General features: G+C 40.8%; 109 protein-coding genes, 1 pseudogene and 1 riboswitch (2 of these 111 only partly in view). Of the genes and pseudogenes, 82 read left to right on the top strand and 28 right to left on the bottom strand.

The genetic code is table 11. The features are described 5' to 3' along the window. The 4 genes from UN64_RS13340 to UN64_RS13325 all read left to right on the top strand — a co-directional run. A protein-coding gene (locus UN64_RS13340; protein ID WP_077363467.1) for a HAMP domain-containing sensor histidine kinase crosses the window boundary here: on the top strand, positions 1–838 show its 3' portion. It extends 521 nt beyond the left edge of the window; only the last 838 of its 1,359 coding nucleotides appear in the window; its start codon lies beyond the left edge, outside the window; it ends in the stop codon at positions 836–838. Positions 839–936: 98 nt separating this feature from the next. Further along, positions 937–1,896, top strand: a complete 960-nt coding sequence (yhaM, locus tag UN64_RS13335) for a 3'-5' exoribonuclease YhaM (protein WP_077363465.1) — start codon at positions 937–939, stop codon at positions 1,894–1,896. Between the two features lie 372 nt (positions 1,897–2,268). Further along, positions 2,269–3,576, top strand: coding sequence for an MDR family MFS transporter (locus tag UN64_RS13330; RefSeq protein ID WP_077363462.1), 1,308 nt, complete (start codon positions 2,269–2,271; stop codon positions 3,574–3,576). A gap of 66 nt (positions 3,577–3,642) precedes the next feature. After that, positions 3,643–3,975, top strand: a complete 333-nt coding sequence (locus UN64_RS13325; protein WP_245802019.1) for a sporulation YhaL family protein — start codon at positions 3,643–3,645, stop codon at positions 3,973–3,975. A gap of 239 nt (positions 3,976–4,214) precedes the next feature. On the opposite strand, the gene UN64_RS13320 is transcribed toward UN64_RS13325, so the two are convergent. After that, positions 4,215–5,111 carry a peptidylprolyl isomerase gene (locus UN64_RS13320; protein WP_077363460.1) on the bottom strand — a complete coding sequence of 299 codons (897 nt, stop codon included), beginning with the start codon at positions 5,109–5,111 and terminating at the stop codon, positions 4,215–4,217. A gap of 201 nt (positions 5,112–5,312) precedes the next feature. Here UN64_RS13320 and UN64_RS13315 point away from each other — a divergent pair, with 201 nt between their 5' ends. Together UN64_RS13315 and UN64_RS13310 are read left to right on the top strand one after the other, a co-directional pair. Beyond that, positions 5,313–5,444, top strand: coding sequence for a YjcZ family sporulation protein (locus UN64_RS13315; RefSeq protein ID WP_425590109.1), 132 nt, complete (start codon positions 5,313–5,315; stop codon positions 5,442–5,444). A 98-nt stretch (positions 5,445–5,542) separates the two neighbouring features. Continuing rightward, positions 5,543–5,635: a YjcZ family sporulation protein gene (locus UN64_RS13310; protein ID WP_077363456.1), complete on the top strand. Its 93-nt coding sequence runs from the start codon at positions 5,543–5,545 to the stop codon at positions 5,633–5,635. Between the two features lie 213 nt (positions 5,636–5,848). Here UN64_RS13310 and UN64_RS13305 read toward each other — a convergent pair whose 3' ends face one another. Then, positions 5,849–6,028 carry a hypothetical protein gene (locus UN64_RS13305; RefSeq protein ID WP_077363454.1) on the bottom strand — a complete coding sequence of 60 codons (180 nt, stop codon included), beginning with the start codon at positions 6,026–6,028 and terminating at the stop codon, positions 5,849–5,851. A gap of 90 nt (positions 6,029–6,118) precedes the next feature. On the opposite strand from UN64_RS13305, the gene UN64_RS13300 reads away from it, so the two are divergent. Both UN64_RS13300 and UN64_RS13295 read left to right on the top strand, forming a co-directional pair. Beyond that, positions 6,119–6,697 carry a YpmS family protein gene (locus UN64_RS13300; RefSeq protein WP_077363452.1) on the top strand — a complete coding sequence of 193 codons (579 nt, stop codon included), beginning with the start codon at positions 6,119–6,121 and terminating at the stop codon, positions 6,695–6,697. 446 nt (positions 6,698–7,143) lie between these two features. Next, positions 7,144–7,485 (top strand): DUF1878 family protein, encoded by a 342-nt coding sequence (locus UN64_RS13295; RefSeq protein WP_077363450.1) that lies wholly within the window; start codon positions 7,144–7,146, stop codon positions 7,483–7,485. Here UN64_RS13295 and UN64_RS13290 read toward each other — a convergent pair. Then, on the bottom strand, positions 7,476–8,057 hold the full coding sequence (locus UN64_RS13290) for an HTH-type transcriptional regulator Hpr (protein WP_077363448.1): 582 nt from the start codon (positions 8,055–8,057) through the stop codon (positions 7,476–7,478). The two genes, UN64_RS13295 and UN64_RS13290, sit on opposite strands and share 10 nt — an antisense overlap. A 210-nt stretch (positions 8,058–8,267) precedes the next feature. Next, positions 8,268–8,549 (bottom strand): YtxH domain-containing protein, encoded by a 282-nt coding sequence (locus UN64_RS13285; protein ID WP_171978901.1) that lies wholly within the window; start codon positions 8,547–8,549, stop codon positions 8,268–8,270. A 366-nt stretch (positions 8,550–8,915) separates the two neighbouring features. Between UN64_RS13285 and UN64_RS13280 the strand changes: the two genes are divergently transcribed. Then, positions 8,916–9,344, top strand: a complete 429-nt coding sequence (locus UN64_RS13280; protein WP_171978900.1) for a YkvA family protein — start codon at positions 8,916–8,918, stop codon at positions 9,342–9,344. A 25-nt stretch (positions 9,345–9,369) separates the two neighbouring features. On the opposite strand, the gene UN64_RS13275 is transcribed toward UN64_RS13280, so the two are convergent. From UN64_RS13275 to UN64_RS13265, 3 genes are all read right to left on the bottom strand, one after another. Further along, positions 9,370–9,882: a tryptophan transporter gene (locus UN64_RS13275; RefSeq protein WP_077363442.1), complete on the bottom strand. Its 513-nt coding sequence runs from the start codon at positions 9,880–9,882 to the stop codon at positions 9,370–9,372. A 119-nt stretch (positions 9,883–10,001) separates the two neighbouring features. Further along, positions 10,002–11,081 carry a 3-phosphoserine/phosphohydroxythreonine transaminase gene (serC, locus tag UN64_RS13270; protein WP_077363440.1) on the bottom strand — a complete coding sequence of 360 codons (1,080 nt, stop codon included), beginning with the start codon at positions 11,079–11,081 and terminating at the stop codon, positions 10,002–10,004. A gap of 82 nt (positions 11,082–11,163) precedes the next feature. Continuing rightward, positions 11,164–11,592 carry an HIT family protein gene (locus tag UN64_RS13265; protein ID WP_245802018.1) on the bottom strand — a complete coding sequence of 143 codons (429 nt, stop codon included), beginning with the start codon at positions 11,590–11,592 and terminating at the stop codon, positions 11,164–11,166. Positions 11,593–12,282: 690 nt separating this feature from the next. On the opposite strand from UN64_RS13265, the gene UN64_RS13260 reads away from it, so the two are divergent. From UN64_RS13260 to UN64_RS13240, 5 genes are all read left to right on the top strand, one after another. Continuing rightward, positions 12,283–12,813, top strand: coding sequence for a PCYCGC motif-containing (lipo)protein (locus UN64_RS13260; RefSeq protein ID WP_245802017.1), 531 nt, complete (start codon positions 12,283–12,285; stop codon positions 12,811–12,813). A 69-nt stretch (positions 12,814–12,882) separates the two neighbouring features. Then, positions 12,883–13,626 carry an ABC transporter ATP-binding protein gene (locus UN64_RS13255; protein WP_077363434.1) on the top strand — a complete coding sequence of 248 codons (744 nt, stop codon included), beginning with the start codon at positions 12,883–12,885 and terminating at the stop codon, positions 13,624–13,626. After that, a complete protein-coding gene (locus UN64_RS13250; RefSeq protein WP_077363432.1) occupies positions 13,623–14,840 on the top strand; it encodes an ABC transporter permease in 1,218 nt (405 codons plus the stop codon). The genes UN64_RS13255 and UN64_RS13250 overlap by 4 nt, the downstream gene beginning before the upstream one ends. 90 nt (positions 14,841–14,930) lie before the next feature. Then, positions 14,931–16,298 (top strand): FAD-binding oxidoreductase, encoded by a 1,368-nt coding sequence (locus tag UN64_RS13245; protein WP_077363430.1) that lies wholly within the window; start codon positions 14,931–14,933, stop codon positions 16,296–16,298. A 57-nt stretch (positions 16,299–16,355) separates the two neighbouring features. After that, positions 16,356–17,102, top strand: a complete 747-nt coding sequence (locus UN64_RS13240) for an EcsC family protein (RefSeq protein ID WP_077363428.1) — start codon at positions 16,356–16,358, stop codon at positions 17,100–17,102. 307 nt (positions 17,103–17,409) lie between these two features. On the opposite strand, the gene UN64_RS13235 is transcribed toward UN64_RS13240, so the two are convergent. Next, positions 17,410–17,841, bottom strand: coding sequence for a ferritin-like domain-containing protein (locus tag UN64_RS13235; protein ID WP_077363426.1), 432 nt, complete (start codon positions 17,839–17,841; stop codon positions 17,410–17,412). 221 nt (positions 17,842–18,062) lie between these two features. On the opposite strand from UN64_RS13235, the gene UN64_RS13230 reads away from it, so the two are divergent. Beyond that, positions 18,063–18,380, top strand: a complete 318-nt coding sequence (locus UN64_RS13230) for a DUF3243 domain-containing protein (RefSeq protein WP_425590118.1) — start codon at positions 18,063–18,065, stop codon at positions 18,378–18,380. A gap of 276 nt (positions 18,381–18,656) precedes the next feature. After that, positions 18,657–19,364, top strand: a complete 708-nt coding sequence (locus UN64_RS13225; RefSeq protein WP_077363421.1) for a phosphatase PAP2 family protein — start codon at positions 18,657–18,659, stop codon at positions 19,362–19,364. Here the strand turns inward: UN64_RS13225 and UN64_RS13220 are convergent. Together UN64_RS13220 and UN64_RS13215 are read right to left on the bottom strand one after the other, a co-directional pair. Next, a complete protein-coding gene (locus UN64_RS13220; RefSeq protein ID WP_171978899.1) occupies positions 19,342–20,250 on the bottom strand; it encodes a diacylglycerol/lipid kinase family protein in 909 nt (302 codons plus the stop codon). The genes UN64_RS13225 and UN64_RS13220 overlap by 23 nt on opposite strands. A gap of 2 nt (positions 20,251–20,252) precedes the next feature. After that, a complete protein-coding gene (locus UN64_RS13215) occupies positions 20,253–20,744 on the bottom strand; it encodes an antibiotic biosynthesis monooxygenase family protein (protein ID WP_077363417.1) in 492 nt (163 codons plus the stop codon). A 157-nt stretch (positions 20,745–20,901) separates the two neighbouring features. Between UN64_RS13215 and UN64_RS13210 the strand changes: the two genes are divergently transcribed. After that, a complete protein-coding gene (locus tag UN64_RS13210; RefSeq protein WP_077363415.1) occupies positions 20,902–23,127 on the top strand; it encodes a transglycosylase domain-containing protein in 2,226 nt (741 codons plus the stop codon). Between the two features lie 206 nt (positions 23,128–23,333). On the opposite strand, the gene UN64_RS13205 is transcribed toward UN64_RS13210, so the two are convergent. Then, entirely contained in the window at positions 23,334–26,555 is a 3,222-nt protein-coding gene (locus UN64_RS13205) for a M36 family metallopeptidase (protein WP_077363413.1), read from the bottom strand. A 429-nt stretch (positions 26,556–26,984) separates the two neighbouring features. Here UN64_RS13205 and hemE point away from each other — a divergent pair, with 429 nt between their 5' ends. The 8 genes from hemE (at position 26,985) to UN64_RS13165 (ending at position 37,948) form a co-directional block, all read left to right on the top strand. Continuing rightward, positions 26,985–28,013, top strand: coding sequence for a uroporphyrinogen decarboxylase (gene hemE / locus UN64_RS13200; protein WP_077363795.1), 1,029 nt, complete (start codon positions 26,985–26,987; stop codon positions 28,011–28,013). 5 nt (positions 28,014–28,018) lie between these two features. Then, positions 28,019–28,960, top strand: a complete 942-nt coding sequence (gene hemH / locus UN64_RS13195; protein WP_077363411.1) for a ferrochelatase — start codon at positions 28,019–28,021, stop codon at positions 28,958–28,960. Between the two features lie 5 nt (positions 28,961–28,965). Beyond that, entirely contained in the window at positions 28,966–30,372 is a 1,407-nt protein-coding gene (gene hemY, locus UN64_RS13190; RefSeq protein WP_077363409.1) for a protoporphyrinogen oxidase, read from the top strand. A gap of 106 nt (positions 30,373–30,478) precedes the next feature. Further along, positions 30,479–31,756 carry an ATP-binding protein gene (locus UN64_RS13185; RefSeq protein WP_077363407.1) on the top strand — a complete coding sequence of 426 codons (1,278 nt, stop codon included), beginning with the start codon at positions 30,479–30,481 and terminating at the stop codon, positions 31,754–31,756. Further along, entirely contained in the window at positions 31,756–32,325 is a 570-nt protein-coding gene (locus tag UN64_RS13180) for a TetR/AcrR family transcriptional regulator (protein WP_077363405.1), read from the top strand. The genes UN64_RS13185 and UN64_RS13180 overlap by 1 nt, the downstream gene beginning before the upstream one ends. A 443-nt stretch (positions 32,326–32,768) precedes the next feature. Continuing rightward, on the top strand, positions 32,769–34,934 hold the full coding sequence (locus tag UN64_RS13175) for a YhgE/Pip domain-containing protein (RefSeq protein WP_171978898.1): 2,166 nt from the start codon (positions 32,769–32,771) through the stop codon (positions 34,932–34,934). A gap of 325 nt (positions 34,935–35,259) precedes the next feature. Beyond that, positions 35,260–36,411 (top strand): ABC transporter ATP-binding protein, encoded by a 1,152-nt coding sequence (locus UN64_RS13170; RefSeq protein WP_077363400.1) that lies wholly within the window; start codon positions 35,260–35,262, stop codon positions 36,409–36,411. Next, complete coding sequence (locus tag UN64_RS13165; RefSeq protein ID WP_077363398.1) at positions 36,404–37,948, top strand: glycine betaine ABC transporter substrate-binding protein; 1,545 nt, start codon at positions 36,404–36,406, stop codon at positions 37,946–37,948. Before UN64_RS13170 ends, UN64_RS13165 begins: the two co-directional genes overlap by 8 nt. A 114-nt stretch (positions 37,949–38,062) precedes the next feature. Here the strand turns inward: UN64_RS13165 and UN64_RS13160 are convergent, their stop codons facing one another. After that, on the bottom strand, positions 38,063–38,785 hold the full coding sequence (locus tag UN64_RS13160) for an amino acid ABC transporter ATP-binding protein (protein ID WP_077363396.1): 723 nt from the start codon (positions 38,783–38,785) through the stop codon (positions 38,063–38,065). 207 nt (positions 38,786–38,992) lie between these two features. Between UN64_RS13160 and UN64_RS13155 the strand changes: the two genes are divergently transcribed. The 20 genes from UN64_RS13155 to paaX all read left to right on the top strand — a co-directional run bounded on the left by UN64_RS13155 (position 38,993) and on the right by paaX (position 58,593). Then, positions 38,993–39,979: a LacI family DNA-binding transcriptional regulator gene (locus UN64_RS13155; protein ID WP_077363394.1), complete on the top strand. Its 987-nt coding sequence runs from the start codon at positions 38,993–38,995 to the stop codon at positions 39,977–39,979. Positions 39,980–40,024: 45 nt separating this feature from the next. Beyond that, on the top strand, positions 40,025–41,326 hold the full coding sequence (locus UN64_RS13150; RefSeq protein ID WP_077363392.1) for an ABC transporter substrate-binding protein: 1,302 nt from the start codon (positions 40,025–40,027) through the stop codon (positions 41,324–41,326). A gap of 155 nt (positions 41,327–41,481) precedes the next feature. Continuing rightward, positions 41,482–42,810, top strand: coding sequence for a carbohydrate ABC transporter permease (locus tag UN64_RS13145; RefSeq protein WP_077363793.1), 1,329 nt, complete (start codon positions 41,482–41,484; stop codon positions 42,808–42,810). Positions 42,811–42,840: 30 nt separating this feature from the next. Further along, a complete protein-coding gene (locus tag UN64_RS13140; RefSeq protein ID WP_077363390.1) occupies positions 42,841–43,668 on the top strand; it encodes a carbohydrate ABC transporter permease in 828 nt (275 codons plus the stop codon). 76 nt (positions 43,669–43,744) lie between these two features. Further along, a complete protein-coding gene (locus tag UN64_RS13135; protein ID WP_306460366.1) occupies positions 43,745–44,107 on the top strand; it encodes a YmaF family protein in 363 nt (120 codons plus the stop codon). A 398-nt stretch (positions 44,108–44,505) separates the two neighbouring features. Beyond that, positions 44,506–45,240 carry an MBL fold metallo-hydrolase gene (locus UN64_RS13130; RefSeq protein ID WP_077363386.1) on the top strand — a complete coding sequence of 245 codons (735 nt, stop codon included), beginning with the start codon at positions 44,506–44,508 and terminating at the stop codon, positions 45,238–45,240. Between the two features lie 27 nt (positions 45,241–45,267). Then, positions 45,268–46,257 carry a lipoate--protein ligase gene (lplA, locus tag UN64_RS13125; protein ID WP_077363384.1) on the top strand — a complete coding sequence of 330 codons (990 nt, stop codon included), beginning with the start codon at positions 45,268–45,270 and terminating at the stop codon, positions 46,255–46,257. A 533-nt stretch (positions 46,258–46,790) separates the two neighbouring features. After that, entirely contained in the window at positions 46,791–48,119 is a 1,329-nt protein-coding gene (locus UN64_RS13120) for a phenylacetate--CoA ligase family protein (protein ID WP_077363382.1), read from the top strand. Positions 48,120–48,189: 70 nt separating this feature from the next. Further along, positions 48,190–49,155, top strand: a complete 966-nt coding sequence (gene paaA, locus UN64_RS13115) for a 1,2-phenylacetyl-CoA epoxidase subunit PaaA (protein WP_077363380.1) — start codon at positions 48,190–48,192, stop codon at positions 49,153–49,155. 24 nt (positions 49,156–49,179) lie between these two features. Next, on the top strand, positions 49,180–49,524 hold the full coding sequence (paaB, locus tag UN64_RS13110) for a 1,2-phenylacetyl-CoA epoxidase subunit PaaB (protein ID WP_077363378.1): 345 nt from the start codon (positions 49,180–49,182) through the stop codon (positions 49,522–49,524). Continuing rightward, positions 49,524–50,330 carry a 1,2-phenylacetyl-CoA epoxidase subunit PaaC gene (gene paaC / locus UN64_RS13105; protein ID WP_077363376.1) on the top strand — a complete coding sequence of 269 codons (807 nt, stop codon included), beginning with the start codon at positions 49,524–49,526 and terminating at the stop codon, positions 50,328–50,330. The genes paaB and paaC overlap by 1 nt, the downstream gene beginning before the upstream one ends. 26 nt (positions 50,331–50,356) lie before the next feature. After that, entirely contained in the window at positions 50,357–50,857 is a 501-nt protein-coding gene (paaD, locus tag UN64_RS13100) for a 1,2-phenylacetyl-CoA epoxidase subunit PaaD (RefSeq protein WP_077363374.1), read from the top strand. 39 nt (positions 50,858–50,896) lie between these two features. After that, positions 50,897–51,202: an EthD family reductase gene (locus tag UN64_RS13095; RefSeq protein ID WP_077363372.1), complete on the top strand. Its 306-nt coding sequence runs from the start codon at positions 50,897–50,899 to the stop codon at positions 51,200–51,202. Further along, positions 51,195–51,971: an enoyl-CoA hydratase/isomerase family protein gene (locus UN64_RS13090; protein WP_077363370.1), complete on the top strand. Its 777-nt coding sequence runs from the start codon at positions 51,195–51,197 to the stop codon at positions 51,969–51,971. The genes UN64_RS13095 and UN64_RS13090 overlap by 8 nt, the downstream gene beginning before the upstream one ends. Before the next feature lie 10 nt (positions 51,972–51,981). Next, positions 51,982–52,752, top strand: a complete 771-nt coding sequence (locus tag UN64_RS13085; protein ID WP_077363368.1) for an enoyl-CoA hydratase-related protein — start codon at positions 51,982–51,984, stop codon at positions 52,750–52,752. Between the two features lie 26 nt (positions 52,753–52,778). After that, on the top strand, positions 52,779–54,287 hold the full coding sequence (locus tag UN64_RS13080) for an aldehyde dehydrogenase family protein (protein ID WP_077363366.1): 1,509 nt from the start codon (positions 52,779–52,781) through the stop codon (positions 54,285–54,287). 477 nt (positions 54,288–54,764) lie between these two features. After that, positions 54,765–55,637, top strand: coding sequence for a 3-hydroxyacyl-CoA dehydrogenase (locus tag UN64_RS13075; RefSeq protein WP_077363364.1), 873 nt, complete (start codon positions 54,765–54,767; stop codon positions 55,635–55,637). After that, entirely contained in the window at positions 55,637–56,842 is a 1,206-nt protein-coding gene (locus tag UN64_RS13070; protein ID WP_077363362.1) for a thiolase family protein, read from the top strand. Before UN64_RS13075 ends, UN64_RS13070 begins: the two co-directional genes overlap by 1 nt. 12 nt (positions 56,843–56,854) lie before the next feature. Further along, entirely contained in the window at positions 56,855–57,631 is a 777-nt protein-coding gene (locus UN64_RS13065) for an enoyl-CoA hydratase-related protein (protein ID WP_077363360.1), read from the top strand. Positions 57,632–57,699: 68 nt separating this feature from the next. Next, positions 57,700–58,593, top strand: coding sequence for a phenylacetic acid degradation operon negative regulatory protein PaaX (gene paaX, locus UN64_RS13060; protein WP_077363357.1), 894 nt, complete (start codon positions 57,700–57,702; stop codon positions 58,591–58,593). A 344-nt stretch (positions 58,594–58,937) separates the two neighbouring features. Here the strand turns inward: paaX and UN64_RS13055 are convergent, their stop codons facing one another. Next, positions 58,938–59,453 (bottom strand): gamma carbonic anhydrase family protein, encoded by a 516-nt coding sequence (locus tag UN64_RS13055; protein WP_077363355.1) that lies wholly within the window; start codon positions 59,451–59,453, stop codon positions 58,938–58,940. Between the two features lie 67 nt (positions 59,454–59,520). Between UN64_RS13055 and UN64_RS13050 the strand changes: the two genes are divergently transcribed. The 4 genes and pseudogenes from UN64_RS13050 to UN64_RS13035 form a co-directional block, all read left to right on the top strand. Then, positions 59,521–60,471: an NAD(P)H-dependent flavin oxidoreductase gene (locus UN64_RS13050; protein ID WP_077363353.1), complete on the top strand. Its 951-nt coding sequence runs from the start codon at positions 59,521–59,523 to the stop codon at positions 60,469–60,471. Positions 60,472–60,508: 37 nt separating this feature from the next. Continuing rightward, complete coding sequence (locus tag UN64_RS13045; protein ID WP_077363351.1) at positions 60,509–61,858, top strand: sodium-dependent transporter; 1,350 nt, start codon at positions 60,509–60,511, stop codon at positions 61,856–61,858. 87 nt (positions 61,859–61,945) lie between these two features. Further along, positions 61,946–62,665: an SDR family oxidoreductase gene (locus UN64_RS13040; RefSeq protein WP_077363349.1), complete on the top strand. Its 720-nt coding sequence runs from the start codon at positions 61,946–61,948 to the stop codon at positions 62,663–62,665. Between the two features lie 139 nt (positions 62,666–62,804). Continuing rightward, positions 62,805–63,245 (top strand): annotated as a pseudogene (locus tag UN64_RS13035) (peroxiredoxin-like family protein); the annotation flags it as partial. A 232-nt stretch (positions 63,246–63,477) separates the two neighbouring features. On the opposite strand, the gene UN64_RS13030 reads toward UN64_RS13035, so the two are convergent. Continuing rightward, positions 63,478–63,900 carry an HIT family protein gene (locus tag UN64_RS13030; RefSeq protein WP_077363345.1) on the bottom strand — a complete coding sequence of 141 codons (423 nt, stop codon included), beginning with the start codon at positions 63,898–63,900 and terminating at the stop codon, positions 63,478–63,480. A gap of 154 nt (positions 63,901–64,054) precedes the next feature. On the opposite strand from UN64_RS13030, the gene UN64_RS13025 reads away from it, so the two are divergent. The 12 genes from UN64_RS13025 to UN64_RS12975 all read left to right on the top strand — a co-directional run bounded on the left by UN64_RS13025 (position 64,055) and on the right by UN64_RS12975 (position 75,421). Then, on the top strand, positions 64,055–64,450 hold the full coding sequence (locus UN64_RS13025; RefSeq protein ID WP_077363343.1) for a thioesterase family protein: 396 nt from the start codon (positions 64,055–64,057) through the stop codon (positions 64,448–64,450). 93 nt (positions 64,451–64,543) lie between these two features. Beyond that, the gene (locus UN64_RS13020; RefSeq protein ID WP_077363341.1) at positions 64,544–65,644 is read left to right on the top strand and encodes a Leu/Phe/Val dehydrogenase; all 1,101 of its coding nucleotides are present in this window, start codon (positions 64,544–64,546) and stop codon (positions 65,642–65,644) included. Positions 65,645–65,658: 14 nt separating this feature from the next. Further along, complete coding sequence (gene pdhA / locus UN64_RS13015; protein ID WP_077363339.1) at positions 65,659–66,723, top strand: pyruvate dehydrogenase (acetyl-transferring) E1 component subunit alpha; 1,065 nt, start codon at positions 65,659–65,661, stop codon at positions 66,721–66,723. Further along, positions 66,723–67,718 carry an alpha-ketoacid dehydrogenase subunit beta gene (locus UN64_RS13010; protein WP_077363337.1) on the top strand — a complete coding sequence of 332 codons (996 nt, stop codon included), beginning with the start codon at positions 66,723–66,725 and terminating at the stop codon, positions 67,716–67,718. Before pdhA ends, UN64_RS13010 begins: the two co-directional genes overlap by 1 nt. A gap of 12 nt (positions 67,719–67,730) precedes the next feature. Continuing rightward, the gene (locus UN64_RS13005) at positions 67,731–69,005 is read left to right on the top strand and encodes a dihydrolipoamide acetyltransferase family protein (RefSeq protein WP_077363335.1); all 1,275 of its coding nucleotides are present in this window, start codon (positions 67,731–67,733) and stop codon (positions 69,003–69,005) included. Then, a complete protein-coding gene (gene lpdA, locus UN64_RS13000; protein WP_077363333.1) occupies positions 69,006–70,439 on the top strand; it encodes a dihydrolipoyl dehydrogenase in 1,434 nt (477 codons plus the stop codon). A gap of 176 nt (positions 70,440–70,615) precedes the next feature. Beyond that, positions 70,616–71,680 (top strand): undecaprenyldiphospho-muramoylpentapeptide beta-N-acetylglucosaminyltransferase, encoded by a 1,065-nt coding sequence (locus UN64_RS12995; protein WP_077363331.1) that lies wholly within the window; start codon positions 70,616–70,618, stop codon positions 71,678–71,680. 100 nt (positions 71,681–71,780) lie between these two features. Further along, positions 71,781–72,506 (top strand): AzlC family ABC transporter permease, encoded by a 726-nt coding sequence (locus tag UN64_RS12990; protein WP_139343099.1) that lies wholly within the window; start codon positions 71,781–71,783, stop codon positions 72,504–72,506. Further along, positions 72,499–72,804 (top strand): AzlD domain-containing protein, encoded by a 306-nt coding sequence (locus tag UN64_RS12985; protein ID WP_077363327.1) that lies wholly within the window; start codon positions 72,499–72,501, stop codon positions 72,802–72,804. The genes UN64_RS12990 and UN64_RS12985 overlap by 8 nt, the downstream gene beginning before the upstream one ends. Before the next feature lie 94 nt (positions 72,805–72,898). Next, positions 72,899–73,033: a hypothetical protein gene (locus UN64_RS21405; RefSeq protein ID WP_281249434.1), complete on the top strand. Its 135-nt coding sequence runs from the start codon at positions 72,899–72,901 to the stop codon at positions 73,031–73,033. Positions 73,034–73,389: 356 nt separating this feature from the next. Beyond that, positions 73,390–74,250, top strand: a complete 861-nt coding sequence (locus UN64_RS12980; protein ID WP_077363325.1) for a Cof-type HAD-IIB family hydrolase — start codon at positions 73,390–73,392, stop codon at positions 74,248–74,250. Positions 74,251–74,575: 325 nt separating this feature from the next. Next, complete coding sequence (locus UN64_RS12975; protein WP_077363323.1) at positions 74,576–75,421, top strand: glycerophosphodiester phosphodiesterase; 846 nt, start codon at positions 74,576–74,578, stop codon at positions 75,419–75,421. A gap of 80 nt (positions 75,422–75,501) precedes the next feature. Here the strand turns inward: UN64_RS12975 and UN64_RS12970 are convergent, their stop codons facing one another. Genes UN64_RS12970 through UN64_RS12960 form a run of 3 tightly spaced genes read right to left on the bottom strand, consistent with a single transcriptional unit; the run spans position 75,502 to position 77,822 of the window. After that, entirely contained in the window at positions 75,502–76,560 is a 1,059-nt protein-coding gene (locus UN64_RS12970) for an ABC transporter permease subunit (RefSeq protein ID WP_077363321.1), read from the bottom strand. Then, on the bottom strand, positions 76,550–77,434 hold the full coding sequence (locus UN64_RS12965) for an ABC transporter ATP-binding protein (protein WP_077363319.1): 885 nt from the start codon (positions 77,432–77,434) through the stop codon (positions 76,550–76,552). Before UN64_RS12965 ends, UN64_RS12970 begins: the two co-directional genes overlap by 11 nt. Further along, complete coding sequence (locus UN64_RS12960) at positions 77,418–77,822, bottom strand: GntR family transcriptional regulator (RefSeq protein WP_077363317.1); 405 nt, start codon at positions 77,820–77,822, stop codon at positions 77,418–77,420. Before UN64_RS12960 ends, UN64_RS12965 begins: the two co-directional genes overlap by 17 nt. Positions 77,823–77,963: 141 nt before the next feature. Here UN64_RS12960 and UN64_RS12955 point away from each other — a divergent pair, with 141 nt between their 5' ends. Together UN64_RS12955 and UN64_RS12950 are read left to right on the top strand one after the other, a co-directional pair. After that, positions 77,964–78,791, top strand: a complete 828-nt coding sequence (locus UN64_RS12955) for an HAD family hydrolase (protein ID WP_077363315.1) — start codon at positions 77,964–77,966, stop codon at positions 78,789–78,791. A gap of 77 nt (positions 78,792–78,868) precedes the next feature. Beyond that, a complete protein-coding gene (locus UN64_RS12950; protein ID WP_077363313.1) occupies positions 78,869–80,152 on the top strand; it encodes a M48 family metallopeptidase in 1,284 nt (427 codons plus the stop codon). 340 nt (positions 80,153–80,492) lie between these two features. On the opposite strand, the gene motB is transcribed toward UN64_RS12950, so the two are convergent. Continuing rightward, entirely contained in the window at positions 80,493–81,266 is a 774-nt protein-coding gene (motB, locus tag UN64_RS12945) for a flagellar motor protein MotB (RefSeq protein WP_077363311.1), read from the bottom strand. Further along, a complete protein-coding gene (gene motA, locus UN64_RS12940; protein WP_077363309.1) occupies positions 81,259–82,044 on the bottom strand; it encodes a flagellar motor stator protein MotA in 786 nt (261 codons plus the stop codon). Before motA ends, motB begins: the two co-directional genes overlap by 8 nt. 229 nt (positions 82,045–82,273) lie before the next feature. Here motA and UN64_RS12935 point away from each other — a divergent pair, with 229 nt between their 5' ends. After that, the gene (locus UN64_RS12935; RefSeq protein WP_077363307.1) at positions 82,274–82,822 is read left to right on the top strand and encodes a peroxiredoxin family protein; all 549 of its coding nucleotides are present in this window, start codon (positions 82,274–82,276) and stop codon (positions 82,820–82,822) included. Between the two features lie 447 nt (positions 82,823–83,269). Beyond that, positions 83,270–84,682, top strand: coding sequence for an ATP-binding protein (locus UN64_RS12930; protein WP_077363305.1), 1,413 nt, complete (start codon positions 83,270–83,272; stop codon positions 84,680–84,682). A 140-nt stretch (positions 84,683–84,822) separates the two neighbouring features. On the opposite strand, the gene UN64_RS12925 is transcribed toward UN64_RS12930, so the two are convergent. Beyond that, positions 84,823–85,449 carry a CAP domain-containing protein gene (locus UN64_RS12925; protein WP_077363303.1) on the bottom strand — a complete coding sequence of 209 codons (627 nt, stop codon included), beginning with the start codon at positions 85,447–85,449 and terminating at the stop codon, positions 84,823–84,825. Between the two features lie 89 nt (positions 85,450–85,538). Beyond that, positions 85,539–86,078: a histidine phosphatase family protein gene (locus UN64_RS12920; protein WP_077363301.1), complete on the bottom strand. Its 540-nt coding sequence runs from the start codon at positions 86,076–86,078 to the stop codon at positions 85,539–85,541. 270 nt (positions 86,079–86,348) lie between these two features. On the opposite strand from UN64_RS12920, the gene UN64_RS12915 reads away from it, so the two are divergent. Beyond that, complete coding sequence (locus UN64_RS12915; RefSeq protein ID WP_077363299.1) at positions 86,349–86,987, top strand: hypothetical protein; 639 nt, start codon at positions 86,349–86,351, stop codon at positions 86,985–86,987. 231 nt (positions 86,988–87,218) lie between these two features. Here the strand turns inward: UN64_RS12915 and UN64_RS12910 are convergent, their stop codons facing one another. From UN64_RS12910 to UN64_RS12900, 3 genes are read right to left on the bottom strand one after another with little or no spacing between them, the layout of a single operon-like run. After that, positions 87,219–88,208 (bottom strand): NAD-dependent epimerase/dehydratase family protein, encoded by a 990-nt coding sequence (locus UN64_RS12910; RefSeq protein WP_077363297.1) that lies wholly within the window; start codon positions 88,206–88,208, stop codon positions 87,219–87,221. A 12-nt stretch (positions 88,209–88,220) separates the two neighbouring features. Then, positions 88,221–89,465, bottom strand: a complete 1,245-nt coding sequence (locus tag UN64_RS12905; protein ID WP_077363295.1) for an MFS transporter — start codon at positions 89,463–89,465, stop codon at positions 88,221–88,223. 1 nt (position 89,466) lies between these two features. Continuing rightward, positions 89,467–90,063, bottom strand: a complete 597-nt coding sequence (locus UN64_RS12900; protein ID WP_077363293.1) for an ArsR/SmtB family transcription factor — start codon at positions 90,061–90,063, stop codon at positions 89,467–89,469. A gap of 173 nt (positions 90,064–90,236) precedes the next feature. Here UN64_RS12900 and UN64_RS12895 point away from each other — a divergent pair, with 173 nt between their 5' ends. The 7 genes from UN64_RS12895 to UN64_RS12865 all read left to right on the top strand — a co-directional run bounded on the left by UN64_RS12895 (position 90,237) and on the right by UN64_RS12865 (position 98,890). After that, positions 90,237–90,704 carry a MarR family winged helix-turn-helix transcriptional regulator gene (locus UN64_RS12895; RefSeq protein WP_077363291.1) on the top strand — a complete coding sequence of 156 codons (468 nt, stop codon included), beginning with the start codon at positions 90,237–90,239 and terminating at the stop codon, positions 90,702–90,704. Positions 90,705–90,980: 276 nt separating this feature from the next. After that, the gene (gene spoIIP / locus UN64_RS12890; RefSeq protein ID WP_245802016.1) at positions 90,981–92,135 is read left to right on the top strand and encodes a stage II sporulation protein P; all 1,155 of its coding nucleotides are present in this window, start codon (positions 90,981–90,983) and stop codon (positions 92,133–92,135) included. A 429-nt stretch (positions 92,136–92,564) separates the two neighbouring features. Continuing rightward, positions 92,565–94,076 carry a cardiolipin synthase gene (gene cls, locus UN64_RS12885; RefSeq protein WP_077363289.1) on the top strand — a complete coding sequence of 504 codons (1,512 nt, stop codon included), beginning with the start codon at positions 92,565–92,567 and terminating at the stop codon, positions 94,074–94,076. Between the two features lie 115 nt (positions 94,077–94,191). Then, a complete protein-coding gene (locus UN64_RS12880) occupies positions 94,192–94,974 on the top strand; it encodes an undecaprenyl-diphosphate phosphatase (RefSeq protein ID WP_077363287.1) in 783 nt (260 codons plus the stop codon). Positions 94,975–95,052: 78 nt separating this feature from the next. Further along, a riboswitch (cyclic di-AMP (ydaO/yuaA leader) is annotated at positions 95,053–95,208 on the top strand. A 137-nt stretch (positions 95,209–95,345) separates the two neighbouring features. Continuing rightward, the gene (locus UN64_RS12875) at positions 95,346–96,002 is read left to right on the top strand and encodes a potassium channel family protein (protein WP_077363285.1); all 657 of its coding nucleotides are present in this window, start codon (positions 95,346–95,348) and stop codon (positions 96,000–96,002) included. Between the two features lie 30 nt (positions 96,003–96,032). Further along, positions 96,033–97,352, top strand: a complete 1,320-nt coding sequence (locus UN64_RS12870) for a TrkH family potassium uptake protein (RefSeq protein WP_077363791.1) — start codon at positions 96,033–96,035, stop codon at positions 97,350–97,352. 419 nt (positions 97,353–97,771) lie between these two features. Beyond that, positions 97,772–98,890, top strand: coding sequence for a GerAB/ArcD/ProY family transporter (locus UN64_RS12865; RefSeq protein ID WP_077363283.1), 1,119 nt, complete (start codon positions 97,772–97,774; stop codon positions 98,888–98,890). Positions 98,891–98,898: 8 nt separating this feature from the next. Here UN64_RS12865 and UN64_RS12860 read toward each other — a convergent pair whose 3' ends face one another. Next, positions 98,899–99,357, bottom strand: a complete 459-nt coding sequence (locus UN64_RS12860; protein WP_077363281.1) for a hypothetical protein — start codon at positions 99,355–99,357, stop codon at positions 98,899–98,901. A gap of 398 nt (positions 99,358–99,755) precedes the next feature. Here UN64_RS12860 and hutP point away from each other — a divergent pair, with 398 nt between their 5' ends. The 7 genes from hutP (at position 99,756) to UN64_RS12820 (ending at position 108,519) form a co-directional block, all read left to right on the top strand. After that, positions 99,756–100,190, top strand: a complete 435-nt coding sequence (gene hutP, locus UN64_RS12855; RefSeq protein ID WP_077363280.1) for a histidine utilization transcription antiterminator HutP — start codon at positions 99,756–99,758, stop codon at positions 100,188–100,190. A gap of 338 nt (positions 100,191–100,528) precedes the next feature. Further along, positions 100,529–102,055 (top strand): histidine ammonia-lyase, encoded by a 1,527-nt coding sequence (hutH, locus tag UN64_RS12845; RefSeq protein ID WP_077363276.1) that lies wholly within the window; start codon positions 100,529–100,531, stop codon positions 102,053–102,055. A 15-nt stretch (positions 102,056–102,070) separates the two neighbouring features. Further along, entirely contained in the window at positions 102,071–103,732 is a 1,662-nt protein-coding gene (gene hutU, locus UN64_RS12840) for a urocanate hydratase (protein WP_077363274.1), read from the top strand. A 284-nt stretch (positions 103,733–104,016) separates the two neighbouring features. After that, positions 104,017–105,288: an imidazolonepropionase gene (hutI, locus tag UN64_RS12835; RefSeq protein WP_077363272.1), complete on the top strand. Its 1,272-nt coding sequence runs from the start codon at positions 104,017–104,019 to the stop codon at positions 105,286–105,288. Then, a complete protein-coding gene (gene hutG, locus UN64_RS12830; RefSeq protein ID WP_077363270.1) occupies positions 105,263–106,228 on the top strand; it encodes a formimidoylglutamase in 966 nt (321 codons plus the stop codon). Before hutI ends, hutG begins: the two co-directional genes overlap by 26 nt. A 1-nt stretch (position 106,229) precedes the next feature. Then, a complete protein-coding gene (locus UN64_RS12825) occupies positions 106,230–106,487 on the top strand; it encodes a helix-turn-helix domain-containing protein (protein ID WP_077363268.1) in 258 nt (85 codons plus the stop codon). A gap of 343 nt (positions 106,488–106,830) precedes the next feature. Continuing rightward, positions 106,831–108,519, top strand: coding sequence for a S8 family serine peptidase (locus tag UN64_RS12820; RefSeq protein WP_245802015.1), 1,689 nt, complete (start codon positions 106,831–106,833; stop codon positions 108,517–108,519). Between the two features lie 59 nt (positions 108,520–108,578). Here the strand turns inward: UN64_RS12820 and UN64_RS12815 are convergent, their stop codons facing one another. The 3 genes from UN64_RS12815 to UN64_RS12805 all read right to left on the bottom strand — a co-directional run bounded on the left by UN64_RS12815 (position 108,579) and on the right by UN64_RS12805 (position 112,000). Continuing rightward, positions 108,579–109,622, bottom strand: coding sequence for an acyltransferase family protein (locus tag UN64_RS12815; RefSeq protein ID WP_077363264.1), 1,044 nt, complete (start codon positions 109,620–109,622; stop codon positions 108,579–108,581). A 370-nt stretch (positions 109,623–109,992) separates the two neighbouring features. Then, positions 109,993–111,027: a sporulation integral membrane protein YtvI gene (gene ytvI, locus UN64_RS12810; RefSeq protein ID WP_077363262.1), complete on the bottom strand. Its 1,035-nt coding sequence runs from the start codon at positions 111,025–111,027 to the stop codon at positions 109,993–109,995. Positions 111,028–111,187: 160 nt separating this feature from the next. Continuing rightward, positions 111,188–112,000, bottom strand: coding sequence for a YihY/virulence factor BrkB family protein (locus tag UN64_RS12805; protein ID WP_171978897.1), 813 nt, complete (start codon positions 111,998–112,000; stop codon positions 111,188–111,190). Positions 112,001–112,515: 515 nt separating this feature from the next. On the opposite strand from UN64_RS12805, the gene UN64_RS12795 reads away from it, so the two are divergent. Together UN64_RS12795 and UN64_RS12790 are read left to right on the top strand one after the other, a co-directional pair. Next, entirely contained in the window at positions 112,516–113,232 is a 717-nt protein-coding gene (locus UN64_RS12795) for a TerC family protein (RefSeq protein ID WP_077363256.1), read from the top strand. Positions 113,233–113,545: 313 nt separating this feature from the next. Continuing rightward, a protein-coding gene (locus tag UN64_RS12790) for a methyl-accepting chemotaxis protein (protein WP_171978896.1) crosses the window boundary here: on the top strand, positions 113,546–115,343 show its 5' portion. It continues 209 nt past the right edge of the window; 1,798 of the gene's 2,007 nt are visible here — the first part of the coding sequence; the start codon lies at positions 113,546–113,548; its stop codon lies off the right edge, out of view.

Below are 115,343 nucleotides of genomic sequence, written 5' to 3'. Positions count from 1 at the left end.
TTCAATTATTCCAGCGATCTGGCTGGCAAGATATCTTCGCTCACCGCTGACGATTTTAGGGAAGCGTTTTGAGCAGATCGCAAAAAGAAACTGGCAGGAACCCTTTCATTGGAAGGGGGATGACGAGTTTTATGTACTCTCAAAACAGTTCGAGGAGATGAGGCAAAATCTCCTGAGGCATGATCATGCACAAAAAACGTTCATCCAGCATGCATCTCATGAGCTGAAAACACCAATCATGACGATTAAAAGCTATGCACAGTCTGTAAAAGATGGCATCATGCCAAAGGAAACGACTGAAGACATGATGGATGTTATTTTAAAAGAGACACAAAGAATGGAAAAACGTGTTCAAAACATGCTGTATTATACAAAGCTTGATGCAATGAAGCTTGATGTTCTTTCTAAAGACACGTTTGAGTTTGGAGACCTTGCTGAAGATATTGTTGAGCGGTTCAGATATCAGCGTGAAGATATAAATTTTGAAATTACAGGCAACCATTACAAGATTAACGGTGACCATGAACAATGGAGTATCTTGCTCGATAATCTGGTTCAAAATGCACTCCGTTATGCGAATGAGACGATCAGGCTCTCTGCATTCTTTAAAGGCAGCTACTTCATCGTCGAGGTCTTTAACGATGGAGAGCAATTGACAGGTGTGACAGGAGAAGAGATCTTTCAGCCGTTCCGAAAAGGAAACAAGGGCCAGTTTGGACTTGGACTCGCTATTGTAAAACGGATTGCTGAACTGCATGGCGGTAAAGCAACTGCGCTTAATACAAAAAAATGGTGTGGCTTTCCAGATCAAAATACTAATAAACGACTTGCAGGATAAAGAATAACAAGCTATTGTAAATGTGTTTTTTAGAGTTTACAAAAGTAGTTAAATAAACGGATATGCTATACTTAAAACAAAGAAAGGCGGGGTGGAATATGAAAAAAGGACTTGCTTTTTATAAGGTAGGAGAAATGGTGGACGGGTTTTTTCTCGTCAAATCATCTGTAAAAGGAACTGCCAGCAACGGAAAGCCGTTTTTAACGCTGATCCTCCAAGATCAGTCGGGTGATGTAGAAGCAAAATTATGGGATAGCTCTCCTGAAGATGAGGAGCTTTATGCGGCACAAGCTATTGTGAAGCTTTCTGGAGAAATGGGCAATTACAGAGGAAAAATGCAGCTTAAACTAAAAGCAATCCGCCCTGCAACGGAACTTGACGGCGTTAAAATAAGCGATTTTCTTGAAACAGCCCCACTCACACAAGAAGCAATGGTGGAGACGATCACGCAATACATATTTGAGATGAAAAATCCGAATATACAGCGAATCACAAGGCATCTGCTTAAAAAGTATCAAACGGATTTTCTGGAATATCCGGCTGCTGTGAAGAATCATCATGAATTTGTTTCAGGTCTTGCTTATCATGTTGTCTCCATGCTCAATATGGCTAAGGCATTCAGCAACCTATATCCTTCCTTAGACACAGATCTTCTTTATTCCGGAATTATTCTGCATGACCTTGGAAAGGTAATCGAACTGTCAGGACCGGTTGCAGCGACTTACACCTTAGAAGGTAAATTGCTCGGTCATATTACGATTATGGTGAATGAGATCGGGATGGCAGCAAAAGAGCTGGAGATTGATGGAGAAGAAGTAACTGTCCTACAGCATCTTGTGCTTAGCCACCATAGCAAACCCGAATGGGGAAGCCCGAAACAGCCATTGATTAGAGAAGCAGAGATTCTTCATATGATTGATAATTTTGATGCACGAATGAATATGATGGACCGTGCGCTGGAAAAAGTGCAGCCAGGAGAATTTACTGAGAAGCAGTTCGCTTTGGAGAACCGTTCATTGTATAAACCTCAGTTCCAAGCAGAATTTGCCAAAAATTAATTTGGAACAAAACGATTGTGAATTATTTGAAATTATGTTAAATTTGGAATTGGAAATATAAGAAAACATTCAGGAGGCAATGACTCATGAAAAGCATTGTTCAAATTAAGGCAGGAAAGCAAGCTAAATAACGTCCAATCCATCTCGGAAAGGCTTATTTTGCTATGCATTCTACCTTTTTTTGAGCGATCTTTCTTGTGTCATCTTCAGCCTTTTTATGAAAAGTCTGTGGTATGCACATGCAAGGGTGCTTATCCATGGGCTTTTTCTGTTTTATTAGAAATCCCGTTGTTTACTCCATAAAGCGCTCAAAAGACAGGTATAAGTGATTAAAAGAAACGGAATTAAAATTACAAGAAAAGAGTGAGCAACATGAAATGGAAAGACTGGGATACAAATATTAAAGTTCGTTTAATCGGAGAGTTTTTTGTAAATCTATTATTCTGGATGTTCTTCCCGTTTATGGCTATCTATTTTTCAGATGAGCTGGGAAAACAAACAGCTGGTATTTTGCTTGTACTCTCACAAGTAGTGGGTGTTATCACAAACTTGGTCGGTGGATATTGTGCCGACAGGTATGGACGCAAAAAGATGATGGTTATTTCTGCATGGGGGCAGGCTGCTTCGTTCGTATTCTTCGTTCTGGCAAACTCTCCTTGGATGGATTCACCTATTTTAACGTTTATCGCTTTTTCAGCATTAGGATTGTTTGGATCTCTATATTGGCCGGCGAGTCATGCCATGATTGCTGATGTAGTTGAAGAAAAGCATCGTACAGAAGTTTTTGCTGTGTTCTACACATCCATCAACATTTCTGTGGTATTTGGACCGGTTTTAGGAAGTATATTCTTTTTCTCTCATCGTTTCGAATTACTTCTTGCATGTTTAATAGGGAGTATTATCCTGGCATTTGTTCTTGCTAAATACATTAAAGAAACGGTTCCGGTTAAAAAAGAAATTCTTGAACAAGTAGGTCCCGACAAAAAATGGCATGAAGCGGTTTGGGAACAATTGAAGGACTATAGGGTAATTGCGAGTGATAAGTTATTTTTGCTGTTTATTCTAGCAGGGATTCTCGTTGCTCAAACATTCATGCAGATGGATTTATTACTGGCTGTGTATCTGACAGAAAAGGTGCCAGAACAAACGCTGATTGCACTTGGAAATTGGGATCTCAAATTAACAGGTGAAAAAGTTTTCGGATATTTAATTTCTTTAAATGGATTGATGGTTGCACTTTGTACCGTTTGGATGGCTAAATGGATGAACCGATTTAACGAAGGAAGAGTTTTTATTTTTTCCGCGCTTCTTTACGGCGTATCAATGCTCGTTTTCGGCGGAACAACAATGATGTGGGTATTGTTTGCGGCGATGGTTATCTTTACGACGGCTGAATTAATGGTAGTAGGGATCCAGGAAAGCTTTATCTCTAAACTGGCACCAGAGAACATGAGAGGTCAATACTTTGCTGCTGCGGGTCTTCGTTTTTCAATCGGCCGTACGATAGCGCCAATCTCTATCCCGTTAACGATGTGGATCGGCTTCGATAATACGTTTTACCTGCTCTTTGTTTTAGCAGTAGTAAGTGCGGGAATCTACTACGTTATGTTCCGGGCATTTGATAAAAAAGTAAAAACAAGTTCAACGGCTGAAACGAAAGCAAAACCTGCACTTTCGTGACATATCTCATTAAGCTCCCTCATAGACTTAAATAAAAGCTTGTCTAACAAAAGGGGGAGTTTATCGATGAAAGGATATGCTGCTTTATTTTTTGGTGCGATACTCATTGCTGCATTTGTACTGAAAGAATATTCGGCAGGGGTAAGTGAGTTCTTTGTAATGACTCCATGGTGGATGTATTTTGTACTATGCGGCATTATTTATAGCGGTTATAAAGCAACGACACTTTTCCAGGAAGACCGTGTTATAGAGCAAAAGGTGATCGAGGAAGAAGGAAAGGTGTACATGAAACGCCTGGAGTTGGCGAGAGCTCATGAAGAAGCAAAGGAAATGAATGAGCACTTTAAAATGGCTAGTGAAGGTGAACTTGAGCCGGAGCAGAAAGCTTCAGGGGAATAAAAGGTTAGACCTGCTGAATTTCAGCAGGTCTTTTGTTAGTTATCAGAGTGTGTCTTCCTGGCAGGGACAACTTTTTGTATGAAAAGGCATTTTTGTTCAGTGGGAACGATTTTTTGTACGGTTGGAGCAAATTTTTGTACGGTTAAAGCCCATTTTTGTTCGGTCGTGTTTTTTTCATGAAAATGAGGCTCGAAAAAAAGAAAAACCAGGCCCTTCAAAAAGGCCTGATTTTATCTGAATTATTGCTGTTGTTGTGGCATTGCTGGTTGTTGCGGTTGTTCTGCTTTCTTTTCGATCTTTTCTTTTAATTCTTTGTCTTTGATCTTAACGTCCGCTTTTTTGCGTAGGTTTTCTAGAATTTCAGTGATTGGTTTAGCTTTTTGCTGTTTTAATTCTTGTTCAACTTGTTCTTTCTTGTCTTCGAACTTGTTTTCACGCTTGTCCGTTACTTTGATGATGTGGACACCATAATCAGACTTAACAAGGTCACTCGTTTCACCTTTATCAAGAGTGAACGCTACTTTTTCAAATTCAGGAACCATAGCACCCTTACCGAAGAAACCAAGGTCTCCACCTTTTGATTTAGAACCAGGGTCTTTAGAGTATTCTTCTGCAAGTTTAGCAAAATCTCCGCCATCATTAAGTTTCTTCTGAACTTCTTTAGCTGTTTTTTCATCATCAACTAGGATGTGGCTAGCTTTTACTTCTGTTTTGTATTTTTCTTCGAATACTTTCTTCATTTCATCTTCTGAGATCTTAACGCCTTCTGTTGCCGCTTTTTCATTTAAAAGCATAGATTTTACGCGTTCTTTAAGCTGTTTCTCATCAGATAAGCCGTTTTGCTCAAGTGCTTGTTTAAAAGCATCTTCCCCACCAAGCTCTTCTTTAATCTTGTCGATTTCTTTATCAATCTCTTTATCTGTAACTTTGTATTTATCTTCAAGCACCATTTCATCGATCATTTGGTTTAGTACTTGATCACCATATTGTTCTTTCATTTTATTGTAAAACTGTTCTTTTGTAATATCTCCAGCTTTTGATTCAACAATTGCTTCTGAGTCAGCACCAGCGTTATTACAAGCGGATAAAGAGATTAGTCCCGCTGTTAGCCCTAAAGATAACATCCATTTTTTCATTTTCAAACACTCCTACTGTGAAGTAATAATTTAACAACTCTAACTATAGCATAAACGTTGTGAGTATTCCTATTCAATAAACGAAATATGAGAAAATTTACACATTATATTTTGCATGTTTTAGCGTATAGTAATCCATTTTCATAAAAAAATTTTTAAAACCCGGGACATTTGTCTAATCAAAACAGGGCGCATCACCATATGATACGGAGAAAAGAAAGGGGAGGTATGATGATGAGCTATGGTTATGGTTACGGGTGTGGGGGAGGATTCGCATTAATTCTTGTTCTGTTTATCCTTCTCATCATTATTGGAGCATCTCACTGTAAATGATGAAAGTATGAAAATTCAGCGATATGAGGGCAGATGCCTATGCGTATCTTACTCGTGATGCATAGGATAGTGTACTGATTGATGAAGGAGGTGGCAACATGGGCTCAGGACACGGACATGGAAGAGGCTTTGCGTTGATTGTAGTGTTGTTTATCTTATTGATTATTGTAGGTGCTGCTTGTTTCTGCTAATATAAACGCTAGTCTTGCAGCCTTTTCTTTTGAAATGGACTGTATGGATTGAACTATTTAAGCAGATTTGTTAGTGTTGTTTTTACTACTCTTGATCAATAGGTGCAGCGCATATGTATTTTAAGGTTACACAAGGGGGAAAGCATTCTGGTTCCCCCTTTTATTATTTGCATTATCGGATGAACTGAAAACGTGCAGCCGGCAAAGTTTTCTCTAAAAGACGTTTGAAATATAAGAAGAAATGAGAAGAATGGTAATAGAAACATTTATGGTGCGGTAAACTGAATCTTCCTGTTTTGAGGACAAGTTCTTTTTATCACAGAGCTTGTATGTGAGTGAATTGAATACATATAAAAATACAGGTGCTAAAAAAACGAATAAATAGCCAGCCATTTTAAAACCTCCAACATGAACTACTTGTTTAACTTTACCAAAATATGTGGAATATGAATAGGAAAAATACTTTCAACAAGGGGAGAGAAGATGCGTAATAAATGGAAAGCTGCATTCTTTGTATTATTACTGTTAATCATAGCAATTCCAGCGACAGTCATCATTTTACTTTTTACAGATCCGAAAGGCGGACATTTGGATAGAAGTTCACTAGATTCAGATATTCGGACAAATCAAAAATTATTAAGCATACATACCGAGAAGGAACAGGTAGAAGATTTGCTGAACAAAGAGCTGAAGAAAAAAGCTCCTAATGTAAATGTTTATGTTAACTTACGGGATGAAGCTGTACTGAATGGATCGTTTATGGCTTTTAATCAGGAACTTCCTTATCAGATTACCTTTGAGCCTGAAGTTATGGAAAATGGTGATCTGTTATTAAACGAGAAAGATATTCAAGTTGGTCGTCTTCCTCTGCCTGGGGACGAGGTATTTAAACTGCTGAAAAATACGGTAAAGTTTCCAGATTGGGTAGAAGTTTATCCTGCAGATGAAAGCATCTTGATGAGGATAACTGAAATGCCAACAAAACCAGGATATGCTGTAAAAACAGAAGAGTTTGATTTAAAGAAGAATTCCATTAAGTTTGGCGTTTATACGAAAGAATAACGAGAAACACTCTGGTTCGCAGATTTTTGCGTGCTAGGGTGTTTTTTAAAAGGGCTGTTTTTGTAGAGCATTATTGAACTTGAAAGTAGTTGATCTCCGTTCCAGGTGCTCGCTTTCCGCAGGGCAGGCGGTGAGCCACATTCGTACGTTCCACTTATAAGTGTCTCACCTGCCCGCCAGTCCTGCAGGAGTCTCGCACCTTACACTCCTATCAACTAGTCGATGAAGAATATAGCAAAGGACTTTTAGCAACACTCTATCAGTAAAAAATCTTACGTTAACATTCTTGTTTTTGTTTAATCTCTGTTCCATGGTGCTGATTTTCCTCGGGGTGCGTGTGGTTGTCTTTCACAAAAACATCATGCTTTTAGAAAATTAAAACCATATCCAAATGGGGAAAGTTGGATTATAATATAGACATAGTATGACTAGAAAGCAGGGTATGTATGGAGACGGTTGAAGAGAGGTTAGAACGACTTGAATTTTATAATCAGCTGACGATTGAAAGTGTCGATCTTACTTCGTATCCATTCTTCAGGCTAGTCATGGAAAAAAAGCTCACCGAAACAGAAGTGAATGATATCATTCAGCTTTGCGATGAGCTTGAAAAAATATTTTTTATGCAAAAAGAAGCAGGTTTCGTTCATTACACACCACTGTTAATTCACTTTGCAGGCATGCTGACACCAAAGCTTAATCCTAGAGAAACAATTCTGGCATTACTTCATCAGGAAAAATATACTTCATTGATGGAAAAGCTATATGAACTTTCTGTTCGTTATGAATGAGAAGAAGCAATTTCTTCGGCTGCGATAACAGGTGAAGCTACTTGTTCTTCGATCGTTGCTTCGATCTTTTCTTCCAGCTTGTTGAAGATAGACATGAAGTCTTCCCCATATAAATTGCGGATGATTGACATCAGCTCTGGGAACTCTGGGAATCTTCCAAAGAGTTCTTTAATAGGCATAGATGCGCTGAATACACCGAATTTGGCTGGGTCATATGTATTTAACGTTTGTAATAGAAGTTCTTCGCCTTTATCTGTTAAACAGATGTATGTATTTCGTTTGTCGTCTTCTTTTTTAGAAAATGTTAGGTAGCCCTGTTCTTCAAGTTTCTTTGAAAAGTTAAAGGCTGTTGATACATGCATAACACCGAATTTCGCGATATCCGAAATTGAAGCACCTTCTAGATGATGAGCAATCCAAAGGATATGATGTTCGTTAATGTTTAATCCATAATCTTTAATCCAGTTTTGCCAGTCTTTTTCTACACTTTTCCATAAAGCTTTACTAATTTGTGAAAGTTTGTGACTATAGATCATGGCTTCTTGAAAACTATATAATTGATCTTTGTTCATTTTTAAAATGCCCCTCCATCTTATAAAACACATCCTATTCCTCATTATGCCAGTATTTCCTATAATAAGAAAGTAAAATTTTTCAATTTCTGCTTATTTTTTAGTAAATTAGAAGTATAACTTTTAGCTGATATAGTGACAAAGTCAGAGATTATGTATGTTTGTACATAAAGAAAAAAATTCCCCACTGCTGGAGAATTTTTTTGTTGTTTATTTTGTTTCCTGTTGGATTGCTTCTTCATTTTTTTCAATTGTAGAAGCAGCTGTTTCTTGCATAGCTTCCTCTTTTTCCTTATTAGCAAATTTAATCTTTGCTCTAAGCTGAATACCGTCGCGCTTAATGCTGGAGAATGTAGATTTCATTTTATCCATATTTTCTCTGAGATCTTTTCTTACCTCTTTGCCTGCCTTAGGAGTTGAAAGTAAAGTAGCTGCTGCTGTTACTACCGTTCCTAATGCGAAACCTACTACCATGGATTTTGATTTAGACATCTTAAAATTCCTCCTCATTCTTTTATTATCTAATAAATTCGTGAATTTCTCTTATAATCCTATGAAAAATAATGACGAATATAAAAATATTTCCCGATAGATTTCGTCATGTTTGGACATGATACACGTTGTGGAATCGAGTTATATCAATATGATTTAAAACCTTGGAATGACGACGTCTATAGCTTCTTTTATTGTTGTTTTTTGTACTCGCTTATTAACTCGCTGTTTGTCTGATTTAGTAGATTGCTGACATACTTTGACGATTAGAAAAACAAAAATTAAAAAAGGGAAATCGTAATAATATTTGACGAAGAATATAAAAAGAGGGTATACATATAAAAAACGGCCAGGAGGGGAATGGGTTTGAAGCAAAATACAATCGGCAATTATTTTAATAAGATGAAAGAAAAGGCGAACGCTGTTTTAGAAAGTTCGACACAAACAGGTGAGCTTGTTACAAAAGCCGAAGACAAAACTGCTCAATCAGATAAGCAAGGTTTAAAGGATTTAGGAGCACAGGTAAAAGCCCTTGTACGGTTAGTAAGATCCTATAAAAAAGGTGATTACCGAAACGTCTCTACAAAATCAATGGTTCTTATCGTTGCTGGTCTTCTCTATTTTGTAAGCCCGATTGATGCTGTTCCTGATTTCTTAATCGGCGCAGGTTTATTGGATGATGCAACAGTTTTGGCGTTTTTGTTTAAAACATTATCAGGTGAAATTTCAGCGTTTCAAACTTGGGAAGAGACAGAAGAAATAGAAGAAGAAACATACGTAAAGCCAGCTCCTTAAAAGGAACTGGCTTTTTATTTTTATTTTATGCAGTTAAGCTTGATCGTTTTGAGAATCGGTTTGCAACGGGATAAATAAAGAACATGATCAGTCCGCTTATAATGCTGGTAGGAAGTACAATCATTCCAATGAAGCTGAATAAGGATCCTGGCAGACCAGCGACCATCATGGCCACGAGCAAAAATAAGGTTCCGCTGACAATCGTTCCGATAACAGTTAATAAAACAGCACTGTAAGTATTTACTTTCACTTTACGTGCCAATAAGAACATTCCTAAAAAGATAAAGGCCGTTATTGGTTTTTCCACGATGTTAGCGATCTGTCCTCCAGCCATTCCCGTTGTCAGAGCTGAAATAACGCCTGCTGCCATACTCGCGATCAACACATTCTGTTTAGTCGGTGCGAGCATGATGGCTAAAAACATCATTACCAGAAGCAAGTCCGGTTTCATCCCGAAGAATAATGGCGGTACAACTGTGTGAAAAACATACCCCAATGCAATAAGTACTGATGTTAACGCTAATGATTTTGTTTTCATTTCTCATCTCTCCTCAGCTATTCTGTTAGCCTTAATTTCTTTCCAATAGTGCCCTCATGGCCTATTGCGAAAGTATCTCTACTTTACCAAAGATATATCAAATATAAAAGGTATTAAGCTTATTTACCATATTTTTTCTGAAAATGAAGCATGAAATCGGCAAGTTTTTCACATGATTTTTCTGGTACAGCGTTATAGATTGATGCTCTGAACCCGCCGACAGAACGATGACCTTTCAAACCAAAGATACCGTTCTCTTCGCTTTCTTTTATAAAGCTCTTCTCTAGTTCGGCATCCCTTAATGTGAAGGTAACGTTCATATGAGAGCGTGACTCTGGGGTGGCATAACCATTATAAAAGCCATTGCTGCTGTCAATCGCATGATAGATGATCTCGGCTTTCTTTTTGTTTCTAGATTCCATTTCTTTTACACCGCCTTGTTCATCGATCCATTGCAGAACAAGATTAAGGAGGTAAATCGAGTAGGTTGGCGGTGTGTTATAGAGAGAACTGCTTTTTGCATGTACCTGATAAGACAGGATAGAAGGGAGCGATTCATTTTCCTTTAATAGATCTTTGCGGATAATAACAGCTGTAACACCCGCTGGACCCAGGTTTTTTTGTGCGCCAGCATATATGAGAGCATAGTTTGAAACGTTGAAAGGCTTGCTCATTATGTCACTCGACATGTCGGCAACAAGAGCAGGATGAGAAAATGCATTTAAGTCTGGCCATTGAGTACCGTAGATCGTGTTATTAGAGGTAATGTGCAGATAAGCGTCTTGAGCGCTTGGTTCATAATTCATTTCTGGCAGCGTGCGGTATTTAGTTTCTTTACCTGAGATGACTGCTTCACTTGGGCCAATTTTAAGAGCTTCTTTATACGCTTTTTCTGACCATGATCCAGTTAATACGTATTTAGCTGTTTTGCCAGAGCTGAGTAAATTCATAGGAAGCATGGCAAACTGGAGGCTAGCTCCACCTTGCAAAAACAAAACATCATGTGTTTCAGGAATGTCTAATAATTTCCGCATAAGGGTCTTAGCTTGTTCATGAATTTCTTCATAAGATGCCCCTCTGTGGCTATGTTCCATAATATTTAAACCTGTTTCCTTAAAGTCATCCCACTCTGACTTAGCACGACTCATAACCTCTTTAGGCAGAGTAGTCGGTCCTGCTTGAAAATAGATACGTTCCATTTCTTCTCCTCCTCTGATGTTGTGATGCTCTTGAATATGAAAAAACTGCCTGAACAAAGATAGGCAGTTTTACTATGTAGTGTTAATTCTTGACGTTCTCTTTAATGGTTTGGGCGATCTCAGCCATTTCATCGGCAGGGAGATCTTGCGTTTTCCAGACTGCACCAAAACCGTCGCCAGAACCATAGCGCGGAATAAAATGCATGTGGTAGTGGAAGACCGACTGGCCTGCAGCTTCTCCGTTGTTGTTTAAAAGATTTAATCCAATGGGGTTAAACGTTTGTTTAATGCTTGAAGCGATTTTTGGCACAGCAGAAAAAAGCTTGGCTGCTGTTTCTTCAGACAGCTCAAAAACATCTTTTGAATGTTCTTTTGGAATGATCAGCGTATGCCCTTTTGTAACCTGGCTGATATCTAAAAAGGCAAGAACATTATCATCTTCATACACTTTGTGGGAAGGAATAACACCCTCAACAATTTTACAAAAAATGCAGTTTGAATCGTGGGACAAGCGGTTCACCTCATTTTTTTTACTTATCATAACACACATTAACGACGAGAAAAATAATGCTATTTTCGAAAAGAATTTTTCTTTGGAGTGGATTTTTCTGAATTCTCATCATTGACAAGCTGATTGGAGTGCAAGGTGCGAGACTCCTCGAAAATGAAAAATCACATTTTCTTCGTGCGATGTAACGCTGCCGAAGCTTTCCTTGTCCTGCGGGACGAGTGTGACAGGTGAGACTCCTAATGGCGCAGAGCGGCAGGAGGCTCACCGCACGCCCCGCGGAAAGCGAGCATCCTGGAGCAGAAATCAGCACTTCCTGCAGCAACAGTGTATTACGATAACATGTCAAAATAAAGAAGAAGAGTCCTATTAAAAAATAGAACTCTCCTTCTTTTAGAGGTTAGAGAAGAAAGGAGAACATGAAAACAAAGCAAAAGATTTTTTAGCCATGCACCTCTAGTTTAAGAATTTGCAATTACTCAAGCACTGAATAGTCCAAGAGAACCATCTCCTTAAAATAAAAAGCATAAAACATAAAAATCTGAACCGTTGTATCTTTCTCCCTGAAGAAGGGGGGATACCTTCTTCAATAATATTCTGTCCATACAGTCTCACTTATTATACATATAAAATTGGAAAAAAGGGCTTGAATTGAGCTATTATTAGGTAAGAATGACAAGAGGAGGGTCCTCCGTGAAAAGAAGACAACTAGTAATGACGATGACTCTTGCTGCAGGTGTTCTCATCTCCGGTTGCGGGAATGAGAAAGAAGAAGAGCATAAGAATCATCAAGGACAATCACAGCAAGAACATAAGGAAAGTGCACATGAGAAGCATCTTCCTAGTGGTGATATTCAACAATTAACAGCTTCCACTGACATTATGCCTGCATTTTTAGATAAACAGCCTGAAAATATTTCAGCGATTTATGCAGCTGCCCCAAAGTTTAAAGAAGTGCTGGAATCAATGCCTTGTTATTGCGGGTGCGGAGATTCAGCTGGGCATAAAAACAATTATGATTGCTTTGTAGCTGATAATAAAGAAGATGGAAAAATCGTATGGGATGATCATGGAACAAAATGCGGCACTTGTCTTGAAATTGCAGCGATTAGTATGAGTGAATCTGCAGAAGGCAAGAGCACACTTGAGATCCGAAAAATGATCGATGAGAAATATAAAGAAGGTTTTGCAGAGCCTACACCAACTCCAATGCCTGCTTCTTAAAGGGTAAAACAAAAAATATGGTAAATAATAGGTAAGTGAAGATAACCAAAAGAAGAGGGAGGGTAATAAATGAAACCTATCCTAGAAGTCAGTGACTTAACGGGCGGTTATATGCCAAATCAGCCTGTCATCCACAATCTGAATTTTTCTGTAAAGGAAAGTGAAATTGTCGGACTGATCGGATTAAACGGGGCTGGAAAAAGTACGACGATTAAACATATTCTCGGATTGATGGAACCAATGTCTGGCAGCTCCAAGATTTTAGAGCAGACCTTCCGGGATGAACCGGAAATTTACCGTAGCCAGTTTACTTATATACCAGAGATTCCGATCCTTTATGATGAGCTTACATTATGGGAGCACCTTGAGTTAACGGCTATGGCTTATGGTCTTGAAGAACAAACTTTTTTAGCGAGGGTACGGCCTTTGCTTGAAGAATTTCGTATGGATAATAAGATTAAATGGTTTCCAAACCAATTCTCTAAAGGGATGAAACAAAAGGTAATGATCCTTTGCGCCCTGTTAGTGGAGCCAAAGCTGTATATTGTAGACGAGCCATTCGTAGGGCTGGATCCTCTAGGTATTCAATCTTTCCTTGAATATATGGTTACGTTTAAAAATAGCGGTGCAGGAGTTTTAATGTCTACTCATATCCTTTCTACTGCTGAGAGGTACTGTGACCGTTTTCTGATCCTGCATGAAGGCAGGTTAGTGTTAAGCGGAACTTTAGAGGAATTGAGGGAAAGAAGCGGTTTGACCGATGCTACCCTTGATGAGATCTATCTTTATGTAGCTCGAGGTAAAGTAACATGATCGATGTAAAAAAATTATGGCGCAAACGCCGCAACGCACATTTAACTCAAACGTTAAAATATTTTAGTTTAATGGCAAACAGCGGACTCATTGTTTCATTAATTTTACTCATCATTGTGGGAAGTATTTATTATGCAAAGCTACTTAAAGCACTGCCTCAGGATTTTCCTGCAGTTCTTATTTTGACGGTGCTGTTTTCGTTCTTGCTGACGAAAAGTGCGATCAGGACTTTATTAAAAGAGGGAGACCTTGTATTTTTACTGCCTGTTGAATCTGGGATGAAACACTATTTTTCACAGAGTTTATCTTCTGCGATCGCGAGCGGTTCGTTCGTAACTCTTTTTGTATTTACACTGACGTGGCCGATTGTTCAGGTATTCATAACAGATGGATGGAAAATGTATGTCACTTTTGCTTTCTTTTTAATTGCGGCGAAAGTATTTAATTTATATGTGGCGTGGGAAGAGAGAAGGCTGCCATATAAAAGCTATCAGCTGAACTATAAGATCATGAGATTTATCGTGAACTTTGTATATGTATATCTTCTGTTTAATGAAGCTTATGTCTTCTTGATCGCCATGTTTGCTATTATGTATGTTTTAAAGAACTTCGTGTTCGAAGTATTTAAGAAGATGCACGGATATCAATGGGAAATGCTTTTAGCGGAAGAACAGACGCTTAAGTTGAAGGGATATCGTTTAGTAAACTACTTTACAGATGTTCCTGCACTGAAACAAACCGTTCATAAAAGACCATTGCTGAACATGCTTGGTACGTTCTCTTTTAAGAAAAAGAATATGATGCCGGCACTTTTTATGAAAACCTTTACGCGGTCAGGTGATTACTTTGGCTTATACATAAGGCTGATTTTAATCGGTTTTCTCTTTCTCTATCTGGTACCACCCGGATGGTGGCAGCTGGCTGTAGCTGTTTTGTTCTTTCAAATGCTGACACTCCAATTGTTTACACTCTACACGCAATATAAATGGAATGTGATTTTTAACATATATCCGATCGAGTCAAATGTGAAGGTTACGGCATTTATGAAGTGGCTTCGGGGGCTTTTACTGTTTCAGGGACTTTTATATGGAGTGTTTTACGGAGTTCTTACAGGTGATTGGCTGATTGCACTGTTGATGCCTGCTGCAGCATTGGTGTACAGCCTGTTACGCCTCCCGTCTTTGACAAAAAAACATATTACACTATCTTCCTAGCCTTAGAGGTTGGGAAGATTTTTGTTTAACCATAAGTGGGCTTCTTTCATATGTTACCTTAAAGCAGTTTTATGGAAGGAGACCTGATTGATGAGAAAATGCAGGCTGACGGGCAGAATTGTAACACCAGGTAATCCCGAATATGATCTTGCCAGAGAAGAATTTAATACACGCTATGATCTTTTTCCAAGTGTAATCAATTTTTGCACAACGGCTAAAGACGTAGCCAATGCTATTTGCTGGGCTAGAGAAAGAAAGGTAAAGTTCAGGATTCGAACAGGCAGACATAGCTATGAAGCTTATTCGTCACTAGACGGGGGCCTCGTTATTGATATTAGTGAGATGAATAAAATTAAGGTCAATCATAAGACAAAAACGGCTAGACTAGGTGCGGGGTCTCTGCTGCTTCCGCTTTATGAAAGATTATATGAAGAGGGGTATACAATTCCAGGAGGGACATGTCCTTCCGTAGGATTGTCAGGACTGACTCTCGGTGGAGGATGGGGAATGCTGACCCGTCCATACGGAATGCTGATCGACCAATTGATAGGATTAGAGATGGTGGATGCAAAAGGAAATATTATTACGGCAAACAGAGAAAAGAATGCTGATTTATTCTGGGCGTCTCGAGGTGGCGGAGGCGGCAACTTTGGTGTCGTTACATCTTTTTTATTTCATGTGATTCCTGTAGATAGAGTAGCTACGTTAAACATCACATGGGACAGGAAGGGGTTTGAACCTGTTGTTATGGCGTGGCAGAATTGGGCACCATTTACGGACATAAGGCTGACTGCGATTATTGATCTTTTAACGAAAGAAAAGGGAGAGATCAGAGCATTAGGTGAGTTTACAGGAACTGCTTTGGAACTATGGCGTATTGTACAGCCTTTAATAGATGCCTATCCTCCAAAAAAAATAGAGATTAAAAACGTCTCTTACATTGATGCTGTTAAAATGTTTGGCGGTAGGATGCCAGGTATGGAAGAATATTCGGTCAACCATGGCGACCCCGATGCACATCCTTTTAAAAATACAGGTGCTTTTGCAAAAATGCTACTGCCGCCAAAAGGGATAAAAATTTTAAAAGATTTCTTATCTAAATCTCCAAGTTCTGAAAACAAAGTGCAGCTGCAGGCACTTGCTGGAAGAGCAGGTGAAGTAAGTCCCACTGGTACTGCCTATGTACATCGAAAAGCATTGTTCAGCTTGCTGTATATTACGAAATGGGAAAATGAGCGAGAAGCAAATGTTAATACAAAGTGGGTAGAAAGATTAAGGAATTCCTTATTGCCGTATGCGGATGGAGCTTATGTGAATTTCCATGACAATTGCATTAAGGACTGGCTTGAACAATGCTATTTTGAAAATCTGCCAAGGCTGATCGAAGTGAAAACAAAATATGATCCTGAAAATCTATTTAATTTTCCGTTAGGTATTCCAACTGCAAATAAACTTTGAATCATTTTGAAACTTGCAAACCGAATATAACGTAATGTCTAGGAGAGGAGGAGTAAGATGAACACATATGAACAAAAGGTCTTTGAAGAACTTAAAGATTGGGAAGTTGAGATGACGAAGCGTCCTTCGCTTTGGAACAAAGCAACGAAATCTATTCAGACAAAAATTAATGAGAAAATCCCTCAAAAGGTGCATGACGTGATTACAGCAAGTATGAAGCATATGATAAAAGCTACTTTAGTAGGTTCGGAATATACGACAAAACGAACGACTCAGCTCGAAGCAGAGCTTCTTGAAAGAGATGAAAAGCTGAAAGAACGTCTCGCTTTTTATAAAAAAACAGCGGCTGTAGAAGGTGCCGGTACAGGGGCAGGCGGAATATTGCTCGGGCTTGCAGACTTTCCATTGCTGCTGGGAATAAAAATGAAGTTCCTTTTTGAAGCCGCCAGCATTTATGGATTGGATGTAAAAGACTACAGAGAGCGGATTTTTATACTTCATGTGTTCCGTCTTGCTTTTTCTGATCCTCATAAAAGGAAGGAAGCTTTTGAAAAAGTAGTCTTTTGGAAAGAAACGATTCATGAATTTCCTGAGCACCCAGGAGCAATTGAAAATATAAATTGGCAAGAACTGCAGCAGGACTATCGAGATCATATCGATTTGATTAAGATGCTTCAGATGGTGCCTGGTCTAGGCGCGATTGTTGGAGCATATGCCAATTATCATTTCTTGGAGGATCTAGGGGAAGTTGCTCAAAACTGTTTCCGATGGCGTATTATGATGGAACAGAGTAGAGATTTATAAGAAAAAGGTTGCTTTTCTAAGCAGCTTTTTTTATTTCTGTTTGAATAGGCTGGAAACGGAAGAAATAATGAAGATTTTGATATTCAAAATTCCTCCATATTAGATGGTAGGGGTGAAACTTAGGTATCACCGGGTGAAAGCAGTAATTCACGGGGTGAAACTCGGCAGTATTGGGGTGGAACATCTGTATTTGGGGTGAAACGAGGCTTTCAACGGGCGAACGTGAAATAAATTATAGAACACGTACCGTAAACAAACAAACGAAAAGGCCAGCTAAAATGTTAGCTGGCCTTTTATCATATTTTGTTTAGAAGCGGCTGTCGCTTAAGAGACGATCCATTTCTTCCTTATGCTTAGTTTCATCAGCGATCATATCTTCCAGCTGAACAACTAACTCAGTAAGCTTTAAGTTTGATGCTTGCTCTTTGCGCTCTTCATAACGTCTGATAGTATCTTCCTCAGCATTGCGAGCTTCTTCAAGCATTTCGCGTACGCTTTCTACTTGTTTAACTGGCTTCGGCTGAGTAGTAGGTGTTCCGCCTAACGTTTTGATCTTTTCTGCTAAATAAAGAGCGTGTCCCTGCTCGTCCGAAATTTCACTTTGGAAGAAAGGTTTTAAGATCTGACGGTACAATCCAGATACTGTTGCTGCATTATGATTATACATAATGATTGCAGAGTACTCGTTTGCAAGATCCTCGTTTAGTCCATCAATTAGTGCTTGTAAGTCTTTTTCCATTTGTATAACCTCCTGAATCTTGTTCTACAAAAGTATCCTTCCCTTTTTCTAATCATAGTAAACCGAAAGCATGAATAGAAAAAACGTAAATAAATCAAACTGTATAAATAAGTTTAAGATGTGTGAAAAAAAGGTAAAAGGATAACAGACCTAACACAATCGTTAAACAAAGGTCATACACATACACTTTTAAGGAGGTAATAAAAATGGAAAGCAGACACATGGTGGACAAAGAACGTGATGTTGACATGAACAAGGTTGAGGACACAGCTAGCCGAATGAGTGAAAGCAAAAAAGACGAAATTTTGTCTAACTTTGAAGAGTTCAAAAGCTATCTTCACAGCAAAGTTGAAGTCGGTGAGAAGATGGGTATGAGCGAGGAAACACTTGCGAAAACGGCAGAAAAAGTTGCTGATTACCTCGCTGCTCATGAGGAGCCTCGCAACTCTGAAGAAAACCTCTTAAAAGAACTATGGAAAGTCGGAGAACAAGAAGAACGCCATAAGCTGGCTCATATGCTAGTGAAACTTGTTAAATAAAATGTATGACCAAGGGGCTGTCCCAAAAACAAGGTAAACTTGCTTTTGGCAGCCCCTAATTTTTTATTTTTAACAAAATAAAAAATAAATAATATCGTCCAAATTTAGCTATCTAATAGTGTTTATTAAAACCTTTATCTAAGACATTATCTAAATTGGATCAAATATAAAAAAGGAGGGATGCCCTCAACGTACAGCCCAGCGGAGAAAAAAGTTTAATACTCGTTGAAACGGTGAAAACTTGAGGTATATATATTTAATAAAAGAGGAGATCTTATGTTACGAGACTTAGCAAACAAGTTACCTTTTCCGATACTCCCCGTTATCTATATTTTAGCCGGTCTCTTTCTTTCTTTTTATTCCTTAAATGTATTCTTTGAACTGTCTGAGGATTTGATGGAACAGGAACGATTTACATTTGACCAAGTTATCATCCAATATGTATTGAATATTCGAACCGAGACGTTAACGGAAATTATGAAATTTATAACCTTTTTAGGTGGTAAAACAATACTTACCCTCCTTTTGATAGGAAGTCTGGTTTGGCTGATCGTGAAACGCAAAAATTATTGGGGAGCCATTTTTTATATTATTGCAGTCGCGGGAGGCGGTCTTATAAATCTTGGTCTTAAACATTGGTTTGGTAGAGTCCGTCCGGAAGAAAGCCTTATAGTTGAACAGGGATTTAGCTATCCAAGCGGTCATTCAATGGGCAGTTTAATTTATTATGGATTCCTAGGCTACTTAGTAATAAGAAGCCAGCGGGGAAGATCACTTAAACTTTTGTTGGGGATAGGTTTTATCACTTTGATCTTACTGATTGGATTCAGCCGAATCTACTTAGGAGTCCACTATCCATCTGATGTGCTGGCAGGATTTTCCGCAGGTACGGTTTGGCTGCTTTTATGTATCGGCGGACGTGAGTCTATACGGGCATACAAAAAAAGGACGCTTCCTTTTTTTAAAAGGAAACATCCCCAGTAAGTGCCGATAGATGCTGCTTCATGCATTTAACAATAGAAGGTGTTTTTTGTTCCCGCTCTCCATCACAATCAATTAACTGCTGGGGAGCGGTTTTTATTTTGATTTCAGAGCTTTGAAAATAGTGATAGCCTTGTCCTTCATAGGATGTGTCGGTAAGCCGGTTTTGCAGAACATCCCATATAAACGAAATAGAAGGTTCTTCGATCAGCAAACAATCCAGTTTCCCATCTTGAATATCAGTGTCTGGAAAGAAGGGTTTGATCCCTCCTGTGAAAGGTCCGTTTACAGCTAAAAACATAGCTGCTTTACCTTCGAATTGAAACTCTTCAGATTGAACCGAAATCTCAAAAGGTTCCCACGTTTGCATGGATTTTGCTGCAGACAAATAATACGATAATCTGCCGAATCTTTCTTTTGTATCAGGATCTATCGATTCTGATACATGTGTAATTAATCCGACTCCCCAAAAGTTCGTGAAGAAATGGCCGTCGAATTCTCCTATATCAATATGCCGTATCTTTTTCTGGCTCAGCTGTTCAGCTGCTTTTACTGGATTTTGGTTCATGCCGAGAGCCCTTGAAAAATCATTGCAGGTTCCTCCAGGCAAGATTCCAAATGCAGGTTTTCTATCCTCTATTGATAATAATGCCTCTGCAACTTCATGTACCGTACCGTCTCCGCCAGCTGCAAGAATGACATCTGTATCTGAATGAAGCTGCTCTACAAAAGATGCACCCTCACCAGGGGCTGTTGTTTCGTATACTTGAACATCATGAAATCCTTTTTTTAATTCAGTAAGTACTTCATCCCAGTTGTTGAGAAGGCGTCCCTGTCCTGCTTTAGGATTTAAGATCACAGAAACTCGTTTTAATTCTGATTCATTCATACTCATTGAACAACCATGTATTCTTTGACAAATGACTTGCCAGAGAATAGAGTTTCAGGAAGTCCTTTAGACGTGCTCCTGTCCTTATGAGCTTCCTCATATGCTTTCGATTGCTGCCAATTGATGAAGTCAGCATGGGAATTCCAGAGAGTCATGATAATATAGGGGTCGTGATGAACCGGGCGAAGTATACGAATCCCAATGAATCCAGGTTCATTCTCAACAAGACCTGCACGATTTAAAAAGCGCTCTTCAAAAAGACTGCGGCCATCCTCTGTAACAGGAACATGATTCATAACGACAAAGCCTGCACCTGATAAAGTTCCTCTCTGGTTGATCACTTCATATTCATGTTTTTCAGTAAAAGGATTCTCTCCATCTGTCTCGTATACGAGTGCGGAGTTTGAATCACCTTCTAGCAGGAGCGCCTGGCTGTATTTTTCTTGATAGCTGGATAGATAGTCGGTTGTTCCGTACGTGATATAAGTCTTCATTTGCTAATCCCTGCCTTTTAATCGATTTATCTTTGTTTTACCCAACCAACATGCGGACTAAACAGTGTAAGAATCTTACTGCTTGTAATATACTTTCCATCTGAGGGAAAATTATATAAAATGTACTTTTCGGCCTAGAAAGAAGTGAGGTTTGATTATGGTGAAGAAAAGTCTTGTCGCACTTGGTATTTTAGTTGGTTCATTGATCATCGGATTTTTTGCCTACCTTTTTATCATTTTGGCGGGAGATTATGTGATTGATGAAAAAGATCTTGTGATGGATTCTGCCACGCTTTTAGTGAACGAAAAAGGTGAAAAAATCACAAAAATATATAATGAAAACAGGGAAATCGTTGATATAAACGATATTCCTGATCATGTTCAGGAAGCTTTTGTAGCAGTAGAAGACTCACGTTTTTATAAACATAACGGAATAGATGCAAAAGCAATTTCACGTGCCATCTATAAAGATATTTTGGCTGGAAGCAAGGTTGAAGGCGGAAGTACGATCACGCAGCAGCTGGCTAAAAATGTTTTCTTATCACATGAAAAATCCTGGCTGCGCAAAACCAAAGAAGCGGTCATTGCTATTAATCTTGAACGAAGATATTCAAAAAATAAGATTTTGGAGATGTACCTGAACCAAATTTACTTTGGACACGGAGCATATGGCATTCAGCTTGCTGCTAAAACGTATTTTAATAAAGATGTAAGTGAACTAACTGTTGCAGAAGGTGCAATGCTAGCCGGTCTTCCGAAAGCTCCAGGTCATTACTCGCCTATTAAACATCCGGATGCTGCAAAGGAACGCCGAGATCTAGTGCTGACCCTTATGGAGAAGCAAAACTATTTGTCTCCGAATGAAACAGTAAGAGCACAAGGGCAAACGATCGCTGTAAACTTTACGCAGGAAGAACGAAATCCGGCGTACTCGACTTATATTGACATGGTAATTAAAGAAGCGAGAGAAAAGTATCATATCTCGAGAGAAGAATTGAGGCAGGGCGGGTATAAGATTGTCGTGCCAATGGATCCTGCCGCACAAAATTCTGTATATAAAAGCTTTCAAGAAGGAAAATATTTTATTGGAACCGGAAAGGAAAAACCTGAAGGAGCCATGGTTCTCATGGACAGCCAGACAGGGGGACTGCTCGCTGTTCAGGGCGGTCGGAACTATGTGACAGAAGGGCTTAACCGCGTTGAAGTAAACCGGCAGCCGGGATCAACATTTAAACCATTGTCCGTATATGGCCCTGCTTTGGAATCGGAAAAATATAAACCATATTCCATGCTGCTGGATGAGGAAATGAGCTATAACGGATACGAGCCGAAGAACTATAACGGCAGATACGAAGGGGAAGTATCGATGGTGGATGCTGTCATACACTCTGTTAACTCATCAGCTGTATGGCTTTTGAATGAGATTGGTATTTCTTATTCCAAAAAGTATTTAGAAAACCTCGGGATGCCGATTGAAGATAAAGGACTCGGCATCGCGCTAGGCGGAATCGATCATGGGGTAAGTCCTTTGCAGATGGTTAAGGGCTATAGAAGTTTCCTTCATGAAGGAAAGACCGTCGAACCTTTTGTGATCAGCAAAATCTACAATCATGAGGGCGAGCTGATCGGCAAGGCCAAGCGTGAAGAAAAGAAAGTATGGACGAAGCAGAATGCATGGAACATGACGCGCATGCTGCAGCAAGTTGTGGAGAACGGAACAGGCTCAGATGGTCCGGAAAATATGGAGATTGCCGGAAAAACAGGAACCACCAATTATCCGAATGTGGATAAAGGAAATAAAGATACGTGGTTTGTTGGGTATACACCTCAAGTAGTCGGTGCTGTTTGGGTAGGTTATGATAAAACCACAAAGCAATCTTATTTAAACAGCGGAAGTGCACAGCCTACCCTTTTATTTAAACAAGTGATTAACGAGATGCCTTCACAACAGGGATTAGCATTTAAGAAGCCTGATGGAGTGAAGGATTTAGAACCTCCGATCGAAATGATCGAGGTCGGTGATCTTTCTGCTGAATTTGGTATGGGTGACTATGGCATGCCATCAGTCAAGTTAAGCTGGACGCCATCTAAGGACAAGCGTCTACAATATAAAATCTATGCTGTAAATGATGGGGAAAGAACGAAATTGGATACAGTAAAAGGAAAGGGAGGGTATGTTGCTTCAGGCAAGCATTTGTTCACACTGCCTGACTTTTATGTCGTTCCCTATAATCCTCTAACTAAAGAAGATGGCCGTCCTTCCAACACAGTTTCGATCTCATTCTTCCCAGGCTTTGGTGATGATGACGATGAAAAAAAAGACAACCGCGGAAAAGGGAACAATGGAAAGAAGAAAGACAAGAAGAAAAAGAAAGATGATTAAGATGAAGAAGGTGGCTTTTGTGCCATCTTCTTTTTTGCAGCTTTATTTGAGGATGCGGCTGTCGAAAGTTGTAGAAAATCGTTTTAAATGAAAATAACGTGCGATTAAGCTTACTACGTATTAATTAGGGACCGTGTGATGCTCATAATCGGTTAAACGAACAAAAAAGATGGGCACGACACCCATCTTTCATATTGTATTTTCATTTAATTCGCAAAAGGACTTTTCACGTCAACAGTAAATGGAACATTTGCACCGGAATACAGTCCTACATAGATGTAGGAGGTGCCGCCAGGAACTACACCTGACTCATTCGCTCCCGCTGTTGCGATGCTGCCGATCAGATTAAATGATGAATCATAGAAGTAAACATCTAGATCATGTGCCCCGTCAGCAGGACCTGTGACAGAAACATTATGCAATCCATCCCGATATTGTTCAGGAAGACTTACTACATATCCATCAACACCTTGTGATGCAGGTTCAGGGTTTTGGGTCGAAACGAATTCGTTCTGTGTTACACTTCCAGTCGCGTCCAAGTCAGCTAAGCTTCCGATGCCTGTTGCAGGGTTTCCTGCCTGGATCATCCCTTCACTTTTAAATGGTTCGGTAATAACAGGAGGCAATGCTTCAACTTTTGATGACCGTTCTGCAAAGACTTGGACTTCGGCAACCTGAACATGACCGAGAGAGTTATCTTGAGCATTTTTAGCAATGAACTTAATAAAGTTTGCTTTTACCGGTTCAGCCAAATCGAATGTTTTATAATGCAGATCGGGTGTTGCAGGACGCGGCTTTCCAGCGTTGAACGTACCGTCTTTAACAGCAGTCCAGTTTTCACCGTCAAACGATGTTTGGACGGTAAAGTCTTTTAATGCTGAAAAGCGTGCTTTTGCAATGTCTTTAAATGCACTTACTTGAACACTTGAAACGGTGGCTGGTTTATCTCCTGCAAGATCTATAACAAACTCAGAACCCGTAAAGCCTTCTTCTTTTGTTTGTGATGTATACACGGTTGCCTCGGTATCATCGAGGGCATTTTTCACAGGATGTGTTTCTGTTTCATCAGATACCGATACTACTTCAGCTCCGTTTGCTGCAGAAGCAAGGTTAGGTGATAGATTTACATCTAATGACTCAATCTCACCAGCTGTAATAGCTACATTTTTAAATGTTGTTGAACCGAAGCCGCGTGCTTGAATGGTAATGTCATAGGTTCCCGAGACGATAGGCATGCTGAACCCGCCGGTATCACTTGATAAAGCTACCGGACTAGTACGAGCTTCATATTGTCCAATAATAATCTTTGCATCTTTTACAGGTTTTTTTGTTGAAGAATTTATGATCTTTCCGGCAAGCATACCGTTTTGTCCGGAAACAGGGTGGTCATACGCCGGTACAGGATCACTATCATCACCAGATAAAGATTTAGCGGAAGCCCCAAGACCTCTTTGGGCAAAAGCTTTCCATAAAAGATCATAATGATCTCCACCGTATCTGTCTTGGTCAGCGGCAAGGATGGCTGTTCGCATATCATCCATTGACGGATCAGGAGCAGAGATTGGCATTGCATCCATTACGATATGTTCTGCGACAGATTCACCTTCTTCTTTTCCTAGCGCAGCTATTAAACTTTCTCGAACATGCCAAAGAATAGCCGCCCAGATCTCACCATCAGCGTGGACTTCAGGACCAACGATATCAAAACCAATGTCGCCAAACTGAAGGGGAGCATCATCGAGTGCCCAGCTTCTGATTCCACGTTCTTGATTCCCTGTTACATAAGCGCCGACAACCGGTTCTTTTTGCAGACCGTTTTTAACAAGATAGTGCATGCCGAACCAGTCACCCCAAGCTTCACCCATGGAGCCTGCTTGATGGCTGTTCAGAGATTCGCCTCCTGCTACATAACGGTTAGAGAGAGCATGGCTGTATTCGTGATAAATGATTCCGGCATCGAAATCACCGTCTGTGTATTCGCCTTCAAAAGCCCCTTTAATAGGCTCCCATAAAAACATACCGCTCCACGCAGGAATACCATCAGGAAGCGTTAGCATATAGGCGTTATCACGACCGGTATATGTCGGTTCTCCTCCTGATGCTGCACCCGCTTGGACAAGGCCGAGGATAGGGTCACCTTCCATACCGCCTTTTCCAAAATTCACAGCTTGCAGGTTACCAGCAGCTTCTGTCCAGCCTAGATTATAAAAATAATCATGAAACAGGTTGTGATGGTAGAACAAATTCGTTGCTGCACTGTGTACATCTTCTGCATAAGAAGGCGGAGCAGTTTGTCCTTCAGTTTTGTTCCAAGCGTTTTTAAACGGATACTTAAATTGCCCGAGCGGGTTTACCGGTCTGACAAGCCCAGCTCCTTCTGGGACGAGGAAATTACTCCAGTTTGCATACGTGTCCGCATTATTTCCAAGTGTTGTAACACCAGCATCATTTGCAGGCAACAGCCATCCTTGCGGAGAAGCTTCTGGGTCACCTTTTAAAGATTTCACAACCTGTGTGCCGCCGCCTGTCGGGGAACCGGGATAATTTTCAAAAATTAAGCCTTCAGGATCAAGGTTTTGAACAAGTGATCGTTCAAAAAGAGTTTTACCTGTTACTCCGTCAACAACAACTTCTTTACCTTTGTTCAGTTTTTCAATAAAAAGTACACGGTAAGCAGGTCTTACACCATCGGAAGTGACAAACGCTGATTTTTTAACGCGCTGATCAGTTGGGAGGGTATCGCCGCCAGCATATTCTTCCCAGCCTTTATTTGACCCCTTTAATACAGGCGAATAATTTAAATCAGGAAGATGTTCATAAACTACTGATAGAAGCGCATCTTTGCTTGATAGTTTATGTGCTTCTTCCATTTCTGACGCTTTTGAAGCATTTGAAGCAACTGAAAGAATACGTCCATCCTTATTGACAGAAATAATGATCCGTCCGCCGTTTGCCGATTCAATCCCAGAGAAAGTTTGCTGAAAAACAACGGTTTGAAGACCGCTGCCAGGAATAGAATGATTCTTTATAACTGAAAGGGAATCTGCTTGATTGGAAGAGAGTCCGAACATTTGTAAATTTTCTTTAAGCCAGTTTCGAGCAATAGTCTCACTGTTATAACTAGATGGAGGAGTTAAATATCCTTTGTTTTTTGAGATAAAAGAGGGTGTACCAAAAGTTGAATTCCAGGAGATTTTTGTTCCGGTGCCTGTTTCTTGTATAAATGAATTTGCAGCTTCTATTTGTGATCGATCAGGAAGCACTGCAGATAAATTTTTACGGATATCAAAATTCTCGTGATTATGTTCTTTTGCCAGTTCATTTGATGTAAGAGCATTCACGGGGAGATTACTGATTGGATATAACTGAGACAAAAGTAAAACAGAACTTACGGCTGAAAAGGTAATCGTTTTTTTGTTGATGGACATTGTACCCACTCCTTAACGGAATTTTCTGACTTTTATTACAGTCATTAAACAATTGTCCTAAAAATGAGTCAATGCATTTCCTGAAAGATAGTTCTTTATCTAATAATTTTTAGCCTGAAGTTATAGTGCTCCAATACGACTAAGGTAATAGAGAAGTAGGAAATCCATGTAGGGGTTTTGTGAAAAGAGTCCAATTTTATAAAACCTAATTATCGATTAAAGAGATTCCAGTATCGAGGTTATATTGCCGGGTGACAATGGCAATTTGCCAAAATGATGACAATTGAACTTTCAGCCTATACTTTTATTATGAATTCCCTTACAATGTGTATGGATATTGACGTTTAGAGGTTTTAAGTTTCAGCAGCTAGGAGATAACAATAGTGCTGCAGCTTTTGGTCTTGATAGAAAGGTGTGTACGTTTTGACAATGAATGAAGAGTTTTTGAAGGCGTGTCGTAAGGAGAAAAATTCACATATTCCTGTATGGTACATGAGACAGGCGGGCCGTTCTCAGCCTGAGTACCGTAAATTGAAGGAGAAGTATTCACTGTTTGACATCACTCACAGACCTGAGATGTGCGCAGGCGTTACAAAGCTGCCAGTTGATCAGCACGGTGTTGATGCTGCGATCCTTTACAAGGATATTATGTCACCGGTTCCTGCAATTGGTGTAGATGTAGAGATCAAGCCGGGGGTAGGCCCCGTTATCGATAATCCTGTAAGAACACGCGAGGCTGTTGAAAGACTTGGAACGATCAACCCTGAAAAGGATGTTCCTTATGTACTTGAAACGATTAAAATTTTGCGTCAGCAATTGGAAGTTCCTCTAATCACTTTTGCAGGTGCTCCATTTACACTTGCAAGCTATATGGTTGAAGGTGGTCCTTCACGGGATTACCATAAAACAAAGCAGCTTATGTTCTCGGATCCAGAAAGCTGGTTCATGCTTATGGACAAGCTAGGAGACATGACGATTGCTTATGCAAAAGCTCAGATTAAAGCTGGAGCTCAAGCTTTTCAAATTTTTGATTCTTGGGTGGGAGCTTTAAATCAGCAGGATTACGCAAAATACATTATGCCTGTTATAGAGCGAATCTTTTCAGAACTTCGCGGAGAAGGTGTTCCGTTGATTCTTTACGGAACAGGCGCTCGCCATCTCGTAATGGAGTGGAACGAACTTCCTATCGATGTGATTGGACTTGACTGGAGATTGTCGCCAAGAGAAGCGCGTCAGATGGGTGTTACGAAGGCTCTGCAAGGAAACTTGGATCCTTCGCTTCTGCTTGCTCCTTGGGAAGTTATTGAAGCAAGAACAAAAGAAATTTTGGATGAAGGTATGGAAGAGCCAGGATTTATCTTTAATGTAGGTAAAGGTATTTTCCCTGAGGTCAACATCGCAACATTGAAGCAATTAACTACTTTTGTCCATGAATACACGTCTAAAAAACTAGGGTGAATAAAGTGACAAAAAAGAAAATCGGATTACTCGTGATGGCATATGGAACGCCAAGAAGTCTGGATGAAGTAGAGAGCTATTACACACACATTAGACGAGGCCGAAAACCTTCTCCTGAACAGCTTCAAGAGTTAACGGAGAGATACGAACAGATCGGCGGAATATCTCCATTAGCAAAAATTACAGAAGATCAGGCACGAAAACTAGAAGAAGAAATGAATGGCCGCTACGCTGATCAAGAGTTTAAGAGCTACCTAGGGTTAAAGCACATTGATCCTTTTATTGAAGACGCTGTTCAGCAAATGAAAGAAGATGGTATCGAGGAAGCTGTAACTCTAGTACTTGCACCTCATTATTCAACGTTCAGTGTTAAATCTTACAACGGGCGTGCGGTAGAAGAATCAGCTAAAATCGGCGGTCCTAAATTTGTAACAATCGACAGTTGGTACGACGAGCCTAAGTATCTCCAATATTGGGCAGATGGAATTAAACAAACGTTTAATAGTATTCCAGCTGAAGAGCATGAAAAAACGGTTGTTATCTTTTCTGCACACAGTCTTCCGGAGAAGATTTTGCAGATGGGTGACCCATATCCTGCTCAATTACAGGAAACAGCTGATCTGATTGGAAAAGAAGCGGACGTTCCTCATTATACGATCGGCTGGCAAAGTGCAGGCAACACGCCGGAGCCTTGGATTGGACCGGATGTGCAGGATCTTACACGTGACCTGTACAACGAGCATGGATACAAGCATTTTATCTACTGTCCTGTGGGGTTTGTTGCTGATCATTTAGAAGTTTTGTATGACAATGACTATGAGTGCAAAGTTGTAACGGATGAATTAGGCGTTAACTATTACCGTCCTGAAATGCCAAATGCAAAACCTGAATTTATTGACTGTCTGGCAACAACAGTTGAAAAAGCACTAGTAAAAGAAAGAATGTGAATCAGATGAGCGAGCGACAGCACGTGATCATTTTGGGCGGCGGCATTACAGGTTTAGCCGCTGCCTTTTATGTGCAAAAATATGCAAAAGAAATAGGGAAGCCTGTAACATTTACATTGCTTGAAAGCAGCAGCAGGCTTGGCGGAAAGATTGAGACGATTAAGGAAAATGGATTTGTAATTGAGCGGGGGCCGGATTCTTATCTGGCTCGAAAAACGGTTATGACCGATCTAGCTAAAGAGGTTGGTCTTGAAAAAGAACTGGTTTCCAATGAAACAGGGCAGGCTTATATTTTGCATAATATGAGATTGCATCCTATACCGGAGGGAGCTGTAATGGGTGTCCCGACAAAAGTGATGCCTTTTGCGTTCACCCCGCTCTTTACAATATTCGGAAAAGCGAGAGCAGGTTTTGACCTTTTCCTGCCTAAGCGTTCAGATTCTAGTAAAGATGTATCGGTTGGGCACTTTTTTAGAAGACGACTTGGTGATGAAGTAGTAGACCGTCTGATTGAACCTTTGCTTTCAGGAATCTATGCTGGTAAGATCGATCAATTAAGCTTGCAGTCTACTTTTCCTCAATTTATAGAAACAGAAAGAAAGCATAGAAGCTTAATTCTTGGTATGAAGAGTTCAAAGCCAAAGCCTGTAAAAACTCAGAAGACGGAAAAGAAAAAGGGTGCCTTTTTAACATTTAAAAATGGACTTTCCTCTTTTGTTGCCGCTCTGGCTGAATCACTTCCTGATGAGAGCGTGAAAATGGGAGTTAAGGCTGAATCTGTAGAACGTTCAGAAGACGGAACTTACTCTGTTAAAATGGATGATGGGTCAATGCTATCTGCTGACCACGTGATCGTAACCACACCTTATGCAATCACGAAAAAATTATTTAACGAGAAGCTGTTTCCGGCAGATTTTCATAAAACAAAACCCACTTCTGTTGCAACCGTTGCGATGGAATTCAATGCAGATGACGTTTCATTTTCTTTAGATGGCACTGGATTTGTTATCGCAAAAAGCGAGAAAACGTCTATCACAGCATGTACGTGGACAAGCCGCAAGTGGCCGCATACGACACCTAAAGGCAAGGTGCTTCTAAGATGCTATGTAGGCCGGGCTGATGATCAAGGAATCGTTCATGAGTCAGATGAAGTGATATTGAATAAAGTACTGGATGATCTGAAAAAGATTATGGGTGTAGATACTCAGCCCGAAAAGTATTATGTCTCACGTATGATCGATTCAATGCCGCAGTATGAAGTTGGCCACAAAGAGTACGTGAAGCAGCTTAGAGCGTCATTTGAAAAAGACCTTCCAGGCGTACTTCTTGCAGGTGCCCCATATGACGGAGTAGGACTTCCGGATTGTGTCAATTCTGCAAAAAAAGCGGTAGAATCACTTTTTACCAAATAAAATGATATTTGTTAAACGGCAAACGGATAAGTTTGTCGTTTTTCTTATTTTCTTGTAGAATGATTCTGCTATACTGAAGAAAGAAAAAAAGGGAAGGGGGAGCATTATGCAAGCATTTATTGAACCATTATTCGTTAATATTGCAATCGTTTTCTCTTTTACTCACCTCTTGAATATGTTCTTCCCTCTTCACCCAGGTGTAATACCAAGCTTAAAAAACAAAGTTATCTTTGGAGTAATAAGCGGATTCGGTGCTTTAGTTTGTATGTTATTCCCTATTGAAACGCTTAAGGATTCTTTTTTTGACCTAAGAAATGTACCTATTATGATTGTTACACTATATGCTGGCTGGCTGCCCGGGGCCATCTGTTCTTTATTTGTTATCATAGTAAGGAGCGGAATGGGCGGGGATTTTGCATGGCTCGGGGTCGTATTAACTTTATTAGCTTATGTGATTGCTCTAATATATCAAGGCTTCTTTGACGAAGATAAACGCAGGTGGGTTTCAGCGATCTATATTGCTGTGATCTACACGCTATTTTATATCTTGTTCATTCATTCATTTCTGGAATTTTTGACACTTGATTTTTATCTTGTTTATTTTTCTAGTTTTCTTATCGCTTTCTTTTCGTGTATTTTTCTTATCGAAAGACTTGTTAAGATTAATATGCAATTAAAAGAAACGGTTTATCTGGATAAATTAGCAGTTGCTGGCCATATGGCAGCGGCGATCGCGCATGAAGTCAGAAATCCGATGACGACCATCCGAGGGATGATTCAGTTTTTAGGAAGTACAACAAGTGATGAAAAATTGAAAGAACACTCTCCGCTATTAATTGAGGAACTGGACCGAACGAATAAAATCATTACGGATTACTTATCAATGGTGAAACCTGATATTCCCAAATTGGAAAGTATCGATATCGAAACCATTTTTAAAGATGTAGTGTCATTAACAGCCCCGTATGGATCTATACACAATGTGGAAGTGTCTTTAAGAGAAATTGGTTCATACTTGGTCTGTACAGACGAACAAAAACTTAAACAAGGGCTTATCAACATTATCAAAAACGGTATTGAAGCAATTGATCATGCTGGCACTATCCATATTTACAAATATAAAGTCACAAGAAAATATTTAACCATAGCAATTGAAGATAATGGAAAAGGAATGACTGAAAAAGAGCTTGAGCAGATTGGTCTTCCCTTCTACACAACGAAAGCCAAAGGGACAGGTTTAGGTATGATGGTAACCTTTAAGCTTATAAAAGATATGAGCGGAAAACTTCGGTATGAGAGCGAATTGAACGAAGGGACTAGAGTGCTCTTATCTCTGCCTTTATGTACGAAATCTGATCAGCTGCAAGAAGAGGTGGTAATGTAATGGATCGCAGACAAAGTATATTAGATGCAGCTGAACGTTCCTTTTCAATGTTTGGCTATAAGGCGAGTACAGTTGACCAGATCGCGAAAATTGCTAATGTCGGTAAAGGGACGATCTATACTTTTTTCGCAAATAAAGAAGAGTTGTTTTCTGAGATTATTACGAACCTGGTAAAAGAAACAAAGTTTGCAGCATCGAAAGCAATTAATGAAAATCGGCCGTTTTATGAGAATCTGCACTATGCTCTGTATGAAGTTATTGAGTTTCGAAAAACGCATCAATTGGCGGTGAAACTTTCACAGGAAGTAAAAGAAATGAATACATCCCCTGTAACAGAGGCTCTGCAAAGAATAGAGAAAGCGGTACTCGGTTTTGTTCAAAGGGAACTCGATAAAGCGATTGAAAAAGGTGAAATCAAAGATTGTCCTACAGATATCGTGGCATTCATGATGGTCAAACTGTACCTGGCTCTTATTTTTGATTGGGAAAGGGATAACCCCGCGATTCACAAAGAAAAGATGCTTGAAGTTCTAGAAATGTTCGTAATGGAAGGACTTCGAAAAGAATAATGTTGCAGAAGCAAATGAAACATGATAGATTTATTTGTGACCAGAATTTGATTTTGGTCATTTTTGAAAAAAGCCTAGATAATGTTGCTAATAGAAGATGTTGATTTCCGCTCTAGGATGCTCGCTTTCCGGGGGGCGTGCGGTGAGCCTCCTCTGCGCTTTGCGCCGATAGGAGTCTCAGGTTAAAAGAAGCATTTGTGCTCTTGCGTCTTCAAGTAAATTCTACGAGGTGTACTTCCTCGTCGCATGCCTTGCGAGAAGTAATCTCAGGTGGTTGGCACGCACCTTGCGCTCCAATCAACTAGTCAATGATGCATTATTTAATGTATGAGCAACAAACTTTAAAGCTTTTAGAAAAAAATCTTGAACGAGGTCTCTTTTTTTGCAGTGAATTGACCAAATGACTAAAATAGTCAATTTGTATTTTATAAGGAGTGAAAACATTGTTAAAGAGTATAGGTGCTCAGTTTAGAGCGGTATTTTCGAACAAGAAGATTGCGATACCAGTTTTTGCCGTTCTTTTTATACCTGTGCTGTATACCGGAATGTTCTTATGGGCTTTTTGGGATCCGTATGACAAGATGGAGGATCTGCCGGTTGCAGTCGTTAACCTGGATGAAGGGTATGAATATAACGGAGAAACCCTTGATGTAGGAGATGAGTTTGTAAAAAAACTGAAAGAGAATCCTCAGTTTAAGTGGAAGTTCGTCAGTGAGAAAGAAGCTGAGCAAGGGCTTGAAGAGAATGAATATTATATGATGATCGAAATTCCCGAGAACTTTTCCGAGAAAGCTACATCAATTTCAGGAAAGAAAAATAAAAAGCCGGAACTCATCTACACACCGAATGCCGGTTTTAATTTTCTAGCTGCACAGATCGGCGGTACCGCGGTCGATAAAATGAAAGAAAGCCTATCAAATGAACTGACAAAAACATATGCCGAAGTGATGTTTGGTCAAGTTGAGCAGCTTGCGGGCGGGCTTGATCAGGCTGCTGAAGGTTCAAGTAAAATAACAGATGGTTTAGAAAAAGCGTCCACTGGAAGCGGTGAGCTTGCAGCGGGCATGACTGAAAAAACTCCTCAGATTAAAGAATTGGAAAGCGGCGCAGCTTTATTCAATTCTAAGATGACGGAGTTTGACAGCGGCATAGATCAATTGGTTGCTGCGCATAAAAAATTAGCGGATGGTACAGGAGAGCTCAACTCAGGAGCACACTCATTAAAAAGCGGTCTCAGCCAAGCGACAGCTGGTTCTGAGAAGATAAAGGATGGAAGTCTTGCTTTAAAAGACGGTACTGAAAAGCTGTCCATGGGTGCTGGCAATGTAGCAAGTTCTGTGAATGAGTGGAACGCAGGAGCTCAAAAAGCTGCTGCAGGTTCGAAACAGGTTGAACAACAGATCAACAATTTAATTCAAAATCAGAGCAATATGTCTGATGAAGAAATAACAGCTGCGTTAAAACAGATTTCTGCTATCAGCGGCGGTGTGAATAACGGGCTAGATGGATTAACGGCAGCATCCGGCAAAATTGCAGGTGGAGCTAATGAGGTATCAGCAGGTGCAAAAAAATTAAGTGATTCACAAGCTGCAGTGGCACAAGGGGCCGAACAGCTGCATGCTGGACAGCTAAAACTAGCTGATGGGGTAGATCAACTTGCTAGCGGACAGGCAAAAGTAAACGCAGGGACGCAAACGTTCCAGTCAAAACTAGGTGAAGCGGCGTCTGGTTCACAACAATTACTTGCAGCAAGCGGCAAACTTGCGGATGGAACGGCAACCGTGTCTTCAGGCTGGCAAGAGGTAACAGGTCATGTAAATGAAATTCATAACGGAGAACAAAAGCTGCTTGAAGGAAGCGGGCAATTATCCTCTAAACTGGGTGAAGCCGCTGACAAAACAGGAGAGCTTGATCCAGACAGCGAAATGTTTGAACGGATCGCCAACCCGGTTTCTGTAAAAACAAAGAGTTTTTCTGATGTTCCAAACTACGGTACTGGGTTTGCTCCTTATTTCTTATCATTAGGGTTATTTGTAGGTGCATTATTAATGTCGATTGTGTTCCCGTTGCGTGATAAAGCAGGGGAACCGCGTTCAGGTTTTAGATGGTTTGCGAGCAAGTTTACCTTCTTAGCTGCAGTCGGTGTTGTTCAAGCGTTGATCGCTGATGCAGTGCTGCTATACGGTTTAAAGATCGAAGTAAGTAATCTGCCGGCATTCATCGGTCTTAGCATAATTACTAGTCTTACGTTTTTAGCGCTTGTTCAATTGCTCGTAACAGTTTTAGGGGACCCTGGACGATTTGTTGCGATTATCATTTTGATTCTTCAGTTGACAACGAGTGCAGGTACATTCCCGCTGGAACTTATCCCAGAAGGACTGCAGGTCTTTAACACATGGCTCCCGATGACTTACTCTGTATCAGGCTTTAAAGCTGTAATCTCAAGCGGAGACATGAATAGTTATACTTTCAACGTATGGGTGTTAATAGGATTTATGATTCTATGTATGATTGGAACATGGGCATATTTCGCAGCTCATTTTAGAAAAAGAATAGACAAACAGACGAAATTGCAGCTTAATCTGCACGAAAAACACTTGGAGACGTAAATCCAAGTGTTTTTTTGTTCGAATACATGTGATGCAGGTAGTTTTAGAAGATGTAAAACCTTGGTTTGAGAGGGTGATAAAAGTTGAGCGGTCCGGAGCTTTTTTTAGCGTAACTCAGACATTTTGAGCGAAGAACAGGAGTTTTGAGCGAACGTGTAATAAATATAAGAACACGTACCGTAAAACCTGGAGCCACTTCCAATAACAGCAAAGTTTTTCGTCCAGCCGTAAAAAAGTGGTTTTTAAGCAAACTAGCAAGGGAAAGATAATAATTGGACATTCTAATGGATGCAGCTTATTTTACGTAAAAAGGAGAGAACCGCACTTGATTACTTTCAAAAACGTAGGGAAAACGTTCCCTGACGGTTTTGAGGCTTTGAAGAACATTGACTTTCAGGTTAAAGAAGGCGAGTTAGTCGCGTTAATCGGGCCTAGTGGTTGTGGTAAAACAACAACCATGCGAATGATAAACCGTTTGATAGAACCATCAAAGGGAACGATTCTAATTGATGGAGAGGATATTGCAGAACAAAACCCCGTTGAGCTGAGAAGGAATATCGGATACGTGATTCAGCAGATCGGACTTCTGCCTCACATGACGATTGAAGACAACATTTCTCTCGTTCCGCGCTTAAAAGGCTGGGAGAAAGAAAAATACGATGGCAGAGTAGATGAATTGCTTAATTTGGTAGGGTTGGATCCTAAAACATTCAGAAAACGCTATCCTTCTGAGCTAAGCGGCGGTCAGCAACAGCGTATAGGAGTTATCCGTGCCTTAGCGGCTGAACCTCCTATCATCTTGATGGATGAACCTTTCTCTGCACTAGATCCTATCAGCCGAGAACAGCTTCAGGATGAACTTGTTAAATTGCAGGATACGATTAAGAAAACGATCGTATTTGTAACGCATGATATGGATGAAGCGATTAAGATTGCGGATCGGATCGCGATTTTAGATAAAGGAGAAATCATTCAATTCGATACGCCTGAACGAATTCTTCGTCATCCAGCGAATGATTTTGTTAAAGGTTTTATTGGCGAGAACAGACTCTCATCTGAGGCTGCTATGCCTGAAGCTGTTGATCTGATGAGAAGGAATCCTATAACTTCTAAACATTCAAGAGGACTTGCTGAAGCTTTAAAAATGATGAAACGTTATGGGGTAGACAGCCTCCTAATAACTGATCAGCAAAATAAGCTGCTTGGTATTACTACACTTGAAATCATTGAAAGACATTATGCAGAGGAAGATAAAACAGTCGGAGATCTAATGGAAAAAGAAATTGCCACAGTGACTCCAGATGCATCGTATACAGAAGTGGCAGAAATCTTTGCGACTAATCATGTAAATATGATTCCTGTACTTGAAGATGGGAAACTTTTTGGAATCATAACGCGTGCGACAATGATGAGGGGACTTGCTGGATTAAACATCACCGCACAAAAACCTCTTGAAGGAGGTAAAGGTGATGAATAATTTAATTGATACTTTAGTTAACCGCTGGCCAGAAATTTTAGTAGGATTGCAGCAGCATTTATTCTTATCTCTTGTTTCAATACTAATTGCTACCGTCATTGCCATTCCGCTTGGGATTTTTATTTCTAGACAAAAACGAGTGGCAGAACCAATCATTGGGGTCACTGCTGTTTTTCAAACGATACCGAGTTTAGCCTTGTTTGGCTTCTTGCTGCCTGTCTTTGGGATTGGAAGCACGACGGCTATCATCGCACTTACTGTTTACGCTCTATTGCCGATTTTACGCAATACTTACACAGGTATTACGGGAGTAGACAATTCAGTTGTTGAGGCAGGAAAAGGTATGGGAATGACCAATTCTCAAATTTTAAGAATGATCGAACTGCCATTAGCACTGCCTATTATCATGGCAGGTCTTAGAACCGCAACAGTGCTTACCATTGGTGTGGCTACGTTAGCTGCATTTATCGGTGCAGGCGGACTTGGGGATCTAATCTACCGCGGTCTATCAACAACACGTAACGAACTGGTATTAGCAGGAGCTATTCCGGCTGCATTATTAGCTATCCTTTTTGATTTTATATTACGCAGAATTGAAATGGCTACTGAGCCAAAAACATCAGCAAATAAGCGCAGTTCATGGAAACTTCCGCTATTTATAGGTATTCCAATTGCGGCTCTCGTTCTATTCTTTGCCTTGCGCGGAGGCGGAGACGAAGATGCCATCGTGATTACAGGGAAGAAATGGACAGAGCAATATATACTTCCTTACATCATTTCTGAATATGTAAAAGATAAGACGGATTATCCCGTTGTTGTTAAAGAAGCGATTGGGGAGACGCCGATCTTAACTGAGGCAATCAAAAAAGGCGACATTGATATGTATGTTGAATATACCGGAACAGGATATTTAACTATTTTAAAAGAGAAGTATGATCCAGGAATGACTCCTGAAGAAATTTACGACACGGTTAAAAAAGGCTATGAAGAAAAATACAACCTGAAGTGGACGAAGCCATTAGGATTTGAGAACACGTATGCATTAGCTTTAAATCCTGACAAAGCAAAACAACTAAATGTAAAGACGATCTCAGAATTAGCGCCGATTTCAGATGAAGTTTCGTTTGGCGGACCTACAGAGTTTTTTGAACGTGAAGACGGGTACGAACCGTTCGTCAAAACATATAACTTAAACTTTAAAGTGAAAAGAAGCCTCGATCCGAATTTAATGTACACGGCAGTTAAAGAAAGAAAAGTAGACGCTGTTCCAGCGTTTACAACTGATGGCAGGATTGTCCGCTTTAATTTAGAGACATTAAAAGATGACAAAAAGTTCTTCCCGCCTTATTTTGCTGCTCCAATCGTAAGGGAAGAAACGTTAAAAGAATATCCGGAGCTTGAAGGCGTACTGAATGAACTTGAAGGAAAGATTACTGAGGAAGAAATGGCTGAGATGAACGCGAAGGTTGACTTAGATAAAGAAGATCCGCGCCAAGTAGCTAAAGATTTCTTGGAGAGCAAAGGATTGATCAAATAATGTGAGAAACTGGACTCTGTAGTGGGTCCAGTTTTTTTTATTGAGTCTGATTTTAATTAATTAATAAAGAAAAGTTAGCGGATCCACCCTTGGAATCGCTAGCTTTATTACGCTTTATAACACTTTACTTAAAAACAGCTTTGTCCGTTCATGTTTAGGGTCTCCAAACAGCTCTGAAGGTACATTTTCCTCAACGATGTACCCGCCATCCATGAAGATCACCCGGTCGCCAACTTCACGCGCAAAGCCCATTTCGTGAGTTACAACGACCATCGTCATTCCTTCTCGTGCGAGATCCTTCATTACTTCTAACACTTCCCCGACCATTTCTGGGTCAAGTGCGGAAGTAGGTTCATCAAAAAGCATGATTTTCGGGTCCATTGCAAGTGCGCGGGCAATCGCAACACGCTGTTTTTGCCCTCCGCTTAGTTGAGAAGGGTAAGCGTTCGCTTTATCCTGCAACCCTACCTTTGCTAGAAGTTTCAATGCCTTGTCCCTAACTTCTTCTTTGTTTGCATTCCTTACTTTTAATGGAGCAAGTGTAACGTTTTCGAGTACTGTTTTATGCGGAAAGAGGTTGAACTGCTGAAATACCATGCCAACATCTTCCCGGATCTTATTAATATTTGTTTTGGGATCAGTGATATCTGTTCCATCTACTAAAACTTGACCGCCTGTGATTTCCTCCAGTTTATTAATGCAGCGGAGAAACGTACTTTTTCCTGAGCCAGAGGGACCGATCACACATACTACTTCTTGTGGTTTTATTTCAGCGTTGATGTCCTTGAGAACTTCGAGATCGCCGAAGGACTTTTTTAAATTTTTTACTTTAATCATTGTCCGGCTCCTTTCATGTAACAACTCGTTTATGTATTTTATCATAAGTTCGTTTGTTTCTAATAAAGTCCTGCTTTAATTCAAATCTTTAATTGCAAAACTTTCTGAAAAAAGGCATTGACCTGCAGTTGAAAGTTGAACTATACTCTGAATATGAAAACGATTTCATGATTTCGATTCCAGAAAGTTTTTAAAGAGGAGAATCTGATGGCAACCATTCAAGATGTGGCGAAATTGGCAGGGCTGTCCCGCACGACTGTTTCAAGGGTGATCAACGAACATCCATATGTAACAGAAGAAAAAAAGCGGCTTGTGTCAAATGCTATGCAAGAACTCAACTATGTTCCGAATTCATCAGCAAGAAGATTGCGAAGACAGCAAACAGAAACAATTGCCGTCTATGTTCCGCGTATCACGAATCCCTTTTTCAGTCATTTAGTTGAAGTGATGGAAAAAGAAGCTGCCAAAAAAGGCTACCAGCTGATTTTGTGCCAGACACGCTATAAAAAGGAACAAGAGCGCAACTTCTTGGAGCTTTTAAAAACAAAGCAGGTAGATGGTTTGATTTTGACGTCAATCGAAAATGACTGGAGTGAGATTGAACCTTATTTGGCTTACGGTCCTATTGTTGTATGCAACGAATACTCTGACTCAGCACAAGTTCCCCTTGTTTTTTTAGACCAGATCGAAGGCGGCTACATAGGAACGAAGCATTTGATCGAACAGGGATATACTAAGCTTGGGTATTGTACGGGAGATCATAAAAGTTCGAGAGTTGCGCATGACAGAAGGGTCGGATTTTTAAAGGCATTGAATGAAGCGGGACTTCAGATGAAGGATGAATGGTATTTCGGTGGTGCTTACAGTGTGCAAGACGGTAAAAGAACGTTTGAGAATCTGAAGAAACTTTCAGATCGGCCACAAGCCCTTTTTACAGGAAGTGATGAGGTAGCTGCAGGAATTGTTAAGGCTGCATCAGATGCTGGGTGGAAGGTACCTGAACACCTTGCCGTCATTGGATTTGATAATCAGCCTCTAGCCGAACTGATGGAATTGACTACTGTCGAACAGCCGATTGAGACGATTGCCCGGCAGGCGATGGAATTAATGATTGAATCAATTAAATCAAAGAGGACACCTGTTAGAAAAGAAGTCATTTTGCCTTTGAACCTGATTCAGCGTTCTTCCACATAACAAAATGAAATCGTTTACAAAACAGGAGAGTAGGGGGATAAAACTATGAAAAAGCTTAAGAAGATTTCAAAAGTGATTTCGACTTCGCTTGCGCTTTCACTTGTGCTTGCAGCTTGCTCAGACAAAGAGGAAGGCAGCAGCAATTCTGGCGGCGGGGATAAAGATGAAAAAGTAAAAATCGTTTATGCGCGTGGTAAGGATGATACACAAGGGACTACAGCAATGGTGGAGGCTTTTGAAAAAAAATACCCTAACATTGACGTAGTATTTAAAGAGATGCCAGCTGATACAGGAAAACAGCATGACGCTTATGTAACAGCTTTTAACGCAAATTCAGATGAGATCGATGTTATTGATCTGGATGTTATCTGGCCGGCTGAATTTGCGCAAGCAGGATTCTTGATGCCGCTTGATCGTTTTATCGAAAAAGATGGTGTTGATATTGGCGCTTATAACGAAGGCGCAATCAGTGCTGCCAAGTTCAAAGGCAAGCAATGGGCACTTCCTAAGTTCATCGATGCTGGAATGCTGTTCTACCGTACTGACTTAGTTCCTGAAGGTGAAGTTCCAAAAACGTGGGATGAGCTTTTAGCGAAGGCGAAAGAAACAAAAGGTCAAGGCGGAACACAATTTGGATACTTAATGCAAGCTAAGCAATATGAAGGTCTTGTATGTAACGCTGTTGAATTTATCGCTTCTTATGGCGGTGAGATCATCGACGAAAATGGAGAAGTAAAAGTAGATTCTCCTGAAGCTATTAAAGGGATCTCTAAGCTAGTTGAAATCGTAAACTCTGACGTTGTGCCGCAAAACATCACAACATTTGCTGAGCCTGAATCTCATACAGCGTTCATCAACGGACAAGCTGGTCTGATCCGTAACTGGCCATATCAATATGCGCTGGCAAACGATGAGAAGCAATCTAAAATCGTTGGTAAAGTAGCAGCAGCTCCACTTCCGGCTGGTGATGCAGGTTCTGCAGCAACACTTGGAGGATGGATGGCTGGTATCAACAAGAACACGAAGCATCCTGAAGAAGCATGGAAGTTCTTAAGCTTTATGGCAGGTGAAGAAGGACAGAAGATCGACGCGATCAAAGGCGGACATGCTCCAACAATTCTTTCTCTTTATGAAGATGAAGAAATTCTGAAAGCAAACCCTTACTACAAAGATGAAGGATTTGTAAAAGCTCTTGAAGCGGCTGTTTCTCGTCCTGTAGCACCGAACTACCCAGAGATCTCTGACATCATTCAAGTTCAGGTATCTCAAGCTATCGCTAAAAAGGTAACACCTGAAGAAGCTGCAAAGAATATGCAAAAAGAAATTTCAGAAAAGCTTGAGAAGTAATTTTTGAGAAATAGGGGTCAGCCTTCTGCATAGAAGGCACCCTTTTCTCAATATCTGGTATCGATTCCATAAGAGTGAAATGGATGGACGTTACAGCGCCCGTCCGTCGATTGCATTCGAAAAGCAAGGAGCTGACCCTTTTGAAACCTAATTTGATGCCTAATAATTCAAAACCTATTGAGGCTAAGACGAAAACGAAGAATAAAAAGAAACTGTCTGAACGTTCGCTAGGCTATTTCCTCATTGCACCTGCCATGATTCTTATTTTTGTTATTGCGATTTGGCCGGTTTTCCAATCTTTTTATTACAGCATGTTTGACTTGAGACTGAACAATCCAGGTAAATCAGAAGCTCATACTTCATACAGTGTGAACCTCCATACTTATTTGGACAACTATCCTTTTTTAATGAATACACTGGATGAAGAAATTGGAGAAGCTTCAGGGAAAACGAAAGAGGAGCTTGAGGCGATTCAGGCTGATCTTGAAAAAATAGATTCAGAGTTACAAAAAGACAGCGAACTGAAAGAAAAATACGAGCAGGTTGATGAGAAGCTGATGGTCATGAAGCCTGTCAGTGAGGATCTTGCTGTTGCTGAGCTGGACAAAGATATTGCTCTTGATCTTGAAAAGACAGTAGATGAAACAACAGATCGTGTTCGGGAGTTGAAAGGCGAACTGAAAAATCCCGATGATGCGATTGGATTATCCTCATCGTTAAGTGATTCTGTCATCACTCCGAATTTTATCGGACTGAAACACTATAAAGAAAATTTATCTGATGGACGTATGTGGAAAGCAATCTCAAATACTACCGTCTTTACCGTTATCTCTGTTTTCATCGAGCTTGTGATTGGTCTCGCGATCGCGATCCTGATTAACAAGGCGTTCTTCGGAAGAGGGCTTGTCCGTGCAACAATACTAATTCCTTGGGCTATTCCGACCGCTGTTTCGGCGTTCATGTGGAAGTACTTATATGATGGGCAAAACGGTATTGTAGCGAAGGCTTTTGAGAGTATTGGTCTTTTTGACCGAATGACAGATCTATTAACAAGCAGCAATGGTGCCATGTTCTCGGTAATTTTTGCGGATGTATGGAAAACGACACCTTATATGGCGTTGCTATTACTTGCTGGATTACAGACGATTCCGAGTTCTTTGTATGAAGCAGCAGCAATCGATGGAGCGAGTAAGTGGAAACAATTCTTAAAGATCACATTGCCGTTATTAAAATCTAGCATTCTTGTTGCTTTATTGTTCCGTACACTGGATGCGTTCCGGGTGTTTGATTTAATCTACGTATTAACAGGCGGAGGTCCAGCCAACTCTACGGAAACGATCTCCATATTAGCTTATAAAGTTATGTTTGCACAAACCAATTTCGGTGAGGGTTCGGCGTTGTCCGTCATTGTGTTTATCTGTGTAGCGATTATATCAATGATCTACATTAAATTCTTAGGCCGTGATCTTTTAAATGATAAGTAAAAACGGAAACTAAAAAGGAGTGAATAGGAAATGAACAAAAAAGCGGGTCCAATGTTTTATGTATTTCTAGCATTGTTTGTCTTCCTTGTCATGTTTCCGTTTTTATGGGTACTGGCAAGTTCGATTAAACCGGTTGCCGAGTTGTTTGGCGATCGCGCGTTCATACCGTTTACAGATAATATGACACTTGAAAATTACGAATCTGTATTTGTGAATTATCCTTTCTTAAAATATCTGTGGAACAGCTTGGTCGTTTCAACAATTACAACAGTCTATGCCGTTCTTGTTGCGAGTTTTGCAGCGTATGCGATCGCACGCTTAAAGTTTAAAGGGAAAACATTTATTTTAGGATTAGTGCTTTCGGTTTCGATGTTTCCTCAGATCGCAACAATTTCACCGATCTATATCGTCCTGAAAAACCTTGGTTTGACGAACAGCTATCTTGGTTTGATCATTCCTTATACGACGTTTACACTGCCGCTTTCGATCTGGTTATTGGTAACGTTCTTCCGTAAGATTCCGTTTGATCTTGAGGAAGCGGCGAAAATGGACGGGGCATCACTGATGCAAACGTACTGGAGAGTTATCCTGCCGCTGGCGATTCCAGGGATATTCACAACAGCGATTCTTGTGTTCATCTCAGCATGGAACGAATTCCTGTTTGCGTTAACGATCAACACGGATGATGCTTACAAAACCGTACCGGTCGGTATCGCGATGTTTGAAGGTCAGTTCACGATTCCGTGGGGCGAGGTTACAGCAGCTACCGTTATCGTAACGGTTCCACTCGTAATTATGGTTTTAGCGTTCCAGCGTAAGATTGTATCTGGACTGACTTCAGGTGCGGTAAAAGAATAGCATTTGGAACAGAAACCCTACAGCTAACTATTGCTGTGGGGTTTTTGTTATTTTTTCTAATAACAAACATAGAGATATGAAGATGATATGTCTGGAAGGAGGAGAGAAAGTGCACGGTCATGATGTTTCTTATATTAATTGGAAGGGCAGAAATGTTCACGTCCATCAATACTCTACCCAAACTACAGTTAATGACGGACATTCACATACTGTTCAAGGCGTTACCAGCCAAGCAAATAACACGATGGGGCATGTTCATACTTACCAGGGAACTACAACTTTTGACGATGGTCATGTTCATCGCTTCTCAGGAACGACTGGACCTCCAATTTATTCAGCGGACGGAACACATTATCATATGATAAGCGGGACAACTACGTTTAATGACGGTCACACGCATCAGTACACAGGCTGGACAGGGAAAAATGTTTCTGGTTGATAATTAGATATTTTTTAAAAGGCTGTACTCGTAAACTTAGTAGCTTTTGTAAGAGGTTAATTTCCGCTACAGAACTCGCTTTCCGCAGGGTGTGCGGTGAGCCCCCTCGTCGCCTGGCGACATTGAGTGGTCTCACCTGTCCCACTAATCCTGTAGGACAAGGAAGGCTCCGGCAGCGATATATCGCACGAAGAAAATGTGATCTTCATTTTCGAGGAGTCTCATCCTTTCGCTCCAATTAACAATGAAGAATTTAAAAACCTCTCAGTTGTAACGATTTTTTAGAAAAGAGCGTATAAAACACCGATTTTTTCGGTGTTTTTTATTTGGGAAAATGGAAGACTAAACTTGATTCTGATACTCTGAAGGTAACCAAATAAAATCGGAGGAATATTATCATGAAACTTACTGTTTTAGGCTACTGGGGCGGATATCCTGGCGCTGGGGAAGCGACATCCGGATATCTTTTACAAAGCGATAGCTTTAATCTGCTTATAGATTGCGGAAGCGGCGTCCTTGCCCAGCTGCAAAAATACATAAAACCAGAAGAGCTGGATGCAGTCGTTATATCTCATTACCATGCTGATCATGTGGCGGATATTGGAGTGCTTCAATATGCACGTCTTATTCAGTCATTTTTGCAGGAAGGGATGCAGACGCTGCCAATCTATGGCCATAACAAAGATGAGGCTGGTTTAATGTCACTCACTCATCTTCAGCATACAAAAGGAATAGCATATGATCCTTCCGGTGAATTAAAAGTTGGTCCGTTTACGATTACGTTTCAGCTGACAAAGCATGCAGCCGTTTGTTATGCGATGCGTATAACGGATGGGAAGGATACGATTGTCTATACGGCGGACACTGCGCTAATTCCGGAATTGATACCTTTCAGTCAAAATGTGGATCTTCTTATAGCTGAATGCAACTTTTATAAGGGAATGGATGGAAGCGGTCCTGGCCACATGACTTCTGAAGATTGCGGTAAGCTTGCACAGCAAGCAGAAGTCCAGAAGCTGCTGCTCACACATCTTCCTCATTTTGGTCAGTTATCACAGCTTGTCACAGAGGCAAAAGAGGTGTATAACAATAAAGTGGAGCTTGCCTCATCCGGATGGACGTGGGGAGCTTAAAGATAGGGACTGAAAGAGGAGAAAACTATGCTTTTTATTGATAATGAAAATATTACAGACCCAAGAGTGAATTTGGCGATTGAAGAATTCGCTTTGAAGCATTTGGACATCAATGAAACGTATTTGCTTTTTTATATAAATGAACCATCCATTATCATCGGCAAGAACCAGAATACGGTTGAAGAGATCAACGCAGAGTATGTGCGCGATCAGGGGATTCATGTAGTTCGCCGTTTATCAGGTGGCGGAGCTGTTTATCATGATCTTGGAAATTTAAACTTCAGCTTTATCACAAAGGATGATGGGAACTCTTTTCATGATTTTAAGAAGTTCACTGATCCAGTAGTAAAAGCGTTGAAAAAACTTGGTGTGAACGCTGAGTTGAGCGGACGCAACGATATCTTAGCTGACGGCAAGAAGATTTCGGGCAATGCGCAGTTTTCAACAAAAGGGCGCATGTTCAGCCACGGGACGTTATTGTTTGATTCTGAGATTGAAAATGTAGTATCGGCACTAAACGTACGTATGGACAAAATCGAATCAAAAGGCATCAAGTCAATCCGCAGCCGTGTTACGAATATTCGTGAGCACTTGGACGAAGACATGACGATGGAAGAATTTAAAGAAACACTTCTTACTTACTTGTTCGAAGAGTTTGATTCCGTTCCAAAATACGAATTAACGGAAAATGACTGGACTGAGATTCGTAAAATTTCCAGAGAGCGTTACGCAAACTGGGATTGGAACTACGGGAAGTCGCCGAAGTTTAACGTTGAATTATCTAATCGTTTTGCAGCAGGCTCTATTGATATCCGTCTTCACATCGTAAAAGGAATTATCCAGGAAAGTAAGATTTTTGGGGACTTCTTCGGTGTAGGAGATGTATCAGATATTGAGAATAAGCTGAACGGTATACGCTATGATCGCGAAGAAATTGAAAAAGTGCTGGAAGATATCGATCTGAAGCACTATTTTGGTAATGTTTCACGTCAGGAATTTCTAGATCTTCTATATTAATAGATAATATTGTGAAAACCGCCTTTTTGAGGGCGGTTTTTTGTATGGAGAGAATTTCGTGATTGGAAGAAATGGGGAAAACCGTTTTATACGGTGAACAACTTTTTTTGTACGGTCATAGCCGATTTTTGTTCGGTCAGCTTTAGTATTTGTTCGGTGAAGCAAAAAACTAATAGACATAATGAGCTGTATTTGTTCAAGCGGGCGAAAGTAAGGTGTGATTGGGTGTAAATGACAGTTCAAAGGGTGAAATGGAGCTATGTATTGGTGGAAGATAATTCTTTCGCGGTGAAACGGAGCTTCTATAAGGCGAACTTGTAATAAATAAAAGAACACGTACCGTAAAAAGCTATGCTGCCAGCCTAATAACAACCTGCTTCAACACTCAAAACCATTTGACAGAAAATTAATATAAATGATAAGCTTAAAATAAATTTACATTACACTATTATTCAATAACGCTATAAAAACGTCATATTTTTTTATTCGCAAATGTAATCGCTTACATAACCCTAAAAGGAGATGAACGATAAATGATTCTTCATCCTAAAGTGGAGTGCATGAATGGTGATGAGAAAGAAAAGCTCCAGCTTCATCGTTTAAAGCAGACAGTACATGCAGTTTACGAGAATGTGCCTTTTTACAAAAAAGCATTTGACGAAAAAGAAATTCATCCATCCTCCATCCACTCACTAGACGATTTGCAAAAACTGCCGTTTACAGTGAAAAAGGATTTGCGTGATCATTATCCATTCGGCCTTTTTGCGGTTCCGCAAGACCATCTTGTACGGCTTCACGCATCCTCTGGAACAAGCGGAAAACCTACTGTTGTCGGTTACACAGAAGGTGACATTGAAAGATGGAGTGACATGGTAGCACGATCAATCGCAATAGCAGGCGGTGAGCCGGGCAACGTCTTGCACAACGCTTACGGTTATGGTCTTTTTACTGGCGGGCTAGGTCTTCATAACGGATCAGAACGGCTCGGTATGGTGACGGTTCCTGTATCAGGAGGAAACACAGAGCGTCAAATCCTCCTTATTGAAGATTTTAAACCGCAAGTCATTTGCGGCACTCCATCTTACATCTTAACTATTGCTGAAAAGATGGAAGAGCTCGGGATAGATCCAAGAGCTACTTCGCTTCAATACGGTATCTTTGGTGCAGAGCCTTGGTCGGAAGAGATGCGGGCTACACTTGAAGAGAAACTCGCAATCAAAGCTATGGATATTTACGGGCTGAGTGAAGTAATGGGGCCTGGTGTAGCGATGGAATGTCACGAAGCACAGAACGGTTTGCATATTATGGATGACCACTTTATAGCTGAAATTATTAATCCGGATACGCTCGAACCAGTGCCGGACGGGGAGTATGGAGAGCTTGTTTTTACAAGTTTAACGAAGGAGGCGTTCCCGATTATCCGCTATCGTACGGGAGATATCGCTGCACTTGACCGTACACCATGCAGCTGTGGCAGGACTTCGGTCCGGATGAGCAGGGTGAAGGGACGAATCGACGATATGATCATTGTCAGAGGAGTTAACGTTTTCCCATCAGAAATTGAAAATTGCCTGTTTGCCAATGAGGATATCGTCCCTCATTACCAGGTGCATATAGAGACAGAAGGATTCAGGGAGCATATTGAGCTTCATGTTGAGATGAGTGAAAAACTTTATGAGACAACGAATGGTGATGAAGCACATGCAGCGACAGAGCTGCTTAAACAAACCATCACCAAGAAAATCAAAGACACTTGCCTTGTAACGCTGAAGATAAAAGTGTTTCCGCCAAAAACCATTCCGCGTTCTGAAGGGAAAGCAATCAGAGTTGTGAGGCACGCTCAGAAAAAAATGGGTGTTTAACCATTGTTTAAAAGTATGACGTTATCTTATAATTACGGTAATAAAACGTAATACAACAGGAGGGAATAGCATGACACTTGGTGTGAGCTTTAATCAACTTAGTGAAGAAGAAAAAATGCAGCATTTTTTAGATCGAATCAATGCTGGCGAAAAGATTGAACCCGATGACTGGATGCCGGATGATTATCGTTTGCAGCTGATTCGTTTGATTTCCATGCATGGCATTTCGGAAATTATGGGAGCGCTTCCAGAGAAAGAGTGGGTACCTAAAGCACCTTCTTTGCATCGCAAGCTTGCAATCATGGCTAAGGTACAGGACGAAATGGGTCACGGACAATTGCTGCTTCGTGTAGCAGAAGACTTGATGGCACCGCTTGGAAAGACGCGCCATGATATCATGGAAGACCTTTTTTCAGGGAAACTGAAGTTCCATAACGTTTTTCATATGGATGCTCCAACTTGGGGGGACGCTGGTATTATTGCTTGGCTCGTAGATGGAGCAGCAATCATCTCTCAAAGTATGATGCTTGATTCTTCATATGGTCCGTACGCTCGGGCGCTAAAGCGTATTTGTGCAGAAGAAGTTTTCCATGCACAGCATGGAGAGAGTATTATTTTAGCGATGGCAGAAGGTTCGCCTGAACAGCGCCAGATGCTGCAGGACGCTCTAAACCGCTGGTGGGAGTCACTTATCATGTTCTTCGGACCGAAATCGGCTAAAGAAACGGGTAACTCGAATGCGGATAAGAACATCATGTACAAAATCCGTACAAAAACGAATGAAGATTTAAGACAGGAATTCTTTACAAAATACATTCCGCGAATTTGGTCGCTCGGCCTGACGATTCCGGATGATACGATCCGTTTTGATGAAGAAACTCAAATGTGGATCTATAAGGATGCAGATTGGAGCAAGTTCAAGCAGATCGTTTCCGGAAACGGACCACAATCTCAAAATCGCTTAGACCTTCGCCGCCGCTCATACAAAAATAACGAGTGGGTACGTGAGGCATTGGCTGCTAAAAAAGCGATCTAACAGCGGAAGGGAGAGAGAACCAAAGTGAACGAACCTAAAAATGAATTTTACAACGTGTATGAAGTATTCAGCAAAAAGACAGATAAATCACCGTTTCAGCACAGTTTCAGCCTGCTCGCTCCTAACGCTGATATGGCACTTATCATGGCCAAAGAGAACTTTTTCAGAAGAGAGACAGTTGCTGACATCTGGGTTGTAAAAAGAGAGAACATCCGCGGTCTGAACCAGGATGAGAGAGAGATGCTCAAAAGGCTTGATAAGGAGTATAGAGAAACAAAAGGGTACGGTTATTTAAAGAAAAAATGGCGTGACTACAACCAGGAGCAGTTTACAGAACAGCACATCCTTGGCGGAAGGGGAGACAATTAATGACACAGGAAACATTGAAGCCACAGGAGAAAGCTGCATTGATCGAGCTCCTCTATCAGATGGGAGACGATGATTTTATTCTTTCGTTCCGTGGATCTGAATGGCTCGGCCTTGCGCCTCATATTGAAGAAGACGTTGCGTTCTCTTCCATCTCTCAGGATATGATGGGGCACGCAAACCTCTACTATCGTCTGTTAGAGGGTCTTGGTGAAGGGGAAGCAGACAGAATTGCTCATCTTCGTACACCTGATCAATTCCGCAATGCCATCATTTTAGAAGAAGTGAACGGACCGGGAACATATTTAAAAGAGCCTGAATATGATTGGGCATTTGCGGTAGTCCGCAATTACTTTTATGCGGTGCATAAGCAGATTCGTTTAGATTCGCTTCGCCATTCTTCTTATGAGCCATTAGCTGAGGCGGCTCGCAAAATCATGACTGAGCAATACTATCACCTTATGCACTGGGAAGTTTGGTTTAAGCAGCTGATGACGAGCACGGAAGAAGCAATCGGGCGCATGAACGCAGCGATAGAAAAAGTTTGGAAGGATTTCGGCGGGGTTTTAACGCTTGGTCCATCATATGCAGATATCGTTAAAGCGAACTTTATTGATGATGAAGCAGTCATGAAAAAGCGCTGGACAAACAAGATGGAAGCCGTGTTAAAAGAAGTGGGAGCTGCTTATCCTGGGGAGCCTCGAATGGAAAGAGGAAACGGGAGAAACGGTGTTCACACAGATGATTTAAAACAAGCATTATCTACACTTTCAGAAGTGTATGCTACAAACCCTGCAACTGGCTGGTAAGACGATTAAGAAAGGAGATGAACCACGTGTCCGAATTAAAAAACAGCATGACCGATACCGTTATGGACGCGCTTGGGGATGTAAAAGATCCTGAAATCGCCTCCGTCAGCATATTAGACCTTGGTATGATACACGAAGTTGAGGTGACAGACGGAAAAGTGAAAGTTTCCGTGCTTCCTACCTTTTCCGGGTGTCCTGCTTTGCACATCATTGAAAGAGATATTAAAAAAGCCTTGGAAACAGTGGCAGGAATTGAATCGGCAGAAGTGAATTTTGTATTTACACCCTCATGGACGACAGACCGAATCACACAAGAGGGGCGCGAGAGATTAAAAGAATTTGGCATCTCTCCTCCTCCGGCAAACCATGTAATGGGTGAGCCATGGGAGATCGACTGTCCATATTGCGGGTCAACATATGTAACGATGGAAAACATCTTTGGTCCAACAGCATGCCGAAGCATCTTGTATTGCAAGTCTTGTAAAAACCCGTTTGAAGCAATGAAACCAGTTGCTGATATGGGATAGTCACAAAAAAATGAGGTTAAAAATAGGGAGGAAACACACATGGTAAAACTAATCGCACTTTACAAAACACCGGAAAACATCGAACAATTCGACGAGCACTATTTTGGACATCATACAGAGATTACAAAAAAGATTCCTGGACTTCGCAAAATGGAAGTAACTAAGATTGTTGGTTCTCCAATGGGGAAAAGCGAGTACCATATTCTTTGTGAAATGTACTACGATGATCATGATGCACTAAAAGCAGCGATGAAGTCTGACGAAGGTAAAGCTTCTGGTAAAGACTTGATGAGCTTTGCAGCAGAACTTGTAACGCTCATGATCGGTGAGGAAATCAATGAGTAATTACGAAACAATCTTAACCTCAGTTGAAGATGGGATTGCCTTAATTCAATTAAACAGGCCGCGTGTTCTAAACGCGATCAACCGGCCGATGGTTACGGAGCTTTTAGATGCTTTTGAGAGTTTTGACCGTAATGATGAGGTGAAAGCAATTGTTTTAACAGGCAACAGCCGTGCATTTGCTGCTGGTGCAGACATTGATGAAATGAAAAATGACGACAGCGTTTCTCTTGAACTATTAAATCAGTTCAAAGAATGGGATCGTCTCGCAACGATAAAGAAGCCCATTATCGGCGCTGTGAACGGCTATTGTTTCGGAGGAGGCTTCGAGCTTGCTCTATGTGCAGATATCCTTTTTGCAGCTGAAAACGCACAGTTCGGATTCCCCGAAATCAAGCTTGGCGTTATGCCTGGTGCGGGCGGGACAGTGAAACTTACGAAGCTGATGGGGCAGAAAAAAGCATTGGAATGGCTATGGGTAGGTGATCCAATGACAGCGGGCGAAGCTTTGCAATATGGCGTTATCAACCGTGTTATCGCACCAGAACTTGTTCTAGATGAAGCGAAAAAGTATGCGAGACTTTTAGCATCCAGAGCGCCATTATCGGTTCGCTTGATAAAAGAGACCGTCTATAAATCTATCGACTATTCGACATACGAAGGCATGCAGTTTGAACGAAAAAACTTTTACCTATTATTCTCATCGCAGGACCAAAAAGAAGGCATGAAAGCTTTTGTTGAAAAACGTCCTGCAGAGTTTAAAGGGAAGTAGGGGGATAACCATGTTTGAAACGATTAGCTACGAAACAAGAGGAAAGACGGCTTGGATCACACTGAACCGTCCGGATAAACTTAATGCTTTTACATCGCATATGCATAAGGAAATGGTCGCAGCGATTAAAGAGGCGAACAAAGACAGCGGTGTAAGAGCAGTTGTAATAACAGGTGCAGGCCGTGCTTTCTGTTCGGGTCAGGACTTATCTGGCTCAACAGATACGGATTATGGTGAAGTGCTGCGCAAAGGATACAATCCTATGGTGCAGGCACTTGTATCGATGGAAAAACCTGTGATCGCAGCGGTTAACGGTGTGGCAGCAGGTGCAGGTATGAGCTTGGCATTAGCTTGTGACTTCCGCATCGCGAGCGAGAAAGCGAGTTTTATAGAAGCTTTCATTCACGTTGGCTTAGTTCCAGACTCGGGGAACCTTTATTTCTTGCCAAGACTTGTCGGACACGCTAAAGCAATGGAGCTGGCAATTCTGGGTGAAAAAATCACAGTACAGCAAGCAAAAGAATTTGGTCTTGTGACGAAAGCAGTAAGCGAAGAGGAGTTTATGCTTGAAGTGGAAACGTTCGCGGAAAAATTAGCGAACATGCCGACAAAAGCAATCGGACTCATCAAACGCTATATGAATAAAAGCTGGGAAAGCGACCTTAATGAAGTTCTTGAGTATGAAGCTCAAGCACAGAAGATTGCTGGAGAGTCTGAAGATCATCAAGAGGGTCTTTCAGCATTTTTAGATAAGAGAAAACCGGCATTCACAGGTAAATAGACATCTTAGAAAAGGGAGTGGAGAGTATGAATACAGCAAAAACAGAAATTAAAGCAGTGAAGCGTGATCAATACGATATGATTATTGGAGGTCAAAGTACGGCCGGATCTGAAGGGGAGTATTTTGTTACATACAACCCTGCGACAGGCGAACCTTTGGCTAAAGTGGCAAAAGCAACGAAAGCTGATGTAGACCGTGCTGTGACCGCTGCCAGAACTGCATTTGAAACAGGGAAATGGAAGCGTTCTCCTGTCAATAAGCGCTCTCGCACAATGAACAAAATCGCAAGCATCATGCGTTCTCGCTACAGCGAACTAGTAGAGCTTGAAATTCTGAACAGCGGAAAATCGTTAAGCGCTGCACAAGGACAAGTAATGCAGGCAATCGAAGACTTCGAATTCTATGCAGGTGCAATCGTAAGCCATCGCGGTGCAGTGAACCCGATGCCAGGCCCGTTCATGAACTACACGTTAAAAGAGCCTCTTGGTGTTTGTGCACAGATCATTCCTTGGAACTATCCGATGATGATGGCAGCGTGGAAGATTGCTCCGGCTATCGCAACAGGATGCTCTGTGATCTTAAAGCCTGCGAGCTTAACACCATTAACAGCGATCGTTATGACAGAGATTTGCCACGAAGCAGGTGTTCCTGAAGGTGTTGTAAATATCATTACAGGTGATGGAGCTACTGTAGGTTCGTATCTTGCTGAGCATGAAGGTGTTGATAAAGTCGCGTTCACTGGTGAAACAGGAACAGGAAAAGACATTATGGCAAAAGCGTCTCAGACATTAAAACGTGTAACGCTTGAGCTTGGAGGGAAATCTCCTAACTTAGTGTTTGGAGATACAGATATCGATGCTGCTGTGGATGGTTCATTGTTCGGTATTTTCTATAACACAGGCCAATCATGTGAAGCACGTTCTCGTCTTTACATTGAAGAGAGTGTTTATGACGGGTTCATGGAAAAGTTTGTTGAAAAAGCGAAGAGACTTGTTCTTGGAAATCCACTTGATCAAGGAACGCATGTTGGTGCGATCATTTCTGAGCGTCAGCTTGAAGTAATCGACGGCTATGTGAAATCTGCTGAAGAAGAAGGAGCAACGATTGCTTTAGGCGGCGGGCGCGCTAAAGTGGATGGTTTTGAGAACGGCCACTGGTACTTACCGACGATCATTACGGATGTAAACGAAGACATGAAAGTGGTTAAGGAAGAAATCTTCGGACCGGTTGTCGTGGTATCGACGTTTAAGGACGAAAAAGAGGCTGTGAAACTAGCAAACAACACGGACTTCGGTTTAGCAGCAGCTATCTGGACGAAAGACCATGCGAAAGCAACACGTGTTGCAGGCATGATCCAAGCAGGAACAATCATGATCAACTCACCGTTCTCAGCATTCCCGGGAACGCCGTTCGGAGGCTATAAGCAATCAGGATTCGGCCGTGAGCTTTGTATTGAAACGCTGGACCTTTATACAGAAACAAAGAGTGTCGTTTCCTACACAGGATCTCGTCCATTGAATCCTTTTAATCTGTAATAATCATTTTTGCTCTTGAAAGTAGTTGATTTCCGTTACAGGTGCTCCCTTTCCGCGGGGCGACCGGTGAGCCCCTTGCCGCAATGCGCCTTTAAGGGTCTCACCTGACCGCTCGTCCCGCAGGAGTCTCGCACCTTTCACTCCAATCAACTTGTCAATGAAGAAAAAGTTTCAAAAAGCTTTTATAAAAGACACACAAAAATAAAAGCGGGCCGTTGTGCTCGCTTTTTTATACAAGTATTCTGCTGCTAAGAGATTCTAATAAAGACTTCTTTGAATAGTTAATTGGAGCGGAAGGGCGAGACTCCTGCAGGATGAGTGGGACAGGTGAGACTGTTCAATGACGCGAAGCGGCGAATAGGCTCACCGCACACCCTGCGGAAAGCGAGTCCTGCAGCAGAAATTAACCTCTTTCAAAGCAACAAAGTATAATCAAAAATGTTAAACACTTGTTTAAAAAGAAAGGCAGGAGAGACCATGTTGCAAAATGCAGTAGTCATCGGATCTGGTGTAATGGGGAGAGGTATTGCCTACGTTTGTGCAGTTGGAGGATTTGATGTTCAGCTTGTTGATGTTAAAGAAGCTCAGCTGGAAAATGCCAAGAAAGAAATCGATTCTATTTTTTCAAAAGCGGTATCTCGAGGTAAGCTGTCACAAGAGAATGCAAGCGCAGCTCAAGAAAGACTTTCTTATACTGTTCATCTGACAGCAGCTGCCAGCGGTGCAGATATAGTCATTGAAGCTGTTCCAGAAAATATAGAGATCAAGCGTGCTGTTTTTGAAGAATTAGACCACTCGGCACCAGAACATTGTGTGCTTGCGACAAACACATCGACCATGAGCCCTACAGAAATCGGGTCATTTACAAAGCGACCACAAAAAGTAATCGCGATGCATTTTTTCAATCCTGTTCATAGAATGCCGCTTGTAGAAATCGTTCGCGGCCATGAAACAGATGACGAAACGGTTGAGCTTGCAAAAGAAGCTGCTGTAAAAATGGGCAAGGAAACAGTTACGGTAAACGAGTTTCCTGGTTTCGTAACAAGCCGTATCTCAGCCATGATCGGTAACGAAGCGTTCTACATGCTGCAAGAAGGTGTTGGTACACCTGAAGATATCGATAAAGCAATCAAACTAGGACTGAACTTCCCAATGGGACCTTTTGAGCTTGGAGACTTAGTAGGACTCGACACACGATTAAATAACTTAAACTACCTTCATAAAACATTAGGTGAAAAATACCGCCCGGCTCCTCTTCTTGTTAAGTATGTCAAAGCAGGCAGACTTGGACGTAAATCAGGCAAAGGGGTTTACGATTACACAACGGAAGGCAGCGGGGTGAAGAAGTAATGAAAGAAGTTGTTATTGTTGACGCTGTACGAACACCAATAGGCCGCTATAAAGGTGCACTTAAGTCAGTAAGACCAGACGATCTTGGTGCAGTCGTTATTTCGGCTCTTTTAGAAAGAAACTCGTCATTGCCTCCATCTGACATTGAAGAAGTTATTTTTGGAAATGCAAACGGAGCTGGAGAAGACAATCGAAACGTAGCCCGTATGTCTGCACTTTTGGCTGGACTGCCGGTTGAGGTTGGCGGAACAACGATCAACCGCCTTTGCGGATCTGGAATGGATGCGGTGATCTATGCTGCACGTGCCATCATGGCAGGTGAAGGAGATGTGTTCATTGCTGGAGGAACAGAGAGCATGACGAGGGCACCTTTAGTCATGGGTAAACCGGAAGTCGAATATCCGCGCGGCGATATGAAGATGTTCGATACGACGATCGGCTGGCGTTTTGTTAATCCGCTTATGCATGAAAAATTCGGAACAGATTCTATGCCTGAAACGGCTGAGAATGTAGCGAAGAAATATGACATCTCAAGAGAAGCACAAGATCAATTTGCATTCAGTTCCCAGCAAAAGGCTAAAAAAGCGATGGAACACGACCGATTTAAAGAAGAGATTGTACCTGTAAGATTAGTTGACCGAAAAGGAAATGAAACATGGGTGACAGAAGATGAGCATCCTCGTCCAGAAACTTCACTGGAGAAGCTCGGGACACTTAAACCGTTGTTTAAAGACGGAACTGTGACGGCAGGAAACGCTTCAGGTGTAAATGACGGAGCATCTGCACTTTTACTGATGAGCCGTGAAAAAGCAGATGAACTGGGCCTTAAGCCTTTAGCCAGATATGTTTCATCAGGTGTGGCCGGATTAGAACCTGCGATTATGGGTGTAGGTCCAATCGAAGCATCACGCAAAGCATTAAAACGTGCAGGCATATCTGTGACTGATCTAGACTTGATCGAATTGAATGAGGCATTTGCATCACAATCATTGGCATGCATGAATGAACTTGGACTGGATTCAGATAAAGTAAACGTGAACGGTGGTGCGATCGCATTTGGTCATCCGCTTGGAGCAAGCGGTGCAAGAATTTTGACAACCCTGATCCATGAAATGAAAAAGCAAGGTTCGCGCTATGGTCTTGCAACAATGTGTATTGGTGTAGGGCAAGGAATCGCGTCTGTAGTTGAAGCTATTAATGAGTAGGAGGATTATCCGATGAGTGCCATTTTATATGAAGTAAAAGACCATGTTGCCTATGTGACATTAAACCGTCCTGAGGTATTGAACTGTTTTAACTATGCAACTTTAAAAGAGCTGGAAGAAACAGTCGAAGACATCCATCACAACAATGACGTCCGTGTTATTATTTTTACAGGAGCAGGAGAGAAAGCATTCAGTGCAGGTGCTGATTTAAAAGAACGCCGTACACTGACAGAATCTGAAGTTCGACGCAACGTACGTAAAATCCGTGATGTGTTTTCTGCGGTAGAAGCTTTGCCTCAGCCTACAATCTGTGCGATCAACGGGCACGCTTTTGGCGGAGGATTTGAGCTTGCGCTAGCTTGTGATCTTCGCGTTTCTGTAAGAGAAGCTTCCATGGGATTAACAGAACTTAGCTGGGCAATCATACCTGGAGCTGGCGGAACGCAGCGCTTGCCAAGACTAATCGGTCAGGCAAAAGCGATGGAGCTAATTTTAACAGCGAAAAAGATGATGGCAGAAGAAGCATTTTCTTATGGTATCTTAAACCAGGTAACATCCAGAGAAGAATTGATGGCTGTCTGTGAGAACTATGCGTCGCTTATCATGAAGAATGGACCTGTTGCGGTACAGCAAGCAAAATATGCGATCAAATATGGAAGCGAAGTTGATCTTCAGACAGGCTTGGCTATCGAGGCTAAAGCGTATGAAGTGACGATTCCTACAAAAGACCGAATGGAAGCACTTGTTGCTTTTGGAGAAAAAAGACCACCTGTATTTAAAGGAGAGTAACTTGTTTTCGCTCATATTGTTCTGGTAGGATTGTACAGACAATTACAGGTACAAATGAGGTAATTACAATGCAAAATAGTTTAAACACACGTTCCATGATTTTTACCCTTTACGGGGATTATATCCGCCATTATGGAAGTGAAATATGGATTGGCAGCCTGATTCGTCTTTTAGAAGAGTTCGGTCATAATGAGCAAGCTGTTCGAGCAGCAATTTCAAGAATGAACAAACAGGGTTGGATCGCTGCCAGAAAGCAAGGAAACAAAAGCTACTATTACTTAACCGAACGCGGAAAAAAGCGTATGGATGAGGCTGCGAAAAGAATCTTTAAAGTGCAGCAGGAACCGTGGAACGGGGAATGGCTGATGTTCACCTACACCATTCCTGAAGAAAAAAGAAGCATTAGGGATGAACTTCGTAAAGAGCTTGTATGGAGCGGCTTCGGGCTCCTCGCAAACAGCTTTTGGATTTCGCCTCATCAGTCTTCTGAACAGGTTCAGTTGATGATCGATAAATATCAGATCGAAGACTACGTCCATTCATTTACGGCCGTTTATAATGGTCCTAATAAGAATGAAAAGCTCGTTGCTGAGTGCTGGGATCTCGATGATATCAACACGAAATACAATGAGTTTATCGTGACTTATTCACAAAAATATGTGATCGATAAGAACAAGATCGAAAAAGGCGAAATGACGGACGGGGAATGCTTTGTTGAACGGACGAAGCTTGTTCATGAATACCGCAAGTTTCTTTTTATCGATCCAGGTTTGCCACAGGAACTTCTGCCTGCTGAATGGCTCGGCGATCATGCAGCTTCGTTGTTCAGTGATTATTATCGTGCACTTGCAGGACCTGCGAGCCGTTTCTTTGAAAGCATCTATTCAGATGGGAATGACCTAAAAAAGAATTCGAAATTTGATGCACTGAATCATCCGCTCATTCAGGAGAACAGGTCTTAGTAGTATGCTGTTTTCTAAAAGATCGTTACTTTTGGATGCTTTTAAGTTTCATCGTTGAAGAGTTGATTGGAGCGCAAGGTACGAGACGCCTGCGTGCCAGCCACCTGAATAAACTTCTTGCAAGGCATGCGACGAGAAACATCCTTCGTCGAATTTGCTTGTAGACGTAGGAGCACATAAGATCCTTTGAATGTGAGACTCCTAAGGGCGCAATGCGCCGAGGAGGCTCACCGCACACCCCGCGGAAAGCGAGTACCTGGAGCGGAAATCAACCACTTTCAATAGCAACAAAGGTTAACTAAAAAGCACTTTCGCATCTATGAACGAAAGTGCTTGCTAGTGGACTACTTTTTAAGTTCAGCGGCAAATTGCTTTCCTTTTTCGTAATACGTGTCAATTGTAAGCTGAATCAGTTTCAAGTCTTCTTCGTTCAGTTCTCGGATGACTTTGCCGGGTGAACCCATAACCATGACCCTCGGCGGAATTTTTTTGCCTGGCGGAATCAATGTGTTTGCTCCGATAAAGGCTTGTTCACCGATTTCAACACCGTCTAGGATTGTTGAGCCCATGCCGACGAGTGCACCTTTTTTTATCGTACAGCCATGGAGAATAACGTTATGCCCGATTGAAACTTCATCTTCAAGAACAAGCGGGTATCCTTCGTAAAGATGAAGTGTACAGTTATCTTGAACGTTTGTTTTTTTACCGATTGAGATAGGACCTTCATCACCGCGAAGGACGCTGTTAAACCAGATGCTTGCCCCTTCACCGATTGTTACGTCACCAATGACGTGAGCACCTGGAGCAATAAAAGCGCTTTCATGAACTTCTGGCGTTTTTCCGTTAAATGAATATTTCATATGAGCCTCCCTGAATAATAGGTTGATAGGTTCAGTATAACAAAGGAACAAAAGGGAGGTGGAAAATTTGAATCCAGTTTGCGAAATGTTAAATATAAAGTTTCCAATCATCCAGGGCGGAATGGGAAACGTTAGTAACGCAGAGCTTGCTTCTGCCATCTCAAATGCTGGGGGATTAGGGACGATCGGTGCCGGAACGATGCCGGCAGATGAGGTTGAAAACCTGATTATTGCAACAAAAGGGATGACAGACCGCCCATTTGCTGTTAATGTACCTTTAACTGTAGCATCAGACGTTAAGGGGATTCTTAAGCTTCTGATAAAACACAACGTTGAAGTTGTTTCCCTTTCAGCAGGCAATCCTGCTCCTTACATACCGAAATTAAAGGAATACGGAATTAAGGTGATCACGGTGATCGCGTCAGTCTATCATGCAAAAAAAGCCGAAGCAGCAGGTGCGGATCTTTTGGTTGCAGAGGGTTATGAAGCAGCAGGGTTGAACTCTCCATATGAAACGACAACGATGGTCTTGCTTCCGCAAGTGAGCAGAAGTGTTTCTATTCCTGTCATTGCAGCAGGGGGAGTTGCTGATGGGAACGGATTAGCAGCAGCTTTTGCTCTTGGCGCACAAGGCGTACAAATGGGTACACGTTTTATTGCGACAAAAGAAGCTCCGTTTCATGATATCTATAAGCAATCTCTGCTCAAGGCAGATGATACAAAAACGATGATCGTCGGCCGCTCGGTAGGAAAGATCCGGAGAATTTACGATACTCCTTATGCTCAGAAATTGATTCAGCTTGAAAAAAACGGTGTAACACCTGAAGAGTTTCTTGAACATACGACGGAAGACCGTCATATTTTAGGGGCAGTAAAAGGTGATCTGGAGAATGGTTTTATTAACAGCGGACAGGTTGCGGGTGCTATTAACAATATTCCAACCGTGAAAGAACTGCTTGAAACCATGATGAAAGAAGCGAAGGAAACAGTTAGTTTGTTAAACAAACGTTTAATATAGGCTAGTTGTATTTGTAACAGAGGGGGAAGTTTAAATTATGAATCAGCAAGATCAATGGACGTCGAAGTTAGCCTTTATTTTAGCCGCAGCAGGATCCGCAATCGGACTCGGAGCGATTTGGAAATTCCCTTATGTCGTCGGGACAAGCGGTGGAGGAGCATTTTTCCTTATCTTTTTATTGTTTACTTTTTTAGTAGGTTTTCCACTTTTAATGGCTGAATTCGTAATCGGCCGCGGAGCGCAGAAAGAAGCTGTCTCTGCTTACCGTACTCTAGCGCCTGGATCCGCTTGGCCTTGGCTTGGACGCATGGGTGTAGCAACTGCATTTATTCTATTATCCTTTTACAGTGTAATCGGCGGATGGATCGTACTTTATCTTGGCAAAAGTTTTTCAGGAGATTTTTTCAAAAATGATTTTGGGGCGATGTTCGGAGAGTCGATCTCAAGCCCTTGGCCAGTATTGATTTCACAGTTTATCTTTATGGTCATTACAATCTTTGTTGTTAGCCGCGGAATCAAAAACGGTATTGAAAAAGCAAACCAGATTATGATGCCTGCTCTTTTCGTTTTGTTTGTTGTCCTGATTGTGCGTTCATTGACTTTGGACAATGCGATGGAAGGTGTAAAATTCTTCTTGCTTCCTGACTTTTCAGAGATCGGCGGAGACGATATTCTATTCGCGCTTGGCCAGTCATTCTTCTCTTTAAGTGTAGGTATTTCAGTAATGGTAACGTATAGCTCGTATTTAGGTAAGAATGAAAGCTTAACGAAATCAGCTACAACCATCGTTTTGCTTAACGTATTAATTTCATTGCTTGCTGGATTGGCAATCTTCCCAGGAGTATTCTCGCTAGGGCTTGAGCCTGCAGAAGGACCGGGATTATTGTTCGTAGTACTGCCGGCAGTGTTTGATCAGATCGTATTTGGACAATTTTTCTTTATCATTTTCTTAGCTCTTTTCTTGTTCGCAACATTAACTTCAGCGTTCTCAATGCTTGAAATCATTGTTGCCTCAATCACAAAAGGTACGTTAACGAACCGTGCAAAATGGTCTTGGATCATCGGGTTGCTTATCTTTGCAGCAGGTATTCCTTCAGCACTTTCAATGGGTGTGCTGTCTGATGTGACTCTTTTCGGCAAGACGATCTTTGATCTATTAGACTACTTGGTTAGTAATATCCTGCTTCCGCTAGGTGCGCTATTTATCGCACTATTCGTTGGATATAGATATCCAAAGGATCTATTGCTGCAAGAGTTTAAATCGGGGTCATCTGTTACGGTTAAAGGATTTGCATTATGGCTGATGCTTGTCCGCTACATTGTGCCAGTTATTATTTTCATTGTATTCCTTAACACGCTTGGCGTATTTAAAATGATTACAGGTTAAACTCATTGACGCAGACCCTATTTGGTTCTGCGTCTTTTTTATGCTTATAATAGAGCAGAGTACTAAAGTGAAAGGATGATTTTTAAGATGCTACAAAATAAAATTGCTGTTATTACAGGTGCTACTCGCGGCTGCGGTAAGGCGATTGCAGAAAAATTAGGAACACTTGGTGCGAAATTAACGGTTGTCGGTTCATCAGATGGTATTTTTAAAACAGCTGATGAGCTAAAGAACAGCGGTTATGATGTGCTAGCTGTGAAAGCTGACGTATCAAATGAAAAGGATGTTGCGGACCTTTTTAAACAAACGTTTGATTATTTTGGACAAGTAGATATTTTAGTAAACAATGCAGGTGTTGGTCAGTTTAAATTGGCTGAAGAACACTCGTTAGCAGAGTTTCAAAAAATGTTTGAAGTAAATGTACAAGGTGTCTTCTTATGTAGTACAACGGTAGTTCCGCATATGAAAGAGCGCAAGGAAGGAACGATCATTACGATTTCTTCTGATGTTGGACGAAGAACAATTGCAAACGGTTCTGTATACACCGCTACAAAATATGCTGTACAAGGTTTTTCTGGTTCGCTAGCTCAAGAGCTTCGCGAGTTTGGCGTACGAGTAGGTACGGTAAATCCAGGGGCAATTGATACGTATTTTGCAGATAGCGAACCTGGTCTTGATTTTAAAGAAGACTGGCTGAAGGTGACAGACATCGCAGAAGCAGTTGCATATATGGCAAGTGCACCAAAGCATATGGTCGTTGACGAGATCATGCTTCATCCACTTTCACAGGAATATCCAAACGTATAAAAAGGAGGTTGTTCCCATGGACTTGAATCAAAAATTGGTTTCAATTGATCGTTCTGATGCTGTAGTTTTGCTTGATTTGTTTGGTAAAGATAAGACATTCGTGGCTTTAGTCAGACATCTTGGCTGACCGTTCTGTCAGCATTTCCTTGCGCAGTTGCGCAAGTCATTCGATGAGTTTGAAGCGCGTTCGGTTAAGGTAGTTATTGTTTCACCTGCCGATCGTGAACAGATTGAAAAGTTTTTAGAAGTTCATGGTCCGTATCCCTTTAACATTTATGGAGATCCTCAAATGAATGTATATAAGGAAATGGGAAATCACCGGTTCACAACTTTTAAGAGCCTGGCGTATGTAGGCGCTGGGATTTTGAGCGGTAAAGCGAAGATAAGGGACATTATTCCGAAAGAAGAGAAGAAAAGAGAGCTTTTCTTTAGTGCAGTCAAGAATCAGGACGTAAATGTTCAAGGAAGTTCATGGCTGTTTGATCGTGAAGGTGAAGTATTGTGGAAGCACATGGACGATTCACCGAAAGATCATGCACGAGTGAAGGAGATTTTGAAGCAGGTCAGCGAAAACAAATAAGGTTTGAAGTTGAAAGGACCCTGCCACATGGAAAGTGGCAGGGTTCTTGGCATATTTTTGGTGAATGGAAAGCAATTTAAGCTGCTAAAGTTCACTTGAATGAGTTAATCACATAAAAAGTTGTATTCATCACATAAAAAACCAGCTTCATCACATAAAAAACTGCTGTAATTACATAAAATGGAGTGTCATCACATAATTTAATAAAATATGTAAAATGACATAGGTCGGATTACTTCACTTCAGCCTCAATCTCAATCTTCCTGCTTGGCCGGCGGTTCGCTTCCGATTTAATCCACGCACGGATACCTTTACCGGCAAACGGCTCATCTGCAAAACGGGGAATGATATGAAAGTGGGCGTGAGGTATGCTCTGTCCACCAACGGGCTTAACGTTCCAGCCAGTACTGTAACCGTCAGGTCCGTACGTTTCATCCAGTAGTTTCTTCGCTTTTTGCATCAATTCATATGTATCCATCCACTCTTTTTCACTTAAATCAAATACGGTTTCAACATGGGCTTTTGGGATGACTAAGCCCGCACCTTCCAAAATATCCTGTGCTTTCGGACTTTGGATAAAATAACAGCTTTCATTCTCAAAGACTATTTTCTGTTCTGGAAAGTTCAAAGGATTGCAAAACAAACATTCTTTCATTGAGAAAAACACCTCCACCTTTATCTTTGCATATTTTTCACATTTCTTACAAATGGAACAATTAAGGCGATTCATTGACTGCTTATCACACAAAATGATATGATAACGTTAAGAAAACGTTATATAAATTAGATGGAAGATATGAGGTGTATGCATGAAACCAGGCATGGAGGTTGGTCAAAAAGCCACCATTACAGCTACAGTGACACCCGATATGTTTGCTCAATTTGAAGGTAAGCTGGTTCACCCGGCATATTCAACGGTCAGCATGGTCTACCATATGGAATGGGCAGCAAGACAGATCATATTGCCATATCTTGAAGATCATGAAGAAGGTATTGGCGGAGGTGTAGCCGCAAAACATATGTCACCAACACCTGAAGGGGCAGAACTAATTGTCACAGCTACATTACGCGAGATAAAAGGTAAAGCAGTTATATGTGATGTTACCGTTCATAATGGAAAAGCACTTGCAGGTGAAGGTGAAGTTACTCAATATATCCTGCCAAGAAAAGCAATCTCACAAAAAATTGAAGAAATGAAAGCTTAAATTTTTTTAACTGAAAATGAAAGCGCTTACACTTTAAAGCGACAAAGCAAAAAAGAATGGAAGAGAAATAGAGACACACTAGGGGGATTCAACATGTTTGAAAAAATATCACAGCACGAGCAAGTCGTATTTTGTAATGATCCATCCACAGGTCTTAAGGCGATTATCGCAATACATAATACTACCCTTGGGCCAGCTCTAGGCGGATGCAGAATGAGACCTTATTCATCTGTTGATGAGGCACTTGAAGATGTACTGCGCCTTTCAAAAGGCATGACGTATAAATGTGCAGGTGCAGATGTTGACTTTGGCGGTGGAAAGTCCGTTATTATCGGTGATCCTACAACAGAACGAACTCCAGAATTGTTCCGTGCATTCGGCCAGTTCGTTGATTCTTTAAACGGACGTTTTTATACGGGAACTGATATGGGAACGACGCCAGACGATTTTGTTCATGCTTTAAAAGAAACAAACTGCATCGTTGGTGTTCCTGAAGAATATGGCGGAAGCGGCGACTCTTCAGTACCTACAGCACAGGGTGTTATCTATGGTCTGCAGGCTACCATTCAGACATTAGAAGGTACAGATGAACTAGCAGGAAAATCATATTCCATCCAAGGCTTAGGAAAAGTTGGATTTAAAGTTGCAGAGCAGCTATTGGCAGCTGGCGCGCAGATATATGTAACTGACATCAATGAAAAAGCTCTGAAGCAGATTCAAGATAGAGCTGAACTGCTTCCTGGCAATGTAGAAGTAGTTGAGGGCAGAGACATTTACGGGGTAGACGCAGATATTTTTATTCCTTGCGCACTTGGCGGAATCATCCATGACGAGACAATTGAACAGCTTAAAGTTAAAGCGATCGTCGGAAGTGCGAACAACCAGCTTTTAGAAGATAAGCATGGCTTGTATCTGCAGCAAAAAGGAATTCTATATGGTCCTGACTATATCGTAAATGCAGGCGGACTGATTCAGGTTGCAGATGAGCTTTACGGACCAAACAAAGCACGAGTACTGACAAAGACAAGAGCGATCTATGACAGCTTAATTCAGATTTACAGCGAAAGCACGAAGAATAGCATTTCGACAATGGAAGCGGCTAACCGTTTTTGTGAAGAAAAATTAGCAGCGCGTTCAAAACGCAACAGCTTCTTTGCTCATAACAGAAGACCTAAATGGCAGGTTCGAAACTAAGGAGGGATTCATTCATGGAAAAGCTATTTCCGAAATTGCAGATCATTAATGAAAACGGGGAATGGAACGACGAAACTTACAAAAGTGAAATAACGGAAGAACTTACAAAAGAACTTTATACAAAAATGCTTCGTTCCCGTTTGTTTGACCGAAAAGGTGTTAACTTGCAGCGGCAAGGTCGAATCGGGACGTACGTGCCTTTCGAAGGACAGGAAGCTTCACAGATCGGCAGTGCGTTGGCGATGGGAGAAGGCGACTGGATGTTTCCGACTTATCGCGATCATGCGGCGACAATGACATTTGGCCACTCATTAAAAACACTTTTCCTTTATTGGAAAGGCCGTCAAGAAGGCTGTATTCCTCCTGAAGGGAAGAACATATTCCCGCCGGCAGTGCCGATCGCATCTCAGCTCTTACATGCGACAGGTGCTGCATGGGCTGAAAAGCTTAAAGGAACAGATCGTGCTTCCATCGTTTATTTTGGAGACGGTGCAACATCGGAAGGAGATTTTCATGAAGGGCTGAACTTCGCGAGCGTATTCAATGCTCCTGTTGTTTTCTTTAACCAAAACAACGGTTTTGCGATTTCTGTTCCGATCGAAAAACAGATGAAGAGTAAAACGATCGCTCAAAAAGCAGTTGCTTATGAGATGGAAGGCGTTCGTCTGGATGGCAACGATGTGTTTGCGGTCTACTTCCATACACGTACTGCGGTTGAACGTGCTAGAAAAGGCGAAGGCCCGACATTGATCGAGTCTGTTACTTGGCGTTATGGAGCGCATACGACAGCTGACGATCCGTCGAAGTATAGAGACCAGAACGAGTCAGCGACAAGACGTGAAAAGACAGATCCGATTCTTCGTCTTGAGCGTTTTATGAAAAATGAAAACATGTGGGATGAGAAGTGGGCTGAAGAGCTTCAAGAGTCTTTAACAGCTGAGATTGAAACTGCAGTAAAAGAGATGGAAGAGGCTCCGGCACCACATTATAACGATGTATTTGATCATGTATTTGCGGAAAATCCTTGGCCGATCGAAAGCCAAAAAGAAGCATATGCACATTCAAGAGGTGATCGCTAATGACAACGGCAGTTGATACGAAAAAGTTAACGATGGTTCAAGCTGTGACAGACGGCATGCGCGTCATGATGAAAGAACATGAAAATGTAATCGTGCTTGGAGAAGACGTTGGGCAGAATGGCGGCGTATTCCGGGCAACTGACGGACTGGTTGCAGAGTTCGGCGAGAAAAGAGTGATCGATACACCGCTTGCAGAGTCTGGAATAATTGGTACGTCGATCGGTCTTGCGATGAACGGGTTTAAACCAATCGCTGAAATGCAGTTCTTAGGGTTCATCTATCCGGCGTTTAACCAGATCATGACACACGCTTCAAGAATCCGTGCAAGAACACTAGGCCATTTTACAGTGCCTATGGTTATTCGTGCACCGTTTGGAGCAGGAGTGCGTGCACCTGAAATCCACTCTGATTCTGTTGAAGCACTTTTTACCGGAATGCCTGGGATGAAGGTTGTTGTTCCATCTAATCCTTATGATGCAAAGGGAATGCTGATCTCTGCGATTGAAGATCCAGATCCTGTGCTATTCCTGGAGCCGATGCGCTGCTACAGAAGCACGAAGATGGATGTGCCTGATGGAAAGTACAATGTACCTCTAGGAAAAGCGGCTCGTCTGCAAGAAGGAATCGACGTTTCAATCTTTGCATACGGTGCGATGATTGATGTTGTGACAAAAGCCGCTAAAGTGGCAGAAGAAAAGGGAATCAAGTGTGATGTGATCGACCTTCGCACACTTTATCCGCTTGATAAAGACATGATTGCAGAGAGTGTCCAGAAGACTGGCCGCGCTGTTATCGTACATGAAGCACCGGGAACTGGCGGACTTGGTGAGACGATCATGTCGCTAATTAACGATACATCATTCTTATACATGAAAGCACCTGTTGAGCGTGTGACTGGTTTTGATACACCAGTTCCGATGTTCGCTCTTGAAGACCACTACCTGCCGAGTGCAGATCGTGTCGTTCAGGCAATCGAGAAAGTCACTCAATTTTAGGAGGTGGAACAAATGGTAGAAGTGAAACTGCATGATATTGGAGAAGGCATGCATGAAGGAGAAGTCATCCACTTTTTTGTAAAAGCGGGGGATACGGTTAAGATCGACCAGCCGCTTGTCGAAGTGCAAACGGACAAAGTGACTGCTGAACTTCCTTCACCTGCAGCCGGTACGATTAAAGATATTAAGGTAAAAGAAGGAGACGTTGTAACAGTTGGTTCTGTTATTTTAACGATAGAGGCGTCTTCATCAGCACCGTCTGATAAAAAAACAGAGGAACCGGCGGTACAGGAACAGCCTGTAGTAGATAAGATCGTAGCTGCACCTGAAAATACTGTATTTGCGGGTGGCATCGCTACGCTTAACAAACGTGTTCTTGCTGCGCCTTTCACAAGAAAAATCGCCCGTGAAAACGGAATTGATATTGAAAAGATTGAAGGCACGGGACCTGGCGGACGAGTTACAGATCAGGACGTTTATAACTTTATCGAGAATGGTTCAGCCACTCCTGTTAAAGAAGAAGCTGCAAACCAAACTGCTGACGTTCGCAAGACAGAAGCGCCTTCTTATGCTTCAAAAGATGCTGAAGAAATTCCGTTTAAAGGACGCAGAAAACAGATTGCGAAAAAGATGATTCAATCTCTTGCGACCATTCCGCATGTTACTCACTTTGAGGAAATCGATGTAACAGCAGTAATGGATCTGAAAAAGCAACTGAAAGCGATGGACCCAGAGAATAAGCGCGGAATGAACGTTTCTGTTGCTGCCTTTTTCGTAAAAGCGATTCAAATTGCTCTGAAGGATTTCCCGATTTTCAATGCGAAGCTTGATGAAGAAAAAGAAGTGATCCGTCTTGAAAAGAACGTGAACATCGGAATCGCAACAGATTCTGATGAAGGCTTGATCGTACCTGTTATCTCACATGTTGAGCAGCGCAATGTACGTGACATCGCAGTAGATATGAAAGATAAGATCACAAGAGCGAAAACTAACAAGTTAAAAGGATCAGATATGACTGGAGGGACATTTACGATTTCTAACGTTGGACCGCTTGGATCGATCGCAGCAACACCGATTATTAACCATCCGGAAGTTGCGCTGATGGCTTTCCATAAAACGAAGAAAACACCTGTTGTCGTTGGGAATGAAATCGTGATTCGTTCGATGATGAATGTATCGATGTCGTTTGACCATCGTGTAGCTGATGGCGCGACAGCTGTTATGTTCACGAACCGAGTAAAAGAACTCATCGAGCACCCTTACTTCATGACACTGGAGCTGATATAAATGGTTGTAGGTGATTTTGCAACAAAACGACAGCTTGTTATTATCGGAGGAGGACCTGGCGGCTATCATGCTGCGATTCGTGCGGCTCAGCTGGGACTTGAAGTAACGCTGATCGAAAAAGAAAAGCTTGGCGGAGTTTGCCTTCATAAAGGATGCATCCCTTCAAAGAGCTTAACTCAAACAGCGTCTAATTTTTCCGGGCTGTCTCATTATAAACAAATGGGCATCTCGGTACCTGAAGTAACATTCGAATATGAAACATTTACAAACTACTATTCTTCTGTTGTAACGGGTTTGCAAAAAGGTGTTGAAGCACTTATTAAAGCGAATAAGATCGAGCACTTAACAGGTTCTGCTTCTTTCATGTCAGGTGAGAGAATCGGCATCGATTCGGGCCACCATTTTGAGATGTATGAATTTGAACATGCACTGATCGCGACGGGGAGCAGTCCATTGTTGCCGGGTGGTGCGAAACTATCAAACCGGATCATGACGCCTCATACTTTATGGGAGTTAAGTGAACTGCCAGCGAGTCTTGTTGTTTTCGGTGAAGACTATTTTGCATTGGAAGCGGCAATGGCTTATAAACAGCTTGGCAGTGATGTAACATTGATCACACCGGCTGATGGATTCAGCTTAGATAGCGGGATCGAAAAAGAACTGCTGCGAGTTTTAAAGAAAAATAAGATTAAAGTGTTTAGAAACCATCAGTGGGAAAGTGCAGAGGAAACGGCTGATACGGTTGCAGTGACACTCTCAAAGGATGCAGAAGAAAAAGTTTCTATAGATGCTTCTCATGTGCTTTATGCGGCAGGTTATTCACCTAATGTTGAGGGACTTGGGCTTGAAGCAATCAATGTGGAACGTGATGAGAATGGATTTATCATCGTTAATGAGCACAGCCAGACGAGTGTGTCGAACATTTATGCGGCTGGCGACTGTACGATCGGCATGAAGCTCGCTTCAAAAGCGATCAAACAAGGGAAAACAGCAGCTGAACATATGTCTGGCTTATTTTCGGCTTTCAATTTGAGCTTAGTGCCTTACGTGGTGCACACAAATCCGCCGATCGCAACAGTCGGTTTGACGGAAGAACAAGCAAAGAATGAAGGATATGAAGTTAAAACCGGTTTGTTCTCAATGAGCGGAAACGGATTTGCTTCTATACTCGGACAAAAAGAAGGTATTGCGAAGATGATAATCGATGCAAAGACAGATGTAATTCTTGGTGTTCACATGATGGGTGCAGGTGCTGTTGATATGATTCAGGCAGGCACTTACGCACTAGAAATGGTCGCACGTGAGGAAGATCTTGCTTATCCGGTCTATGCGCATCCGGCTTTAAATGAAGCATGGCTTGAGGCTATTGAAAGTGTGAGCGGAAAAGCAATTCATGTTCCGCCGGCACGAAAAAAAGAGAAAAGCACAGTCTAAGAAAAGCGGTCTTATAGGCCGCTTTTTTATATGTTGTTTCGAAAAATATTAAACAGCTGTTTAACAGTAAAGAATCATACAGCTGCCATTTTCTTTTTTCAGCAACATATATTAAAATGGCGATAAGATTAAATCCGCAGCAGGTTGCGGATAAACAAAGAAGTGAGGAATGCAGTTTGAAGAAACTAGTTTTAACCGGTGGTGGTTCTGCTGGACACGTAACCCCGCATTTAGCATTAATACCTAAATTAGAAAAAATGGGATGGGACCTTCACTATATCGGTTCTGTAGATGGAATAGAGAAAAGCTTAATAGAAGAAGGAACGAATGTACCGTATTACGGCATTTCCAGCGGTAAATTAAGACGTTATTTTGATTTAAAAAATATTAAGGATCCGTTTAAAGTAGCGGCAGGTGTGGCCCAGGCTTATTTGAAACTTGGGAAAATCAAACCCGATGCAGTATTTTCTAAAGGAGGATTTGTGGCAGTACCTGTAGTTATTGCGGCATGGCTGCGCAAGATTCCTGTATACATTCATGAATCGGATATTACCCCAGGACTTGCTAACAAAATCTCATCTAAATTTGCTTCTAAGATCTTTGTGACATTTGATGAAGCGAAAAAGCATTTTGCTGCAGGGCAAGCCATCGTAACAGGTTCACCTATTCGTGATGAGCTGCTGCAAGGTTCGAGTGAGAAAGGTTTATCTTTCTTAGGATTCAGAAGCCACTTGCCAGTGCTAACGATCATGGGAGGAAGCTTAGGTGCGCGTAAGATTAATGAAGCTGTAAGAGAGTCTCTTCCAGAACTGCTTCGATCTTATCAGATTGTTCATATATGCGGAAAAGGAAACTTAGATCAGAATCTGAACAATACAGAAGGATACCGGCAGTTTGAGTACATTCAAAAAGAATTGCCTGATATAGTGGCGGCAACTGACTTTGTGATTTCACGTGCGGGTTCTAATAGTATTTTTGAATGGCTGACTCTAAAAATTCCAATGCTGTTAATTCCACTTACAAGAGCTGCGAGCAGAGGGGACCAGATTTTGAATGCACAATCTTTTGAGAAACAAGGGTTTTGTCACGTGCTCTACGAAGAAGATTTAACAAAAGAAACGCTGCTGCAATCTTTGAAACAGCTAAAAGCTGATAAAGAAAACATGCAAAGAAGCATGGAGAGCTTCAAAGCCTCTGATAGCGTAGACCTTATTTTGCGAACTATCACTGGCGGTAAATAAATTGTTTGATAATTGAAGGGGGTCTGTCCCCGGGACAGACCCCCTTCAATTTATACACAATTCCTGCACAAATCACACACTGAATATGGAGATGAAGACAATGCTGCCTAGTCCTGCAATTTCTAGCGAACCAACCCATGGTCTTTGGAAAAAGGGTATTCAAGCTGGACTGCCTATCGCAATCGGCTATATGCCCGTTGCTTTTACATTCGGTTTGCTTGCCAAAGCTGCCGGTTTAAGCCTTTTTGAAACGGTTGGCATGAGTATTATTGTATTTGCTGGTGCATCACAATATATCGCTTTATCTATGGTCGCTGCCGCAAGCGGGGCAGCTGAACTTATTCTAACTACATTTATTATGAACATCCGTCATTTGCTGATGAGTGCGTCATTGAAGGAACGTGCGGAAGATGAGCCAAAATGGATTAAAGCCATTTATGCTTTTTTCATTACGGATGAAACCTTTTCAGTTGCGGCAACGTCTCAAGAGAAAAAGATAACGGCAAGCTATTTGTTAGGTCTCGGTCTAGCAGCTTACAGCTCTTGGGTCGTTTTTTCAGGTGCAGGGTATTTGATGGGCTCAGGACTGCCGGAATCACTTCAAGCAAGCATGGGTATCGCGCTATATGCAATGTTTATCGCATTGCTTGTACCTGCCGCTAAAAAAAGCCGGAAAGTCATTGCCCTTGCAGGAACAGCTGCGGTCCTGAACTCATTATTTTCATTTATCCCTTTTCTTAGCGGGGGCTGGGGTATTATTTTATCTACATTGATCGCTGCTGTTTCAATAGAGTTTTTTGTGAAAGGGGATGAGCGGAATGAATGATAATTTGATATGGGTTATTATCGGAATGGGTCTGGTTACGTATATTCCAAGAATGCTTCCGCTCGTCATGTTTCACACGAATAACTTGCATCCAAGAGTACAAGGGATATTGAAAAATGTTCCGTTTGCCATCCTAGGAGCACTCATTTTCCCAGGCGTGCTGACGATTAATCCGGATTCTGTTTTGTATGGTGTTATAGGAGCAGCAGCTGCTTTTATTGCAGCATGGCTTAACCTGAATGTTATTATCGTTGTGTTAGCCTCTATCTTAGTTTTATATGGTTATACCTTTTTGTAGACAATTGTCATAATTTACTTTATAAATAATTAACCTTATTAATTGATTTTCGGAAATCTTTGGGCGTATAATCACAAGTAAAAGGAGGAGATTAATGATGCCTCATTTACTTAGATTTGTACTAATAGGTTTATTTTCGATCTCAGCTCTTTCTGTATTATCATTTCAAGCCGTTGAAATTTTTCACGCTGTAACGGATATGGTACAATCATTTATCTACAAAGATTAATACTAAAAATGTTTTTAAAAGAGAGCTTCTAAAGCTCTTTTTTTATTTTTTAGCTTCTATCGCAAACTTTGTTGCTCTTGTAAGAAGTTGATTTCCGTTCCAGGCTGCTTCGCTTTCCGCGGGGCGTACGGTGAGCCCCCCTCGCCGCTTTGCGCCTTTGAGTGGTCTCACCTGACCGCTCGTCCCGCTGGAGTCTCGAACCTTTACTCCAACCAACTTGTCAGTGAAGGGAATGAACAAAATACTTAAAAGCAATAAACTATTAGAAAGCCAATTTTTTAAAACACTTAAGTTGATTTGAATTATTGCACTTATGGGTAAACTTACTAATGGACTAAGCAATAAAGGATGATTTTATGAAACTTATCGCAATCGATATGGATGGAACACTTGTTAATAAACAGTTAAAAGTAACAAAAGAGAACAGTAAGGTCATTTCACAAGCGGTAAAAGATGGACATCATGTTGTCATTGCAACAGGGCGTTCTTATGATGAAGCAAGACATACATTAGAAGACGCAGAATTACACCTGCCTCTTATTTGTGTAAACGGAGCTGAAATCAGATCTGCTAAATGGGAAATTCTTTCTTCAACACCTCTAGAGTTCTCACAATATGAAGAAATTAAAAGTATTCTAGATAAAGAGGACATCTATTACGAACTGTATACAAGTAAGGGAACGTATACGGATAATCGCGAAAAGGCATATGAGGTTATGAAGGATATTGTTATTACTTCAAATCCTGAAGCAACGGATGATGATGTTCAAAAGGCAGCTTTACGCCGTTTTCGTTTAGGACTTGTAAGTGTAGTAGGAGATTTTGAAAAGCTTTTAGATCAAAAGGATATAGAGGTCTATAAATTTCTTGCATTTTCAAGTGATAACGATAAATTGCAGCGTGCGTTTCAGCATCTGCAAGCGGTTGATGATTTAGCAGTTAGTTCGTCAGCTGATAATAACTTGGAGATCACAAATAGTGAAGCACAAAAAGGTGTAGCTCTAAAAAGATTTGCAGAAATTAAAGGAATCCCTATGGAAAATACGATGGCAATCGGTGATAATTACAATGATGTTTCAATGCTTGAAATTGCAGGATTTCCAGTTGCGATGGGAAATGCTGTTGATGAAATAAAAGATATGGCTGCATTTGTTACGAAAGAGAATGACGAAAGCGGAGTAGCGTTTGCTATTCAAAAATTTTTAGAAACAAAATAACTTTTTACAGAGGCTGGTTCGAAAAAATCGAACTGGCTTTTTTATTTAGAATCCTCTCTAAAATTTTCTTTGCGTCCATTTTTTATCCTCTTCATTGACAAGTTGATTGGAGTTGAAGGTGCGAGACTCTTGCGGGCTCACCGCACGCCCCGCGGAAAGCGAGCATCCTGTAACGGAAATCAACTACTTTCAAAGCAACATAATTTACAAACAGCGTTATTAATAATTTCTTTACTTCAGCTTTACGCAGGTGTAAACAAGTCTTCAAACTCCCTTGTTAAAGTGAGAGAGTACTTCACTGACAACAAAGGGAGAGTGTAATTTCATGTTCAAAGCTACTATTGGGGCTCTTGCGTTAAGCCTTACAGTTATGGGATCAGGATTTACAGCGGATGCAGCTGAAAAAGAGAAAGAGATATTAAATGTAGCACATCGAGGTGCTTCTGGTTATGCACCGGAACACACGTTAACATCATACAAGATGGGCGAACAAATGCATGGGGATTACATAGAGGTAGATCTTCAGATGACAAAAGATGGTGAACTAATCGCTATGCATGATGAAACGCTTGACCGTACAACGAATGGAACAGGTCAGGTTAAAGATTACACGCTTGAAGAAATTAAAGAGCTTGATGCTGGCAGCTGGTTCAATGAGAAATATCCGGAAAAAGCAAACCCTGAGTATGAGGGTCTTAAAGTGCCAACGCTAGAAGAAGTGTTTCAAACATTCGGAAAGAATGCGAACTATTATATCGAAACAAAGTCTCCTGAAGTCTATCCTGGGATGGAAGAAAAACTCTCAAAATTGGTTGATGAATACAGAATCGACAAAGATACATTACTTGTGCAGTCGTTCAGCTCTGCAAGTTTATTAAAAATGAACCAGATTGACCCTTCTATAAAACTAGTACAGCTAATGTGGTACACGTCACCAGCTGCCCTTTCTGATGCTGAAGTTGAAGCTATTAAACAATATGCAGTCGGAATTGGACCAAACAGTACTATGATAGACAAAGATTATGTCCAGAAAACGGTTCAAAACGGACTTGAGATACATCCTTATACAGTTAACGAAAAAGAAGAAATGCATAAACTGATCGACTGGGGCGTAACCGGAATGTTCACAAACTTTCCAGACCTGTTGAATGAAGTGAAAAAAGGACGATAAACAAAAGCAGCTGGCATATATACGTCAGCTGTTTATTTTCTGTTTCAACAAAAAAAGAGCGGAAGTGATCCGCTCTAAACTTATTTGCTTAACCCTAGTCGAATATTCATAATCTTTCTTAATACAAAATAACTCAGGACTGCGCCAATGGCTGCGGAAAAATAATAGCCAAGTAATGAAGGCTGATCATAAGATCCGAAGATGCCTCCGCCCGCCATGCCGAATGCAAGTGCAAAGCAAACTACTACTCCTATACTGAAGAATCCTTTACCTTTCTCAAAAACCAGTAATCTGCCATTATTCTCGTTCTTCGTACGGCTAAAAAACAAGATTCCAAGAGGGAACGTAACCGCAAAATAAAGAAGAGGAGAAAGCAATACTAGATAATCTGGCATTCTGGTGTAATCCATTACCGAGCCATCGATTTCTGTAACAACATCAGTATAATAAGCGAATTCGAAAATGGGAACAGGCAGTGTAGCTATTGAAATAAAATCTCCGAACGAGTTAAATCTGCCGTTTACATCATACATCATATCTAATTCAATCCCGTGATACATCAGAAATGTTCCGATCAAAGAGAAGAAACCGATCGGGAAGAAAAGGAATATCAAACTTAAAATAAACTGAGATACAATGCTGCCAGCGATAGTTCCAATAAATAAACTGAAAGTAAATATGGCAATAGAATACGGTATAACGAGCGCCATAAAATGGAGCAAAAATGACGCATCTGCAATTTCATGTAAAATCGTGAAGCGTATAATAAGCATACATAACAATAGGTTAACTAATAGTCCTGTTGTAATATGTACAACACCAAACATCCATTTTGAAAGAAAAATATCTTTTCGTTTAAAAGGAAGTGAGAATGTAAGATCTGCAGAATGAGTGGTTCGCTCCTGTCCTAACAGCAATGAGGCGAATCCAACAAGAATAAGTGTCAAAAACAAAGCGATTTCAACACCATGAAAAGTGAAGTTTAATTGTGTATCATTAAATTTCTCTGCTTGTGTTTGAAGACTTTGTGCTCTTCCGAAAAAAGAGAATGGTAGAAAAAAGAATAAAGATAGGTATACGGCCCAAACAGCTGGAGCTGCTAGTTTTTGGTTTCTCATCCATAATGCTTTATGAAACATGTGATTCCCCTCCAAGCGATGAAATAAATATATCTTCAAGTGTCATCGGAAGTTCCTCTAACAATAATGGCTGCTCTTGCTGCATCTCCTTCATTGTTTCCTCGATATTGCCTTTGATCATCAACGTATACACTCTGCCGGTTTGAGAAAGAATGGTTACGTTGTTTAAGTTTGCAATTTTTTCAGGGAGAGAATGCTTATAAACAGCTTGAACTTTTCTGAAAGATGACTTAGCGTCTTCGATCGAAGTAGTTGATTCAATCTGACCATCCTTCATCATAATGAGCACGTCCGCAATCTTTTCAACTTCCTCAAGATGATGAGTGGAAATAAGAACACTTAATTGACGTTCACTTACTTCTTCAATAATAAATTGAAGGATATTTCGTTTTACGATCGGATCCAGCCCGTTTGTTGGTTCATCCAAAATAATAAAGTCTGCTTTTGTAGAGAATGAAAGAATCATAAGAAATAAAGCTTTCATCCCTTTGGAATAGGTTCTAAGCTTTCTGTTTTTTGGGAGCTTAAAACGATCCATTAACGAGTAAAAATACATCACGTCAAAGTCTTCATAGATTGCATCATACAGTTTCACAATCTCTTTTACGTTGTAGGTTTTTAAAATTTCTGTAGAGTCAGGAACATAAGTAAGCTTTTGTTTAACTTCAGGCTTCTGGTGGATATTGATTTCATTAAATGTTACTTCGCCTTCGTCAGGATCCAGAATTCCAGCAAGTGTTCTGAGCAAAGTAGATTTACCGACCCCGTTACGGCCAACAATGCCTGAAATCATACCTGGTTCAAGAGTAATATTGACATTCTCTAAAACCTGGCGTCCATCTATCTTTTTACTAACATTAATCATTTTTAACATGGTCGTTATTCCCTCCAAGCTCTTCAGAAAACTTTTTAATCCATAGTGCCAGCGTTTGCTGATCGATTCCTAAATACGAAGCATCGATGACAAGCTGTTTGATATGCTTCTTCATTTCGGCAATCTTCTGCTCATCGGCTCTAGGGGTGATGGAAGCAGAAACGAATGTGCCCTTGCCGCGGAGAGTCTCTATGATCCCTTGGCGTTCGAGCTCTTGATAAGCTTTGCTTACTGTGTTTGGATTTATCAATAATGTTCCTGATAGTTCTCTTACCGAAGGCAACTTATCTTCGGGTTGCAGGATCTCCTTCAAAATCAGTTCTTTAATTTGATGGACGACTTGCTCCCATATCGGCGTATTGCTTCGGGGATCTAAATTTAAAATCATATTATCCCACCTTTAAATACTACGTGTGTACTACTTAATGTAGTACACTTATAACTTACATGATTAGTAAATTCCTGTCAATGTACTTTTCTTTACTTTTTATAATTCAGGAATCTACAATAATTGCAGGAGGTGTTCAGCATGAAACACTTAATTGATGAAGCAAAGCTGCTGATTTTTGATCTGGACGGAACTCTATATGAAGACACGGATCATTTTGATTATTATTGCAGGCTGATGCAGCAGCATGTTGCAGATGATAAGAAACAGGCATTTTGGGATACATATGAGAGCATGAAAAAGGGGACTCATCCTGTTGCGATTGGGAAAGTATATGATATTAAAAATGATACGAGTGTAACCGTTGACCCTATGACGCTTCAGGTAACGAAGGTTACTTCATTTGATGGGGAAGAATGGCCGGAAGAAAGAATAAAGCAAGAGTATGCAGGTGAACTGGTATATGATTTTGAACGTCTGATCGCGATCGGTGATGGATGGTGGCTGCCTTATGCGACAGCTATGCATTTTGGATTAAAACAAAGCGATACGTGGGAATGCTATAACGCAACAAAAGAATATATGGTTACAGATCAGTTTCATTTAACTAAAACACCTGGGCTTAGAGACGGTTTGATTCGTTTAAAAGAGGAAAAGAAGCTGGTCCTGCTCACGAACAGTGAAAGAGAAGATGTGAAAAGATTGCTTAACGAGCTTGAGCTAGAGGGAATATTTCATGCTCTTTATACAGAAGGACATAAGCCGCTGAAAACAAAAGAAAAGATGCAAACCATTCTAGACGAATTTGGTGTTCAGCCGCATGAAGCCGTTTCGATCGGTGATAATTTTATTAATGAAATTGCACCTGCACTTTTAATGGGTTTAAAAGCAATCTATATACAGCCTAACCGGATAGAGGTTGAGCATGAAAATCTTACCGTTGTCCCTACCTTGACGAACGCTTTATAAAAAAGTTTCTCATGACTTGTTCTAAATTGGACAAATCCCCTTACACTTTATAGTAGGTATAAAAGGGGGCATGTGTTTTGAGAAAATCCATGTGGTTAATGCTGGGCTTTGCCGTATATGGTGCATTGATGTGGTATTACTTGTTTCACGGAGCAGATTCAGCATTGCCAGTAGACCTTAAGGGATCTGCAGCAGACCCGGCTATGTTTATGACCGAAAGGGAGTTGGAGCTGAGCACTGATTTTTCAAGAATAAAGGACTTTTTGTACTTCATTTCTGTACCGCTTGAATGGCTGATCTATTTGTTTGTTCTAGGTTTTGGTCTGTCAAAATGGTTTCGAAAAGCAGCCGGGGGACTTACGAAATTTTCTATCGTCCATACGGCAGTGTACGTATTGCTTCTGTCGTTTGCGAGCTGGGTGTTAACTTTTCCGCTTCGCTACTATAGCTTTACCGTATCAAAAAGCTATAACATATCTGTCCAATCCTTTCATAGCTGGATGAGAGATGGTGTAGTGGATTTCTGGATCAGCTGGGCACTGACAACGCTCATGGTTGGAGTTATGTATTGGCTGATCAAAAAGTATGAAAAGAGATGGTGGCTGTTTGCATGGCTGCTCTCCATTCCATTTACTGTGTTTTTATACTTTATTCAGCCTGTCGTGATTGATCCGTTATACAACAAGTTCTATCCGCTTCAGGATGAAGCTTTAAAAGAAAAGATACTGAACATTGCGGATAAAGCGGATATACCGGCTGAAAATGTGTATGAAGTGAACATGTCTGAAAAAACGAATGCATTAAACGCATATGTGAATGGAATTGGTTCTAACTTGAGAATCGTCCTATGGGATACGACGTTGAATAAGTTGAGTGATAACCAAGTACTGTTCGTCATGGCTCATGAGATCGGGCATTACGTGATGAATCATCTTTATTGGAACTTGATTTCTTCAATTGTTCTTTCTTTCTTGGGGTTGTGGCTGGGTAATATCATCTATCGAAAATGGATTGAGCAATACGGTAAGACGTGGGGTGTTAAAGGAGTGGGAGACCTCGCAGCTCTTCCTGCTTTGCTTTTAATATTCTCGCTCCTCAGTTTTGCGGTATCTCCAGTAGAAAATGCGGTTTCGAGAAAAGCGGAACGGGATGCTGACCAGTACGCGATTCAGATGACAAAGAATCCTGAAGCAGCAGTAGGTGCTTTTCAGCAGCTGGCTACCGTATCATTGAGCGAGGTTAATCCGCCTAAAATTGTGAAGTGGTTTTTGTATGGCCATCCGACAATGCTTGAGCGCATCCACTTTTTAGACAGCTATAATACAGGAAAAACTTTGGATAAAGAGCAGTTACCTCATTAAATAAAAGAAAAGCTGGCCGAGAGTGATTGAAATCCACTTTTACGGACCAGCTTTTTCGTGTTTACGAGCGTTTCTCAAGATTTATGAGCGTTTTTCGAGATTTATGAGCGTTTCTCGAGATTTATGAGCGTTTCTCGAGATTTATGAGCGTTTCTCAAGATTTATGCGCGTTTTTCAAGATTTATGTGCGTTTCTCGAGATTTATGAGCGTTTCTCGAGATTTATGCGCGTTTTTCAAGATTTATGAGCGTTTCTCGAGATTTACGAGCGCTTCTTAAGATTTACGAGCGCTTCTCAAGATTTACGAGCGAAACCCAGGTCTATATGGAAACCCATAGCTTTATTTCACTGCCTGCAGGCTTACATTCGGAAGTACCAAAACTTCTACTCGGCGGTTCTTCGCTCTGCCTTCTGCTGTTTTATTATCAGCTTTCGGCCGGTATTCCCCATAGCCGCTGGCACTTACTTGATTTGGCTTTAACGCGGGATTCTCAAGCAGAACCCGCATAAAGTTAATTCCGCGGAATGCGCTCAGCTCCCAGTTTGATTGGAAACTAGCTGTACTGATCGGCACATTGTCAGTATGTCCTGCAATCACAATATTGCGAGGAGGGTTCGTAACAAGGAGATCAGAAAGCTTATTGCCGATTTCTCTTGAACCAGGTTTAACTGTTGCACTGCCGGAATCGAATAGGGCATTATCTAGGATGGTAATCAATAAGCCGTTCTCCGTTAACTGGGTTTGGAGACTTGTTGTAAGATTGTTAGCGTGAATAAATGCATTGATTCTTTTTTCCAAGTTTTCAAGAGCTTCAAGTTCTTTCTTAGCTTCTTCAAGACGTTCTTTTTCTTCCTTAGAGATGATTTCTTTTTGCGTCTGAGGAATAGGTGTTGAATCTGGAGTAGGGATTGGCGCTTGTTCCTCCATTACACCGGTTCCGCTTGTAAATTCATTTCGGAACGCACTTGCCATCTGCTTAAACTTTTGGGCATCAATCTCACTCATTGCAAATAGAACAATAAATAGAGCTAATAGCAATGTAAGCATGTCAGCATAAGGTATGAGCCAGGACTCGTCTACATGATCTTCATGATGCTTTTTCTTTTTAGCCAACTGTACCACCCGCTTTGTATTGGTCGCGTTCACTAGTCGGAATATATGTCAGAAGTTTTTCTTCTAATATTTTTGGTGATGTTCCATCTTGAATAGAAAGCAATCCTTCGATCATAATTTCTTTAATCATGACTTCTTTCTTTGATTTGCGTTTTAATTTATTGGCGAATGGATGCCAAAGTACATAACCGGTAAAAATCCCAAATAATGTTGCGATAAATGCTGCCGAAATCGCAGAACCCAGTGCAACGATGTCTGCCATATTGCTTAATGCAGCAACAAGTCCAACAACAGCTCCCAATACACCAAGAGTAGGAGCATAAGTACCAGCTTGCGTGAAAATTGTAGCGTTAGAAGCATGGCGTTCTTCCATGGTTTCTAAGTCTTTTAATAGCACGTCTTTAATGAATTCAGGAGGCTGGCCGTCAACGATCATCTTGATTCCTTGCTGTAAGAATGGATCATCTACTTCTTCAGCTTTAGGTTCAAGGGCAAGAAGACCTTCTTTTCGGGCAACTGTAGCCCATTCGATAAAGATCGTTACAAGGTCCTTCATATCAATGAGTTTTTGTTCTTGAAAAAGCACTTTAAACAATGCTGGTATCTTTTTTATTTCACTCATCGGAAATGCGATTAGAATGGCTGCAGCTGTACCAGCAAAAATAATTAACAGTGCTGCAGGGTTGAGTAAAGAAACCGGACTGACACCTTTTAATACCATTCCGACTCCGATTGCAATAATTCCAAGAATAACCCCTATTAAACTCGAGCGATCCATAAGATGTTCCCCACTTTATCTTTTATTTCTGTAGCTAATTTCTTGTATGCTTAGATATTCTTTTATATCGGAAAGATAAGGGGAAACTTAATGATAAATGATGGAAAAACACACTTAGGGGAATAAATTTTTAAACAGCTGTTTAACAAAGCGGCGCCAGCAAAAGACAATTGATGGCTGTTTTTGATATGATGGAAGTTGATAAACTGAAGTGAAAAGAGGAATTTATTTGAAATTCAAGCCGGTTATTCTCACACTTATATTTGCAGGATTAATTGGACTTGCATTATATACATCACAAAAAGAAAGTGAAGAAGCAAAAAAACAAATACCAGCTGAACAAAATACCGGTTTGAAACCAGGAAGTATGGCGCCTGATTTTACACTTAATACCCTTGAGGGAAAACAAATCTCCCTTAAAGAATATAGGGGGAAAAAAGTAATATTAAATTTCTGGGCCACATGGTGTCCGCCATGCCGTGAAGAGATGCCTGAAATGCAGAAGTTTTATCAAGATTATAAACAGAAGGATGTCGAGATCCTTGCAGTTAACTTAGAATACTCTGAAACAAAGCCTGAAAAAATAAGGGATTTTGTAAAAGAATATGAACTTGAATTTCCAATCCCACTCGATGAAAAAAATACGACTGGAAAACAGTTCAGAGCGGTTTCGATCCCGACTAGCTACTTTATTGATGAAGAAGGAATCATCACGAAGATGCATATAGGTCCGATGGACTATAAGTTTATGGAAGATGAAATGCAGAAAATGAATTAATAAGAGTTATTTGTAAAACCTTTGTGGATTTTTGACAGAGGTTTTATTTGATTTAGGAGATGTTGATTTCCGCTCCAGGATGCTCGCTTTCCGCGGGGCGTGCGGTGAGCCCCCTAGGCTATTCAAGCCTGCAGGTGTCTCACCTGTCCCGCTAATCCCGCAGGAGTCTCGCACCTTGCGCTCCAATCAACTAGAAAATGTAGCATACTCTACAGAAAAAGTTCAAAGCAACAAATCCTTTAGAAAAAAGCAATTTTAATTGTTCAAGTTTCAATGTGAAAAGTAATTCTAAAGACCTGTTTCCTCATTTTGAAAAAATGGGAAAGTTGACCAATAGGGAAGATTTTCTTTTTGTCGAATTAAGGTATTAGAGAACTTATTGAATGTCAGAATTATTAATTGTGCTAAATATCCGTATCAGATTATGTAAGCGAAGGGGACTGCTTAATGAACAAGCAATATGAGGAAATTGATATAAAACGTATTGCAGATTTTCAGAGTACACTTTCAAATTGTCCCATCCATCTATTTGGACTAAAAAGAGAGAGCAAAGGTGATTATATTTTTACTCATTCTTCTGGAGGAATGTATGATGCTCTTGGGGTTTCCGGTAGACCAGCACCTGGGACAAAGCTTTATGAACTACATTCAAAGGAACTAGTATCAAGCTGGACGCCTCAAATAGAAAAAGCTTTCTCCGGAGAAACGCAGACAGCAGATATAGAAGTAGCAGCTCATACATTACGCACAACTTTGTATCCGGTTTCAGGTGAGAATCGAGTTATTGGCACTTCGTACATGGTGTCTTTAAAAGACCAGTCTGAGAGTATTCGTGATAATAAATTTAAACAGTTGTTTAACCACGCGCTTGAGGCCATTATTTTATGCCGTTCAAATATGGAGATCGCAGAAGTAAACGAAAGAGCTTGTGAGTTATTGGAACTATCCAGAGAAGACTTGATAGGAAAGAATGCCGAGACCTTTTTTATGAAGAATGGCAGAGATGTTATTCAAAAAAAATGGGGAGAGGTTATGCACGGCAAAAAAATCTCAGGGGAGTTTCGATATAGAACGCCTGACGGTTATCTAAAAGAAATTGAATATTCTTGTGAAAAAGATATGGTCGATTTTTTACATGTAACAATTCTTAAAGATGTTACAGATCAAAAATTAACGGAACAAAAGCTCTTGAAAGCAGAAACGCTGAATGTTGTTGGAGAATTAGCGGCAGGAGTGGCACATGAGATACGAAATCCTTTGACTTCTTTAAAGGGATTTGTTCAGCTGATTCAAAATCAAACAAATGACTTTAATCAGTATTTATCTATTATTTTGTCTGAAGTTCATCGGATTGAACATATCATTAAAGAGTTTCTTGTGTTGTCAAAAAGTAATACCCAGAACTTTGAAAAGGCAAGTATTGAAGCGATTATTAAGGATACTGTTGATTTATTGAACACACAGGCAATCATGAAAAATATTGAGATCTTAACAAGCTTTGAGGATGAAATTCCGTATGTGTTCTGTGACCCTATGCAATTGAAACAAGTCTTTATAAATTTTATCAAAAATGCGATTGAGGCTTCTTCAATAGGGAATAAGGTAGATGTGAAGATGAAGTTATGTCCGCATTCAGAATATATTCAGATACAAATATGTGATTACGGATGCGGAATGGAAGAATCGGTGTTAAAAAAGATCGGAAAACCATTTTTCACAACCAAGGATGAAGGAACAGGGTTGGGGTTAATGGTCAGCAATAATATTATCAAACATCATAACGGCAAGCTTGATGTGCAAAGCGAAAAAGGAATCGGAACAAAGTTTACCATCTCATTGCCTGTTAATCAGCAAAATTAAAAAGGGGCTGACTCAACTCGATTAGATAACTAAATTTTGATTTTATTTATTTTATTATTTTGACAAAAATAAAAAATTAGGGGCTGCCAAAAGTAAGTTCACCTTACTTTTGGGACAGCCCCTTTTTGTATCAGAGTATATTACCCTTTGAATAATTGAACGAACATTTTACCATATTGACCACCGTCAACTACACCGATACCAACGTTTGTGTAGTCAGATTTTAAGATGTTTTCACGGTGACCTTGAGAGTTCATTAAGCTAGTGTGAGCACCATCAACAGAAGAGTTTCCTGCTAGGTTTTCACCAGCTGTCTGATATTCCACACCAAACTGCTTCAACATATCAAATGGAGAACCATAAGTTGGTGAGTTGTGATCAAAATAGTTGTTGTCGATCATGTCTTTTGCTTTAACACGAGCTACTTTTGTTAATTCTGGATCAGCTTTTAATGCTGGTAAACCTTGCTTTTCACGTTCTTGGTTTACAAGATTAACCATTTGCTGCTCATCTGCAGTAAGTTCTGCACTAGTTTCAGCTTTTGGTGCTTCTTCAGCTGGAGCTTTTGTCTGCTCTTGCTGAGGTGCTGGAGCCGGAGCTGGAGCTGGTGCAGCTTGCTGTTGTTGTTGTGGAGCTGGAGCAGCTTGAGCTTGCTGCTGATTATTATTTAAAGAAGCAAATGGGCATGTAGATGCCGCTTCTGAGATTCCTGCGTTTGCGCCGAATAGGGAAGCGCCTAATACTGATGCTACTACTAATTTTTTCATAAGATGTTTCCCCTCCTAATAAATTATCTTACGTGTACATGTTTCGGGACTTTTGTAGGAGGGGTGGGGGTCTGGAATTAACTACCAGTTTAAACGACCCACAAGTTGGTTACATCATTACTTTGAATATCAATCATGAATACATCTGGGTTTTTTAATAGCTCCCATTCTATAAATCCAAATGACGGATCATATAGATTGATCAATAAGCTCATTAAGTTTCCATGCGTTACAAGCAATACAAAATGAAGACCAGCTTCCTTTAGTTCTTTTATGAGAGAATGAATTCTCTGTTTTGCCTCAAATGTAGACTCTCCGCCAGGAAACTTTAAATGTTCTTCTTTATATGTACGTTCTAAATGAAACCTCCAATCCCAATCAGGATCTGTTTGCGTTGAAAGGATCCGCTCGGCTAGCCGCTCGTCCGTTTGAATTTCGGTATGAGTGAATTTGGCATATGGCATTATTGTATCGATAGCCCTTTTAAAAGGACTCGATATAACACTGTCGAATCGATACCCTTCAAGAAAACGAGAAAGCTCCTTTGCTTGGTGTAAGCCTTCCTCCGTTAAGGGAGCATCATGTTCCTGACCACATGCTTTACAGTGTCTAACAGCTATAATTTTCATATATATTTCCTCACTTATATAGATGTTTTTTTTCTTTCTCCATTGACAAGTTGATTGGAGTGAAAGGTGCGAGACTCCTGCGGGACGAGCGAGACAGGTGAGACTCCTAAGGGCGTGAAGCGGCAGGAGGCTCACCGCACGCCCCGCGGAAAGCGAGCATCCTGTAGCGGAAATCAACAACATACAAAAAGACCTTATTTTTTCATTCGAGACGTTAAACCTGATTCCTTCCCGAATACTATAAATGGTGAAAGACGAAGGGAGATTGTTATGTATCCTGAATTAAATCATTTTAAACAAATGAAAAACGAATACGATGCTGATATCGCTCGAGCACAAGAGAAGTGGCAGCAGCTGAATAAACAAAAAGAATGGGCTTCTACTGAATATGAAGACTTATTGAATAAGTACGGTGCAAGAAATACAAAAGTTACGATGGAACATTTAACGGAAGCAAAAAACAGTTATCTGGCAGCAATGGAGAAAGAACGTGCTGCTATGGAACATCTTGATGAGTTAAAAGAAAATAGAGATGACAGGCTTTCAGAATACATAAAAACGGTGTACACATCCCGAGATCGAGAGCTTAATGCTTCAAAAAGCAGCATGGAGAAAAAAATTGATCAATTAGAGCGGTTGAAGGCAGAGTACTTAATGATGGTTCAGCAGATTCAAGAAATTCATGCCTATCGAATTTCAGTTGAAAAGGAAACAAATGAGGCAATTAATAGCTATCATCAATCTTATGAACCAAAGGAAATTCTGCCGCTATATCCACCACTGGCACGTTTGGAGATTCCTTTATCAGATATTCAGTATGTATTTCAAAAAGGAGAGCTTCCCGGTCATTTAAATAAATACCTCCCATTCAACGAAACACATTCTTCATTTTCAATAAAAAAGCCATAATCCTCCGAAAAGGATTATGGAAAGAAAACCGAACGCATGATGAAGAAATGGGGGTAGGGAATTGCTCTGCTGACCTCTTGCCAGCAGGAGAGATTTGTATCTCACAATCCTACTATATGACCTTTAGAGATAAATGGTATGGACAAGTGCCATGGGCATTCATGTATTTTTTACTTCTTTTAAAAAAAGCCGGCTCATTTAGGAAGTAATCCTCATGTGCCAGCTTATTTTTTATTTAACTTTTTGTTTCCACTTCTGCAGTAAGGCTGCTTCTTTATCAGGGTGTAAACCAGCTTTCCATTGATTCGATTCTAAATCTCTTGATTGTGACCATGAAGCCGTATCCTGAATGGTTTCTTCTATTGAACGGAAAACGAGTCCTTTATTTATGGCTTTCGAGTCATCTGCATAATCAAGACCTCGATATTCCTCACTTGCAATCCAAAGCGGCATCTCTACCCATTCTCCGACATTTTCTTCTATAAGGAAAGCTTCTGGAACAGCTACAATGGCAGCGTCGTTTTGATTTGCAACACACTTTTGTACAAAGTCATTAAAATTATAGCTTCTGCCTACGGCTTGATACACACCATTTTCCTTATTTTCTGCCATGCGTACAATCCAATCTGCTAAATCCCTTGCATCTATAAATCGGATTGTTGGATCTTTCATTTCGGGCACAATAATTTCTCCACCTTTCGCACCCCTGTGCGGCCAATAGGTAAATCGATCAGTATAGTCATGAGGACCAACAATTAACCCGGGACGAATGATCAATGCCTGTTCACCAAACACCTTTTGAACTTCTTTTTCACATGCCGCTTTCAAAGCACCATAAAATTCGCCGATTTCTGTTGTGTCCGGATCTTTAAGGACAGCCGTTTTAGCTTCTTCTGTTAAATAACGGACAGATTGATCTTCATATACAGATACAGATGACACAAAAAGATAAGAAGACACATTTTTTTGGAGGGCTTCTGCAGACTTCCTTACTTGTTTAGGAAAATACCCGCAAGTATCTACTACTGCATCCCAGCTTTTATTTTCTAAAAGAGAAAGATCTTGCTCACGGTCACCGATAATTTCTTCTACTCCTTGCAATAAGCCAGGTGCTGCGGTTTTACCTCTATGAAACAAAGTGACCTCGTGATTGTTTCTTAAAAAAGATTCCGCCAAATGCCTGCCTAAAAAACGTGTTCCGCCAATGATTAATACTTTCATCAATTACACCGCCTATTCCATTTTTCTTAATGCAGGAAGTCTCCACATGATTAACGTGTTAACAATAATTAAAGAAAGTGCTCCGCCAGCCATAATATTATCAATTGTAAAACCATACGAGATCAGCATCGATGTAACAGCTAGAGATAAGGGAGCGAGCCCCATACTTGCCATCGTTAAAAGTCCCATCAGCCGTCCAAGCAGCTTTTTATCTACAGAAGATTGAACCGCTGAGATGAGAGGAATATTTGTCGCTGGGAATGTAACCCCGATAAAAAAGATTGCCAGCATACAAAGATAAAGGGAAGAGCTTTGACTAAACCAGAAAAAGAAAATGTTCATTGTGAATAAAGAGATTGTTACCATCAATCCGCGTCTTTTCTTGATATTTAGAATGCCGATAATGACTGAACTGATCAGCATCCCTGCAGCCATAGAGCCCTCAATAAAACTAAAATCAAGTGCGCTTCCGTCGAGAATGTTTTTCACGAAAATAGGAAGCCCCATCATTAGTGGACCCACCACAAAAACGTTAAGAAAGATTGTGCTCAAAAACAAAGCTTTTAGAAAGGAGGATTGTTTTACAACATCGATTCCTTCCTTAATGGACTGCCACATACCTGGCTTCTTTGTTTCTGAACTTTCAGAAGCAGGAATATTTAATACATAGGCAAGGATCGCTGAAATTAATAACATAATTGCGGGTACACCGAACGACAGCAGATAGCCGCCGCTAGAGGCAACAAGCAGTCCGCCAATCATCGGACCAAGTATAAGCGAGCTCTGCTGGGTTGTTTGGATTACTGAATTAGCACGTGTCAACTGAGAGTTATCAACGACATTTGGCAGCAGGGAGCCGTTTGCCGGCCATACAAAAGCATCCAAGGCACCGAAAAGAAACCCGAAAATGATAAAAGACAAAAGTGATAGATGACCTGTTGCGAGCATAACTAGCAGACTGCATAGCACAATGGTTCTTAGAAAATTCGCTGCGTATAAAATTTTTGTCCTGCTGATTCTGTCTGCTAAAACACCGCCAATTGCCATGAACAAAATACGAGGTACGTTTGCAGCAATAAAAACGATTCCTAGTGAGGCTTCTTTATCAAGGGTTTTAACCACGTACCAGCTTTGTGAAAATTGAAAAATAGCAATAGAGAAAGAAGAACAAATAGTTATTGCCCAAATAAACAAAAAGGAACGCTGTCTAAATAATGATTCTATTTTAGGTTCAGCTAATGCTGAGGCTTGTGCCATCTCAATCAATCTCCTCTTCTGGATAAGGTGTATCTTTTAATGGAAACGAAAGCATGAAGTAGTGGTACATTTCACCTTCTTCCTGTTCATTCTTTTTAAATTCCGATATGAGCTCCGATATTTCTTTTGCTTTTTCATGAAGCTGTTTCACTTGATCGGGTGAAAGTTTTACGTGTCTATAGCCAAATTTGAGTGGAGAATCTGTATAAGCTAGAACTTCAGGGTCTAGCTTTCTGATCATGGATTTCGTTTTATCCAGGGAAACGAGAATGTTTTCCTTTAACGCATCAGAAAGTTCATCTTTTACAGTGTTGCGCTGATCAGGCAATATTTCTGCAATTGAAAATGATTGGGCTACAGGTCTGTAGAACTTTTGTATAATCCCGTTTTTTTCTTCCGTTCTTTCCACGACTAATAAGCCGACACGTTCCATCTCTTTCAGATGATAATGAATCTTTGGGGCAGGTACTTCCAAGATGTCGGCAAGTATTTTACCGGTCTTTGCCTCATCAAGGATCTCCCAAAGAATTTTAATGCGCAGCGGGTCACTTATTACCTTTAATTGCTCAATCTCACGTATATGATAAATTTCTTGCATGTTTAACACTCCTAAAACGTTCAAATATATTTGAATGTATCATAAAGTAATTATATGCTCAACGTCAATTGTTTTGCACATTATTTGTAAAAAAATAGTTCAAATGTTATGAAAATTCTTGTATAATCTTAGTATAATGTTCGCATTACAACTAGAAGCTGGAGGTTCACAGTATGGGGAATAAGGATTTAAAATCCTATGTGGAGAGATTAGAAAGAGTACATTACATTGTTTCAAAGCGGTTGCACCCAGAAATTGCGATTGAAAAAGAATTAACGAAGACACAATTTGTTCTTTTGAAAACATTATGTGTAAGAAATAAGTGGACAGTTTCAAAATTGGCCGAATATATGGGTGTTAAGCCAAGTGCAATCACTGTAGGGGCAGATCGATTGTACAAGCGTGGTTTTGTACAACGCTACCGAAGTGAACTTGACCGGCGAATTGTATATCTTGAAATCACAGACGAAGGACATGAGATTTTGAGGGAAGCTGAAAATGAGAGAGTGAACTCTATCAGTGACTACCTAAATCATTTGTCATCAGAAGAACTAGGAACTTTTATAGATATTTATGAAAAATTGGCTAGCGGTACACAGCCAGACACAGAAGAATATGTACTTTCCTCAAAGACCAGCTGATTATGGCTGGTTTTTTTTGTAGATTGATAAGCCGCGAATCTCTTCGTCAGTTTTGTTTCTCCGGTACTCATTTATCTAGAATAAACTCCGTGTCCTCGAAACTTCACTTCTTCGACCTTCTTGCTTCTAAATCTTCAAATGGAATTGATGTAGATTGATAAGCGTCGTTTCTCTTCTTTCATTTTTTCTCTATTATTTTTTCATAGATTTCATTCTATTTGAATTTTTCGATGCATAGGATGTGATAGAAACGAATTAAGAAGTGGAGGACGACAAATGTTTACCCCGCAATTAAATATGAAACGTTTACCGCTTTTATTAGCAGGAGCCATGCTTTTTATTGTCATTGCCACGAGTTTCATCACATCCTTTGAGCATAAGTACAGGCTGAGCTCATCCACCATGCATAAGTGGTTAACTGAGTTTTCAGGGGAAGCACTCGTATATTTTATAGGGTGGGAAAACAGATATTTTACACAGGAGCTGCCGAAAGAGAGCGAACCTCCAGCCTTATCCAGTATCTTGCTTGAGCTATCCACAAGTATTAAGCCTGGTGATATCAGAAGCTTGCTTGGAAACGAGCTGCCTGGATTTGCACTTTATGATTCAACTATTTTTGTAGCTGGAGAAGGGACGGACTATACAAACATCGGGTATGAATCACCCCCGCCGATGGATTTGCTTTTAAGCGGAGAGGATGCAGAGGTACAGGATATAGAAAGACTTCAGGATCCTGAACCTTCCGAACCTCAAAACCCGCCAAATCAGACAACTGATGGAAATAAAGTAGCTTACATTTATCATTCTCATAGCTGGGAGTCTTTCTTGCCGCATCTAAAAGGAGTAACAAATCCTGATCACGCTATCCACTCAAAGGTCAACATCACGATGGTTGGCAAAAAGCTTGGCGAAGAGCTTGAAGCTAGAGGAATCGGTTCCTCTGTAGATATGACGAATATGACAGAGTTCTTAAGAAAGAATAATGCTGATTATCGTAAAAGTTATCCGATGTCGAGAACGTTAGTGGAAAGTGCGATGGCCAGTAACGACAGCTTAGAACTAATCTTTGATCTGCATCGAGATTCATCCCGTAGAAAAACAACTACTACAACAATTGATGGAAAATCATATGCGAAAATATTATTCGTTATTGGAAAAGGAAATCCACACTTTGAAAAGAACCAAGCTATGGCACAAGAAATCCATAATATCTTAAATAAGAAATACCCAGGCATAAGCAGAGCTGTAATCGGAAAAAACAAATCTGAAGGAACCAATGGTGTCTATAATCAGGATCTTTCGGAAAAAGCATTGCTGATCGAATTCGGTGGTGTTGACAACAACATGGATGAATTGTACAGAAGTGCTGAAGCTGTCGCCGAAGCTGTTGCAGAGTATTATTGGAAGCAAAAAGATGTGAAAGCTGAATAGAGTTGCAGGCTCTAGAGGGTGTAGAATCCTCTAGAGTCTTTTTATGTGGCGGGTATTTGAGCGAGAGAACTTGTCTATGAATGTCGACTCGTGGATACATGGCTAAATCTCGTGGATTGGAGCTTGAAATTTTTGGATTGAAGGGCATAACTCGTGGGTAAACCTTTTAAACTTGTGGATTCACCCTGCAACCAGTGTCATAATACCCAGTCAGGTATAATTTAGGAACAGTTTCGTCCCTTCGAAACTGAACAAAATTTGTGTTAGAAGTCCTTAGAGTTCGTTAGAGGAAGATTTATTGGTCATAACAGGCATGAATTCTGCAAATCATAATTAAAAATGGTATAAAAAGAGAGAAACGCTTGTTTTAATTACCAATGGACGGGAATAAAAAGAGAAAAGAGAAGAATGTGAAAAAGGAGCTATTGCATGAAGCGGATGAAACGAATATGGGAATTCTTCCTTACTGTACTATTGCTTATCTGTTTATACATCGTGTTCTTTGCAGAAGGATATGTCATCATTAAAACGGTATTCGGGCTCCTGTACATTGCGGTGATTTTGTATACGATCTATTCTTTGATGCTGGAAAACAGAACCGCACAGCACACACTTCTATGGATTTATGTACTTATATTATTTCCTTTTATCGGATATATGTTTTATCTGTATTCAGGACAGCTTTATTTAAAAGGACATTTGTTCAAGTCTAAACGTAAAAATGATCGTGATGAATGGATCAGAGTTTCCAAACAGGATGAGAAGCCTGATTTCAGTGACCTAAAAAGGCATCAGCAATGCTTTGCAACGCATGCGCATCACATCACATTAACAAAAATTAATCGTCATACCGGTACAAAGATATTGCAAAACGGGCAAGAAACTTTTCCCGAAATTATAAGAAGACTGCAAGAGGCGAAAGAGTACATACACATTCAATATTATATCTTTCGTTCTGACCGGCTCGGAAAAGATATCATCGACCTTTTAATCAAAAAAGCGAATGAAGGTGTTAAGGTCAGATTCCTATTTGATGGAGTAGGCAGTTTATCTCTTCAGCAATATGATATTGACCGTATGAAAAAAGCAGGTATTCTTGTAGAAGCATTCTTGCCGGTAAGGTATGGATTTTTTAACCAGAAACTTAACTTCAGAAACCATAGAAAAATAATTGTTATCGATGGTAAAGTTGGTTTCGTTGGCGGGTTAAACGTTGGAGTAGAGTACCTAGGAGAAGATCCTGATATCGGATTTTGGCGCGATACCCACATGGTCATGGAGGGGGAAGCCGTTCAAGTTCTTCATGCGATATTCCTGATGGACTGGGAATATGTATGTGGAGAAGATCTTCTGGAAGATTCTCATTTAACGGAAGCCTATCCTTCAGATGGGGATGGGGTCGTACATGTTGTTGCGAGTGGTCCAGATACCCAGTTGGGAATCATGAGTGATTTGTATTATTCATTGATCTCATGTGCGGAAAAATCTATTTGGATCGCCACACCGTATTTTGTTCCGAATGAAGCCATCCGGACTGCATTAAGGGTCGCTGCTAAAAAAGGCGTCCAAGTTAGGCTGATGGTACCTGAGATCAACGATGGATTTTTAACTCAATATGCGACCCGCTCTTATTTTCCTGAGCTGCTCCGTTCAGGTATTGAAATCTATTCGTATCAAAAAGGGTTTCTGCATCAGAAAGTTATCATCATTGATGGAGATACCGCATCCATCGGAACAGCGAATATGGATATGAGAAGCTTTCATTTAAATTTTGAAGTGAATGTATTTTTGCTTAACACAAAGTCAGTTAACGACCTCGTTGAACAATATGAAGAAGACATGGAAGAATCAACAAAGATTCGTCCTGTAGAGTTTTATAAAAGAGGGCTGTGGGAAAGAACGAAAGAATCATTCTCCCGTCTTTTCTCAGGTGTTCTCTAATCAAGAGTTTACGAGGTTATAAAAAACAATTGTTTTTTCAGAGGAAAACAAAGAATAGAAATTCCTCCTTGCGAATAGGGTTGTACGAGACCATAAAAGCGAGGGGGATTTTTTTATGGACTGGCTTGAAGCCCTTATTTTAGGTATTGTCCAAGGTTTAACAGAATTCTTGCCGGTAAGTTCAACTGGTCATCTGCTGCTGGGAAGGCAGATCTTCAATTTAGAGGAAGCGGGACTATTTCTTGACAGCATGCTTCATATTGGGACATTGATTGCTGTTATGACGGTTTATTGGAAAGATATTCTTAAAGTAATAAAAAATCCATTTAGCAAAACGGGGATATTGCTTATTGCAGGAACTATTCCAACTGCCATTATTGGACTTGCTTTTAAGGATTTCTTTGAAGAGATTTCAAAAACCGGTGTAACAGTTGGGTGGGAGTTCTTAGTAACAGGGCTGTTGCTTTGGTGGGCTGATTCTTTTAAGAGAAACGGGTATAAAGGAATCGAGGAGATCACAATCCGGGATGCTCTCGTAATCGGCACTTTTCAGGGAGCGGCTATTCTGCCTGCGGTTTCGCGTTCAGGTTTAACGATAGCAGCAGCTCTATTTTGCAAAATTGATAAAAAAGCTGCCGCTTATTTTTCATTTCTTTTGTCGATCCCATCAATCGCAGGCGGAGTGGTATTGCAGTCTAAAGATCTATTTACATCAACTGCGCCTTCCATTGCATACTCATCTTTAATTATAGGTACAATCGCCTCTGCATTATTTGGATATATCGCTGTGAAATGGATGATTAAATTATTGCAAACAGGTACGTTAAAAGGGTTTGCGATCTATGTATGGCTGATCGGTTTAATCGTTCTGGGACTGCAATTTTCAGGAAAAATGTAAAGTATTTGTTAACACTTAAAAAATGGATTGACAATTAAAAGACGGAGGATTACAGTATATGTAATTCAAAATTTAGCAGGCTTTAGATCGCTGAATTTACAGTCAATTTCTTTATTTGAAGAAGACTGTGAAACGGGGGAACCAATCTTTTGGGGTGAATTTTGCAAGAGCAAAAAGGGATACTCCATTCCCTAATCCGACAGCTAACCCCGTAAGCGTCATGTCACTGGAGAGGTCAAATTGGTGAAAAACCGGACCCGCTTTTTTGTGTGGTCTTTTTTTTGTTTTTTACAGCTTTTTGAAAACCTCTTAACCAGCAAGGCTAGAAAACAACGAAGGAAAACTTCATGGAATTTAAGGGGAGAATTAAAATGAAAAAACAGTTTGCAGTTATAGGATTAGGCCGTTTTGGGGGCAGTATTTGCCGGGAGTTTGCCAAAATGGGCTATGATGTACTCGCGATCGATAATGATATGGAAAAGGTCAATGAATTTGCGACGATTGCCACTCAGGCCGTACAAGCAAATTCAACTGATGAAAAGGTAATGAAATCTCTTGGGATCAGAAATTTTAACCATGTGATCGTTTCAATTGGTGAAGATATTCAAGCAAGTATCTTAACAACACTTTTACTTAAAGAATCAGGTGTAAGCAAGGTATGGGTAAAAGCTCAAAATGACTATCATCATAAGGTTCTGGAAAAACTAGGAGCAGACCGCATCATTCATCCAGAACGCGATATGGCTCTTCGGGTTGCTCAGCTTATCTCTTCAGAAAAAATCATCGACTTTATTGAACTGTCGCATGAACACAGTATTGTAGAGATTGGTGTTACGGACAAATTAGTGAATAAAACACTGACAGATTTAGACGTTCGAGCTCGCTATGGATGTAATATCGTTGCGATTAAGCGCGATGATGAAATTCTAGTTTCTCCGATTGCAGATGTTACTCTACAATATGGAGATGTCCTCGTGGTGATCGGACGAAATGAAGACTTGAACCGCTTTGAGGATGAGGGAGTGTAAGCAGTGGCTCTGCATGTCAATAAATCCAGGTTGCATAATCCGATAAAATTGAACCCTCCTCAATTTTTAGCATTGCTTTTTTTGTTTTTGATTATATTAGGCGCTTGTTTATTAAAACTGCCTATAGCCCAAGAGGAATCATTGCGTTGGATTGATGCTTTATTTATAGCAACTTCTGCGGCTACTGTAACCGGGCTGGCATCAGTCGACCCCGGTTCGACGTTTACTTTATTCGGAGAGATCGTCATTTTATTTTTGATACAGGTTGGCGGACTTGGTGTGATGTCCTTTGCATCTCTCGTTGTAATTATGATGGGAAGAAAGATCTCTGTTAAACAAAGGGTTTTGATGCAAGAAGCGCTAAACCAGCCTTCCATCGGCGGAGTGATAAGGCTTGTTCGAAACTTATTCGTATTTTCGATCAGTATTCAAATCATTGCTGTGTTCTTTTTATCATTTAGGTGGGTACCTGAAATGGGATTTGGTAAAGGGGTCTATTACAGTGTATTCCACGTTATCTCTGCCTATAATAATGCAGGCTTTGCTCTTTGGTCTGATGGATTGATGGGTTATGTTGGTGATCCAATGGTTAACATTGTAATCTCTCTGCTTTTTATTACAGGGGGAATCGGGTTCACTGTTCTAGTAGACCTTTGGGTCAGCCGTAAATGGAAAGATCTTTCGCTTCATTCAAAAGTAATGATTTTTTCAACATTTGCCATTAATATTGTGGCCATATTGTTTGTTTATTTATTTGAATTCAATAACCCAAAAACATTAGGCATGCTATCCGGAGCTGAAAAACTTTGGGCAGCCTATTTTCAGGGGGTATCTCCTCGAACAGCAGGATTTAACTCGATCGATATGACCGCGATTAATCCGGATACGTCCCTTTTAATGATTCTATTGATGTTTGTCGGTGCAGGAAGCACTTCTACAGGCGGGGGTATTAAGCTTACAACATTCGTAGTCATCCTCTTTACGGTTGCGGCGTTCTTAAAAGGGAAAGATGATACGGTTATCATGAAGAGAACGATCCGTAATGCGGTCGTTTATCGTGCCTTAGCGATTACGACCATTTCGATTTTATTTATCTTTGCCGCATTGTTCGTCGTAACTTATGTGCAAAAAGGGGATTCCTTCATGATCATTCTGTTTGAAGTGATGTCTGCATTCGGGACAGTTGGCCTAAGTATGGGATTAACACCCGACCTAACCATTATCGGAAAAATTGTAATTTGCGCAGTGATGGTCTTTGGAAAACTTGGTCCTCTGACACTAGCGTTTAGTCTTGCTAAACAAACAAGAGAAAATATTAGATATCCAGATGGTGAAGTATTCACGGGATAACAAATAAAGCCGGCTCGGAAAGGTAAAATACCTTTTTGAGCTGGTTTTTTTATGGTTATGAAAGTATAAAAATCAGGAGGATAATCGTTACATAGAATTTGTCCATGTGAAAAAGACAAACTCAATAATAGACTAAATAAATAGACACGATATGGATGTTAGGGGGATTATTACAGGGTAATTAGCATTAATTCCACGGTAAATCGAATTAATTCCACAGATAGAGATAATAATTCCACACATAAAATTATTTATCGAAATTTCGACAAACACAGTCCACCTAAACATCAAATTGACCCAACCTGTTCACGCCAGACCATCTAATCCATAATCTTTTTTGGCTAAAAATGGGATAAGTGGCGTTCTGTTGGGAATGCTAAAACGAGATTTAATAGTGTCATTGAAAGGGTGAGGACGATATGCAAAAAATTAAAGAAATATTTCTTGTTTCTCCCTTTCTTGTCTTCTTTCTCGTGCATTCAGAACAAATAGGGGTCGGAGTATTAGGGTATCAGCGGGTCATTGCAAAATATGCAGGTTATGATTCTTGGATCTCCGTTATTATTGCTGCTGTTTTTGTTCATATTCTAATCTGGATGATCTATTACGTGCTGGATAATGGCGGGGGAGATATCGTCACGATACACAAAACATTATTTGGCGGAATGCTGGGGAACATCTTCAATTTAGCTCTAGCTTTGTATTTTCTTCTATGGTCGCTAACGGTTTTAAGAACATATATTGAGGTTGTACAAGTATGGATGTTTCCAACACTAAAAACGTGGACAATAGCTGTTGTATTCCTTCTATTAACTTATTATGTGGTTTCTGCAGGATTTCGTACAGTTGCTGGTATTTGTTTTTTAGGTGTGGTTATTCCTTTGGGACTTATATTCCTTTTAATTTATCCGCTTGAATATACCCACTTTTCTAATTTACTGCCAGTGTTTGATGAGAGGCTGAATGATTACTTTACGGCTTCAAAAAATATGATGCTGAGTTACCTTGGGTTTGAAACATTGCTGATTTTCTATCCATTTATAAAGAATGCGAAAAAATCACAAAAGTTTGCACACCACGCGAATATCTTTACCTTTATGATGTATCTTTTAGTAACATTGTTTTCATTTGCCTTTTTCAGTCAGGAGCAGCTTGCTCGAAATATATGGGCAACACTCTCAATGGTTAAAATCGTACAAGTATCCTTCGTAGAACGTTTTGATTTCGTTTTCGTTTCCATTTGGTGTCTCGTCATCTTGCCAAATATTGCCCTTGCCATCTGGTGTTCGAGCCGTGTTGTGAAATTGATGATAAACATCAGGCAGCACGTTACACTAATCGTTTTATTATGTATAGTCCTTTTAGCTTGTATCTTCTTAGATACCCGTTTCAAAATAAATATGCTCAATAATTATACGAACATCATTGGATTCTACCTTGCAATCAGCTATATACCTTTACTTTTTTTAATGACCTTTATTAAGAAAAAGATCAAAAATAAAAGGACGAATAACGGTCAAAAGTCATCGTCCACTTGATAATTTTATTAAGCTTGCAAGAGAAGTGTCAGCCTGTCCTTATGTTTTTCTCGCTGCTGGCTGTCCGATGTATTATGCCAATCCTGAAGTGTTTCATTGATCAGCTGTTTAACCATATGTTTTGTCCATACTACATACGCACCATACGTATCACCTTTAAAGAAGCTGGTAAGCATATTGTTTTCAGGACCGAAAAAGAAGCCTAGCTGATCATGAATTAATGTGGATTCATCAATGGAAAAAGGCATGATTTTATCTGAGAGCGTATATTGATAAGAATTGTTTTCTTTTTTAATAAAAGCGATGCTGTAAAGCTGTCTTTCCGGGAGAAAGCCCTTTGTTGTCGGCAATAGCAATAAAGGGTTATGTTCTTTGTCATAAGCAATAAAAAAATCATTAACATCTTCTTCAAAATGCGGAGTTCTTAACATTGAAGCAAGTGTAATTTCTTTTTGTACGTCTAACATTTCGCAGCCCTCATTCCGTTTGTTTTCTTACAAACAGTCTTGCCGCTAGATTGCTAGATTATACGTCGTGATAAGAACTTTTGTTGTAATAAGATGCGGTTGATTCTTCTCTAGCTTTAAGATGCCGAAAGAGGGACTTTGAGCGGAAAAAAGGGATTTTGAGCGAAACTGAGCAGTTTGAGCGCATCGAGAAAATCTTGAGCGTAACTCGGCGTTTTTGAGCGATACTCAAGAATACTGAGCGAACGTGTATTAAATATAAGAACACGTACCGTGAATGGAGTCTTTTTCTTTATTGTACTGCTGTGATAAGTTGTTGAAAGGGAATTGACGGACAAAATGTAAACGCATACACTAGAGGTAGTTAATAGTCGCGAGCAGAAAGAGTGTATAAATATATGGCATTATCTAATGAAAAACTTATCGGAAAAATGGCCATTTTAGGTGTGCTGGATGAAAGCTATCTCTCAGAGATTGAAAAGCAGGGCTGGAAGTATTGCGTAGGCAAAGCCGGTTCTATGGACTCTCAAAAAGTAGTAGCAGCAATCGAGACAGCGGCCAAAAATGAAAAAGTCATTCAGAGCGGAATTTATAGGGAAACTCATTCTCTTTATCATGCCATCATGGAAGCCTTTCATGGTGTGACAAGGGGCCAGGTTCAGCTCGGAACGGTTCTTCGTACAGTAGGACTGCGTTTCATTGTTGTCCGCGGAAACCCTTATGAGAAAAAAGAAGAAGGCGACTGGATTGCAGTCGCGCTATATGGAACGATCGGTGCACCAGTAAAAGGGCTGGAGCATGAAGCAATCGGACTGGGGATCAATCATATTTAAACACTGCCTATAGTGATTAGTGATGAGGGGGCGTATTTGAAAGAAGTTTTCTTTCGGGTGCGCTCTTTTTTGTATGAGCAGGGACTACATTTAAAAAGCTGTTTGCGTAAACTTTGTTGCTGTTTGAAAGTTGTTGATTTCCGTTTCAGATGCTCGCTTTCCGGGGGGGCGTGCGGTGAGCCACCTCGACGCTTTGCGTCCATAGGTGTCTCACCTGTCACACTGATCCCCCAGGAGTCTCGCATCTTTCACTCCAATCAACCTCAATGAAGGGTGCTCCGAGAGAATCCCATAGCAACAATTTTTCGGAAATGAGTCTAAGAAAAAGAGGGATGAAGATGGTTACTTTAACTGGTAATACGCTTTCGATGGAAGAGATAAAGCGGATTCTGCACGACAATGAACCGGTGGAAGCATGTCCTTTAAGTATGAAAAAGGTGGCTGACAGCCGTAAAGCTGTAGAAGAGATTGTGGCTTCAGGCAAGGTAGTATACGGCATTACCACAGGGTTTGGAAAGTTTAGCGATGTATTCATTTCAAGGGACGATGTAGAGACCCTGCAGATCAATCTGATCCGAAGCCATGCATGCGGAATCGGCGAACCGTTTCCTGAGACAATCAGCCGACTGATGCTTATTTTAAGAGCTAATGCATTATTAAAAGGTTTGTCTGGAATACGTCCGGTTGTTATTGAAAGATTGCTTGACCTCGTTTCACATGGTGTACATCCTGTAGTTCCTCAGCAAGGTTCATTAGGGGCAAGCGGGGATCTCGCTCCACTGTCTCATTTGGCTCTTGTTTTAGTAGGAGAAGGCGAGGCTTATTACAAGGGAGAACGCTTGTCAGGTCAAGATGCACTTAAGAGAGCAGGAATCGGACCAGTAGTTCTTACAGCAAAGGAAGGACTCGCACTGATTAATGGTACACAGGCGATGACTGCTCAAGGGATAGCAGCCTATATAGAAGCTGAAAGAATCGGATTGATGGCCGATGCGATCGCTTCATTAACGACTGAGAGTTTAAGAGGAATTACGGATGCTTTTGATGAAGATGTTCATATTGCGAGAGGCTACAAAGAGCAAGTAGAGGTAGCAGAGAGACTTCGAAACTACTTAGAGGGCAGCCAGCTCACGACCAAGCAGGGAGAAATCAGAGTGCAGGATGCTTATTCTTTACGCTGTATTCCTCAAGTTCATGGCGCTTCGTGGCAAGTGCTCGGCTATGTAAAAGAAAAGCTCGAGATCGAGATGAACGCAGCAACTGACAATCCGCTTATCTTTGATGATGGGAACAAGATCATTTCCGGCGGAAACTTTCATGGTCAGCCGATCGCGTTTGCGATGGACTTCTTGAAGCTTGCCGCAGCAGAGTGGGCGAACATTTCTGAGCGCCGCATCGAACGGATGGTCAATCCTCAATTGAATGATCTGCCGGGGTTTTTAAGTCCAAATCCTGGTCTTGAATCTGGTGCCATGATTATGCAATATGCAGCGGCATCACTCGTATCTGAGAACAAGACGCTTGCTCATCCGGCGAGTGTGGATTCCATTCCGTCATCAGCCAATCAGGAAGATCACGTGAGCATGGGTACGATTGCTTCAAGACATGCGGCTCAGATCATCGCAAATGCAAGACGAGTGCTCGCTGTTGAATTAATCTGTGCGATGCAGGCTGCTGATTTTAGAGGCCCAGAAAAATTGGCTACAAGAACAAAAAAAGTATATGAACATGGCAGAAAAGTGTGTCCGACGATTCAATGTGACCGTATGTTCCACCGTGATATGGAAGCAGTAGCATCCTGGATCTTAGATGGCTCATGGAATGACATTTTAATAGGAACGAAAACTCAAAAACTAGCACATTAAGAGGAGGCTTTTTACATGTCAAACGTCAAACATTCAATTTCAGCTGCAAGAGGAACTAAATTATCTGCAAAAGGCTGGGTGCAGGAAGCTGCTATCCGAATGCTTATGAACAATCTGGACGCACAAGTGGCAGAGAATCCGGATGAGCTAGTCGTTTATGGGGGAATCGGAAAGGCTGCGCGCAACTGGGATTCTTATCATAAAATCGTTGAAACATTAGAAAGACTTGAAAATGATGAAACACTTCTCGTACAGTCCGGAAAGCCTGTCGCTGTTTTTAAATCACATACAGATGCACCTCGTGTACTTCTTGCAAACTCCAACCTTGTTCCGGCATGGGCAAATTGGGAGACGTTCCGTGATCTTGAAAAAAAAGGTCTTATGATGTATGGCCAGATGACAGCAGGAAGCTGGATCTATATCGGCACGCAAGGAATTCTGCAAGGAACATACGAAACTTTTGCAGAAGCAGCACGCAAGCATTTTAATGGTTCGCTAAAAGGAACGATTACACTTACAGCAGGACTTGGTGGTATGGGTGGTGCTCAGCCTCTAGCTGTAACGATGAATGACGGTGTAGTCATAGCGATCGATGTTGACGAAACAAGAATCCAGCGCCGTCTTGATACAAGATATTTAGATAAAAAGACAGACAGCTTAGATGAAGCTTTAGCAATGGCAAAAGAATATGCGGCAAAAGGTGAGCCGTTATCGATAGGACTGTTAGGAAACGCAGCGGAACTTTTACCGAAAATGATCGAGATGGGTGAGATTCCTGATCTAGTAACAGACCAGACATCTGCACATGATCCTTTGCATGGTTACTTGCCACTAGGACTTTCCATGGAAGAAGGCGGAGAACTGCGTAAACGAAACCCTGAGCAGTATATCGAAAAGTCAAAACACTCGATGGCTGTTCACGTTCAGGCAATGCTGGAAATGCAGAAAAAAGGTGCCGTTGTCTTTGACTATGGTAATAACATCAGACAAGTAGCTTTCGATGAAGGGGTAAAGAACGCATTTGATTTCCCTGGCTTCGTTCCAGCCTTCATACGTCCGCTCTTCTGTGAAGGAAAAGGGCCGTTCCGCTGGGTAGCTTTGTCTGGTGATCCGGAAGATATCAGAAAAACAGATGAAGTGATCTTAAGAGAATTCAGTGACAATGATCACCTTTGCAAATGGATCAAGATGGCTCAGGAAAAAGTACAGTTCCAAGGACTTCCTTCCCGCATCTGCTGGCTAGGATACGGAGAGCGTGCGAAGTTCGGAAAAATCATTAACGAAATGGTGGCTAATGGTGAGTTGTCAGCACCGATCGTGATCGGACGTGACCATCTGGATTGCGGTTCGGTAGCTTCACCGAACCGTGAGACTGAGGGAATGATGGACGGCAGTGATGCAGTTGCAGACTGGCCGATTTTAAACGCAATGATCAATGCTGTTAACGGTGCAAGCTGGGTTTCTGTCCACCATGGCGGAGGCGTAGGAATGGGCTATTCACTTCATGCAGGAATGGTAGTTGTGGCAGACGGGACTGAAGAAGCAGCACGTCGATTAGAGCGAGTATTAACGAGCGATCCTGGAATGGGAATAGTCAGACATGCTGATGCTGGTTATGATCTAGCGATTAAAACCGCAGATGAAAAAAGCGTTGACCTGCCGATGATCAACAAATAAGGCTGTTTTTGGGTTGTTGCTAGCAGAATTGGCTGATTTACGCTCCCATGTGTTCGATTTCTCTTGCGGCGTATGGTGAACAATCGAGATTGTCCCCGGCTTTCGTTACTTTGATCGAAAAAGTAAGGTTTTGAGCGAAACGATAGGCAGTTTGAGCGCAGCGAGAAAATCTTGAGCGTACCTCAGCTTTTCTTAGCGAAACCTCAATGAGTCTGAGCGAACGTGTAATAATTATAAGAACACTTACCGTGAATGAGGTTTATAACTAAAAAGGAGTGTGACGAATGCTTGATACATTAATTTTTGCTTCACAAATTGTCGTTCCAGCAGGAGAGGGCCGGGCACTTCGCGGAACGGAAATGAATGAGCTCAAAGTTATCGATAATGGAGCTGTCGGAATAAAGGATGGCAAGATTGCTTTTGTTGGCACGCGTGAAGAAGCGGCTGATCTAAATGCCAGCGAAACGATTGATGCAAAAGGGAAATTATTATCACCTGGTTTGGTTGATCCTCATACACATTTAGTGTTTGGGGGATCGCGTGAGCATGAGCTGGCGCTGAAACAGCAAGGTGTACCTTACTTGGAAATTCTTGCGCAAGGCGGAGGAATTCTTTCCACGGTAAGAGCGACAAGAGAAACGACTGAAGATGCACTTTTTGAAAAAGCGATGTTTCATTTAAACAGATGTTTAACTTACGGCGTGACGACAATGGAAGCAAAAAGCGGCTACGGGCTTGATAAAGAAACAGAATTGAAACAGCTTCGTGTAGCCAAAAAGCTGAATGAATCACATCCGATGGATCTCGTTTCTACTTTTTTAGGAGCGCATGCTATTCCGGAAAACTATAAAGGAAGACCGGATGCTTTTTTAGAGGAAATGCTGTCTATGCTGAGTGTGATCTCGAAAGAAGGTCTGGCTGAATTTGTAGATATCTTCTGTGAGACAGGTGTCTTCACGGTTGAGCAGTCCCGAACATTTTTACAAAAAGCAAAAACAGCTGGGTTTGGTGTGAAGATACACGCTGACGAAATCGATCCGCTCGGCGGAACAGAAATGGCGTGTGAGATCGGTGCTGTTTCAGCGGATCACCTTGTGGGAGCAAGCGATGAAGGCGTCCGTATGCTAGGTGAATCAGATACGATTGCTGTTCTGTTGCCTGGAACAACATTTTATTTAGGGAAAGATCACTTTGCACCTGCGCGTGAAATGATTTCAAGCGGAGCAGCAGTAGCTCTTTCAACTGACTTCAATCCAGGCAGTTCGCCGACAGAGAATATTCAGTTCATTATGAACTTAGCAGCACTAAAGCTGAAGATGACACCTGAAGAGATCTGGAACGCGGTAACGGTAAACGCAGCCTATGCGATCGGTCGCGGAGGTGTTGCCGGGAGTTTAATGGAAGGTCGAAATGCGGATCTCGTGCTTTGGGATGTGCCTAACTACAAATATGTTCCTTATCACTATGGTGTAAACCACGTAAATAAAGTCTGGAAAAACGGGGTATTGGTGGCTGGAAAGGCGGATTCACATGCAAACTATACCGTTTCTTCGTAAGACAGGTGAAGCTCCATTTACTGACCGAGGAATAAAGAAGGCAGGGCAGCTTCTAAAGCCATGGGCAGGGGAGAGTGTGAAAGGGGTAGCGATTGCTGGCGCACCTCTTTCGAAAACATCTATTTCCCACTCTGGGGCGTTTATGGCACCGCAGACGATTAGACAGATGATGCACTCTTTTTCGACCTATAGCATTGAGCATGAAACAGACATGTGGGATGGGGTTATCACGGATTTTGGTGACATTGAGATGCATGTAACGGATTTGATCCAATCGCAAAACCGCATCTATTCTACGTTAAAAGAAATTCAAAGTCAGCACAATGAAGCTTTGATTATCACATTGGGAGGCGACCATTCTGTTTCTGCAGGTGCAATTAAAGCCTTTCAGGAAACAAGGGGTCGGGTAGGAATCATCCAGTTTGATGCGCATTTTGACTTAAGAAACACTGAGGATGGGGGTCCATCAAACGGAACACCATTCCGCCAGCTTATTGAAAATGGCGTGATAAGCGGCGATCAGCTCGTGCAGCTGGGAATTCGGGATTTTTCAAACGGAAAGCTCTATCATGATTATGCAAAAGATCATGGTGTAACCGTCTATACGATGGGAGACATCAAACGGGCAGGACTCCTCACTTTGCTGAAAAATTCAGTTGAACAGTTAAAACAGACAACAGATAACATATACATTTCTTTGGACATGGATGTACTGGATCAAGCTTATGCACCAGGCTGCCCGGCGATTGGACCGGGCGGATTAGACAGTGATTCATTAATTGAAGGAATTCAATGGCTTGCCGAAAACCATTCTGTGAGAGGTATGGATATCGTTGAAATCGATCCGACGCTCGATTTTCGAAATATGACAAGCCGGCTAGCCGCTTATATCATCATGCAATTTTCGCTTTTTTACTCGAAACGAGAAGGAGGAAAATAAAATGAGCGAGTTTGGAAGATTCATTGAAAACTCCAGGAAGCATAAGGGATTAAGCAAGTCTGAACTTGCAAGAAGATTGAGCATCACGCCTCAGTATATGGCAGATATCGAAAAAGGAAGAATGATCCCATCTGAAGAGAAGATCGAGAAACTAGTGACTGCTCTAGAGCTAAACGAAAAAGAGGCGTTTAAGCTAGCGGATAAACTTCCGTTGCGTGTACTTGCAGAAGCAAAACAAGAATACTATAAACATGGATGATATGATAGAAGAAAGCCTGTCCGGTGCGACAGGCTTTTTCTTTTTTCAGTCGATGCCCAAACACTGCGATAAAATCTAGTTAAATTCTACTAACAAGATGTTTCCTTCTAAAAGATACGAAGTACTAGTACCTTTATAGTAGGATTTATACCTTTTTAATTCATTCTAACCTACTAATAAGGTTTTTTCTGTATAAATCTCCACTAAAACTAGCTCAATAGTAGGGCTAGGAAAATAAATCATTTACCTTATCCTCATTCATCCGAATTCTGTTTAATATGGAAGTAATCACCAAGAAATGACACAATTTTCAGACTACATATTAAGCAGGAGGTTATTTAGGGTGAATAAAAAGAAATTTGTAGCAACAACACTTTTAGCAACATCGATCATGCTGACACCGTTTTCGGTAATGGCGGAAAGTCCGAAGCAGGTAACGGACCAGAAGATGACGGAGGCACTTGTAAACTTAAATAAAAACAAACTTTTCGATAATCTGGAAAGTAAACTTCAGCAGCTTTCAAATGAAGAGAAAGTTCCAGTAATTATTCAATTCAACGAGGAATTCGCCGGCGGACAAGCCTTTGAGAAACTCGCTTCAAAAGTTGGCGTGTTCAAAAAGTCCTTCGAGTACAAAGTCATCAATGGAATGGCGGCAACGATGACAAAGAAGCAGATTATGCTGCTGGAGCATCTTCCTTTTATAAAATCAGTAGAATATGATGCACCAATCCACATGAACTTGGAGACAGCAAACAGCTGGTTTGGTACGGCAAAAGCACGGGCTGATTATGGAGTGACTGGTGATCAAGATGGGAATGAACGCTCCTATTCAAAAGCCGATAGTGTGGTAGCGGTTATTGATACAGGGATTGATGCTGCACACGTTGATCTGGATGGCGGAAAAGTGATCGGGTGGAAAGACCTTGTGAACAACCGTACTACTCCTTATGATGACCAAGGGCATGGAACGCATTGTGCCAGTATTGTTGCGGGTGAGGGAGATTCAAATCCTGCGCATAAAGGTGTTGCACCAGGTGCTGCTTTAGTTGGTGTAAAAGTATTGGACAGTCAGGGCTCAGGAAGTATGAGTACGGTTACAGCGGGGATCGACTGGGCCGTGCAAAATAAAGATACGTACGGGATCGAAGTTCTTTCATTGAGTCTTGGAACATCTGGAAGCTCAAACGGACAAGATGCTACTTCTGTTGCAGTTAATAATGCATCAGCAGCCGGACTTGCTGTTGCCGTGGCAGCGGGGAACTCTGGGCCGTCCGCTTCAACGATCGGATCCCCGGGAGCTGCTGATAAAGCAATCACAGTTGGCGCGGGTGCTGATCTTTACGAAGGCGGATTTAATATCACGTACTTCTCATCTCGCGGACCAACAGCTGACGGCAGAGTGAAACCAGATATTTTTGCACCAGGCTATAACATCACAGCAGCAAAAGCTAATTCAGGAAATCAATATGTAACATACAGCGGTACGAGTATGGCTACCCCATTTACAGCGGGAACAATTGCACTTATGCATGATGCGAACCCGTCGATCACTGAACCCGAAATTAAGAATGCGCTTTATTCAACAGCGATTGATTTCGGAAAAGCAGGCAAGGACAATGAATATGGATCTGGCCGTTTAGACGGACATGCTGCAGTTAAAACAGCTGGTGGACTGACGGGCTCTGGACCCGCAGTGCCGGATCATTTTTATAAACGCGGTACTTTAAATTCCGGCGGATCACAGACATTTTCACTGAATGTAACATCTACTGCGTATCCGATTTCAATGACAGTGGTTACAGAAAACTATAGCCCGGGCTGGTTTATTTTCCCGGCATCACATAATTACTCTGTTTCACTAATCGATCCTAGCGGAAAAACGGTTGTAAGTTCATCGCAAAACGAAAGACAAGATCATGCATTCTTTAAGCCGGCACAAACTGGTGTCTATCAAGTGAAAGTTTCTTCAAGCCGAGGAAGCGGAGCGTATGATTTAGACGTAAGTGCAGGTGCGTCGTCCTTGAACTAATAAAATAAAGAAACACCGCTGTTGACACGAATGTGTACAGCGGTGTTTTTCTGTGGTTATTAACTTTCGCTTTCTTGCGGCCTTGAAGGTTTTGGTTTCAGCAGCATTCGTTTCAGTTTAGACCATCGGAGTTCAATGAACGGCTGTGCCAGAGCAATAACTGGTTTGCTGGCTAAAAATAGTGTAACGATAAGAGTTAGAAACAGAAGCATAAAGTAGGCGCCGTTTTCTTCAATTGATGCAAATAAATCTGTCGTAAACAAATACTTTAATACAAAGCCGTGAAGAAGATAAATATACAGCGTCCGTTCACCAAACTCTGTAAAAAACATCTTTCGACGAGGAAGAAGTGCTAAGAAGCTGAACGTGGCAGCAAACATAATACCATACATCGCAAGCCTGATAAGTCCTCCATACCAGTCGTTATATCCGAGAATTTCAGAATATGATGATGAAGCGAGCAGCCATTCCTTCGTTCCGTTCGGAAAAATAAAGTGATAGGTAATGAATAACACTATCAGGAATGCTGCGGCTGCTGCCTTTGCAGAAGGCTTCAATATTTTTTTAAAGTCCCTTTTTTCTAACAAATGACCAAGCAAGAACACTGGGAAAAAGACGAATGTTCTCAGCAGACTTAAGAATGTTCCAATATCGTGAATATAACCGACAGCTACCCCAATTCCGATAGCCAAAACAAGCGGGTACTTGATCTTCACAAATAACTTCAATAGAATGTTCCAGAATACAAGACTCAGTAAAAACCATAACGTCCAATGTGGTGAAAAGAAGTCTAGTTTCATTTCACTTTTTCCGTAGAGATCATAATAAAATAAACTGTACACCAACTGAAATAATAGATAAGGAATTAGAACCTTTTTAAAGATCTTTGGAAGATAGCCGTCACGCCAGACACCTTTAGTGAAAAAACCGGCTATAAGAATAAAAGCTGGCATGTGAAACGTGTAAATAAAGTTATAGATCGTGTAAAGCCATTCGTTTTGACCTTTTATCGGCGAAATAAAGTGTCCGAACACGACCAGAAAAATGAGAATAAACTTTGCGTTGTCAAAATAATAATCGCGTTCTTTTGCTGCAGTACTCATCAAGATTCCTCCAATAAAAATTCACCATATAAAGTGTTCGTATGAATTTCGCGTTTTACTTCCTATCTTCTATAATTCCCAACCTTTCATAGTTTTCTAACCTCTAAATTTAAAAAACGCATTTCCTATATGCAGGAAATGCGTTTTCTCATTTAGTTCTTCTATAAAAGATTGTTTCTTTTAGTTTATTATTCTCCATGGTATGTTGTTTGGAGCGCAAGGTGTGAGACTCCTGTGGGATGAGTGGGACAGGTGAGACTAAAAGCGCAGAGCGCTAGGAGGCTCACCGCACACCCCACGGAAAGCGAGCATCCTGGAGCGGAAATCAACTACTTTCAAGGGCAACAATGTTTGAGTTACAGTTTTTCGATTAAAAGTCTATTTTTATTTTAATAAATCCAGCACTTCTAAGGGCTTCGTAGATAATTACAACAGCTGGCCCCACAATCAATCCTATCATGCCAAGAAGCTGGAAACCTATGTATAAGGATACGAGAGCGGCCAATGCCGAAATACCAAGACTTGATCCAAGTATTTTAGGCTCAATGATTCTTCTTACTATTGTAATCACACCGAACATGATTAATAGACCAAAAGCGAGGTGGTCATTATTGTTGATAAAGAACGAGTAAGCCGCCCAAGGTACAAGGAAGGAACCTGTTCCCAAAATAGGGAGGATATCAACAATGACAATTAATAGAGCGATAATTACCGCGTATTCTACATCTAATATCATAAGTCCTACTAATGCAAGGATATATGTAATGAAACTTAAGATGATCTGTGCTCTGAAAAACCCTACAGTCGCTCTTGAAAGCTGACTGAATACAAGTTCAACCTTTTCGCGGGCAGAAGTTGTAAATAGGTTAAGAAATTCTGCATACAAGCGAGGCAGATCCAATGAAAATAAAAATACCGCAACAACATAGATAATAAAATAAATCAGCATACCTGGTATCGCAGTTATAAGGCCTAAGATTCCTGTCGTTAATCCCTTAGCGGTTTCAACACCATATTCCTTCAGTCCTACTAAACCTTCTTCTAGTGTTCTAACCACTTCTGGCGGAAGAGTTGCATAAAAGTTTTCCATTTCATAAAACGTATCTTCAGCCACTTCAAACAGGTGGACAGAGTAGGATGGAAGAACAGTAATGAACTCAATTACTTGAATAACAAGTGTTGTAGTCAGCCAGTATGATAGAATTCCAATGCCAGCTAAAAATAGCACGAACGAAATAGTAACGGACAGCAATCGTCTGCCTTTAAATAATTTGATGAACAATTTTACTACCGGTTCAAGCATTATGGCGGTTAATAATGCGAGAAGGAGAGGTATGCTGTAAAAGACAAATATGACGATTCCAGCGAGCAAAAATAATAACAAAACAACGTTTTTTACAGTCATTTTCCGGCTCCAATCTCCGTAAAATTATCCGGTTTACTCATGAATAGGGCTAGTACCCATTATGACCGGAAAAAGAGATGAAAATTCTTTATATATAAACAATGATGTTACGATAAAGTGAAAAAGTCAATTGCAGAAAGAAAAGTTTTTCAAAATCTTTTTATTTTCTGTATGCTGTCCTTAGAGCCAAGATCGCATTCAACTGTCCACCTGCTATTAAAATCAATGCAGAAAGATAGAACCAGATCATAAGAGTCAACAGTGCTCCCATATTTCCATAAATTTGTCCATAATCAAAGACGGATACATAAGAAGAAAAAAGATACGAAAATAAATGCCATCCGGCTGTGGAGAATACTGCCCCTGGCCAAACATTTCGAAAGGATAGTTTTAAATTTGGCGCGAACCTATACAGTGCTGAAAAGATAAAGAGAAGGACGGAAAAACCAATCACATACCTTGCTGTTTCCCAAATGTGCCATACCGGATGAGAGTATCCTGTTTGCTCAAATATGTAGATTCCGATCGTTCGTCCAAAAACAGGAAGCAATAACGCAGTAATAACGGCAACCACTAAACCGAATGTTAAAAACATCCCAAGAATTAATTCTTTAAAGAAAGGTCTGCTTTCTTCCACTTGGTAAGCAAGATTAAACACTCTAATAATGGCATGTGTACCAATGGTTGCAAGCCAAATCATTATAATTAATGAAATCGAAAATACATCTCCGCGGTGTTCGTCTAATACGGCAATTAAATTATACTCTAGTAAGGTATATGCTTCTTCTGGTGCAATAGACTGAAAAAGAGAGAGTACATATGCAGATGATATCGGCAAAAAACCCATCACAGTAAAAATAAGAAAAATAAAAGGAAATAATGAAACTAAGAAATAATATGCGAGCTGAGCCGAAAGATCGAAAACTTTATCTTCAAAAAAACGGCGTACCCACTGTTTCAAAATCCAGCGCATATGCATGCCTCCATGATTACGGCGTATTATTCTATCCTGCATTATTCCCGTAATCAAAAAAAAAGAACGCTTATTTTGAAACAAAACGTTCAAATGCACGTATGAATTAAAGTCGTAATTGAATTTCTATATTAATTATCCTAAGAACTACAGCAGGATGAGGACCTTCTTGTTGGTCTGGCACAGCAATTGGATTGGCAGCAAAGAATAAAAGGAGAGGTTGAAGGTGTAGACGGCGTTGGGCAAATTGGACAGCAGCAAGGATTTACATCCCGGCAAAATAAAGGGACGCCACAAAATAAAATACATTTTTTGCACGTAACAGAACATCCAGAACAGCACATGAAAAAACACCCCCTTTCATTATATATATGAAAAAATGGATAAGCCTGTAAAGGCAATAGAGGTGTTAGAACAGCCTTTTTTTAGTGTGATAGACAAAGTATATTTATTATCTTTTTACAAAATCATGGGGTATACTATTATACAGATGTTTAACAGGGAGGATTTTTTGAATGGAATTATTTGCACCAGATTTTTGGTCAGCCTTGCTTGCAATCGTCATTATTGACTTAGTTTTAGCAGGAGATAATGCAATTGTTATAGGTTTAGCAGCTAGAAATTTACCGAAAGAAAATCAGAAAAAAGTAATCATTTGGGGTACAGTAGGTGCCATCGTGATTCGTGCAGCAGCAACACTTGCTGTTGTGTGGCTATTGAAAATTCCAGGTTTGCTGCTGGGCGGCGGACTTATCCTTTTATATATTGCTTATAAACTTATGATCGAAGAAAAAGATCATGATATTGAAGCACAAAACAGTGTATTTGCAGCAATCAAGACGATTATCATCGCTGACGCTGTTATGGGTCTTGATAACGTGCTCGCTGTAGCCGGTGCAGCACATGGTGACTTCTTGCTTGTTGTCATCGGATTATTAATCTCTGTACCGATCGTAGTTTGGGGAAGTACTCTATTCTTAAAATTAATCGATCGTTACCCTTACATCATTACAATTGGTGCAGGTGTACTTGCATGGACAGCTTCTAAAATGATTGTCGGCGAAAAATTTATGAAGCCTTATTTTGAGAATGGATTTATCAAGTATGGCTTTGAGATTTTGTTGATTGTGCTTGTTTTAGGACTGGGAACTTGGAAGAAGAAAAAATTAGCGGAAGAAAAAGCAGCAGCGTCTAATGAAAAAGCGCCAGAGCCTTCTAATAACGAAGCATAATTCCAATGACTTGTATGGGAATATTCCTGTACAGGTCTTTTTTATGTTCCACATAGATTAGGTGTCGAAATTTCTATAAAAGTAACTTTACCGTTTATAAATTCCTAATTACCGTTTATAAAATAAGATTACCGTTCATAAAAGCAACATTACCGTGAAAAAAGAATTCACGTACACCTTAATAGGCAAGAAGAACTAAACTGAAAAACTTTTTAATTAAAAATAATTCTAAAGTACTGGTTTGACCTATTTCAATAAAGTTCTGTAAATATTTGTCGATATTTAGCAGAGATATGGAATGGGGGTTAAACAGTTGTTTAAAAAGATACAAACAAAAATTATGCTTTCAGTCAGTGTTCTTGTAGCAATTGCTTTAATATCAGCATCATTATTTTCTTATTTTCAAACGAAGCAGCAGATCGCAGAGAATGTTCAAGAGCAAGCTGCCGGTTTAGCGAACGACGTAAAATCTTCAACAGAGCTGTATTTAGATTCATATGGAAATACCGTAGATCGTTATAGTCAAGACAGCAGACTTATAGACTACTTAAAGATTCTGAAAAAGGATGAAGCAAAAGGATTTAATGAATTCTGGCCAATTGTCGATCAGGATTTTAAACACTTTTTAGAGTTGAACAAAAATGTAGCAGTTCTATATGTGGGAGCTGAAACGAAGCAATTTAAAACTTCACCAGTACTCGAACTTCCTGAAGGATTTGATCCTACTGGACGTCCCTGGTATCAGGCTGCTGTCCAATCACCTGAGAAGATCATGTGGACTGAGCCATATGAAGATGCAAGTTCAGGTGAATATGTAGTTACGGTAGCGAAACCAGTTATAGATCCTGAGACAAACCAAGTTCTGGGAGTAGTTGGATTAGACTTGAGCCTTGCAGGGCTTTCAGGCATGATCAACCAAACAAAAGTAAGCTATAACGGTTATCCAGTCCTGCTCGATCCAAAAGGAATGGCACTTGTTCACCCTAACCAGCAAGGAAAAGATCTGAGTAAAGAATCGTTTGTGAAAGCGATGTATAAGAACGAAAAAGGAAATATTTCATACGAATACAAAGGTGCAGACCGTGAGCTTTATTATACGACGATTTCAGATACAGGGTGGAAGCTGGGGTTTGTGTATGAGACAAATGAACTGTTAAAAGATGCTCAGCAGCTTTTTAACATGATATTAATCTTTGCTTCTATAGCAGTGGTAATTGCCCTTGTAGTAACTTATTTTCTGGCTAAAAGCATATCGAATCCTATTCGCAATCTGCAAAAACAAGTTCAGCTTGTAGCCGAAGGGGATCTGACTGTATCAGTAGAAGCAAAATCCAAAGATGAAGTTGGAACGCTCACTCACCATTTTAATGCCATGGTTGAGAACATGAGAGGACTGATTACATCTGTGAGCCAGTCCGTTGTTACGGTAAATGAATCAACTTCAAATCTAAGTGCAATATCAGAAGAAACAATTGCAGCGAGTGAAGAAGTTTCAAGAGCTGTTGCTGAAATTGCTTCAGGTGCAACAACTCAGGCAGAGGATGCAGATGAAACGAACCGCAGGACACTCGATCTTTCTTCACAGATCGAAAAGGTTAACGAACAGGCTGAAATGATGGCTAGCCTTTCCATTCTAGCAGAAAAAGCAAACAAGAATGGTCTATCACAAATGCATATCCTCCGTGAGAAAACGGGTGAGAGCAATGAGGTTCTGCAAAATATTGAAGAAGTAATCTCTGGCTTAGCTGTTAAAGTAGAAGAGATTGAGCAGGTCATTCAATCCATTACGGAGATCTCGGAGCAAACGAACCTTCTTGCGCTAAATGCAAGTATTGAAGCTGCAAGAGCAGGTGAGAGCGGAAGAGGTTTTGCAGTGGTTGCCGATGAAGTTCGTAAGCTTGCTGAACAATCATCTGTTGCAGCTGATAAAGTAAGAAAAACAATTACTGGCATCGGTGCAGAGTCTGTTCGTGCCGTGAAGGAAATGAAACAAACAAAGCGGATCGCAGAAGATCAGAATAGCACTGTAACCGATACAGAGCGCGCATTTGATGAGATCGCAGATACGATGAACCAGATGGTTAATTCGATTCAGCAGATTACTAGTGAAG

The organism is Fictibacillus arsenicus, assembly GCF_001999465.1.
In the GTDB taxonomy this organism is placed as follows: Bacteria; Bacillota; Bacilli; order Bacillales; family Fictibacillaceae; genus Fictibacillus; species Fictibacillus arsenicus.
This window is presented reverse-complemented; position numbering and strand designations above follow the sequence as displayed.

Excerpts from the sequence above, each read along its gene's own strand:
- yhaM (WP_077363465.1), top strand. The coding sequence starts at position 937 with ATGAAAAAAGGACTTGCTTTTTATAAGGTAGGAGAAATGGTGGACGGG.
- UN64_RS13010 (WP_077363337.1), top strand. The coding sequence starts at position 66,723 with ATGACAACGGCAGTTGATACGAAAAAGTTAACGATGGTTCAAGCTGTG.
- spoIIP (WP_245802016.1), top strand. The coding sequence starts at position 90,981 with ATGTTTACCCCGCAATTAAATATGAAACGTTTACCGCTTTTATTAGCA.
- UN64_RS13135 (WP_306460366.1), top strand. The coding sequence starts at position 43,745 with ATGAAGATGATATGTCTGGAAGGAGGAGAGAAAGTGCACGGTCATGAT.
- UN64_RS13075 (WP_077363364.1), top strand. The coding sequence starts at position 54,765 with ATGTTGCAAAATGCAGTAGTCATCGGATCTGGTGTAATGGGGAGAGGT.
- UN64_RS12970 (WP_077363321.1), bottom strand. The coding sequence starts at position 76,560 with ATGTTTCATAAAGCATTATGGATGAGAAACCAAAAACTAGCAGCTCCA.
- UN64_RS13160 (WP_077363396.1), bottom strand. The coding sequence starts at position 38,785 with ATGATTAAAGTAAAAAATTTAAAAAAGTCCTTCGGCGATCTCGAAGTT.
- pdhA (WP_077363339.1), top strand. The coding sequence starts at position 65,659 with ATGGAAAAGCTATTTCCGAAATTGCAGATCATTAATGAAAACGGGGAA.
- UN64_RS12960 (WP_077363317.1), bottom strand. The coding sequence starts at position 77,822 with ATGATTTTAAATTTAGATCCCCGAAGCAATACGCCGATATGGGAGCAA.
- UN64_RS13080 (WP_077363366.1), top strand. The coding sequence starts at position 52,779 with ATGAATACAGCAAAAACAGAAATTAAAGCAGTGAAGCGTGATCAATAC.
- serC (WP_077363440.1), bottom strand. The coding sequence starts at position 11,081 with ATGGAACGTATCTATTTTCAAGCAGGACCGACTACTCTGCCTAAAGAG.
- UN64_RS12815 (WP_077363264.1), bottom strand. The coding sequence starts at position 109,622 with ATGAGTACTGCAGCAAAAGAACGCGATTATTATTTTGACAACGCAAAG.
- UN64_RS12985 (WP_077363327.1), top strand. The coding sequence starts at position 72,499 with ATGAATGATAATTTGATATGGGTTATTATCGGAATGGGTCTGGTTACG.
- UN64_RS13305 (WP_077363454.1), bottom strand. The coding sequence starts at position 6,028 with ATGGCTGGCTATTTATTCGTTTTTTTAGCACCTGTATTTTTATATGTA.
- motA (WP_077363309.1), bottom strand. The coding sequence starts at position 82,044 with ATGGATCGCTCGAGTTTAATAGGGGTTATTCTTGGAATTATTGCAATC.
- UN64_RS13240 (WP_077363428.1), top strand. The coding sequence starts at position 16,356 with ATGAACACATATGAACAAAAGGTCTTTGAAGAACTTAAAGATTGGGAA.
- UN64_RS13290 (WP_077363448.1), bottom strand. The coding sequence starts at position 8,057 with ATGAACAAAGATCAATTATATAGTTTTCAAGAAGCCATGATCTATAGT.
- UN64_RS12955 (WP_077363315.1), top strand. The coding sequence starts at position 77,964 with ATGAAACACTTAATTGATGAAGCAAAGCTGCTGATTTTTGATCTGGAC.
- UN64_RS12875 (WP_077363285.1), top strand. The coding sequence starts at position 95,346 with ATGAAAAAACAGTTTGCAGTTATAGGATTAGGCCGTTTTGGGGGCAGT.
- UN64_RS13095 (WP_077363372.1), top strand. The coding sequence starts at position 50,897 with ATGGTAAAACTAATCGCACTTTACAAAACACCGGAAAACATCGAACAA.
- UN64_RS13185 (WP_077363407.1), top strand. The coding sequence starts at position 30,479 with ATGCAAGCATTTATTGAACCATTATTCGTTAATATTGCAATCGTTTTC.
- UN64_RS13250 (WP_077363432.1), top strand. The coding sequence starts at position 13,623 with ATGATCGATGTAAAAAAATTATGGCGCAAACGCCGCAACGCACATTTA.
- UN64_RS13030 (WP_077363345.1), bottom strand. The coding sequence starts at position 63,900 with ATGAAAGAATGTTTGTTTTGCAATCCTTTGAACTTTCCAGAACAGAAA.
- UN64_RS13120 (WP_077363382.1), top strand. The coding sequence starts at position 46,791 with ATGATTCTTCATCCTAAAGTGGAGTGCATGAATGGTGATGAGAAAGAA.
- UN64_RS13140 (WP_077363390.1), top strand. The coding sequence starts at position 42,841 with ATGAACAAAAAAGCGGGTCCAATGTTTTATGTATTTCTAGCATTGTTT.
- cls (WP_077363289.1), top strand. The coding sequence starts at position 92,565 with ATGAAGCGGATGAAACGAATATGGGAATTCTTCCTTACTGTACTATTG.
- UN64_RS13300 (WP_077363452.1), top strand. The coding sequence starts at position 6,119 with ATGCGTAATAAATGGAAAGCTGCATTCTTTGTATTATTACTGTTAATC.
- UN64_RS12895 (WP_077363291.1), top strand. The coding sequence starts at position 90,237 with ATGGGGAATAAGGATTTAAAATCCTATGTGGAGAGATTAGAAAGAGTA.
- hutI (WP_077363272.1), top strand. The coding sequence starts at position 104,017 with ATGCTTGATACATTAATTTTTGCTTCACAAATTGTCGTTCCAGCAGGA.
- UN64_RS13325 (WP_245802019.1), top strand. The coding sequence starts at position 3,643 with ATGAAAGGATATGCTGCTTTATTTTTTGGTGCGATACTCATTGCTGCA.
- UN64_RS12920 (WP_077363301.1), bottom strand. The coding sequence starts at position 86,078 with ATGAAAATTATAGCTGTTAGACACTGTAAAGCATGTGGTCAGGAACAT.
- UN64_RS13090 (WP_077363370.1), top strand. The coding sequence starts at position 51,195 with ATGAGTAATTACGAAACAATCTTAACCTCAGTTGAAGATGGGATTGCC.
- lpdA (WP_077363333.1), top strand. The coding sequence starts at position 69,006 with ATGGTTGTAGGTGATTTTGCAACAAAACGACAGCTTGTTATTATCGGA.
- UN64_RS13005 (WP_077363335.1), top strand. The coding sequence starts at position 67,731 with ATGGTAGAAGTGAAACTGCATGATATTGGAGAAGGCATGCATGAAGGA.
- UN64_RS12980 (WP_077363325.1), top strand. The coding sequence starts at position 73,390 with ATGAAACTTATCGCAATCGATATGGATGGAACACTTGTTAATAAACAG.
- UN64_RS12975 (WP_077363323.1), top strand. The coding sequence starts at position 74,576 with ATGTTCAAAGCTACTATTGGGGCTCTTGCGTTAAGCCTTACAGTTATG.
- lplA (WP_077363384.1), top strand. The coding sequence starts at position 45,268 with ATGCTTTTTATTGATAATGAAAATATTACAGACCCAAGAGTGAATTTG.
- UN64_RS13225 (WP_077363421.1), top strand. The coding sequence starts at position 18,657 with ATGTTACGAGACTTAGCAAACAAGTTACCTTTTCCGATACTCCCCGTT.
- UN64_RS13210 (WP_077363415.1), top strand. The coding sequence starts at position 20,902 with ATGGTGAAGAAAAGTCTTGTCGCACTTGGTATTTTAGTTGGTTCATTG.
- UN64_RS13045 (WP_077363351.1), top strand. The coding sequence starts at position 60,509 with ATGAATCAGCAAGATCAATGGACGTCGAAGTTAGCCTTTATTTTAGCC.
- UN64_RS13070 (WP_077363362.1), top strand. The coding sequence starts at position 55,637 with ATGAAAGAAGTTGTTATTGTTGACGCTGTACGAACACCAATAGGCCGC.
- UN64_RS13275 (WP_077363442.1), bottom strand. The coding sequence starts at position 9,882 with ATGAAAACAAAATCATTAGCGTTAACATCAGTACTTATTGCATTGGGG.
- UN64_RS12930 (WP_077363305.1), top strand. The coding sequence starts at position 83,270 with ATGAACAAGCAATATGAGGAAATTGATATAAAACGTATTGCAGATTTT.
- UN64_RS13230 (WP_425590118.1), top strand. The coding sequence starts at position 18,063 with ATGGTGGACAAAGAACGTGATGTTGACATGAACAAGGTTGAGGACACA.
- UN64_RS13255 (WP_077363434.1), top strand. The coding sequence starts at position 12,883 with ATGAAACCTATCCTAGAAGTCAGTGACTTAACGGGCGGTTATATGCCA.
- UN64_RS13205 (WP_077363413.1), bottom strand. The coding sequence starts at position 26,555 with ATGTCCATCAACAAAAAAACGATTACCTTTTCAGCCGTAAGTTCTGTT.
- paaX (WP_077363357.1), top strand. The coding sequence starts at position 57,700 with ATGCAAAATAGTTTAAACACACGTTCCATGATTTTTACCCTTTACGGG.
- UN64_RS12805 (WP_171978897.1), bottom strand. The coding sequence starts at position 112,000 with ATGCGCTGGATTTTGAAACAGTGGGTACGCCGTTTTTTTGAAGATAAA.
- UN64_RS13245 (WP_077363430.1), top strand. The coding sequence starts at position 14,931 with ATGAGAAAATGCAGGCTGACGGGCAGAATTGTAACACCAGGTAATCCC.
- UN64_RS12915 (WP_077363299.1), top strand. The coding sequence starts at position 86,349 with ATGTATCCTGAATTAAATCATTTTAAACAAATGAAAAACGAATACGAT.
- UN64_RS13315 (WP_425590109.1), top strand. The coding sequence starts at position 5,313 with ATGATACGGAGAAAAGAAAGGGGAGGTATGATGATGAGCTATGGTTAT.
- paaA (WP_077363380.1), top strand. The coding sequence starts at position 48,190 with ATGACACTTGGTGTGAGCTTTAATCAACTTAGTGAAGAAGAAAAAATG.
- hutH (WP_077363276.1), top strand. The coding sequence starts at position 100,529 with ATGGTTACTTTAACTGGTAATACGCTTTCGATGGAAGAGATAAAGCGG.
- UN64_RS13155 (WP_077363394.1), top strand. The coding sequence starts at position 38,993 with ATGGCAACCATTCAAGATGTGGCGAAATTGGCAGGGCTGTCCCGCACG.
- ytvI (WP_077363262.1), bottom strand. The coding sequence starts at position 111,027 with ATGACTGTAAAAAACGTTGTTTTGTTATTATTTTTGCTCGCTGGAATC.
- UN64_RS12795 (WP_077363256.1), top strand. The coding sequence starts at position 112,516 with ATGGAATTATTTGCACCAGATTTTTGGTCAGCCTTGCTTGCAATCGTC.
- hutG (WP_077363270.1), top strand. The coding sequence starts at position 105,263 with ATGCAAACTATACCGTTTCTTCGTAAGACAGGTGAAGCTCCATTTACT.
- UN64_RS13020 (WP_077363341.1), top strand. The coding sequence starts at position 64,544 with ATGTTTGAAAAAATATCACAGCACGAGCAAGTCGTATTTTGTAATGAT.
- UN64_RS13320 (WP_077363460.1), bottom strand. The coding sequence starts at position 5,111 with ATGAAAAAATGGATGTTATCTTTAGGGCTAACAGCGGGACTAATCTCT.
- UN64_RS12990 (WP_139343099.1), top strand. The coding sequence starts at position 71,781 with ATGCTGCCTAGTCCTGCAATTTCTAGCGAACCAACCCATGGTCTTTGG.
- hemE (WP_077363795.1), top strand. The coding sequence starts at position 26,985 with ATGAATGAAGAGTTTTTGAAGGCGTGTCGTAAGGAGAAAAATTCACAT.
- UN64_RS13055 (WP_077363355.1), bottom strand. The coding sequence starts at position 59,453 with ATGAAATATTCATTTAACGGAAAAACGCCAGAAGTTCATGAAAGCGCT.
- UN64_RS13235 (WP_077363426.1), bottom strand. The coding sequence starts at position 17,841 with ATGGAAAAAGACTTACAAGCACTAATTGATGGACTAAACGAGGATCTT.
- UN64_RS12925 (WP_077363303.1), bottom strand. The coding sequence starts at position 85,449 with ATGAAAAAATTAGTAGTAGCATCAGTATTAGGCGCTTCCCTATTCGGC.
- hutP (WP_077363280.1), top strand. The coding sequence starts at position 99,756 with ATGGCATTATCTAATGAAAAACTTATCGGAAAAATGGCCATTTTAGGT.
- UN64_RS12900 (WP_077363293.1), bottom strand. The coding sequence starts at position 90,063 with ATGCAAGAAATTTATCATATACGTGAGATTGAGCAATTAAAGGTAATA.
- UN64_RS13330 (WP_077363462.1), top strand. The coding sequence starts at position 2,269 with ATGAAATGGAAAGACTGGGATACAAATATTAAAGTTCGTTTAATCGGA.
- UN64_RS13085 (WP_077363368.1), top strand. The coding sequence starts at position 51,982 with ATGTTTGAAACGATTAGCTACGAAACAAGAGGAAAGACGGCTTGGATC.
- UN64_RS13150 (WP_077363392.1), top strand. The coding sequence starts at position 40,025 with ATGAAAAAGCTTAAGAAGATTTCAAAAGTGATTTCGACTTCGCTTGCG.
- UN64_RS13215 (WP_077363417.1), bottom strand. The coding sequence starts at position 20,744 with ATGAAGACTTATATCACGTACGGAACAACCGACTATCTATCCAGCTAT.
- UN64_RS13295 (WP_077363450.1), top strand. The coding sequence starts at position 7,144 with ATGGAGACGGTTGAAGAGAGGTTAGAACGACTTGAATTTTATAATCAG.
- UN64_RS13145 (WP_077363793.1), top strand. The coding sequence starts at position 41,482 with ATGCCTAATAATTCAAAACCTATTGAGGCTAAGACGAAAACGAAGAAT.
- hutU (WP_077363274.1), top strand. The coding sequence starts at position 102,071 with ATGTCAAACGTCAAACATTCAATTTCAGCTGCAAGAGGAACTAAATTA.
- UN64_RS13285 (WP_171978901.1), bottom strand. The coding sequence starts at position 8,549 with ATGTCTAAATCAAAATCCATGGTAGTAGGTTTCGCATTAGGAACGGTA.
- UN64_RS12825 (WP_077363268.1), top strand. The coding sequence starts at position 106,230 with ATGAGCGAGTTTGGAAGATTCATTGAAAACTCCAGGAAGCATAAGGGA.
- UN64_RS12860 (WP_077363281.1), bottom strand. The coding sequence starts at position 99,357 with ATGTTAGACGTACAAAAAGAAATTACACTTGCTTCAATGTTAAGAACT.
- UN64_RS13025 (WP_077363343.1), top strand. The coding sequence starts at position 64,055 with ATGAAACCAGGCATGGAGGTTGGTCAAAAAGCCACCATTACAGCTACA.
- UN64_RS13220 (WP_171978899.1), bottom strand. The coding sequence starts at position 20,250 with ATGAATGAATCAGAATTAAAACGAGTTTCTGTGATCTTAAATCCTAAA.
- UN64_RS13130 (WP_077363386.1), top strand. The coding sequence starts at position 44,506 with ATGAAACTTACTGTTTTAGGCTACTGGGGCGGATATCCTGGCGCTGGG.
- paaC (WP_077363376.1), top strand. The coding sequence starts at position 49,524 with ATGACACAGGAAACATTGAAGCCACAGGAGAAAGCTGCATTGATCGAG.
- UN64_RS13180 (WP_077363405.1), top strand. The coding sequence starts at position 31,756 with ATGGATCGCAGACAAAGTATATTAGATGCAGCTGAACGTTCCTTTTCA.
- UN64_RS13040 (WP_077363349.1), top strand. The coding sequence starts at position 61,946 with ATGCTACAAAATAAAATTGCTGTTATTACAGGTGCTACTCGCGGCTGC.
- hemY (WP_077363409.1), top strand. The coding sequence starts at position 28,966 with ATGAGCGAGCGACAGCACGTGATCATTTTGGGCGGCGGCATTACAGGT.
- UN64_RS13065 (WP_077363360.1), top strand. The coding sequence starts at position 56,855 with ATGAGTGCCATTTTATATGAAGTAAAAGACCATGTTGCCTATGTGACA.
- UN64_RS12910 (WP_077363297.1), bottom strand. The coding sequence starts at position 88,208 with ATGAAAGTATTAATCATTGGCGGAACACGTTTTTTAGGCAGGCATTTG.
- UN64_RS12965 (WP_077363319.1), bottom strand. The coding sequence starts at position 77,434 with ATGTTAAAAATGATTAATGTTAGTAAAAAGATAGATGGACGCCAGGTT.
- UN64_RS12865 (WP_077363283.1), top strand. The coding sequence starts at position 97,772 with ATGCAAAAAATTAAAGAAATATTTCTTGTTTCTCCCTTTCTTGTCTTC.
- UN64_RS12905 (WP_077363295.1), bottom strand. The coding sequence starts at position 89,465 with ATGGCACAAGCCTCAGCATTAGCTGAACCTAAAATAGAATCATTATTT.
- UN64_RS21405 (WP_281249434.1), top strand. The coding sequence starts at position 72,899 with ATGATGCCTCATTTACTTAGATTTGTACTAATAGGTTTATTTTCGATC.
- UN64_RS13165 (WP_077363398.1), top strand. The coding sequence starts at position 36,404 with ATGAATAATTTAATTGATACTTTAGTTAACCGCTGGCCAGAAATTTTA.
- UN64_RS12880 (WP_077363287.1), top strand. The coding sequence starts at position 94,192 with ATGGACTGGCTTGAAGCCCTTATTTTAGGTATTGTCCAAGGTTTAACA.
- UN64_RS13310 (WP_077363456.1), top strand. The coding sequence starts at position 5,543 with ATGGGCTCAGGACACGGACATGGAAGAGGCTTTGCGTTGATTGTAGTG.